The sequence below is a fragment of the Variovorax paradoxus B4 genome (genome assembly GCF_000463015.1).
In the GTDB taxonomy this organism is placed as follows: domain Bacteria; phylum Pseudomonadota; class Gammaproteobacteria; order Burkholderiales; family Burkholderiaceae_C; genus Variovorax; species Variovorax paradoxus_E.
The window spans coordinates 164,626-278,853 of the sequence record NC_022234.1 but is presented as its reverse complement, the minus strand read 5'-3'; the positions used below and the strand labels follow the sequence as shown (position 1 = coordinate 278,853).

The window sequence follows — 114,228 nt, the reverse complement described above, 5'->3', positions numbered from 1 at the left end:
CGCAGTTCTTCGACCTGCCCGCAGAAGGCCTGTTCGGCACCACGCTCGATCTTGCCTCCCTGGTGGCGGACGCCGACCTGGCAGGTCTTTGCGCAGCCGTGGCTGCGGCTCGGGACGATCTGCAGCGCGTGGACTTCCTGGAGCGCTTTCTTCTCGCCCGACGAAGGCGGCCCGCCGACATGCTGGTGAGCGAGGCCCTGCGAGCCATCGAGAACAGCGTCGGAACGATCCGCATCGCAGCGCTTGCGTCGGATCTGGGCGTCAGCGTGGACTGGCTGGCAAAACGATTCCGCCGTACCGTCGGTGCGACACCAAAGCAACTCGCCTCCATCATCCGCATGCGCCATGCGTTGTCGCTGTACGGCGAGGCATCCAGCCTCACACAGCTGTCTGTCGAGGCTGGCTATGCCGACCAGTCGCACTTTATCCGCGAGTTCCGTTCCGTGACCGGCCAGGCGCCTCGGCGTCTGCTGAAAGGCAGCGAGTACTGTTGACCTGCGGTCTCGAGACCCTGCGCGCTTCAGGCAGCCCGCTTCGCCAACTCGGAGGCGAAGCGGCCGATCGAGAAGCTCTCGATGGGCGTTGAAGTCTTTCCGGTGGCGATCAGCTCGGCCATGGTCTCGCCCACGCCGGGGCTGATGGCGAAGCCTTCGCCATTGAATCCGAAGGCGTAGTGCAGCCCCGGCACGCGCGCGCTGGGGCCCATCACGGGTTGCCAGTCGGCGGTATAGCCCTCGATGCCGCTCCACACACGGATCAGCTGCACATGCTCGAAGGCCGGCACGAAGCGGCGCAGCTCGCGCAGCTGCCGCAGCACGTTGTCCGGCTTGACGTAGGCGCGCACGCGGTCCGCATGCGCCGGCCCCTTGAGCCCGCCGCCGAAGACGATGTTGCCGCGCGCGATCTGGCGGAAGTACAGGCCTTCGTGCTCAATCGGCGAAGAAAGACCGATCGACGGACCGATGGCGTAAGGCAGCGGCTCGGTCACGCCCATCTGCGGGCCGCGCGCCTCCATCGGTACGGCCTCGCCGAACTGTTCGGCCATGCGGTTCGACCACGCACCGCAGGCGACCAGCAGCTGCGACGCGCGAAAACGTCGTCCGTCGGCAGTGTGCGCCGTGAAGCCTGCGTCGTCCTGTTCGACCCGCATCACCTCGGCCTGCTCGACGATGTTCGCGCCGGCGCGGCGAGCCGCCCGCGCAAAGGCCGGACCGGCCAGGCGCGGATTGGCATGGCCGTCGTTCGGCGAGAGCGAACCACTCACCACCTCGGGCGCGAAGATGCCCCAGCGCTTGCGCAGCTGCTCGGCGTTGAAGAGCTCGAGGTCGAGGCCGAGCGGCTTCACGTCCTTCGCATGCTGCTCCAAGGTGGCGGCCTGCTTTTCGGTGTAGCAGACGCGCAGGTGGCCGTAGGGCACGAACTCCAGGTCTTCGCCCAGCAACTCCTTCACGCGGCCCCAGACGGCGCGCGCGCGGTTGGCCAGCGGCATCTGCGCCAGCACACGGCCCTGCCGCCGCACATTGCCGAAGTTGGAGCCGCTGGCCTGGCGGCCCACCAGCTCGCGCTCGAGCAGCGTGACCGACAGGCCGTGCTGCTGGCGCAGGAAGAAAGCGGCGGTGGTGCCCATGAGGCCACCGCCCAGGATCAGCACATCGGTGTTCTTGATTTCGCTCATGCCTGAACCTCGCGCGTGCTCATCGCCAATGGCTTGACCGGCGCCTGCGACCGCAGGCGGCCCACCAGTTCGATCGGCACGCCACTGGCCTGCGCGACGATCTCGGCCGAGGCATGGCCGCAGAAGCGGCCCTGGCAGCGGCCCATGCCGACACGGCTGAAGGCCTTGGCGCGGTTGACTTCGCGGCTGTCCATCTCGTTGACGCAGCGGCGCAGCTCGCCGGCTGTCACGGCTTCGCATCGGCACACGATCGCGTCGTCGGGCAGCGCCGCCGCTTGCGCATGCGGCCATGGAAAGGCGCGCGCCAGGCCTTCGCGGAAGCGGTTCATCTGGGCCAGCGTACGCTGCAGCGCGGCGGCTTCGGCGCCGTGGAGCGCCTGGCCCTTTGCATGGCCCAGGTCGGCCAATGCCGAGAGCGCCGCGAGCCGGCCGGCGGCCTCCGCGCCATCGGCACCGAGGATGCGGGCACCATCGCCCGCCAGGTACACGCCGCGCGTGCTGCTGCGCCCCTCGGCATCGATGCGTGGCAGCCATTGGCGGCTCAGCGGTTCGAAGTCGAACTCGCAGCGCGCGAGATCGGCCAGTTGCGTCTCGGCGCGCAAATGCCAGCCGAGGCCCACCGCATCGCATTCGAAGCGCTGTTCATGGCCCTGAACGTCGCGCACCACCACGGCCTGCACGCCTGCGCTGTCGTCGCCGTCGATGCGCAGCGGCGTCACGCCCTGCAGCACCTTCATACCGGCACGGCGCAAGCCGCGGATCAGCGCCAGCCCGCGCAGCGCGAGCCGAGGCCGCGCGAGCAGCCCGGCCATCGCGCCCCAGCTCTTGGCCGATGGCGAGGTATCGAGCACGGCCATCACCTGCGCGCCGGCCTGCACATACTGCGACGCGACGAGGTACAGCAGCGGGCCGCTGCCGAGAAACACGGTGCACGCGCCGATGGCGCAGGCCTGCGCCTTCAGCGCAATCTGCGAGGCGCCGAGGCTATAGCAGCCGGCGCGGTGCCAGCCCGGCACCGGCATCAACCGGTCGGTGGCGCCGGAACAGACGATCAGGGCATCGAACGGCAGCACCTGCGGCTCGCCGCCGCGCACGACGTGCAGCGCGCCTTCGCTGAGGTTCCAGGCCAGTGTGTCGCCGAGGTAGTCGACCTGGTCGCGCAGCGCATCGAAGTCGCGGTGCAGCGCCTGCGCCTTGTCGGCCTCGGTGCCATAGAGCTTGGCATAGGGGCGCTTGAAGCCTTCGGGCTGGCGCCGGTAGATCTGGCCGCCGTCGCGCCGGCCTTCGTCGACCACGATCGGCCGTACGCCGGCCTGCACCAGTGCCTGCGCCGCGCGCATGCCCGCGGGGCCCGCACCCACTACGACCACGCGCGGTGCGCTGGAAGATGCGCCGGAAGAGGTGTCGCTCATGCGCCGCTCTCCGCGGCCTGGCGTGCCAGCAGTTCCTTCAAATCGGGTGTCATGGGCCACTGCCCCACCGGCGGCCGCGTGAGCACCGACATGCCCGCCTCCACCGTCGTCGAGCAGGCGCGCAGCCGCTCGCCGGAAGCGGCCCACACCCAGCAGTCCTGGCAGGCGCCCATCAGGCAGAAGCCTGCGCGCGCGCCGTCGCCGAACTCGCTGTCCCGCACCTGCCGTCCCTGGCTCAGCAGCGCCACCAACAGCGTGTCGCCGGCCAGCGCGGTGGCCGGTTGGCCGTCGATCAAGAAGGCCAGCGCGGGCCGGTCGGTTTCCGCAAGCCGCACGAAGCGGGCCGGCGGGCGGGAGGAACTGGGCGTGGATTCGGGCATGGACAGTCGAGAGCGCCGGTCAGCGCGGGTGGGGAAACAGCCGTTCGATCGGGCAGTGCGTCTTGATGAACGGCGACTTGATGACGATGTAGCTGAAGTACTTCGAGATGCCGATGTTGCGTTCGAGCAGTTCCTCGATCACTTCCTGGTAGTGGTTGACGCCGCGCGTCAGGAAGCGCAGCAGGTAGTCGTAGCCGCCGCTCACCAGGTGGCACTCGAGCACCTCGTCCACCTCGCGGATGGCGGCCTCGAAGCGCACGAAGTCTTCGCGGTGGTGGTCCTGCAGCGTGACCTCGGTGAACACGGTGAGCGTGTCGCCGAGCTTCTCGAGCCGCAGGTGTGCGCCGTAGCCGGCGATGTAGCCGGCCTGTTCCAGCCGCTTCACGCGGATCAGGCAGGGGCTGGGCGACAGGCCGACCGCATCCGCGAGGTCGACGTTGGTCATGCGCCCGTTCTGCTGCAGCTGGGCCAGGATGCGCAGGTCGAGTCGGTCGATCTTGAAAGCTTCAGACATGGCAGTCCTGAAAAACGAAAGAGGATCCGATTCTGCTTTGCCGGCGCGGTGCTGGGGCAGTGCTTTCCCGCTCAGGCTGCTAGAGCCGCGCGCACATCGGCGGCGTCCAGCACCTCGTCGAGCGTTTTCTTCAGGCGCGCGAACATCTGGGCGAACTCGTCCTCGGTGAAGGTGAGCGCCGGCGCAAAGCCGAGGATGTGGTCGCCGAAGGAGCGGAACACCAGGCCGTTGCGGTAGCCGGCGGCAAAGATGCGGTCCGACAGTCCGAGCGCCGCATCGAAGCCGCGCTTGCTCTGCTTGTCGCTCACCAGTTCCAGCGCGCCCAGCAGGCCGCGGTGGCGCGATTCGCCCACCAGCGGGTGCGTGCGCAGCGCATCGAGCCCGGCCGCGAAATGGGCCGCGCCGCGCTGGCCGTTGGCGAGCACGCCGCCCTCTTCGTACAGGCGCAGCACCTCGAGCGCGACCGCGGCGCTCACCGGGTGGGCCGAATAGGTCGCGCCGTGGCCGACCGACACGCCCGCCGGCGCACCGTCGGCGATGCCGGCATAGACCTTCTCCGACATCATCGTCGCGCCCATCGGCACATAGCCCGAGGTCAGGCCCTTGGCCATGGTCATCAGGTCGGGCTCCACGCCCTCGGCCTCGCAGGCGAACATGGGTCCGGTGCGGCCGAAGCCGGTGATGACCTCGTCGACGACGAACAGGATGTCGAGCTCGCGCGCAGCATCGCGCATGGCTTTGAGCCAGCCCTTGGGCGGCACGATCACGCCGCCCGAACCCTGGATCGGCTCGCAGAAGAAGGCGGCCACGTTGTCCGCCCCCAGTTCGGCCACCTTGGCGCGCAGCGAGGCCACCGATGCGGCGATCAAGGCCTGCGGATCGGCGCCGTCTGCATGGCGGTACGGGTTGGGCGACGGGATGTAGTGTTGCGTGGGCAGCGGCAGGTCGAAGCCGCGATGGAAGGCGGGCAAGGCCGTGAGGCCCGCACCGGTGGACGAGGAGCCGTGATAGCCGCGCTCCAGCGCGATGAACTGCTTCTTCGACGGCTTGCCGATGGCGTTGTAGTACTGCACGATGAAGCGCACGGCGGCATCGACGGCCTCCGAGCCGCCGAGCGTCAGGTACACGCGGGTCAGCGATGCGGGCGCGATCTGCACCAGCTTCTCCGCGAGGCGAATGGCCGGTTCGCTGCTGAAGTGGAAGTAGCCGGTGGCGTACGGCAGGCGCCGCATCTGCTCGGCCGCGGCCTGCACCACGCTCTCCTGGCCGTAGCCCACGTTCACGCACCACAGGCCGGCAAAGGCGTCGAGCAGTTCATGCCCGTTCGCATCGGTGAGCCACGCGCCCCGGGCCGAGGCCAGCACGGCGGGGCCACGCTGCTCGTGCGTGCGCCAGGGCGAGACGGGATGAATGAGGTGGGCACGGTCGATGGCGTCGAGCGTGGCGAGTTGCGGCAATGCGGTGGGATGCGTCATGGCGGTGTCGGATAAAGCGAGAGCGAAAGGAGCTTTCGATGCCCCCAGCTTAGGCCGCGCGCCGCATAGCGTGGTGCTGCTTTGGGGGTGCCGTACGAAGCAGGCTGCGGTTATGCGCGCCGCCACAGCACATCATGCGGCCGGGTTTTTCTTCAGTAGCCCTTGGCGCGGTCCACGCGGCCGACCATCGGCTCGCCGGCTTCGAAGCGGCGCAGGTTGTCGAGCACGGCCTCCGCGGCGCTCAGCGGCTGCGTCATGCTCGCGATGTGCGGCGTGAGCTGGATGCGCGGATGGCGCCAGAAGGCATGCGCGGGCGGCAGCGGTTCGGGGTCGGTCACGTCGAGCACGGCATCGCCGATCTGGCCGCTGGCCAGTGCGTCGAGAAAATCGGCCTCGACCAGGTGCGGCCCGCGGCCCACATGCACCAGGCCCGCGCCCATCGGCAACATCGAGACCAGCTTCGCATCGAGAAAGCCGCGCGTCGAATCGGTGAGCGGCAGCAGGCACACGAGGATGTCGGTGCGCGCGAGAAAGGCGGGCAGCTCATCGGCGCCCGCATGGCATTGCACGCCATCGACCTCATGCCGCGAGCGGCTCCAGCCCGCGCAGTCGAAGCCCAATGCGACAAGCTGCGCCAGCACGGCCTGGCCGAGCGAGCCCAGCCCCAGAACGCCCACGCGCCGCTCCGCCGCGGGCCGCACTGGCAGCGGCTGCCACTGGCCTTCGTTCTGCTGGCGCCGGTACTGCGGCATGTCGCGGTGCAGGCCGAGCACGGCATGCGTCACGTACTCGACCATGCCGCGCACGATGCCGGGTTCGACCATGCGCACCACGGGCAACTCGGGCGGGAGTGCTGCGAAGTCGAACTGGTCGACACCCGCGCCAGAAGAGAACAGTACTTCGAGATTCGGGAAGCGCTCGGCGATGTCGTCCGGCGGCACCCAGGCCGCGAGAAAGCGCACCTGCGCCGCATCGCCGATGTCGGGCCAGATGCGGAAGTCGATGTCGGGGCGGTGGCGGCTGAATACTTCGGCCCACTGGCGGCCGCGTACGGGGTCTGACTTGTAGAGGAAGGTGGTCTTCATGGTGAGGTGTATTTGGTGTGCTTGTGTTCTTGGCGATGTTGTTCAGGGCGCGTGCCCAGGCCACCGGGTACTCCCCTCCGCGAACGTCCCCCGGCTTCGCCTCCTCCTTTAATTCGCTGCGGGAAGCACCCGATGCCCTGTGCACTGGGGCACGCTCCGGGTGTACCGCTGATCAACGACTGCTCTGAATCACGCTCCCGCTGATGGGGTGCCTTGCGCAGCGAAATCAAGGGGAGGCCGCAGGCCGGAGGACATTCGCGGAGCAACGTACCCCGTCGGCGGGAGCGCGCCCCGGAAAAGCAAGCTACCCAACAGCCTGGGTAACGAGAGCAAACAGCGAAGGCCCGTGCTCAGCAACAGCAAGCGGCTCACCCCGCACCATCGTCGTCGGCGCATCCACGCGCAGCAGGCCGATGCTCTCGAGCCATTCGGCCAGCCCGCTGTCGAAGTCGATATCGATGCGCGTGAAGTGACCGGCATTCAAGCCCGCAAGGTGCGCGATCAGCGCCTTCGCACCCTCGGCATCGGGCGCGACCACCGGACCGATCGAATGGCCGCGGCCGAAGCGCCGCAGCATGGCAAAACCCTTCGGCTCGTTGTCGTGGTCGAGCACCACGCAGGCATCGGCGCTTTGCAGCAGTTCGGCGACCAGCGCATCGCGCGGCATGCCTCGCGCGGCCGCGTCGAGCGCCTGCAGCGCGGGCAGCTCGTTGAGACCCGCAGGCCGCAGCCGCCGGCCGGGCTGCAGCGCAACCAGCGGCGCCGGCTGCGCGATGCCCTGGTGCTGGCGCACCTCGCCCGCGCGCACAAAGCCGAGCCGCTCATAAAGTCCGCGACCTTCCGCGGTGGCGTGCAAAAGCACCGTGCGATCCTCGAGCCCATCGAGCAGCGCGCTCATCAGGCGATGCCCGATGCGGCGGCCCTGGCAGGCGGGCGTGACGATCACCAGGCCGATGGTGGCGTGGCGCTGGCCCCAGCGCCAGCGCAGGCCGGTCGCGATGATCTCGCCGTCGCGCTCCACTGCAATGCCGTCGGCATGCGGGAACACCTGCTCCCAGTCCGCGGGACGGTGCGGCCAGCGCAGTTCGGCCGAGAGCGCATGCGCCTGTGGAAGATCGGCGGCCGTCATCGGCCTGAGCACCACGCCATCCATGGCGGGTGCGTTCGGAGTGGGTTCAGGCATAGGGGAAAACTCTCTGTTGCGGCGGAATGGCGCATCCATCTTGGACGACATTGCGGCGCCGCACCAGCACAAAAAGGACCTCTTTCGAAACTTGCAAGCTTCGGTTGCAGCGCACCCCGGTTTCGCAATTCGCTGCGGCGGCGCGGCCGCATACGCACACAAATGCTGTGCCAACCTGCATAGGATCGACCGCCACTTTCCACGACCCACGCCATGCACGCCTTCCATTCGCGAAACACCCATCGGCAAGGAACCGGTGCGCCGGCTCGTCGACGCCAGCCCGCGCTTCAAAAGCGTGCCCGCGGGCTTCGCAACGGCGCACCAAGGTGCATGGCCGCACGCACGCAGGGCACGCCGCACGGCATGCCGTCGGCGCCCCCGCAAACCGCAGCTTCGTTTCGCCAGGCGCCGTTTTTCCCTACATGCGCCGAGCGACGGCGTGCTGCAATCGCTTCGTAATGAGTTTGTCGCATTTGCCACCCTTCACAGAGGATTCGAGACCATGACCTTCCGTCCCAAGTACGTGACCTTCGACTGCTACGGCACCCTCACGCGGTTCCGCATGAAAGAGCTGACCACCGACCTCTTCGCCGACCGCATCCGGCCGCAGCAGATGGCGCAGTTCGTCACCGATTTCACCGCCTACCGCTTCGACGAAGTGCTGGGCGCCTGGCAGCCCTACGAGGTGGTGCTGAAGAACGCGGTGCGCCGCCTGTGCAAGAAGTGGAAGATCCAGTATTTCGACAGCGACGGCCAGGCGTACTACGACGCAGTGCCCACCTGGGGCCCGCATGACGACGTGGCCGCAGGCCTGGCCAAGGTGGCCAAGGAAATCCCGCTGGTCATCCTGTCGAACGCGTCGGACGACCAAATCCAGAAGAACGTGGCCATGCTCGGCGCGCCCTTCCACCGCGTCTACACCGCGCAGCAGGCACAGGCCTACAAGCCGCGGCTGCAAGCCTTCGAATACATGCTCGATTCGCTCGGCTGCAATCCCGAAGACGTGCTGCACGTGTCGTCCAGCCTGCGCTACGACCTGATGTCGGCCGACGACATCGGCATCGCCAACAAGGTGTTCGTCAACCGCGGCCACGGCCCGGGCAATCCGGCCTACCGCTACACCGAGATCCAGGACATCGGCGGCCTGCCCGGCGTCGTCGGCCTCTGACCTTTCTTTCACGCATTCAACCGCTCCCTGCCATGAAGCTCGACTCCTATTGGACCGATTCCGCGCCGGCCTTCGCTCCCGCAGTGCATGCACTGCCGGCGCAGATCGACGTTGCGGTGGTGGGCGGCGGCTTTACCGGCCTGTCGGCGGCGCTGGCGCTGGCCAAGCGCGGCGCCCGCGTCGCGGTGCTGGAGGCCGGCAGCCGCGTAGCGGCCGAGGCCTCGGGCCGCAACGGCGGGCACGTGAACAACGGGCTCGCGGTGGACTATGCCGACGTGGCCGCCAGGGTCGGCATCGACAAGGCCCGCGCCTGGTACCGCGCCTACGACGACGCGGTCGACACCGTGGCGCGGCTGGTGCGCGACGAAGCCATCGACTGCGACTTCATGCGCCACGGCAAGCTCAAGCTCGCCACGCGCGCCAACCAGATGGCCGCGCTCGAACGCAGCGCCGAGCGCCTGGTCGCAGACGGCGTGGACACCGATGTCGAAATCCTCGACGCAGCACAAGTGCGCAGCGAGGTGCAGAGCGAGCGCTTCCACGGCGGCCTGCTCTATAGGCGCAGCGGCCAGATGCACATGGGCCGCTTCGCCCAGGGCCTGGCCGCGGCCGCGCAGCGGCATGGCGCACAGATCCACACCGGCACCATGGTGAGCCGCATCGAGCGCCTGGGCCAGGGCCATGCGCACCGGCTGCACACCGCCGGCGGCATCGTCACTGCGCAGCAGGTGCTGCTGGCCACCGGTGCCACGCGGCATGGCGGCTACGGCAGCTTCGGCTGGCTGCGCCGGCGCATCGTGCCGATCGGCAGCTTCATCGTCGTCACAGAGCCGCTCGGCGCCGAGCGCGCGCAGGCGCTGCTCGCGGCCCGGCGCACCTACACGACGGTGGCCAACATCCACCACTACTTCCGGCTCACGCCCGACCACCGGCTGGTGTTCGGCGGACGCGCGCGCTTCGCCATCTCCAGCCCGCAGTCGGATGCCGCGAGCGGCGAGATCCTGCGCGCCGGACTGGCCGAAACCTTCCCGCAGCTCGGCGCCGTGCGGCTGGACTACTGCTGGGGCGGACTGGTCGACATGACGCAAGACCGCTTGCCCCACGCCGGGGAGCGCGACGGCCTCTACTACGCCATGGGCTACAGCGGCCACGGCACGCAGATGTCGGTCCACATGGGCGAGCGCATGGCCGCCGTGATGAACGGTGATGCCGGCGCCAACCCCTGGCAGGGCCGCGACTGGCCCGCCATCCCCGGTCACTTCGGCCCGCCCTGGTTCCTGCCGGCGATCGGCCTTTACTACTCGCTCAAGGACAAGCTGGCCTGAGCGCCCCGCGAGTCCGCAGTCTTCGTCCCGCGTTTGTTCTTCAACCTTCAGTCAACGGCCCACAGGAGTACCCCACCATGAGCGACAGTAGCAACAAGAGGTTCGAAAACCTCGTCGGTCCCGGCGAAAGCCTTCGCGTGATGGATTCGCTGAAACGCGGCGCATCGCGGCGCGACATCCTGGCAATGCTGATGGCCGGCGGCATGCAGGCCACGCTCGCCAGCAGCCTGGCGGGCATGGCGGTGTCCGCGCATGCGCAGACGCCGCGGCGCGGCGGCCGCATCCGGGTGGCGGGCGCGACCGCGGCGGCGACCGACACGCTCGATCCGGCCAAGCAGTCGAACCAGACAGACTACTCGCGCTGCAACATGGTCTACAACGGCCTGACCACGCTGGACCGCAGCCTCACGCCGCAGCCCGCGCTGGCTGAGTCGTTCACCACCAAGGACGCCAAGACCTGGGTCTTCACCTTGCGCAAGGGCGTGGTCTTCCACGACGGCAAGGCGCTCGCGCCGGCCGACGTGGTGTTCTCTGTGATGCGCCACAAGGACCCGGCGGTCGCCTCCAAGGCCAAGGTGCTGGCCGACCAGATCGAAAGCGCCAAGGCCACCGGCCCCAACGAGGTGACCTTCGTGCTCAGCGCGCCGAATGCCGACCTGCCGGTGATCCTGGGCACCTTCCACTTCCACATCGTCAAGGAAGGCACCACCGACTTCAACGCCGGCATCGGCACCGGGCCCTACAAGCTCAAGGAGTTCAAGCCCGGCGTGCGCTCGCTGGTCGTGCGCAACGAGGGCTACTGGAAGCCCGGCAAGCCGTATCTCGACGAGATCGAGTTCGTGGGTATCGGCGACGAGAGTGCGCGCGTCAACGCGCTGCTGTCGGGCGGCATGGACCTGGTCGGCTCGGTCAATCCGCGGTCGGTGGAGCGCGTGAAGGGAACGCCCGGCTTCGGCATCTTCGTGACCCAGTCGGGCCAGTACTCCGACCTCGTGATGCGCAAGGACGTGGGCCCCGGCGCCAACCCGGACTTCGTGCTCGCCATGAAGCACCTGTTCGACCGCGAGCAGATGAAGAAGACCATTGCGCTGGACTACGCGGTGGTCGCCAACGACCAGCCCATCGACCCGACCAACCGCTTCTACTTTGCCGGCCTGCCGCAGCGCCCCTTCGACCTGGACAAGGCGAAGTTCCACCTGCAGAAGTCCGGCATCACGGGCAAGGTGCCAATGGTGGCATCGCCCGCGGCGCTCTATTCGGTGGAGATGTCCCTGCTGCTGCAGCAGACGGCGCAGCGCGCGGGGCTGGAGCTGGACATCAAGCGCATGCCGGCCGACGGCTACTGGTCGAACCACTGGCTCAACAGCCACGTCGGCTTCGGCAACGTCAACCCGCGCCCGAGCGCCGACGTGCTGCTGACGCAGTTCTTCCAGTCGGGTGCGGCATGGAACGAGTCGCGCTGGAAGAGCGAGAAGTTCGACCAGCTGCTCGTGGCCTCGCGCGCCGAGACCGACCTGGCCAAGCGCAAGCAGATGTATGCCGACATGCAGACCATGATCCACCAGGACGCCGGCATCGGCATTCCGCTGTTCCTCTCGAGCCTCGACGGCCACAGCTCCAAGCTCAAGGGCCTGTCGCCCATCCCGCTGGGCGGCCTCATGGGCTACAACTTCGCCGAGAACGTATGGCTGGAAACATGATGCGCCCGCAGCCGCCCGCCCCACCCCTGAGAGCACCGAAATGAACCATGTCATCCTGAAACTCCTGGCCCAGCGCATCGCGCTGGCGCTCGTTTCGCTGCTGGCGGTCTCGGTGGTCGTGTTCTCGATCACCGCGGTGCTGCCGGGCGATGCCGCACAGGAGCAGCTCGGCCAGGACGCCACGCCCGAGGCCGTGGCCGCGCTGCGCGCCCAGATGGGCCTGGACGTGCCGGCGCCGCGGCGCTATGCGCGCTGGCTTGGCGGGCTGCTGAAGGGCGATCTCGGCACTTCGAGCACCACGCAGATGCCGGTCGGCGAGCTCGTTGCCAGCCGCCTGCCGAACTCGCTGCTGCTCGCCGCGGTCACGGCCCTCTTCTCGGTGCCGATCGCACTAGCGCTGGGCATCGCCTCGGCGGTGTGGCGCGGCTCGTGGTTCGACCGCGCCGCCTCGACGACGGCCGTGGGCGTGGTGTCGGTGCCGGAGTTCCTGGTCGCCACGCTGGCGGTGCTGGTGTTCGCGGTGCAGCTGCGATGGCTGCCGGCGCTCTCCTTCGTCAACGACATCGAATCGCTGGGCCAGCTGCTGCGCGCCTTCGCCATGCCGGTACTGGTGCTGTGCTGCGTGATCGTCGCGCAGATGATGCGCATGACGCGCGCCGCGGTGATCGACCAGCTGGAGGCGCCCTACATCGAGATGGTGCGCCTCAAAGGCGCCTCGCCGATGCGCATGGTGCTGGCACATGCGCTGCCCAACGCGGTGGGGCCGATTGCCAACGCAGTGGCGCTGAGCCTGTCGTACCTGCTGGGCGGCGTGATCATCGTCGAGACCATCTTCAACTATCCGGGCATCGCCAAGCTGATGGTCGACGGCGTGTCGCAACGCGACATGCCGCTGGTGCAGACCTGCGCCATGATCTTTTGCTGCGCCTACCTGATCCTGGTGACGACGGCCGACGTCTGCGGCATTCTCGCCAACCCGCGGCTGCGGCACCGCTGAAGGAAGCTTCATGGAAACGTCCACCTCTCCACCGGTCGTGAGCGCCACGGCCTTGCTGGCGCCAGTGCCGCAAGAGCGCCGGCCCGGTCCGCTGCGCTGGCTCGCCGGCTTCGGCTTCTCCGGCCTGCTTGGCCTCGCGGTGCTGCTGTTCTGGCTGCTCGCGACGCTGCTCGGCCCCTGGCTGCTCTCGCACAGCGCAGCGGCCATGGGCACCTCGAACGTCTTCGCGCCGATCAGCGCAAAGCACTGGCTGGGCACCGATTACCTTGGCCGCGACATGCTGGCGTTGATCATCGAGGGCGCGCGCTACACGGTCGGCGTGGCATTGCTGGCCACGCTGCTGGCCAGCGGCACCGGCACCGTGCTGGCGCTCCTGGCCGCCGCCAGCGGCCGCTGGATCGACGCGGTGCTCAGCCGCGGCCTGGACACGCTCACGGCAATTCCGAGCAAGATGTTCGCCCTCATCATGGTGGCGGGCTTCGGCTCCTCGGTGCCAATGCTGGTGGTCACGGCGGCCATCATCTACGTGCCGGGCGCCTACCGCATGGCGCGCTCGCTGGCCGTCAACATCAACGCGCTCGACTACGTGACCGTGGCGCGCACACGCGGCGAGGGCACGCTCTACATCATGCTGCGCGAGATCCTGCCCAACATCCTGGGCCCGATGCTGGCCGACCTGGGCCTGCGCTTCGTCTATGTCGTGCTGCTGCTGGCGAGCCTGAGCTTCCTGGGCCTGGGCATCCAGCCGCCGGCGGCCGACTGGGGCTCGCTGGTGCGCGAGAACATTGGTGCGCTCGCCATGGGCGGCGCCTCGGTGATCGTGCCGGCGCTGGCCATCGCGAGCCTGACCATCGCGGTCAACCTCGTCATCGACAACCTGCCGGGCCGTGCCGCGCGCGAAAGAGGAGCACGCTGATGGGCGCACCACTCAATGTCCAGGGCCTGAGCATCTGCGCGGGCGCGAACACGCTGGTCGACAACCTGAGCTTCTCGGTGCAGCCCGGCGAAGTGCTGGCGCTGATCGGCGAATCGGGTTCCGGCAAGACCACCACCGCGCTGGCACTGATGGGCTATGCACGCAACGGCTGCCGCATCTCGGCCGGCCGGGTGCAGATCGGCGACACCGACGTGCTGGCACTCGATGCGGCTCGGCAGCGCGGGCTGCGCGGCCGCACGGTCTCCTACATCGCGCAGAGCGCGGCCGCCTCCTTCAACCCGTCGCGCACGATCATGGACCAGGTGGTCGAGCCCACGGTCATCCACGGCCTGTGCAAGCGGGCCGAGGCCGAGGCCAAGGCGGTGCAGCTGTTCCGCGAGCTGGCGCTGCCCGATCCGGAGAACATCGGCGCGCGCTATCCGCACCAGGTCTCCGGCGGCCAGCTGCAACGGCTGATGGCGGCCATGGCGCTGATCGGCGACCCCGAGCTCGTGATCCTCGACGAGCCGACCACGGCGCTCGACGTGACCACGCAGATCGAGGTGCTGCGCGCGTTCCGCCGCGTGGTGCGCGAGCGCCGCGCCACCGCCGTGTACGTGAGCCACGACCTGGCCGTGGTGGCCCAGATGGCCGATCACATCCTGGTGCTTCGCAACGGCAGAATGAGCGAGCTCAACGCCACCGGGCAGATCCTTTCCGCCCCGGCCGACGACTACACCAAGTGCCTGCTGGCGGCCGCGCGGCCCGCGGTGCGCGCATCGGGCCAGGCCTCGGGGGATTCCGCGCTGCTGCTTCACGTGAACCAGCTTTCGTGCGGCTACGGCGCGGTGGATGCCAAGGGCCAGCCGGCCAAGCTCATCCTGGAGGACATCAACCTCAAGCTCTACCGCGGCCAGGCCATCGGCGTGATCGGCGAATCGGGCTCGGGCAAGACCACGCTGGCACGGGCCGTCGCCGGCCTGCTCAAGCCCTGCCACGGCAGCGCCAGGTTCGACGGGCAAGCGCTCGCGCCCACGCTGCAGCAGCGCGAGCGCGAGCAGCTGCGCCGCATCCAGATCGTCTTCCAGATGGCCGACACGGCGCTGAACCCTTCGCAGACCATCTGGCGCATCCTGGCGCGGCCGCTGCAGTTCTACAAGGGCTTGCACGGCGAGTCGCTCAAGCAGCGCATCTTCGACCTGCTCGACCTCGTGAAGCTGCCGCGCACGGTGGCCGACCGCCTGCCGGGCGGGCTCTCGGGCGGGCAGAAGCAGCGCGTGAACCTGGCGCGCGCACTGGCGGCCGAGCCCGACCTCATCCTGTGCGACGAAGTGACCTCGGCGCTGGACACCGTGGTGGCCGCGGCGGTGCTCGACCTCATGGCCGAGCTGCGGCGCGAGCTGGGTGTGTCCTATCTCTTCATCAGCCACGACCTGCACACGGTGCGCTCGGTGTGCGACGAGATCGTGGTGATGCAGCACGGCCGCAAGCTCTCGCAGGTGGCGCGCGCCGACTACGAACGCGGGCCGCACCATCCTTACTACGACCTGCTGGCGCGTTCCGTGCCCGAGCTGCGCCAGGGCTGGCTCGACGACATGGACCACGCAGCAGCAGCCGCGGCAGCCACGCCACCAACCAGGGAAGCACTCGCATGACCCCCACATTCCGCATTGCGCTGATCGCCGGCGACGGCATCGGCAAGGAAGTGATGCCCGAGGGCCTGCGCGTGGTGCTGGCCGCCGCCGAGCGCTTCGGCTTTGAGCTCGACTGCCGCACCATCGACTGGGCCAGCTGCGACTACCACGCGCAGCACGGCCAGATGATGCCGGACGACTGGAAGGAACAGCTGCGCGGCGTGGACGCGCTCTATTTTGGCGCCGTCGGCTGGCCCGAAACCGTGCCCGACCACGTCTCGCTCTGGGGGTCGCTGCTCAAGTTCCGCCGCGAGTTCGACCAGTACATCAACCTGCGCCCGGTGCGCCTGTTCGAGGGCGTGCCCTGCCCGCTGGCCGGACGCAAGCCCGGCGACATCGACTACCTCGTGGTGCGCGAGAACACAGAGGGCGAATACACTTCGCTCGGCGGCGTGATGTACGAAGGTACCGAGCGCGAGATCGTGATCCAGGAATCGGTGTTCTCGCGCCATGGCACCGACCGCGTGCTCAAGTACGCCTACGAGCTCGCCCAGTCGCGCAAGAGAAAACACCTCACGGTGGCCACCAAGAGCAACGGCATCGCGATCAGCATGCCGTGGTGGGACGGCCGCGCCGACGCCGTCGGCCGCGACCACCCCGAGGTGACGGTCGACAAGCAGCACATCGACATCCTGTCGGCGCGCTTCGTGCTGCAGCCCATGCGCTTCGACGTGGTGGTGGCGAGCAACCTGTTCGGCGACATCCTCTCCGACCTCGGCCCGGCCACCACCGGCACCATCGGCCTCGCGCCCTCGGCCAACCTCAACCCAGAGCGCAAGTTTCCCTCGCTGTTCGAGCCGGTGCACGGCTCGGCGCCCGACATCTACGGCCAGAACATCGCCAACCCGATCGCGATGATCTGGTCGGGCGCGCTGATGCTGGACTTCCTCACGCAAGGCCAGGGCGCGGGCCGCGCCGCGCACGACGCCATCCTCGGCGCCATCGAGGCGGTGCTGCGCGACGGACCGCGCACGCGCGACCTGGGCGGCACGGCCTCGACCACCGAAATTGGAATGGCCATTGCCGAGCGCGTGGCGAATTGACTCACCCCCAGGCTTCACGCACTTCGTGTCGCTACGCCCCCCCTCTCCGGGGGCAACACCAGCGGCCCGGCAAAGCCGGTTCCACGGTGTTCCTGGAAGGGACCTCCTTGCCGAACTCAACGAACCCTGAATCGACCATGACACTGACACTTGAACGCCAGGACCTGCTGCCCGGCCAACAGCTCATCGGCGCCGACTGGCGCGAAGCCAGCGACGGCCGCCGCCTCGACGTGACCGACCCCGCCACCGACGGCGTCTTCGCGAGCGTGCCCGACGGCACCGCCGCCGATGCGCGCGCCGCAGTGAATGCCGCACATGCCGCCTTCCCCGCCTGGCGTGCCGTGCCGGCCAAGCAGCGCGCGCAGATTCTCAAGCGCTGGAACGACCTGATGCTCGCGCACCAGGAAGACCTGGCCCGCCTCATCTCGCGCGAACAGGGCAAGCCACTGGCCGAAGGCCGCGGCGAAGTGGCCTACGCAGCGAGCTACGTCGAATGGTTCGGCGAAGAAGCCACGCGCGCCAACGGCGACGTGATTCCGGCCCCCGTGACCGGCCGCCGCATGCTCGCGCTGAAGGAACCCGTGGGCGTGGTCGCCGCTATCACGCCGTGGAACTTTCCGGCCGCAATGATCGCGCGCAAGATCGCGCCCGCGCTGGCCGCGGGCTGCACCGTCGTGTGCAAGCCGGCCGAGGACACGCCGCTGACCTCGCTCGCGCTCGTCAGGCTCGCGCGGGAAGCCGGCGTGCCCGCAGGCGTGCTCAACATCGTCACGGCTTCGCGCGAACGCACGCCCGAGGTGGTCGACGTGTGGCTGGCCGATGCGCGGGTGCGCAAGATCAGCTTCACCGGCTCCACGCCGGTCGGCAAGCACCTGGCACGCGCCGCGGCCGACACGCTCAAGAAGCTGTCGCTCGAACTGGGCGGCAATGCGCCCTTCATCGTGTTCGAGGATGCCGACGTCGATGCCGCGGTCGAGGGTTTGATGGCCGCCAAGTTCCGCAACGGCGGCCAGACCTGCGTGTCCCCGAACCGCGTGTTCGTGCAGGCCAGGGTGCACGACGCCTTCGTCGAGAAGCTGGCCGCGCGGGTCGGCGCGCTCAAGGTGGGTCCGGCGACGAAGCCCGACTCGCAGATCGGCCCGATGATCAACGCACGCGCGGTCGACAAGATCGAGCGCCACGTGCGCAACGCCGTGGCCCGCGGCGCACGCATCGTGGTGGGCGGCGAACGGCTGCGCTCCGCGCGCTGCGACGGCCCCAACTACTACGCGCCGACCGTGCTCGTGAACGCCGACGCAGGCATGGATTGCAGCTGCGAAGAGACTTTCGGACCCGTGGTGCCGGTCACGCGCTTCGAGACCGAGGCCGAGGTGATCGCGGCCGCCAACGACACGCCCTTCGGCCTGGCCGCCTACTTCTACTCGACCGACGTGCGCCGCATCTGGCGCGTGGCCGAGGCACTCGAATCCGGCATCGTCGGCATCAACGAAGGCGCGCTGGCCGCCGAGGCCGCGCCCTTCGGCGGCGTGAAGGAATCGGGCTACGGGCGCGAAGGCTCGGTGCACGGGCTCGACGACTACATGCACACCAAGTACCTGTGCCAGGGCGGGCTTTGAGGCGGCGATCGCGCCTTTTCAGCGTTCCTGCTTGACCCGGCCCCAGGGGCATCCTTTAAAAAGGGAAGATCCATCGAAAGGAACACTTCATGCGATCTCCCGCCCCGCACCTGAAATCCTCCGAAGCCGCGAGCCGGCTGGGCGTTTCGGCCAAGGCCCTGCGGCTGTACGAACAGCGCGGCCTGGTCGAGCCCGGCCGGACCGCGGCGGGATGGCGGGCCTACGGCCCGGCGGAGATGGCGCGCGCAGGCGAGATCGTCGCGCTTCGCGCGCTCGGCTTCAGCCTGGCCCAGGTGGCACGGGTGCTCGCAGGCAACCCTGAAGGCCTGGAGCAGGCGCTGGCCGCGCACCAGGCGGCGCTGGAGGCGCAGCTTCGCCAGCTCATGCACACCGTCGAGAAGGTCCGCGGCCTGCGAAGCGGCGTTGCGCAAGGCCGGACGCCGAGCATCGGCGAACTCGCGGGCCTGCTGGCACCCGCCAGCGAAGTGCGCCTTGCCTTCGACCTGCCGTGGCCCTGGGGCGGGGAGCGCTTCGAGCTTCGCGACATCCGGTCGCTGAACTACATCGTCGGGCCGCTCGGCAGCGGCAAGACCCGGCTGGCGCAGCGCATTGCCGAGGTGCTACCCAACGCGGCCTGGCTCGGCCTGGACCGGCGGGCGGAGTGCGGCGCCGATGCGTCCGAGCCTCGGGTCGATCGCGCCCTGGCCTGGCTCGTGGAGGACGGCGCGACGCCATCGGACGCGCTGAATGCACTTCTGGCGGGGCTAGAAGCGGAAGGGCCCGATGCCGTGGTCGTGGACCTGATCGAACACGGCTTGGACCAGGCCACCCAGGAGGCGCTGATTGCCCGGCTGCGCCGCCGCGGACCGGACGCGCTGCCGATCTTCATGCTTACGCGCTCCTGCGCGATCCTCGACCTGGCGGCCGTCGGGCCGGACGAGGCGATCATCCTGTGCCCCGCGAACCACAGCCCGCCGAGCCTGGTCGCACCCTGCCCCGGCGCGTCGGGTTACGAGGCCGTCGCCACCTGCCTGGCGTCGCCGGAGGTGCGGGCGCGAACGGCGGGGGTTGTCGCGTGGCGGCAGGCGGCCTGAGCACGCATCGAAGCTGGCGTCGTTACCGCAGCGCCGACAGCTCCGCACGCATGGCCGCAAAGGCCTCCGCGGGATTCGGCGCACGCGCGATCGGCCGGCCGACCACCACATGCGTCGCGCCCGCGTCGATGGCCTGCGCCGCCGTGGTGAAGCGCGCATGGTCGCTCTTCTCCAAGTCACCAGCCAGCTGTATGCCGGGCGCGACGATCAGCATGCCCGGCGGCAAGGTCTCGCGAAGCAGCCGCGCTTCCAGCGGCGAGGCGACGACGCCGTGGCATCCCGCAGCGGCAGCAAGCCGCGCAAGGCGCAGCACCTGTTCGGTCACCGTCGAGCCCACGCCCACTTCGTGCAGAGCTTCGTCGTCCATGCTGGTGATGACGGTGAGCGCGAGTACCTTCAGGTGAGGAAAGCGGCCCGCGGCCTCGACCGCGGACCGAAGCACCGCCGAACCGCCCAAGGCATGGACCGTCACCATCGAGGCGCCGATCTGCCCCGCTGCGGACACCGCCGCCGCGACCGAACTCGGAATCTCCAGCAGCTTGAGGTCCAGGAACACACGCTTGTCGCCCGCCACGAGCGAGCGCACGACCGAAGGCCCGGCCGCGGTCAGCAACTGCAAGCCGACCTTGTAGAACGTCGCTTCGGCGCCCAATTGCCGCACCAGGACTGCTGCCGATGCAGCGGTGGCGAAGTCGAGCGACACGATGATGCGGCTGTCCAAGCGGTTACCTCGTCTGCAAGGCCGGCGCCCCCTTCACTGGAGACGTTGCCGAGTTGGCACAACTGCGCAGCCTATCACCTGGGGCACCCGAACCTCACACCTCGCGCGCCAGCACCCGCCCCGGCCGCGCGCCCGTCGACCCGCCGTCGCGCCACACGATCGCGCCATTGACGATCACCGCCTCGATGCCGCGGGCCGGCGCCATGGGCGCTTCATAGGTGGCGGCCTCGTCCACGGTGTCCGCGTCGAACAGCGCCAGGTCGGCGTACGCGCCTTCCTTCAGCACGCCGCGGTCCTTCAGGCCGAAGTTCTTCGCCGTCAGTCCGGTCATCTTGTAGATGGCGGTTTCCAGCGGGAACAGCCCGAGCAGGCGCCCGTAGTGCCCCAGCACGCGCGGAAAGCTGCCCCACAGCCGCGGATGGGGCGCCGCATCGTGCGGCAGGCCGTCGGAGCCGATCATGGTGTTGTCGAACTTCAGGATGCGCTGCACGTCGGCCTCGTCCAGCCTGAAGTAGATGCCGCCAGCGGGGCTGAGCTGGCGGATCGCTTCGTCCTGGCTGACACCCAGTTCTTTCGCGATCGCGTCCAGGTCCTGGCCCGCATGCTCTGGCATGGGTTTCGACCAGCTCACGATCACGCGCGACGAGGTCGCGGCGCGGTCGGACGAGAGGATGGTCGAGCCGGCCGTGTAGGGGTAGCAGTCCAGGCAGATGGGCTGCGTGGCCATGTTCTGCTCGATGAAGGACAGCGCCTCCTGCGAGCGGCCGTGGTTCGCCGGCCCCACCACCTTCATGTGCGAGATCACCACCTGCACGCCGACCTCGCGGCCGACGCGGAAGCTTTCCTCCAGCGAGTCGATCACCTGGTCCGCCTCGTTGCGCATGTGGGTGCAATACACGCCGTTGAATGCCTTCAGCGGGCGGCAGGTCTCGATCACTTCCTCGGTGGGCGCCGCGACCGCGGGCTCGTAGTAGAGGCCGGTGGAAACGCCGATGGCGCCGGCCTCGAGCGCTTCCTGCACCAGCGCGCGCATGCGGGCGATCTGCTCGCCGGTGGCCGGCAGGCCCAGATCGTCCAGCGTCGCGACGCGCAGTGTGGTGTGGCCGACGAGCAGCGCGCAATTGGTGGCCGCGGGCTTGGCGCGCAGTTCCTCGATGTACGAGGCGAACGTGGGAAAGGAGAACCAGCCGCCTTCCTCGTCGAGCAGGTTCAACGGCGGTGTGACCGGCTGCGTGATGCCGCCCGGCATCGGGGCCAGCGAGATGCCGCAGTTGCCCGCGATCACGGTGGTGATGCCCTGGCTGACCTTGGGCGCCATGTCGGGAGCGGACAGCATGAGGCGGTCGTCGTGGGTGTGCGCGTCGATGAAGCCGGGCGCCGCAATGCGCCCTGCCCGGTCGATCTCCACCTCGCCGTGCGCGGCGGACAGATCGCCGATGCGGGCGATGCGGTCGCCGCGAATGCCGATGTCGCCCGTGAAGCGGGGCGCACCGGTGCCATCGACGATGCTGGCGTTGCGGATCAGAAGGTCGAATTTTTCCTGCATCGGATACCTTGGGTTGAAACGGGTCAAAGCAGCGCGCCGCGCGCGGCGATCGGCCACAGGGCCTCCACCCGCTCGCCGCGCACGCAGACCAGGTCGTCGTAGAGATTGACGGTGGGGTCGCAATGGCCGGGCACCAGCATCAGCGCGTCGCCCAAGGCAACCGCGGCGGCATCGGCCGTGGCCAGCACGCCGTGCTCGTCGGAGGCTTTCAGGTAGCGCAAGTCGCTGCGCTGCCACACGGTGGGCAGGCCCGAATCCACGCTGGAAGCCTTGAGGCCGGCGTCGACCACGGCGCGCTCGGGCGTGGCGCGGCTCATGACGGTGGTGCGCACGAACAGGGCATGCTCGAAAGGGATGTCGTTCTCGCCGCGCTGGTTGTCGCCGTAGTCGCGGTCCATGAAGACGTAGGAGCCGGCCTGGATCTCGTTGAAGACGCCGGAGTCACGCTCATGCAGGAAGCTGCCGGTGCCCGCCCCCGTCACGCGCTCGACGGCGATGCCGCAGGCCTCGATGGCCGCGCGGGTCGCGCGTGCGGCCTCCGCGGCTCCGGCGATGGCCGCGGCGCGGTCCTGCGGCGCGCGCAGATGCTGGGCCGGGCCGTGGTAGCAGTGCAGGCCCATGAAGCGCAGCGGCGGGCTGGCCGCGATCTGCTGCGCCAGCCGCACGGCTTCTTCGCCGGGGGCCACGCCGCAGCGGTTGGCACCGACGTTGACCTCGACATAGACATCCAGCGTCACGCCCTCTGCCTGCGCCGCGGCGGCCAGCGCCTGCACCTGCTCGGGGTGGTCGACCAGCACGCCCATGCGCGCGCGGCGGGCCAGCGCGGCCAGATGGCGCAGCTTGGCCTGGCCCATCACCTGGTTGGTGACCAGTACATCGTCGATGCCGGCCGCCACGAACACCGCCGCCTCGCTGACCTTCTGGCAGCAGATGCCGACTGCCCCCAGGGCCACCTGGCGCAGGGCGATCTCCGGCGTCTTGTGGCACTTGGCATGGGCGCGCAGGCGCACGCCGCTGCCGCGCAGCGCCTCGGCCATGCGCGCGAGGTTGCGTTCGAATGCATCGAGGTCGAGCACGAGCGCGGGCGTGTCGATGGCGTGGATGTGATCGCCAGGCCTTGCGGCTTTCCAGGGAGTCATGAGTCAGCGGGGTTCGTGGGAGGAATGGGCTGGCGCTTTCAATCGATCTTCGCGCCCGAGTCCTTGATGATCCTGGCCCACTTGAGCGTTTCGCGGCGTGAGAGTGCGAGGAACTGCTCCGAGGTTCCGAAATCGGTCTCGGCACCGAGCAGCCTGAAGCGCTCGCGCAACGCCGGGTTGGCCAGCGCGGTACGGATCTCGGCATTGAGCCGTTCCACCACCTCCCTGGGCATGCGGGCCGGCCCGATGATGCCGCCCCAGGCCTCCACCTCGAAACCCGGCACGCCGGCTTCGGCAATGGTGGGGATGTCCGGATAGGTGGGCGAGCGCTGGCGGGAAGAGATGCCCAGCGCCCTCACCTTGCCCGCCTGGGCCTGCGGGCCGGACACCGGCGTGTTGACCATCATGAGCTGCACGCCGCCGCCGATCAGGTCGGTGATGGCCGCCGTCGCGGCCTTGTAGGGCACGTGCAGCATGTCAGTGCCGGTCATGGACTTGAAGAGCTCGACGCCCAGGTGCGCGGTGGTGCCGTTGCCGTCGGATGCGAAGGCCAGCTTCCCCGGGTTCTTCTTCGCATAGGCGATCAGCTCGGGCACGCTCTTCACCGGCAGGTCGTTGTTGACGATCAGCAGGTTGGACAGGCGCAGCGTGTTGGCGACCAGCGTCAGGTCTTTCTCGACGTCGTACGGCACGTTGGGCAGCAGCGACCGGTTGGTGGCCAGCGAGACGATGTTGCCGTAGGCCAGCGTGTAGCCGTCCGGCGCCGAATGCACGAGGTCCATGGTGCCGATCGTGTAGGAGCCGCCGGGCTTGTTGTCGATCACGATGGGCACGCCCATCTGCTGCGACAGCTGCGCGCCCAGTGCGCGCATCAGCGCGTCGGGCGCGCCACCCGGGGCCGAGGGCACGATCAGGCGGATCGCCTTGTCGGGATAGGCCGCGAGGACCGGCATCGAAACCACCGCCACCGCGGCGAGGACGAGAGTACACAGCAAGGCACGTGGACGCATGGCAGAACTCCGGCAATGAAGGATCGGTGACGCCATGATCCGTTTGCAAGCCTCGTTGGACAAGCCATGTTTTATGGGTTCAGCATGAGCTTTTCTCATGCACGTAGCCGGTGCGCAGAGGCAGAATCAGCGTGCGCACGCACCATACTTGCTCTTTTCTCATGAACCATCACGTCCGCGCTCCGTCGACGATGTCCTTGATGTGCCTGGAAGCCAGCGCGCGCCTGCGCTCCTTCACCGCCGCCGCGCAGGAGCTGCGCCTCACGCAAGGTGCGGTGAGCCGGCAGGTCCAGACGCTGGAAGAGCGTCTTCGCGTCAAGCTCTTCACACGGCGGCGCGAGGCCCTGGCCTTGACGGACGCGGGCCGCTACTACCTGGGCGAAGTCGCGCCGCTGCTGCAGCGGCTGGAACGTGCCACGGCCAACGTCATGGCGCTCAAGGGCCGGGGGGGCGAGCTGTCGCTGTCGGTCGGTGCGTCGATCGGCAGCTACTGGCTGATTCCGCGCCTGCCTGCGTTCACGCGCGAGCATGGAGAAATCACGCTCAACCTCGGCACGCGCGTGGGGCCGGTGGATTTCAGCGCCACGCCGGTCGATGCATCGCTGGAGTTCGGCGATGGTCAGCGTCCGGGCCTGCACAGCGAGTTCGTGCTGCCGCTGATCCTCTCGCCTTACGCGGCCCCCGCATGGATCGCCGCCCACGGCGCGGCCGTCGATGCGAACACGCCGCGCTCGGCCTTGATCCACCATCAAACCCTGCCCGGCGCATGGGACGAATGGTTCGCGCGCGAGGGCATCGCGGCCGAGGCAGGACGCGAGGGGCCGCGCTACGACATCATGTCCATGGCCCTCAACGCCGCCGTTGCCGGCATGGGCGTGGCGCTGCTGCCGCCCTACATGAGCGACGACATGATGGCTTCGGGGCGCCTCAGGCGGCTGTCGCGCCGCAGATGGCGCTACGCCAAGGGCTACTACCTCGTCTACCCGGAAGAGTCCGCGCAGATGCAGTCGCTGCAGGTCTTCAGGGAATGGCTGCTGGCGCAAGCAGGCGACATCTGACGCACGGGCGCAGCGGTCGTGGCACGCCGGCCTCCGTCTGGCGACAATCGCCTGACCATGAAAACCATCTCCTATGGCGTGCTCATCGTCAACGAGCAAGGCCAGCTTCTCATGGCGCACGCGACGGGCCAGAAGCACTGGGACATCCCCAAGGGCGGCGCAGAAGCAGGCGAGTCGGCGCGCGAGGCGGCCATCCGCGAGGTTCGGGAAGAGACCGGCATCGCGCTGGCCGCGGATTCGATGGAGGAACTCGGGCGCATGCCTTACCGTCCGGCCAAGGACCTGCACCTGTTCCGCGCCTTCGTGCACACGCGCGACTGCGACATTGCAGCGTGCAAGTGCACGAGCTTCTTTCCTCACCACGCTTCAGGCGTGATGACGCCCGAGGTGGACCAGTTCAAGTGGGTGGACACCGCAGACGTCCCGGCGCTTGCCGCAAAGTCGATGACGGCGGTGCTTCGGACGCTGCCCGGCTTCGGAACGACGAGGGACACCTGAGGCCGTTTGCACCTCGGCGGGCCCCCGCTCAATCGGCATCCGGCGGCAGCACCAGCGGGCCGCAGTTCTCGTCGGCAACGAACACCGCCACCAGTTTCGCAGGGCGCACCGGATCGGGATTCTCCGCAAAGAGATGCAGCGTGCGCGGCGGCTCGAAGAAGGTCTCGCCGCTCCTGTAGGTGCCCACCGGTCCGCCGCCGAGCTGCGAGCGGATCGTGCCTTCGAGAATGATCGCGGTCACCGAGCCCGGATGCCGATGGGCCGGCGAATAGGCCAGCGGCGGAAAGTCGACGAGCACGGTGGTCACCGACTTGCCCGGCACGTTCGGCAGCGCCTCGCACGAGAGCACCTTGACCGAGGTCGCGGGCCTGGCATCGGCGCCCGAGCCCGCGGGCGCCGGGGCCGACGAGAACATCGGCCGGGCCACGCTGCTGCACACGTCGGCGAACCATTGCGCCGCCTCCTGCCGGTTGCCATGCGGCATCAGCGCCCAGCCGGCGGCCAGCGCCAGGGAGAGCGCCGCAATGCCGGCGCCGAGTTGGCCGCGATGAAGCCGGGCCGCCTTCACGAGGCAACTCCCTGACGCAGCCGCAGCGATGCATGCCAACCCAGCTCGCGTCTGGCCTTCTCGCTGCTGACTTCGGGGTTGTCCTCGGCGATGTTGAAGACACCGCCCTGCGCATGCCGCAGCGCCAGCACCGCGGCCCAGGCCGCGGCCTCCACATGGACCGGACACGCGCCCCTGGGCTCGGCGTTCGAGGTGCCCGGACCATGGAACTGCCCGTAGCGCAGCACCGTGCCCATGAGGTCCGCCGCGCCCAGCACGCTGCGCTCGAGCGCCGCCACCCCGCCCACGCTGACGCCGCGGGTGCCCTCGGCCGCGAGATCGAGCGGATCTTTTTCGGCATGCGGGGTCGCCCCGGGTGCATAGGCCCAGGCGATGCTCTGCGCCACCAGCCGGCGGCTGCCGGCCGCCAGCGCCGCGGCGACGAGGTTGCGCGTGCCCTCGGTGCGCACACGTGCGTTGCGATGGGCGGCATCGGCCATCAGCTTGGGATCGAGGTCCGGCGGCAGGTCGGTGAGCTGGTGGATCACGATCGCCGGTGCGATGCGCATCAGCGCCGCCCGCAGCGCCTGGGCGTCGAACACATCGACGACGACAGGGACCGCGCCGCGCGCTTCCAGCACATGCGCGCGCTCGGCGCGCCGGGTGCTGCCGTACACGGCGTAGCCTGCGTCGACCAACAAGGGCACGAGCGCGCTGCCGACGGCACCGGCCGCACCCGCCACGAATATTTTCTCGCTCATCGCGCGTCCTTTTTCTACTGGCTGTGCAAAGCTTAGGTTTTTGATGCCCCATCCCAAAGAGCCAAGATTCGTCAAAATGAATGGGCCATGATCCAAGAAAAAAAAATCTCCCGCGGCCCTCCTGAAGATCGACCGCGCAACGTCCACGCCGCTGCACCGGCAGATCTACGAGCGCTTCAGAACGGCCATCGAGCAGGGCCTGCTGCATCCGGGCGACCGCGTGGCCTCCGCACGCAGCCTGGCCAGCGAACTGGGCGTGGCGCGCGGCACCGTCGAGACGGCCTACAACCAGCTTGCGGGCGAAGGCTATTTCTCGCCGCAGGGCCAGGCGGGCACGGTGGTCTCGCCCTCACTCCCTTCCCCGCGGTCGGCGCGCCGCACGCCCCAGCGGGCCGAGACGCGGGCCTTCGACCCTGCACTCGCCGAAGCCGCCCCACCCCCGCCCCTGCAGCTGGGCATTCCGGCGCTCGATGCCTTCCCGCGCAAGCTCTGGGCGCGCCTGGCTGCGCGCCGCGCCAGGGCGACGACCGCGGCCGACATGTTCTATGGCGATCCCTCCGGCCATTCGCTGCTGCGCACGGCCATTGCCACCTACCTGCGGGTGTCGCGCGGCGTCTCGTGCCATCCGTCGCAGGTCTTCGTGACTGGCGGGTACCGCGCATCGCTCGCGCTCATCTCGCACACGCTGCTCGACAGGGACGAGCGCGTGTGGGTGGAAGACCCCGGCTATCCGCCGACACGGGAGGTGCTGCGCAGCGCCGGCCAGCGCACGGTGCCCGTGCCGGTGGATGAAGAAGGCCTGGTCGTTGCGCGCGGCGTGCGCAAGGCGGCGAAGGCGAGGATGGCCGTCGTCACGCCCTCGCACCAGGCGCCGCTGGGTGTCTCGATGTCGCTCGCGCGCCGGCTGCAGCTGCTCGACTGGGCCTCGCAGGCAAAGGCCTGGATCGTCGAGGACGACTACGACGGCGAATACCGCTATGCCGGCCCACCGCTGCCCGCGCTCAAGAGCCTCGACCGCCACGACCGCGTGCTCTACGCCGGCAGCTTCTCGAAGGTGCTGTACCCCGGGTTGGCGCTGGGCTACGTGGTGGTGCCCGAGTCGCTGCGCGACGCCTTCGGCGAGGCCGCGCGGACGTGGTCCAACGGATGTCCGCAGATCACGCAGGCAGTGGTTGCCGATTTCATTCGGGAAGGCCACTTCTCGCGCCACCTCAAGAAGATGCGGCTGCTCTATGCGCGCCGCCGCCACATGCTCGCGGCCGCGCTGCTGAAGGCCTTTGGCGAGGACGTGCGCATCGACCTGCAGGCTGGCGGCATGCACTTGATCGCGCGCTTCGGCCGGCGGCGCGAAGGCGACGAGGCGCTGGCCCGCCGCGCGCAACTCGCCGGACTGAACTGCCAGCCGCTGTCCGTGCGGGGCACGGCGCGTTTCCGCGACGAAGGGCTGCTGATGGGTTTCACCAATGTCGGCTCCGCGCTGCATGCGCAGCAGCTTGCGGCGAAGCTGCACAAGGCCTTGGGCCGCGAGCCCTGAAAAACCCGTGCAAGGGCACAATCCACCGTGCCAGCCATACATACAAGAGGAGAAGAGAACCATGCGCAGCCGACTGCTTGCCTTCGTCATTGCGATCGTACTGGCCGGATGTGCCGCCACGGCGCCACCGGTTGCGCCCAATACGGGCAAGCTCGCGAAAGGCGCCAAGGTCGGGGTGCTGGTCTACATGCCTTCGCCGGCGCAGCACCTGCACGTGGGTACCACCGTCTTCAACAACTTCTCGACGAACTATCCCTTTCCCTGGACGCCCACCTCCAGAGCCTACGAGGTCTTCGCGTCGGACCTCGAAAAGGCGGGCTTTCAGGTCGTGAGGCTCTCGAGCTTTGCAACGAGCACCGTCGACGCCCTGGCTGTTTCAGCGGATGGGCGCTGGATCGCGAACCCCAAGCAGGAGTGGGCGGCCCGAAAGCTCCGGGAAGAGCAGATCTCGGCGGTCGTCCTGGTCGAAGGGAAACGAACGCTCGCGCGGCTCGAGTGCACCGGCGGCCCTTGCGCCGAGAGCTACATGGCGAACTCGGGTCTTTTCACGCGCAGCATGCTGGGAATGACGAGGTACTTCGCAGTGCCCGCCGTCGAGGCAAAGGTCTTCATCATGGATCCTCCGATGGACCTCATGGCCTATGAACCGATGCGGACCATGCAGGCGCGCCGTGTCCGGCAACTGGACAATTTCCCCGAACCCCGGGACTTCAAGCGACTGAGCAATGCAGAGTTCGCGCCTGTCGCTGCCTCGATCGATGCGCACCTCCGGTCGCTTTCGCGCAGCGCCGCACAGGCATTGAGCAATGGGGTGAAATAGGATCTGGACTCCCGTATGTCTCGATGGTCCCGACTCGGCCTCGGGTTTGACCTCGGACCCGGAGTTCGATCGCACCGTCCGGCATGGATTGCCAGCTCACGCCCTCGAGCGTGCAGCGATTGCGCTCGGCATCGCCAGAGCCTCCGAGTTCCGATCCGAGCGCAAGTTCGATGAGGGAAGCCGCGAGCGAGACGGTCATGGCCACTTTCTACCAGAGCGCCACGAATGCGCAGTTATCCCAGCCAGGTCGTCAGCGTGCCGCGCCTTGCAGGCTGCTGCGCAGCGCCAGCTTGCGCACGATGGTCGAGAACGCGCGCGTGGCCGCCGCGTCGCGCGCCACCGGCGACCACAGCATGCCGGGCGTGCGCACGGGCGTGGGACTTTCCAGCCGGATGACCACGAGCCCCGAGAGCGGGTTGACCACGTTCGCAGCCACGATGGAGGCGAGCTGCGTCTTGGCGACCAGATCCATCATCGGCGCCAGCGTGTTGATCTCCGCCACCACGTGCGGCTGCGCGCCGCAGGAGCGGAAGCACTCGTCCAGCATCTGGCGCGTGGCGAAGCTGGCCGGCAGCAGCACCATCGGCAGGCGATGCAGCTCCACCATGCGCACGCGCTTGCGCCGCGCGAGCGCATGCTTCCTGGCCACCACCAGCACCATCTCCTCGTTATAGAGCGGCTCGAACTGCAGCGGCCCGGGCACGCCCGGCCGGTAGGCGATGCCAAGGTCCAGCGTGCCCTGCTGCAGGCGCGCGGCAATCTGGTCGGCCGACAGCTCCTCGACCACCACCTTCACGCGCGGATGCCGCCCCTGGAAGCTCGCGATGCAATCGGGGATGAACCCGAGGTTGAAGGTGTGCGTGGAGCCGACGCGCAACTCGCCCGTCACGTCGGAGCTGTCCTGGCGCAGCGCGCCCAGCCCCAGGTCGATCTCATGCAGGGCCTTGGTGCAGTAGTGCAGGAACTCGTCGCCGGCATCGGTCAGGCTCACGCGCTTGCCGATGCGGTCGAACAGCGCAACGCCGATCTCTTCCTCGAGCTGCTTGATCTGGTGCGACAGCGTCGACTGTGTCACGTGCAGGCGCTCGGCCGCGCGCGTGAAGTTCAGCGAGCCGGACAGGGCGATGAAGTAGCGCAGGTGACGGAGTTCCATGGCTTTCCTCTGGAGCAATGATCGATCGCATCGATGCTAACGATGGAAAACAATCATTTTCGGAATTCGTGGATGCAACCTAAAGTTTCTCCAACCCCCGACAACAACGACAGGAGACCTCCCGGTGCAAAAAGTCCTCAGCGGCATCAAGGTGCTGGAACAAGGCACGTTCATCACCGGGCCGGCCGCCGGCATGTTCCTTGCGGACCTGGGTGCCGAGGTGGTCAAGATCGAGCAGCCCGGCGCGGGCGACCCGTTCCGCGCCTTTCGCGGCGGCCTCTACAGCCCGCACTTCCAGACCTACAACCGCAACAAGCGCAGCGTCACGCTCAACCCGAAGCTGCCCGAGGATGCGGCCGTGTTCGACGAGCTGGTCAAGGACGCCGACGTCTACATCCAGAACTTCCGCCCCGGTGCGGCCGAGCGGCTGGGCGCCGGCGAGGCCAGGCTGCGGGCGCTCAATCCACGGCTCGTGTATTGCGCCATCAGCGGTTTCGGACAGACCGGCCCCGCCGCCGCGCGCCCCGCCTACGACACGGTGGCGCAGGCCGCCAGCGCCTTCCTCAAGCTGCTCGTGAATCCGGCCAACCCGCGCGTGGTCGGCCCCGCACTCGCCGACGCCATGACCGGCTTCTACGCCGCCTACGGCGTGCTCGGCGCGCTGGTCGACCGGGGCCGCACCGGCCGCGGGCGCGCGGTCGAGGTGTCGATGCTGGAGGCCATGTGCCACTTCAACCTCGACGCGTTCACGCACTTCTTTTCCGAGAGCGAGGTCATGGGTCCGTTCAGCCGGCCCAGCGTCTCGCAGTCCTACGTGCTGGAGTGCGCGGACGGCCTGTGGATCGCGCTGCACATGTCCTCGCCCGAGAAGTTCTGGCAGGGCCTGGCCAATGCCATCGAGCGCCCTCGCCTGTTCGCGGACCCGCGCTTCGCCTCGCGCGAGTCGCGCATTGCCCACCAGGAAGACCTGATCGCGCTGCTCGGCGGGCTGTTCCGCCAGCAGACCCGCGCGGCGTGGTGCGCGCGGCTCGAGGCCGAGGACGTGCCGCACGCGCCCATGTACGACACCCGCGAGGCCATGGAAGACCCGCAGGCGCGGCATCTGCAGCTGCAGGTGAGCGCGCCGCACCCCGAGGGCGGCGAGTGGCACACCATCCGCTCTCCCGTGAGCTTCGACGGCGAGCGCGCGCTGGAAGTTACGGCGCCGCCCATGCTCGGCGCCGACAACGCGGCCATCGTCGATCCGATCCGCCAGCGCCTGGGGCAGCCGCCCACTGCCGGGCGCTGACCCCGGCGCAGCCTTCCAAGACAGAACGAGCCAGGAGACAAGAGAACCATGACCCCATCGAACGAAAGCGAGCTGACGCAGACCGTGCTGCAGAGCCTGGAGGGAACGCACGACGCGCGCTTCCTGCAGCTCATGCAGTCGCTGATCACGCACCTGCATGCCTTCATCCGCGACGTGGACCTGAAGCCCGACGAATGGATGCAGGGCATCGAGTTCCTGACGGCCGTGGGCCAGACCTGCACCGACAAGCGCCAGGAGTTCATCCTGCTGTCGGACACGCTGGGCGCCTCGATGATGGTCGTGATCCTGGACCAGCTGCGCGCCGCCGCGGGCAAGCGCGGCCGGGCCGCGAACGAAGCCACCGAAGCCACCGAGCTCACCGAAGCCACGCACGCCACCGTGCAGGGCCCCTTCTACTGGGAGGGCGCGCCCGACCTGCCGCTGGGCGCCGACGTGGCCCAGGGCGCCCGCGGCGAGCCGACCTTCTACAGCGGCCGCGTCACCGATACCCACGGCCAGCCGCTCGAGGGCGCGCTGCTCGACATCTGGTCGGGCGACGGCGAGGGCGTGTACGACATGCAGGTCGAAGGCGCCGCGATGCAGGCGCGCGGGCGCATCCGCACCGACCACGAAGGCCGCTACTGGTTCTGGTCGATCCGCCCGAGCTTCTATCCGATCCCGGTCGACGGCCCCGTGGGCCGCATGCTGGAGGCCATGGGCCGCCATCCGAACCGCCCCGGGCACATCCACATGATGGTCTCGGCGCCGGGCCACGTGCCCGTGACCACGCACCTGTTCGTGGCGGGCAGCCCGTACATCGAGTCCGACGCCGTGTTCGGCGTGCGGCCGCGGCTGATCGTGGACTTCGAGTCCCACCCGCCGGGCCGCGCGCCGGACGGCAGGCCGCTCGAGACGCCCTACTGGTCCGCGCACTACGACTTCCGCCTCGAACCCCAACACGCCTGAAAGACGACGCTCATGAAAATCGGAAAGTCCACCGTCCCGCGCACCGCCATCTGCACCTCGGACGAACACACCATCGTCGTGCGCGGCCAGGACCTGTGCCAGGAACTGATCGGGCACCTGTCGTTCACCGACTATTTCTTCCTGCTGCTCACCGGGCGCCGCCCCGATGCCGCGTGCAGCACCGTGCTCGACGCCACGCTGGTGGCGATTGCCGAGCACGGCCTCGTGCCGAGCGTGCAGGCCAGCCGCATGACCTTCGCGGCCGCGCCCGATGCGCTGCAGGGCGCGGTAGCGGCCGGTATCCTCGGCTGCGGCTCCGTCATCCTCGGCGCTTCGGAAACGGCCGGGCGCCTGTTCATGGATGTGGCGGCGCGCATGGATGACGGCGCCACGCTGCAGCAGGCCGCCACCGCGGTCATCACCGAACTCAAGGCCGCGCGCGCGGCGATCCCGGGCTACGGCCATCCGCTTCACAAGGAACGCGATCCGCGCGTCGACCGCCTGCTCGAAGTGGCGGCGCAAGCCGGTGCCGACCTGCGCTACGTGCGCATCGCGCAGGCGCTGGAAGAAGTGATCCCGGGCATCGTCGGCAAGGCGCTGCGGATGAACGTCTCCGCGGCGATTCCGGCGGTGCTGCTGGGCGTGGGCTTTCCGGTGGCGTCGCTGCGGGGCGTGCCCATCCTCGCGCGCACGGCGGGGCTGATCGCCCACCTGGCAGAAGAGGCCGGGACGCCGAGCGGCTTTGCACTGTCGTACCAGGCCACGCGCGAGCTGCAGTACGAAGGCACCGTGCCTGCGGGCTTCGGGAAGGCGCCATGAAACGCCGCGCGATCCTGGCCGCGGCGCTTGTTTCCCCAGCGCTGCTTGCGCAGGGCAGCAGCGCATGGGCGCAGGCGGGCAACGCGCGCCCCATCAAGCTGGTCGTGCCCTTCGCTGCCGGCACCACGACCGACATCGTGGGACGGGTGCTGGCCGAGGCGCTGGGGCGCCAGCTGTCGCAGCCGGTGATCGTCGACAACCGGCCGGGCGCGGGCGGCGCCATCGGCAGCGAACTGGTGGCCCGCTCGGGGGCGGATGCACACACCGTGCTGCTGGGCACCGTGGGCACGCATGCCATCAACGCCTCGCTCTACAAGCGGCTTTCCTACCAGCCGCAGCGCGACTTCGTGCCGCTGGGCTTCGTCGGCGCCACGCCCACCCTGCTGGTCGTTCCCGCTGCGGCGCCGTGGAAGGGAGTGGCGGATCTGCGCCAGGCCAGCGGCAAGTCGGTGAGCTTCGCCTCGGCCGGCAATGGCACCTCGGGGCATCTTGCGGGCGAGTTGCTCAACCTGCGGCTCGGCAAGGATTTCGTGCACGTGCCCTACCGCGACGGCGCCCAGGCGCTCACCGAGGTGATGGCGGGGAACGTGCAGTTCATGTTCTATCACCCGGCCGCCGTGCTGCCGCAGATCCGCGCCGGCAAGCTGCGTGCGCTGGGCGCATCGAGCGCCCGGCGAAGCACCGCCGCGCCCGATGTGCCCACGCTCGCCGTGCAGGGCATCGCGGACTTCGACCTGGTCGCGTGGTTCATGCTGTATGCGCCGGCCGACATGCCCGCCGCGCAGCGCGATCGCCTGCGCGAGGCCACGCAGGCGGTGCTCGCCCAGCCCGAGGTGCGCGACAAGCTCGCGGTCCAGGGCATCGAGCCCATGGCGATGAACGCATCGGAAATGGCCGCCTTCGGCACGGCCGAGATCGCGAAGTGGGGCGAGGCTGTGCGCCGCTCCGGCGCGCAGGTGGATTGAAGAAGACAGAACAACCCAAGAACGGGCACCCATCAGCCCAGTAGGAGTAGGAATGCCAGTCACCCAGCACCCCCTCCACAGATCCGTACGTGCGGAGCTACCGCATACGGCTCCTGCCTTGGGTCATGACGATCAGACGCTGGTTCGGGTACGGGTGGCAGATGTTCGCAACAGGCAGCCAATGCGCCATCAATCGATACATTCGACGCCACGTCAGGCCATGGCTCTGACTGCGGCGGCACAGCGTGCGATGCCACAGCCCGGCGACCTGGAAGCGGAATGTCCTCAGCCGCGCGCCGTTGCACGGCACGCCGAAGTAGCGCGCATGCCCGGCCACCACCGCCCGCAGGTACTGGCCCTGCTCCGGGATGGGTTGGTGCATGCGCCTTCTGAGTTCGAGCTTGACCACCTGCAGTTTGGCTCGCAGGCGTTTGGCACTGGTGAGCCGCAGGACCATGAAGTGGCCCTTCCTCGTCGTCCCGCAGCAATGCGTGAACCCCAGGAAGTCGAAGGTCTGCGGCTTGCCTTGTCCTCGGCGGCGTCGATTCTCCCGGGCGACGCGCCCGAACTCGATCAGCCGCGTCTTCTCGGGGTGCAGCTTCAGCCCGAATTGGCCCAGCCGCTCGGCCACCGCGCGCTGGAAGCGCTCGGCATCGTCGCGGAACTGGAACCCGGCTACCCAATCGTCGGCGTAACGCACGACGATCACGTCGCCTCGGGCATGGCGCCCCCTCCACTGCTTCACCCACAGGTCGAACGCATAGTGCAGGTAGATGTTGGCCAGCAGCGGACTGATGCTCCCACCCTGAACCGTACCCACCTCACTTTGCGTCAGCCTGCCTTCTTCCAGCACGCCCGCGTGCAGCCATTTCTTGATCAGCCGCACCACGCGCGTGTCCGCCACGCGGTGTTCGATGAACTTCACCAGCCAGTCCCTTTCGATTGTGTCGAAGAACTTGGCAATGTCCGCATCGAGAATCCAGCTCACTCGTCTGCTGTGCACACCTACCGCCACGGCATCCAGCGCGTTGTGCGCACTCTTGCCGGGCCTGAAGCCGTAGCTGAACCCGAGGAAGTCCTGCTCATAGATGGCGTTCAACACTTCGACCGTGGCGCGCTGGACGAGCTTGTCCTCCAGCGCCGGCACGCCCAGCGGGCGCTTGCTGCCGTCGGCCTTGTCGATGTACACCCGCTTCACAGGCTGGGGCCGGTAGCCCCCTCGGGCCAACCGTTCGGACAGATCCAGGAGGTTGCCCTCCAGGTCCTGCCCGTACGCCTGCCAGGTCTGGCCGTCCACCCCAGCGGCCGCGTCGCGCTTGAGCGCAAGGTAGGCCGCCTCAAGGCGTTCGACCGCGTAGATGTGGTGCAGCAGTCCAGTGAACCTCGCACCACGACGGCCCTTTGCCGTCTGTCGTATGCCATCGAGCGCGGTTCCCATGTCATAGACCCGCACCGATCTGCGGGACATGCGCGCCGCGATGGCATTTCCCTTGGCCTGCCGCCTTCCCTCCACCGCCTCCGCCGCCGCAGGAGCTTCCCCCGCAGCCTTGTTCGGCAGCTTCTTCGGTACTACGCAGCAGTCCGACTTCCCGCTCCTATCGCTCATCGTCGTACGCCCTTGGGCTTCACGATGCGCTCTGCACTCGACGCTTCCCAGCGCGTTGCAGAAGGACGCGGGATCTCCCGGTTTCCGTGCAAGGTGTTTCCGCGCGTGCGCGGGGTCTCTGACCGCGCGGGGTCCCATGCCACCTCGCCAAAGCGGCAGCATCGGTGTGGCCTTCGGCAATCTCCTACTGCCTCGGCACCCCGGACCACCCGCAGCTCTCGCCGCGGGGCATGTATTACGCGGCTCGATACCCGGCCCGCGCGTACCCCTGTCAACGCTTCGCCCACACCCTCACGAATGTGCACGCATGACTCGGGGCCGCCGTAGCTGGCTAAGCCTTCAACGTATGACTCTTTCATTCACAACACCTCGCCGGCTTTGACCGGCGCACAGGAGACAAGCAATGCGTTCAACAACAACCCTCATCAAGAAGATGCTCGGCCTGATGCTGGGCCTCGCCGGCAGCCTGGCCACGGGCCTTGCAGGTGCCCAGACGCCGGAGTGGCCGAGCAAGCCGATCAGGATCGTGGTGGGGTTCGCCCCCGGCACGCCGCCCGACATTTTCGCCCGCATGTACGGCGACTACGCGAGCCGCAAGCTCGGCGTGCCGGTGCTCATCGACAACAAGCCCGGCACGGCCGGCAACCTTGCGTCGGACACCGTCGCCAAGGCGCCAGCGGACGGCTACACCTTCCTCTACAACCTGTCGACGGCGTTCACGATCAACCCGTACATCTACAGCAAGCTGCCGTTCGATCCCGAGAAGGATCTGGTTCCCGTCGCCACGACGATGCGCCAGGGCCTCGTGCTGATCGCGAACACCAAGTTCCCGGCCAAGACCATCAAGGACCTCGTGGCCGCGGCAAAGGAAAAGCCGGGCATCTACTCGCACGCCTCTTACGGCGCGGGAAGCCCGTCGCAGCTGATCGTCGAATCCTTGAAAGACGAGGTGGGCATCACCATGCTGCACGTGCCCTATCGCGCCAGCCCCATCGCCGATCTCGTCGGCGGACAGGTCGACACGCTGATGGAGCCCATCGCCACGGGCTATCCGCTGATCAGCAGCGGCCGCGTGCAGGCGCTCGCCTACTCGGGGCCCACCCGCCACCCCGCCCTGCCGGACGTGCCCACTCTCTCGGAGGTGATGCCGGGCTTCTCGATGATGTCGTGGCACGGCATCTGGGCGCCTGCGAACACGCCGCCTGCGGTGCTCAACCGGTTCAATGCGGTGTTCGTGGAAGCCAGCAAGGACCCGGACCTCGCCAAGCGCATCAAGGATCTCAACAGCGAGCCGCTGGGCGTCTCGCGCACCGAGATGACAGCGATGGTGCGCCGCGACGCGGAGATCTACAGCCGCGTCGTGAAGGCGCGCAACATCCGCGTGGATTGAACTGCCGGGTCCTGATGATGGACCTGCTGCCAGATGCCGCCGCATCGGCCTTCGCTCACCGATCACGCGGCAAGCACCTGCAGATTTCCGACACCCGGCAGCGCACGCAGCGTGGCGGCCGTTCTCACCGAATAGTCGCGGCTCAGCACCGTGCTGATCTCGACGTAGTCGCAGCGCGCCTCGGCCGGCGTCAGTGTCAGCACCGCATAGCCGCGCTTGCTGGTCTCGGCGTAGCGCAGGTCGTCGACCATGCGCCGGAAGCCATCGGACAGCAGGTCGCTGGCGATCAGCGGCAGCATCCGCTCGAAGCCGGGGGACGACACCGAGGAAGTGCCGAATTCCACGCCGACCCGCTGCCCGGAGGCGTCGGTGAGGTTCCCGGCCCAGGCGTTGTGCGTGTCGCCCGCCAGCGAGATCAGGTTCTTGCCTTGGTTGCGCGCCATGGCAAGCACGGCGTCGCGCGCGGCCGGGTAGCCGTCCCACGCGTCCATGTTGTAGGGCACCTTCTGCTGCGCGATCAGGGCCCTCTGGCTGTCGCTGCGCGCGGATTCCGGAAGCGCCTGCGCCGCCAGGTAGGCGCCCAGTGTCTCGAGGGTGAAGTCGGTCGCGATGCTCAAGGGGATGGCCATGCGCATCATGAGCACCTGCTGGCCGAGCACCTGCCAGGTGCAGGGCGATGCGGCCATGCGCTCGGCCAGCCAATCCACCTGCGGCTGGCCCATCAGCTGCCGCGTCGGGGCCGAAGCCTCGCCGGCCAGGTACTGCTGGAGCGTGACCTGCCTGTCGCGGCCGATCAGCCGGGTGTCGAGCATGTGCATCGATGCCAGCGTGCCGAAGTCGAATGTGCGATAGATCCGCAGCGGGTTGGCCGGGTCGGGCAGCCGCGTCGGCAGCCACTCGTGGTAGGCCTGCATGGCCGCCGCGCGCCGTGCGGCAAAGCTGCCTTCGGTTGCTTCGTCGTGGTTCTCGGCCCCGCCCGACCACGCGTCGTCGGCCAGATCGTGGTCGTCCCACACGGCGATCACGGGCAGCCGCGCATGCAGGGCGCGCAGGTCGCCGTCGGTGCGGTACTGCGCATGGCGCAAGCGGTAGTCCGCGAGCGTCAGGATCTCGTGGTCGGGGTTCGATTCGCGGTCGATGGCAATGGCAAGCTGCGACGCATAGCCCACCCGGCCGTACTCGTAGATGTAGTCGCCCAGGTGCAGCACCACGTCGATGTCGGTGCGCTTGGCAATGTCGGCATAGACATTGAAGTAGCCGCTGGGGAAGTTGGAGCAGGACACCACCGCCAGCCGGGCCTGCGATACGCCGCCCACCGGCAGCGTCCGGGTGCGGCCGATGGGCGAGTTCTCGTTGCCCATGGAGAAGCGATAGAAATAGGTGCTGGCGGGCTGGAGGCCGACGGCATCCACCTTGACCGTGTAGTCGCGCTCGGGGCCGGTGCTCGCGGTGCCGCGCGCGACGATGATGCCGAAGCGCTCGTCGCTGGCCACTTCCCATTCGACGTTGAGGGTGCCCGGTGCGGACACTGTCACGCGGGCCCAGAGGATCACGCGGTCGGACAACGGATCTCCGCTCGCGATGCCGTGCTTGAACACCGAGTCGGAGCCGTCGGGCGGACGGCCGCCCCCAACGCCGCCGCCGATGCCTCCTCCTCCACCGCCACCACCCCCGCCACAAGCGGTCAGGCCGATGCCGCTGCCCGAGAACATCGCGAACAGCACGGCGCTGCGCAAGAGGGAGCGTCGCGTGGTGCCGGTCAGGGCTTGCGGGGGATCAGTGTCTGCGTCGTGAATGGCATGGCTTGCCTCGTCGTTCTTCTTCTCATCGCGGGTGCGCATGGTTGTCTCCTGATCCGCCGACGGCAAGACGCACGGCACGCCTCGGTCCCCGTTCGACGTCGGCGCCATTTGAATGTGAAGACCTTGGTTTTCAACGTAGGCTGCCACCGATGCGCGCGTCAGCCGGAAGCGCGCGGCGTTGCCGTCAGCCCCCCAGCGTGTCGAAGAGCCGAAAGATCCACGACAGCTGATAGATCAGTGTGGCACCCACGAAGACGGTGTGAAAGCGATGGCTCGCCGTCCTGGCCGCCACGATGCACAGGGTCACGAGAACGGGCGTGCGGATCAGGTACTCCAGCGCAAAGCGCGCGAAGTGCGCCTCGCCCTTGATCAGCGTGTCGACCACGTCGAGCAGATAGGTCGCGGCCAGCAAGCCGAAGAACCACGCGCGCCGGGCATAGAAATAGTCTTCATAGCTCGCGTAGTCGCGCATGCTGTCTGGAAAGAGCAGTGCGCACAGCAGGAACAGGACGATCGCGTAGCTGACGATGAACGCGTAGGTGCCGAAGGTCCAGCTGTCGATCTGATAGAGGCCGAACTCCCACCACCAGAAATGCACCAGCGCCAGCAGGACGGAAGCGACCCAGGCAAGGTGCACGGCATAGAGCCGGTACTGCGTCGGGTGCTGCACGATGCGCGCAACGCCCGACAGCAGTCGCGTGACGCCAAGGCCGATCACCATGCCCATGACGATGCGGATGTGCGGGAAGATGTCGTGGGCGGAGATGACTTGTTGCTGCATTCGGGGGCTTCGTGGGTGGGCTGCCAATGCGACGCTACAGCATGCGGTGGCGAAGCGATTCGTAAGTCCCTGCCCTTGGCCGGGAATTTGCCGCCCACGCCGTGGCCGGCTCTGGTGTGCTGCGTGCAGGCGAAGGAGAGTGAATTTGCAGATGACAGAACATGCAGTCGTGATTGCAGGAGCAGGTCCGGCGGGCCTGATGCTGGCAGGCGAGTTGGCGTTGGCAGGCGTCGAAGTGGCCATCGTCGAACGCCGTCCGAACCAGGAGCTTGCCGGTTCGCGTGCCGGCGGCCCGGGGCTACGAAGCCCTCGACATCGATCGCAGGTTCTGCACGGCCGCGCCTGCGGCGCCTTTGCCCAGGTTGTCGAGCACCGCGCTCAAGACGATCTGTCCTGTGCGTTCATTGCATGCAACCGCCAGGCTCATGTCGTTGGAGCCGTTGTGCACTTGCGGGTCCAGTTCGGTCATTGGAGCGGCGGGCGACATCGGCAGCACGCGCACATGCGCCGTATCGCGGTACCGCTGTGCAAGGCATTCGTGGATGCGCCGGCCCGAAGCATCGGAGGGAAGCATTCGCGCGTGCAGCCCGATGGTGAGCACGATGCCCTGCCGGTAGCTGCCATAGGCCGGCACGAAGATGGGCCGCTCCGCCAAGCCGGCGTAGGCCTCGATCTCCGCCACGTGCTTGTGCTCGAGTGCCAGGCCATAGACCTTCAGCGAATGCGCTCCCGTCCCTGCCTCGTGCGCTTCCGCCCCCGCCCTGCCCTGGCCCGAATAGCCTGAGACGGCGTGGATGACAAGCGGATAGCCGGCGGGCAGCAGGCCCGCATCCGTCAGCGGCCGCAGCAGGGTGACGGCGGCGGTGGGATAACAGCCCGGATTGGTGACCCGCTGCGCCGAGGCGATCCGTTCGCCTTGCCGTGCATCGAGCTCCGGCAGGCCGTAGACCCAACCCGGGCTGGTGCGGTGGGCCGAGCTGGCGTCGATGACGCGCACCGAAGGGTTCTCGATCATCGCGACCGCGTCGCGCGCCGCAGCATCGGGCAGGCAGAGGATTGCGATGTCGCACTCGTTGAGCGCGGCCCGTCGGGCAGCCGCGTCCTTGCGCACGCCCGCCGGCAATGTGCGGATGCGGAATTCCCCGCCCCGGAGGCGGTTCTGCAGGTCAAGGCCGGTGGTGCCCTGATCGCCATCGATGAAGATGTTGAGGTCCATGGAGCGCGATGGTAGGGACGCGGGCGCGATAGCTCCAGATAAATATATGGAAGCCAGGATTAAGAAAAGTTAAATTAGTGGCATGCGGGAACTGAGCCTCGACCATCTGCGCACCCTGGTCGCCATCGCCGACCTCGGGTCCCTGGCCAATGCTGCGCGCGCCCTTCACCTGGCTGCCCCCACAGTCACCGTTCAGATCACGGAACTCGAGTCGCGCCTGGGCGGCCAGTTGCTCGTTCGCGGACGCGGGCCCGCGCAAGCGACCGCCTTGGGCGAACGGTTCATCGCGCGTGCCCGCCGGCTGCTGGCGGATGCGGATGACGCAGTGGAGGAAGTCCGGCGCCAGCTCGCCGGCCAGACGGGCCGCGTGCGAGTGGGTGCCTCGACCGGCGCCATTGCGCACCTGCTGCCGCCCGCGCTCGAACGCCTTGCCCGGAACCATCCGGGCGTCGAGGTGAACGTGCAGGTGCTGACGTCCAACGAAAGCATGGGCCGGCTCGCCGCAGGCAGCCTGGACCTCGCGGTCGTGGCGCTGCCGCAGGCGCCTGTGCGGGGCGTCCATGTCACACCCCTTCGGCGCGAGGCTGTCGTCGCCTTCTTGCCGGCGACCTGGAAAACGCCCAGGCGGCTCACTGCGCAGTGGCTGGCCGAGCGGCCGTTGATCATGAACGACGCCTCCACGCGTCTCTACCGGCTGACCGCGGAGTGGTTCTCGGCGGCTGGCGTCCATTGCCGGCCGCGCATCGAGCTCAACTACAACGATGCGATCAGGACACTGGTCGCCGCCGGCTACGGAGCCGCCTTGCTGCCGGAGGATTCGCACGAGCCCGCGCGCGATCCCCGCATCGCCGTGCGCCCGCTCAGCCCGGCTCTATGGCGGCAGTTGGGCCTCGCGGTGGGAGACCGAAGCGCCAACGGCCCGGCACGCTTCGTCCTGGAGGCGCTGCTGCCCGGGAGCAGTTCGAATGGATGAGCTCAACGGCGTCGTGGACGACCTGCTCGCGCTCGTGCTGGTGGTGGAAGCCGGCGGCTTCAATGCCGCGAGCATGCGCCACAGCATTCCCGTCTCTCGCTTGAGCCGCCGCATCGCGAGCCTCGAGAAGCGGCTGGGCGTGAGCCTGCTGGTGCGCAGCTCGCGGCGCTTCAGGGTGACGGAGATCGGCGAACGCATGGTCCAGCACGGCCTGGCAATCCGCGCAGAGACCCGCAGCGCGCTGTCCGTGGCACAGGACGCGCTGAACGAACCTGCCGGCCACCTGCGCGTGTCGTGCCCGATCTCCATGGCCACCAGTTTTGTGGGAGGCCTGTGCCTCGAGTTCGTCAAGCGTCATCCGAAGGTGGCATTGACGCTGGACAGCACCGACGGGCGCCCTTCGCCCTCGAGCGAAGCCGCGGACCTGCTGATCCGCCCCGTCATCGACACGCTGCCTGATTCGAGCATGGTGTCGCGCAAGCTCGGAGACTTTCCGTACGCGCTGGTCGGGACACCGGCCCTGCACGAATCGCTCGGCCGGCCGGCCACGCCACAGGCGCTTGCCGCGCTGCCGGGCGGCTGCCCCGCCATCGGCTGGACCTTCAGCCCGCATCCTTCGCGCTGGCTGCTGCGCGGGCCCGGCAATGCAAAAATCGAACTGGACGTGAAGCCGCGCTTCACCAGCGACAGCCTGCCGCAGATCCATCAGGCAGCGCTCGCGGGGATCGGCATCGCGCGGTTGCCGCTCGCCCTGTGTGCAGCCGACCTCGAACAGGGCCGCTTGTGCCTGCTGGCGCCAGGCTGGGCGCCCCCGACCATCTCGATGTACGCGCTGTATCCGTCGCGCCGCGACCTCACGCTGGCGGGACGGCAATTCCTCGCGATGCTGGCGGAGACCACGAAGCCCTATCTGAAGACCTGAGCGACGCGCCGGCCCGCCGCCATCCAGACTGCATTTTCAGAATGCTGCGTTGCATTCACCTGCATGTCATCACCCCGTCATCGCTCCTAGCATCGGCCGCAAGTCGGGTCCGCTGTGGGCCGGCAACCGGAGGACGACGATGGCGCATCACGAGAAGTTCAATTCCTTTCCTGCCCTGCCCGAAGCCCGGCGGCGGTTCATCCAGGCGGCCGGCGCCTTGATCGCGCTGCCGCTCGTCGGGTGCGGCGGTGGCGGAGGCGGTGGATTCGCCGCTCCCACCAGCGGCACCGGACAACCGGACGCCGCGCCGCTCGCAGACACCACCTCGGGGAAATTCCGCGGCCAGCGCAGCGGCGGCGTCGCGTCGTACCTCGGCATTCCCTACGCGCAGCCACCGGTGGGCGGCCTGCGCTTCCAATCGCCCAAGCCGTTCAAGCCTGTTGCCGCCAACGTGCTGAACGCCGACAGCTTCGGCGCTGCCAGCCTGCAGACCTTGCCGCCCTACGTCACCTGGATCTACCCGGTGCCCATGCAGCAGAGCGAAGACTGCCTGACCGTCAACGTGTGGGCGCCTGCAAACGCCATCGGTGCACCCGTGATCGTCTGGATTCACGGCGGCGCCTGGCGCACGGGCGCCGCCGGCATGCCGCTGATGAACGGCCAGGCGCTGGCGGCGCTCGGCGTGGTCGTCGTCACCGTCAACTTTCGGCTCGGCGCGCTGGGCGGTCTTTCGCACCCCGACCTTGCCGATGCCGACACCGGCAGCGTCGCGAACTGGCAGCTGCAGGACCAGATGGCTGCCCTGCAATGGGTGCACCAGAACGCCGCGGCGTTCGGCGGCGACGCGAACAACATCTGCCTGATGGGGCAATCGGCCGGAGGCACCAGCGCGGCGGTCATCGCGCAGAACCCCGCGCATCGAAAGCTGCTGCGCAAGGTGGTGCTGCTGAGCCCGGCCAGCAACGCGAAGCCCGGAGGCTTCAGCCTGGACGATGCCGCCGCCTACACGGAACTGCTGGCAACGCGCCTGAACACCACGCCCCGCGGCCTGCGCGACGTGCCGGCCGCGGCGTTGCATGCGGCGGAGGTCGCACTCAACGCACTGCCCTTGCCCGACGCGATCACCACGGGACGCGCCTCCAAGTTCGTCCCCATCATCGACGCGAAGTTCTGCCTCGCAGACTGGACGCGTACCGAGTGGCCCGCCGATCTGCCGGTGGTCATCACCACCACGCTGACCGAAGGCACCTTCTTTGTCGACCTGATCGATCCCGCCACCCACAAGGCGCTCACGGCGCCCCTGCCACAGGACGACACGCAGCTTCTCCAAGCCGTCACCTCGATCACCCGCTCCGCCGAGGCCAGCAGCCGGGTTGTCGAAAGCTACCGCAAGGCCGCGGCCGACGAGGCTCGCAGCACGGACGCCGGCGACCTGTGGGTGGAGATCTACGGCGACTTCGCCATTCGCAATCATTCGGTGCGCTACGCCGGCAAGCTGGCCAGCGAAGGCAAGGATGTGCGCTTCGGCACCTATGCGCACGCCCTCAAGGCGCCGGGACACGGCGTGCCGCATTGCGCCGACCTGCCGCTGCTGTTCGGAACCTACGGGCTGGACTACTACAAGGACAAGGTCGGCAACGGCGCGGCGGAGGCGCAGCTGTCGGCGGCCATGGCGTCGGCCTTCGCGAGCTTCGCGCGGGATTCGCAGGCCGTGGCCTTCGACGCCTCCACCGCGTGGCCGCGGTACGGGGGTTCCTTGGCGAACGCGGTGCGCATGGGCGAAGGCAGCAGTGGAAGCGTGGCGGTCGGCACGGTGCCCAAGCTGGCGCAGCTCGCCGTGTGGGATGCCATCCTGGGCTACTGAAGGGCCGTGCGGGCCCGCCGCACGGGGGCATTCGCCGGAACTCCAATTTATGCATCTCATTCTGGACATATTCCCACATTTTGTCTAGAATGAGATACATATATGCCTTCTGCAGCCCCTCCCGTCGCCCCTGCAGCCGATCACCGCCTCACAGCATTCGGCCGACGCATCCACGCTCGGCGCAAGGCCCTGAAGGTCAGCGCCACCACAGCGGCGGAGGCGGCAGGCGTGTCCCGCATGACACTGCATCGCATCGAACGCGGCGAGCCCTCGGTCACGATGGGGGCCTACATGAATGCCCTCGCGGCGCTGGGCCTGGATGTCGATGTGGTCCCCTCAACGCAATCCGCACCCCCGGCGCCGATTGCGGGCGGCATCCGAATCGCCGACTACCCCCAACTGCGCCGGCTCGCCTGGCAGTTGGCGCCGGATACCGAGCTCACACCCGCAGAGGCGTGGGCCACCTACGAACGCAACTGGCGCCATGTCGACGCATCGGCGCTCGATGCGCGGGAGCGGCAACTGCTCGACGAACTGGCACGCGCATTGGGCAGGAAGCCGCTGCATGTTTGAACGCCCGCACCATCAACGGGTCGCCGAGGCACTTGCAGCGCTCGATGCCGAGCTGCTCGCCGAGAACCACTGCCTGTTCGGCGGCGGCACGGCCATCGCGCTTCGCTATGGCGAGTACCGCGAGTCGGTGGGCATCGACTTCCTTGTTTCCAACATCGAAGGCTACCGGCAGCTGCGCCAGCTGCTGACCGGCGACCAGGGCCTGAGCGCGCTGGCCCGCAAGGGCGCGAAGATCCAACAGACCGGCGAACTTCGTGCCGATCAATATGGCATCCGATCGATGGTGCGTGTGGGTGACATCGATATCAAGTTCGAGATCGTGCTCGAAGCACGCATCGAACTCGATGTGCCGGGCGAGCAAGACCGCATCGGCGACATTGCGACGCTCACCGTGCTGGACATGGCTGCAAGCCAGCTGCTCGCAAACTCGGATCGCTGGGCCGACGACAGCGTCTTCAGCCGTGACGTCATCGACCTGGCCATGATGCACCCTGGTTCCGCACTGCTGCGCCGCGCGGCAACCAAGGCCAGACAAGCCTACGGCAACAGCATCGACAGCGATCTGGCAAAGGCAGTCAACGCGCTGCTGACACGTCACGGACGCATGGACCGTTGCATGGAGGTGCTGCAGATGACCCCGGCCGTGACGCCCGCGCTGCTGCGCCAGCGCATCAAGGCCTTGTTGCCCCGAGCTGCAAGCGCCAAGGGCAAAGCCGTCAGCCCCTGAGAAACCCGATCGACAACCAAGGAATCGCAGCCACCGCAATCGTCCCCACCAGCAGCGCCACCATGTAGCCCGCAATCGGACGGATGCCCGCGTCGGGGTGCACGCGCCCGATGGCGCAGGCCGCGTAGTAGCCCACGCCCAGCGGCGGCGCGAACAGGCCGAGGCCCATCGACAGCACCACCACCATCGCGTAGTGCACCTCGTGGATGCCCAGCTGGCGCGCGATGGGAAACAGCAGCGGCCCGAACAGCACGATGGCCGGAATGCCCTCGAGCACGCTGCCCAGCACCACGAAGATGACCAGCGACACCGCCAGGAACATCGGCGCGCCACCGGGGAGGCCCGTCATCGCTTCGGCCAAGAGGCGCGAGAAGCCCGACTGCGTCAGGCCCCAGGCCATGGCCGTCGCGGTGCCGATGATCAGCAGGATGGCGCCCGACAGCGAAGCCGTCGCAACGAGCATCGGCCCCAGCCGCTTCCAGTCGAACTGCCGGTACACGACCAGCCCCGCGACCACGGCGTACATGATGCCGATGGTCGACACTTCAGTCGCAGTGGCCACGCCTTCGACCACCGCCGCGCGGATCACGAACGGCAGCGCCAGCGCCGGCAGCGCCACGACGGCCAGCCGGGCGACCTCGCGCCACGGCGTGCGCACGACCTCGCGCAGGTCCTCGCCGCGGCAGCGGAAGTACACGACCACGCACAGCATCAGGCCCAGCACCACGGCCGGCAGCAGGCCGCCCGTGAACAGCGCCGCAATCGACACGCCCGTGACCGAGCCGATGGTGATCAGCACCAGGCTGGGCGGCACCGTCTCGGTCTGCGCGCCGGTCGCGGCCAGCAGAGCGACGAGATCGCCTTCGCTCGCGCCGCGCTGCTTCATCTCGGGAAACAGGGCCGGCGCCACCGCCGCCATGTCGGCCGCCTTGGAGCCCGAGATGCCCGACACGAGGTACATCGCACCCACCAGCACGTACGACAGCCCGCCCTTCACATGCCCCAGCAGGCCCGCGAGAAACGCGACCATGGCCTTGGCCATGCCGGTCATCTCGATCAGCAGGCCGAGGAACACGAACAGCGGCACCGCCAGCAGGATCAGGTGCGACATGCCCTCGTCCATGCGCCCCACGATCACGGGCAGCGCCGTGTCGGTGGCCAGCGCCAGGTAGCCGAAGGTACCAAGGCCGAAGGAGAAGGCGATGGGAATGCCCGCGAGCACGCCCGCCAGCACCACACCGACGAAGAACACCAGCAGGTTCAGCCGCCCGAGGTCCTGGAACACCGAACGGCCCAGCGTGAACGCCAGCACCAGCGTGGCCACGATGACCACCGCCTTGGCCGTGATCCGCCATTCCACGTCGCGCAGCAGCCTGAGCACCGCGAACAGGCCCATCAGGCCGATGCCGACCGGCAGCGCCGCGGCCCGCCACGCATTCGAGATGTTCAGCGCGGGCGTGGTGATGAAGCGCTCCTCCGACGCGTACTCCCAGGCCGGCCACGCCACCATCGCCAGGAATGCCAGCGACGCGCACAGGGCAAGGGCTTCGAACAACGGGCGCCGCGACGGCGGCTGCATCGAGATCAGCGCCGTCATGCGCATGTGCTCGCCGCGCCGCAGCGCGACCACGGCGCCCAGCATCGCGAGCCAGATGAACAGGATCGATGCCAGCTCGTCGGACCAGACCAGCGGGCTGTGGAACACGAAGCGCGCCAGCACGCCTGCGAACAGCACCCCCACGTCGGCCAGCACCAGGCCGCCGGCCGCCATGTCGACCAGCGCGCCGAGCCGGCGCTCGATGGCGGACAGCCGGGGCGCGTCCACCCGCGCGCCGGCCGCCAGGCCGAGGACCGGCCCGCTCATGCAAGCTTGCCCGCGCTGCGCTCGAGCAAGGCCCAGGCCTCGTCGCCGTACTTGGCCTTCCACTCGCTGTAGAAGCCGGCCTTGCGCAGCTGGTCGCGGAAGGCGGCGGAGTCCGGCTGGTTGAAGGCCATGCCCTTGGCGGCCAGCTCCTTCTGCAGCCCGGCGTTGAGTTCGGCCACGTCGGTGCGCTCCTTCATGCCGGCCGCGTTGATGTGCCGGGCCACCACGGTGCGCAGCTCGGCCGGCAGCTTTTCCCAGGCGCGGCGGTTGGCCAGGAACCAGAAGCCGTCCCACATGTGGTTGCTCAGCGAGCAGTACTTCTGCACCTCGTAGAGCTTGGCCGTCGCGATGATGGCCAGCGGGTTCTCCTGCCCGTCGACGATCTTCGTCTGCAGCGCCGAATAGACCTCGGCAAAGTTGATGGAGGTGGGCGCGGCGTCGAGCGCCTTGAACATCGAGGTCCACAGCGGCGACACCGGCACGCGGATCTTGAAGCCCTTCATGTCCTGCGGCGCGGCAATGGCCCGGCTCGACGACGTGATCTGCCGGAAGCCGTTGTCCCAGATCTTCTCCATCGGCACGATGTTGGCCTTGGCGATCTGCTGGCGGATGTGGGCGCCCAGCTCGCCGTCCATGGCCTTCCACACGCTCGCGTAGTCATTGAAGGCAAAGCCCACGCCGCTGATCGACGCGGACGGCACCAGCGTGGAAAGAATCAGCCCCGACAGCGTGAAGAACTCCACGCCGCCCGAGCGCAGCTGGCTCAGCACGTCGGTGTCGGAGCCCAGCTGGTTGCTCGGGAAGATCTGGATGTCGACGCGGCCGCCGGTTTCCGCGCGGATGGCGTCGGCCATTTCCTTGGCGCGGATGTTGAGCGGATGCGTGACCGGCAGGTTGTTCGCGTACTTGTAGTTGAACTCGGCCTTCTGCGCGAAGGCCCGGTGCATGGGAACGGCGAGGCTGGCAGCGAGTGCCGTCGAGCGCAGCACGGTGCGGCGGGTGATGCTCATTTTTGTCTCCTTGTCCTTTTGTGAATGGATCTGGTCGTCCGGGTCGGCGTCGATGTGTGTGATCAGGTCGTGGCGGCCTCCTTCACGTCGCCGCGTTCGACGAGCCGCTGGCGGATGTCGGCCTTGGCGACTTTCCCGTAGCCGGACTTCGGCAGCGCATCCCAGAAGAAGATGTGCCGCGGCCAGCGGTACTTCGCGCAGCGGCCGTCCAGGTGGTGCAGCAGCTGCTCGGCCGTGAGGCCCGGCTGCGAGGCCACAATCACCGCCACGCCCACCTCGCCCCATTTCTCGTCCGCGATGCCGAGCACCGCCGCCTCGCGCACGGCGGGATGCATCAGCAGAATTTCCTCCACCTCGCGCGGGTACACGTTGGAGCCGCCCGAGATGTACATGTCCGATTCGCGGCCCGTGATGTAGAGCAGCCCGCGCGCGTCCATGCGGCCGAGATCGCCGGTGTGGAACCAGCCGCCGCGCAGCGCGTTTTGCGTGGCCTCGGGATTGTTGAAATAGCCCGCGAACACGGCCGGCCCGCGGCAGCAGATCTCGCCCACGGTGCCGGCGGGCACCGGCTGCATCCGCGCGTCGAGGATGGCGACTTCCATGCCGGTGCGGGCCCGGCCGCAGCAGCCGATATGGGCGTCCGGATCATCGTCGTCGGCGGCATGCATGGCCGGCGGCAACACCGTGATGCAGCCCGTGACTTCGCCGAGGCCGAAGTACTGCACCAGCACCTTGCCGAGTTTTTGCAGCGCGCGCTTCTGGTCCGCGCGGTACATCGGCGCGCCCGCATAGACCACGTAGCGCAGCGAGCCGTGGTCGAACCGGTCGACGGCCGGGTCTTCCACCAGCATCTTGACGATGGTCGGCACCGTGAAGACGTTGGTCACGCGGTGGCGCTCCACCAGCGCCCAGAAGGTGGCGGGCTCCAGCCTGTCGGATGCGAGCAGCACCGTGGGCGCGCCGCGGGCCACGTTGAGCAGCGCATGGATGCCCGCGCCATGCGACAGCGGCGCGACGGCGATCGAGCAGTCGTGCTCGGTGGTGCCCGGGATGAGGTCGGCCAGGTGGTTGGTCACGACGAAGGCGAGCTGCCCGTGCGTCAGCACGGCGGCCTTCGGGCGGCCGGTGGTGCCCGAGGTGTAGAAGTACCACAGGGGGTGATCGGCATCGACCTGCGCCATCGCCGCGGGCGCATCGGCGTGGGCCACGAGCAGCGCTTCGTAGCCGAGTTCATCCGCGCGCGGGAGGCCGATGGTGACGACGGAGCGCAGATGCGAAGACGCGGCCTTCACCGCCTCCACATGCTCGGCGAAGCAGTCCTCGGCCAGCATCACGCTGGCCTCGCTGGCGCTGCCCAGGTAGGCAACTTCCGGCGGCGTGAGCCGGAAGTTGACCGGCACCCACACCGCGCCCAGGCGGAAGGCGGCCCAGCAGCTCTCGAAGAGCGCCGGGTTGTTGCGCGACATCACGAGCAGCTTGTCGCCAGGCCGCATGCCCAGCGACCGCAGCGCCTGCACCAGCGCATCGACGCGGCGGTCGATCTCTTGCCACGTCCATTGCCGCTCGCCCTGGATCAGCCCTGGCCGGTCGGGAAGGAGCGCGGCCGTCTGCGACAGCAGTGCGGACAGGTTCATCGCCCGCGCTTCGTTCACGGGTGCACCTCCAGCACGCTCAGGTAGTTGGCGACCGCGGCGCCGCCCATGTTGAAGACCGCGCCCGGCTTGCCGGAGCCGACCTGCATGTCGCCCGCCAGCCCGGCCAGCTGCATGGCAGCCATCACGTGCTGCGACACGCCCGTGGCGCCGATCGGATGGCCGCGCGACTTCAGTCCGCCCGACGGATTGACGGGCAGCGGGCCGTCCTTGCGGCTCACGCCGTCCAGGATGACGCGCGCGCCCTGCCCGTGCGGCGCCAGGCCCATGGCCTCGTACTCGAGCAGCTCCGCGATGGTGAAGCAGTCGTGCGTCTCGACGAAGCCCAGGTCATGAAGCGACAGCCCCGCCGCGGCCAGCCCCTGGTGCCACGCACGCGCCGCGCCCTCGAACCGGGTCGGGTCGCGGCGCGACAGCGGCAGGTAGTCGTTGACCTGCGTGCGCGAGCGCCAGCGTACCGCCGGGACCGTCGCCGAAGCGATGGGCTCGGCCGAGATGACCAGCGCAGCCGCGCCGTCGGAGACCAGCGAGCAGTCGGAGCGCTTCAGCGGACCCGCGACGAACGGGTTCTTCTCCGACGGATGGCGGCAGAAGTCGAAGCCCAGGTCGCGCCGCATGTGCGCATAGGGGTTGTGCACGCCGTTGGCGTGGTTCTTGGCCGAGATGGCGGCCAGGGCATCGCTCTGGTCGCCGAAGCGCTCGAAGTAGCGGCCCGCGATGTTGCCGAAGACGCCGGCAAAGCCCGCCGGGGTCGCGCCCTCTTCCTTCACATACGAGCAGCGCAGCAGCGTCTCGGCAATGCGCACAGCAGGCACGGCATTCATGATCTCGAAGCCGACCACCAGCGCATGCCGCACCCGCCCGCACTGCACCGCATCCAGCGCGGCCCAGATCGCGGCCGAGCCGGTGGCGCATGCGTTTTCCATGCGCACCGCGGGAACGTGGCGCAGCTCGGGCAGCGCCAGGCACACCAGCGACGCGCTGAAGTCCTGCGGCAGGAAGCCGCTGTTGAAATGGCCGACGAAGATGCCGTCGATGTCGGCCGCGGCGAGCCCCGCAGTTTGCAGCGCCGGCTCGACTGCGCTGCGGATGAGCGCTTCGCTCTCCACGGCGTCGAGCTTGCCGAAAGGCGTGTGTCCCCAGCCGATGATGCAGGCGTTGGTGGTCATTGGGCGGTTCTCCTTGTCAGGCGTGGTCGGCGGCGGGCACGGGCATGCCCCGGCGCAGGGTCGGCAGGCCGACGCCGGCGGCATCGAAGCCGCCATCGACGGCCAGCACCTGGCCGTTGATGAAGCTCGCGTCGTCGCTGCACAGGAAGCCCACGGCGTTGGCCATTTCCTCCGGCGTGCCGTAGCGGCCGAGCGGGATGGTGTCGTAGTAGTCGGAGCGGATCGCCACGCTGTGCACGAGCTTGGCCATCTCGGTTTCCACCGGCCCCGGTGCAATCACGTTCACGCGCACGCCGGCGTTGCCCAGCTCCACCGCATGCTGCTTGGTCAGGTGGATGAGCGCCGCCTTGCTGGTGCCGTAGGCCACCCGCAGCGTGCTCGCGCGCAGGCCCGAGATCGAGGCGATGTTCACCACCGCGCCGCTCCCGCGTTCGACCATCAGCGCGCCGAAGGCCTGCGTACACAGGAACGCGCCGTCCAGGTTGGTGCCGAGCACCGTGCGCCATTCCTCGAACGAGGTCTGGAGCGCCGGCTTGAACACCGCCACGCCGGCGTTGTTGACCAGCGCGTCGACGCGGCCGAAGCGTTCGACCACGGCCTGCGCGGCGCTGGCGATCTGCGACGGCTTCGACACGTCGCAGTGCAGGCCGAGCAGCTTTGCAGGCTGCGCGAGTTCGGCCACCGCCTGGTCGAGCGTGGCGCCGTCGATGTCGAGCAGCGCGACGCTGTAGCCGTGCGCCAGGAACCAGCGGCCGATGGCCAGGCCGATGCCGCGTGCGCCTCCCGTGACGACGGCGACGCGGGGAGAAGAAGAAGAAGAAGAAGAAGTAGTAGAAGTGGAGAGATCGGTCATTGGAATTTCTGCAGTGGACGAAATCAGTTGTCGGGCGATGGCAGCCACTCCTCCAGAGTGACTTCGAAGGTGACGCAGACGGCGTTGGCGCCCGCCACGAACGGGCCGCCGTACAGGTGGCCGTGCGTGTCCGCCACCACGCCGGTGAGCGCGGCGCGCAGCGAGCCGTCGGGCTGCGAGCGCACCTCGCCGGCCAGGCTCACGATCTCTGCGGCCGGCCCGCGGATCACCTGGCAGGAACCGTCGACGCGCTCCAGGCAGGCATCGACGAGGCTGCCCAGCGCGCCGCGCACGAACGCATGGCCGAAGCCTTCCGCGAGGCAGAGCTTCTCGACGCTCAAGACGAGGTCTTCGTTGGGCGCGATGCGCGCATACGCCACGCGGCCCATGCGCCCGCTTTCAATCATGCGCACCTCAGCCATGGACGCGCCTGGCCTGGGGCCGCATCAGCGGCATGCGGGTTTCGTCGTCGTAGACCACGCGCAGTTCGAAGCTGTCCAGCGCGGTGACCACCGCGGTGACGCTGCGGCGTCCGACCACCGTGCGGTCGGTCAGGATGTGGCCGCCGCGCACCGCGCCGTCGGCGGTGCGGAAGGCACCATGGCAATGGACCACCGGCGTGCCGCTCGTAGAGCTGCCGAGCGTCGCGTTGCCGAAGATGAAGCAGGCGCCCTGCACCGTGTGCGGCGCGCCGTAGGTCGCGAGCACCCGGCCCGTCGGGTCGGGCAGCGCGAGGCAGAAGCCGAGTTCGGCCAGCTCGCCGCCGAGCAGCGTCATCGACGCGCTGGCCACGCCTTCGTCCGCCAGCGCCTGCACGAGGCTCTCGTGCAGCGTGCGGCCGCCGGGCAGCGAAAGCCGGAAGTGCCGGCCCTTCTCGTCGCGCATGCGATCGATGCGCACGGGCCGGAAAGGCCCCGGATGCACCACGGTGCGCGAGCGCGGCAGCCCCATCAGTTTCTCGACCATCGCAGTGTCTCCTTGCCGCGCCGTTCGGATCGACAGCGCTGGTGGAGGGAAAGTCTAGAAGTTGACATCGATAGCAACAAATTTAGAATTCGTATCGATCAATACAAAATTCGGATCAATGGAAATCCGCCACCTCCGCTGCCTGGTCGCCGTTGCCGAAGAGCTGCACTTCGGGCGCGCGGCACAGCGCCTGAACCTGTCGCAGCCGCCCGTGAGCCTCGCGATCAAGGAGATGGAGGAAGAACTCGGCGTCACGCTGTTCGAGCGCACCTCGCGCCGCATCGCGATCACGCGCGCGGGGGACGAAGCGCTTCGCGATGCGCGCGCCGTGCTGCTCGGCATGGACACGCTGCGCCGGCGCGCGCAGGAGGCCGCGGCCGGGCTCATGGGGTCGATCTCGATCGGCTTCATCAGCCTGCCGGCCTACTCGTTTTTGCCGCGGGTGCTGCGGCAGTTCTCGGACGAGAACGAGCGGGCCGAGATCGCGCTGTGGGAAGGCACGACCGACCAGATCATCGGCGACGTCGAATCGGGCCGGCTCGACGTGGGCCTGGTGCTGCAGCCCTCCAGCATGCCCGCCTCGCTGGGCTCGCGGCTGGTGCAGAAGGATGCGCTGATCCTCGCGATGCCCGAGGCGCATCCGCTGGCGCGGCCCGGCAGCATCGCGCTCGAGAAGTTCTCGGGCGAGCGCTTCCTGGGCTTCGAGCGGCACTTCGGGCCGCAGGTGTTCGATGCGATCGTGGCCACCTGCATGCGGCGCGGCTTCAGCCCGCGCCTGTTTCCGGCGCGCCAGATGCACACCATCGTCAGCCTGGTCTCCGGCGGGCTGGGCGTGGCGCTGGTGCCGGCCTGCGTCAAGGCGCTGCACCGCGAGGGCGTGGCATACCGCTCGCTCAAGGGCGAGAAGACCTACATCGACACCCTGGCGGTGTGGCGCAAGGCGGACGATTCGCCGCTGGTGCGCGCGCTGCTCGCGCTGTTGCCGACGCTCAGCAGCGTGTGAGGGCGCTCAGGCGCCGGGCACCGCAGCGCCGTCCTTCACCAGCTGCCACAGCGCCTCGGCCACCGGCGCCATGTGGGCCAGCTGCCGGTACAACCGGATGTCCACCGGCACCCGCCAGCCGCCCGCGCCGGCATCCACCAGCGCGCCGCCGCGCAGGTCGTCCGCCACCAGGCTCATCGGCAGCCACGCGAGGCCGCGTCCTTCGAGCGCCATGGTCCTGAGCAGCGCGGCATGGTGCGCCGTGAAGACCACCAACAGCGAAGGCGCGAAGTCCTTGCCGAACTCGCTGTCCTGGATCGCCCGCATGATCCGCCCCAGCCCCGAGGCCTCGCTGTAGGCCAGCACCGAAGGCGCCTGCCCCGTGCCCAGCGCGTGCTGCGGCAGGCCGCGCGCATCCGGCGCCGCCACCGGCACGAGCACGTCGTCGCTCAGCCGCTGCATGGGGTATTGCGCTTCGTCGAGCCGGCCGAGCGCACCCGCATGGCCGTGGCACAGCACGAACTGCACGCGTCGCTGCAGCATCAGGTCTTCGCAGGCTTGCGAACTGTCGGAGATGGTCTGGATCGGCCCCAGGCTCAGCCGCGCTTCCACGCGGCCCAGCCAGCGCGGAAAGAAGGTCAGCGACAGCACGTGCGTGGCGGCGAAGCTCAGGCTCGCCGCGGCCATGTCGTGCGCCGCGCGCGCCTTGATGCGCGCCGCCTCCAGCGCGGCCAGCACCTCCTGCAGCAGCGGCTGGAAGCGCTTGCCCGCCGCCGTGAGCGCGGCCGGGTGCGCGCTGCGGTCGAACAGGTCGACGCCCACCCATTCCTCGAGCGCGCGGATGTGGCGGCTGAAGGCCGGCTGGGCGATGGAACGCGCCTGCGCCGCGCGCGAGAAATTGCCGCTCTCGGCCAGGGCCAGGAAGTCTTCCAGCCATTCGAGGTCGAGGGGTCGGTTGCCGGGGCCCATGCGCAGTGCGAGCGATTGAATAGTTGTATGCGATTCGAGTATTGGACGGTGCATGCCCTGCCGGCCAAAGATGCGGGCATTCCTGCACCTTGAACCCCAACGGAGACACAGCATGCCTTCCATCGCGAATTATCGCGGGATCATTCCCGCCATTTCCTGCCCCTTCACCACCGACCACCGCATCGACGAACCGGCGCTGCGCAAGCTCGCCTCGTGGCTTGCGGGGCACGACGGCGTGGTGGCGGTCATGACCAACGGCCACACCGGCGAGGTGTTCTCGCTGACCCCGGCTGAACGCGCCGAAGTGACCCGCATCGTCGCCGACGAGCTGCGCGGCCGCACGCCGGTGATCTCGTCGATCGTGTGCGAGGGCCTGGCCGAAGCCGCCGAACATGCGCGCGCCGCCCAGGCCGCCGGCGCGGCCGCGCTCGACGTGATGCCGCCGCACCACTGGCTGCGCTTCGGCTTCATGCCGGGCCATGCGCTGCAGTATTTCGAGGCCATCCACCGCGCCGCGCCGGAACTCGACCTGGTCTGCCATGTGTACCCGGCCTGGACCCGCGCCTCCTACTCGTCGCAGCTGCTGGCCGAGCTGGCCCGCCTGCCCTACCTGCAGGCCTTCAAGGTCGGACAGCGCGACATGAACAAGTACGCCCGCGACATCCAGGCCATCCGCGAGGCCGATGCGTCCAAGGCCATCCTCACCTGCCATGACGAGTACCTGCTGGCTTCGATGGTGCAGGGTGTGGACGGCGCGCTGGTCGGCTTTGCCACTTTCATTCCGCAACTGATCATCGACCTGTGGAGCGCGGTCAAGGCCGGCGACCTGAAGAAGGCGATGGCGGTGCAGGCCCTGATCACGCCACTGAAGGACGCCGTGTACGGCGGCGGCGAGCCCACCGGCGAAGCGCATGCGCGCATGAAGGGCGGCATGTACCTGGCCGGCGTGCTCGACAACGCCACGGTGCGCCCGCCGACCGAGGCGCCGAAAGCGCGCGAGATGGACGCGCTGCGCGCCGCCGTGGCGCAGGCCGGGCTGTCGAAGCGCTGAGAGAACACACGGAAGGCACGCCGCCCTTCCCCCGAAAAACACAAAGGAGACAAGAGACATGCAACGCACCCATTTCCTGCGCGCCGCACTCGCGGCCTTCGCGCTCGCCGCGGCGTCCTCCGGCTTTGCACAAACACAGCCCTGGCCCACCCGCCCCGTGCGCATGGTGATCCCGTTCCCGCCCGGCGGCACGCTCGACACTGTCGGCCGCCTGCTCGCGCAGAAGCTCGGCGACCAGTTGGGCCAGCCCTTCATCGTGGAGAACCGGCCCGGCGGCAACGGCGTCATCGGCGCCGACGCGGTGTCGAAGGCGCCGGCCGACGGCTACACGCTGCTGTTCAACGCCTCGACCTTCACGACGGCGCCGATGACGATGAAGTCCGTGCCCTACGAGGTCGCCAGGGACTTCACGCCGGTGGCGCTGGTCGCCAAGGCGCCGCTGTCGGTGGCCATCAACAAGAACCTGCCGATCACCGACGTCAAGTCGCTCATTGCCTACGCCAAGGCCCATCCGGGCAAGATGACCTTCGCGGTGGGATCGATCGGCTCGGCAGGCCACCTGTCGACCGAGCTGCTCAAGCGCGCGGGCGGGCTCGACTACCTGATCGTGCCGTACAAGGGCACGGCGCCGGCCTTCCAGGACCTGATCGGCGGGCAGATCGACGGCTTCATCGACCCGATCCTGGGTTCGCTGCAGTACCACAAGAGCGGCATGCTGCGCGTGGTGGCCGTCACCTCGGCCCAGCGCGCCACCAGCCTGCCGAACGTGCCCACGGTGGGCGAGAGCATTCCAGGCTACGAGTTCTACAGCTGGTACGGCCTCTGGGGTCCGGCCAAGCTGCCGGCCGCGATCACCCAGCGGCTCAACGCCGAAGTGAACAAGGCGCTGGGCACCGACATGCGCGAGACGCTGAACGCACAGGGCCTGCTGCTCACGCCGGGCAGCGTCGACGACTTCGCGAAGTTCCAGCAGGCCGACATGGAGCGCTCGAAGAAGATCATCGTGGAGGGCAACATCCGTGTCGAATGAAGCAGCCGCCCCGCATGCCGTGGTGACGGGCAGCAGCAGCGGCATCGGCCGCGCCATTGCGCTGCATCTGCTCGAGCAGGGCTGGCGCGTGAGCGGGCTCGACCTGGCGGCGCCCACGCTGTCGCATGCAGGCTTCGCGCATGCGGCGGTCGACCTGGCGGATGCCGCGGCCATCGCGCGCGCCACGGCTGCTCTTCAGGATGCCGATGCGCTGGTGCATGCGGCCGGCGTGCTGCGCGTGGGCCCGCTCGGGCAGCTCGACCATGCGGGCGGCGAGCTGATGTGGCGCCTGCATGTCGACGCCGCCACGCGGCTGTCCGATGCGCTGGTGCCTGCGATGGCCGCGCGCGGCCGCGGCCGCGTGGTGTTCGTCGGCAGCCGCGTGGCGCACGGCATGCCCGGCCGCGGCCAGTACGCCGCCACCAAGGCGGCGCTGGTCGCGCTCGCGCGCAGCTGGGCGGCCGAGGTCGCGGAGCGCGGCGTCACCCTCAACGTGGTGTCGCCCGGCGCCACGCAGACCGCGATGCTGCAGGACCCGGCGCGCGCCGGCAGCGCGCCGCGCCTGCCGCCCATCGGCCGGCTGATCCGGCCCGCGGAAATCGCCGCGCTGGTGGCCTTTCTTCTCTCGGCGCCGGCCGCGGCCATCACCGGCCAGGACATCGCCATCTGCGGCGGTGCGTCGCTGCACCGCTGAGTTCCTCTTTTTTCCTCCAGCAACAAGCACCATGAAGATCGTCAACATCCTCGAGTCCACGCGTCCCATCAAGTCGGACATCCGCAACGCCTACATCGACTTCTCCAAGATGACCCTGAGCCTCGTGGCGGTGGTCACCGACGTGATCCGCGACGGCCGGCCGGTGGTGGGCTACGGCTTCAACTCCAACGGGCGCTACGGCCAGGGCGGGCTGATCCGCGAGCGCTTCCTGCCGCGCCTGCTCGAGGCCGAGCCCGCCTCGCTCCTCGACGAGACCGGCGACAACCTCGATCCGCACAGGATCTGGGCCCGCATGATGATCAACGAGAAGCCCGGCGGCCACGGCGAGCGCTCGGTGGCCGTGGGCACCATCGACATGGCCGTGTGGGACGCGGTCGCCAAGATCGCCGGCAAGCCGCTCTACCAGCTGCTTGCCGAACGCTACGGCAACGGCACGCCCGATCCGCGCGTGTTCGTCTATGCCGCGGGCGGCTACTACTACCCCGGCAAGGGCCTCGAAGGCCTGCAGCGCGAGATGGCCAGCCACCTCGAGCGCGGCTATTCGGTGGTCAAGATGAAGATCGGCGGCGCCACGCTCGCGCAGGACTGCGAGCGCATCGAGTCGGTGCTCACGATCCTCGACCCCGGCCAGCAGCTGGCGGTGGACGCCAACGGCCGCTTCGACCTGGCCACTGCCATCGACTACGGCCGCGCCCTCTCGCAGTACCCGCTCTTCTGGTACGAGGAAGCCGGCGACCCGCTCGACTACGAACTGCAGGCGAAGCTGGGCGAGGTGTACGCCGGCCCCATGGCCACGGGCGAGAACCTGTTCTCGATGCAGGACGCGCGCAACCTGATCCGCCACGGCGGCATGCGGCCCGACCGCGACTGGCTGCAGTTCGACTGCGCTTTGAGCTACGGCCTCGTCGAATACCTGCGCACGCTCGACATGCTGAAGGACCACGGCTGGTCGCCCTCGCGCTGCATTCCGCACGGCGGCCACCAGATGTCGCTGGCCATTGCGGCGGGCCTCGGGCTCGGCGGCAACGAGAGCTACCCCGACCTGTTCCAGCCCTACGGCGGCTTCCCCGACGGCGTGAAGGTGCAGAGCGGCTACGTCACGCTGCCGCCGCTGCCCGGCATCGGTTTTGAGGGCAAGGCCGACCTCATCGCGGAGATGCGTGCGCTCGCGGGTTAACCCGAAGGGCTTCATCGAGCCCGATTGAGCGCGGCACGTGTAGTCCGTATGGATTACATCTTTCGCCAACTGTGATCAAATAGCCCCGATCCGTGCCGAATTACCAAGGAATGACCAAAGGTCTCTTGCATAATCCGACCGTCTGATGCGTCCTGTCACACACATTGCATCCAGACAGTTGATTGGCTAGTTTCTTCTCCAGAAGAAGAAAAAGATCAGGGAGGTCACATGGACACCACGTTCCTGCAAGGTGGCGGCTCATGAAACGCCGCGTCACCATCCAGACGCCCCTGGGCGAGGCACTGCAATTTCACCGGCTGGCGGGGCGCGAAGCGCTCAGCCAGGCCTACGCCTTCGACCTGGACCTGCTGGGCAGCAGCAACGCGATCGACGCGAAGGCCCTGCTCGGCAAGCCCGCCACCGTCGTGATGGAGACCGAGAGCGGCGCCCCGCGCTACCTGGCCGGCCTCGTCACCCGCTTCGGCCTGTCGCACGAAGACGACCGCCAGGCCTTCTACAAGATGCGTCTGCGCCCGTGGCTCTGGCTCGCCACGCGCCGCTCCGACTTCCGCATCTTCCAGGACCAGACCGTGCCCGAGATCGTTGCGGCCGTGCTGGGCCGTTACGGCCATCCCCTTGAGCAGAAGCTCAGCCGCAGCTACCGCACGTGGACCTACTGCGTGCAGTACCACGAGAGCGACTTCGACTTCATCTCGCGCCTGTGCGAGCACGAAGGCATCTACTTCTGGTTCAGGCACGAGGCCGAGCAGCATGTGCTGGTCTTCGCCGACGACATCGCCAGCTCGCACGCCCCCTTGCCCGGCGGCGAGACCGTGCGCTACCACCCGCACGAGAAGGCCGGCATGACCGGCGGGCTGGAGGCCAGCGAGCGCATCTACGAATGGGCGCAGGCCGAGGAGATCCGCCCCGGCCATCACTTTCGCAACCACTACGACTTCGAGAAGCCCCAGGCCGACCTCGCCAGCCGGCGCCAGATGCCGCCGGGCCACGAGCACGACGGCTTCGAGCAGTACGAATGGCCGGGCGACTACCTGCAGCACGACGACGGCGAGACCTACGCGCGCATCCGCACCGACGAACAGCTGAGTGAGCGCAGCCGGGTCAGCGGCCGCGCCAACCTGCGCGAACTGGCCCCCGGCCACACCTTCCGCCTGCGGGACCATCCGCGCGAGGACCAGAACCGCCAGCACCTGCTGCTGGCTGTTGAGTACGACCTTCAGGAGAACCTGCAGGCCAGCGAAGGCGCGAACGCCAGCGAAGGCTCGGTGCAACGCTTCGCCTTCGAGGCCCAGCCCACCAGCTACGCCTGGCGCCCGCGCCGCACCACCCCCAAGCCGCGCACCCGCGGCCCGCAGACCGCCGTGGTGGTGGGCCCCGCCGGCGAGGAGATATGGACCGACCCCTACGGCCGCATCAAGGTCCAGTTCCACTGGGACCGCCTGGGCCAGCGCAACGAGAACTCGAGCTGCTGGCTGCGCGTGTCCACCGCCTGGGCCGGCGCCACCTTCGGCGCGGCGGCGCTGCCGCGCATCGGGCAGGAGGTGATCGTCGATTTCCTGAACGGCGACCCCGACCACCCGATCGTCACCGGCCGGGTGCACAACGCCGACGAGATGCCCGCCTGGCAACTGCCCCAGCAGAAGCAGCTCACGGGCATCCGCAGCCGCGAATTGGGCGGTGGCAAGAGCAACCACTTGGCGCTCGATGACTCGAACGGCAAGGTGCAGGCCCAGCTCAAGAGCGACCACCAGAGCACCAGCCTGAGCCTGGGCCACGTCGGGCGCATCGAGGACACGGCCGGGCGCAAGGACGACCGCGGCCAGGGCTTCGAGTTGCGCACCGATGGGCACGGCGCCATCCGCGCCGCCCGGGGCCTGCTGCTGAGCACCGAGGCCCGCCCCAACGCCCAGGGCCACATCACCGACATGCGCGAGACGCTCGCGCGGCTCACGCAGGGGCGCGACCTGCACGAGAGCCTGGCGCAGGTGGCGCAGCAGGCCAAGGCGCACGAGGCGGGCGACCAGGACGAGGTGGCCCGGGCGCTGAAGGCGCAGAACGACGCGATCAAGGGCAGCGGTGGCCCCTCGGGCCAGGGCGAGTTCCCGGAGTTCCAGGAGCCGCACCTGACCTTGGCGAGCCCCGCGGGCATCCAGGCGACGACGCAGGGCTCCACCCACATCGTGAGCGTCGAGCACACGGCCATCAGCAGCGGCGCGCACACCAGCGTGGCCACCGGCAACAGCTTCCTGGTGAGCGCCAAGGACGCCGTGCGCATGGTCGCCTTCAACCACGGCATCCGCATGGCGGCGGCCGCGGCCGACATCGACCTCACGGCGCTCAAGGACAGCATCAACGCGCTGGCCAAGCTCGACATCAAGCTGGAGGCCAGCCGGATCACCATCACCGCCAAGGAAGAAGTCCTCATCAACGGCGGCTCCAGCTACACGCGCTGGACAGCCGGCGGCGTCGAGAGCGGCACCAACGGCCTGTGGCGCGCGCATGCGGCTTCGCATTCGATGGTGGGGCCGAAGAGCGACGGACAGCCCCGGCTGCCGCAGCCGCCCCAGCTTCCGAGAGGCCAGCTCGACCTGTACCACCAGTACGTCAAGGCGGACGGCGCCATGCGGCAAGGCGTGAAGCAAGGCGACTACACGGTGGTGGACTCCGACGGGGGCACGCACACGGGCAAGCTGGACAGCAATGGGTTTGCGTCGGTGTCAGGCCTTCCCATCGGGCAGGCGAAAGTGACCTTCGGCCAGGACCCGAGCGATCCGTGGGACAAGGGCAGCTATTTCGCGAAGCCCGATCGTTGGCCCATCAAGGCCGCGAGCGCCGATGCAGGATCGGTCGGCAGCGGTGACGGCGGAGTGGGTGCACCGGGCGGCGGGCTTGGCGCTGCCGCTTCGAGCTTGATGAGCGGTGGCGCCGGTGCTCTCGGGAATCTGGGCGCAGGCTTGGGACAAGCTGGCGGCGCGCTCGGACAAGCCGGTGGCCTGATGGGGCAAGTAGGCCAGATCGCCCAGATGGCTGACACAGCCCAGCAAGCCGTTGCCGCGGTGCAAGCCGTTCAACAAGGTGGTGCGAAGGCACTGATCGGACAAGTGGCGCAGACGGCTACAGGCATGGCAACTCAGCGAGTCGCTGCGTTGGCAACCAAACTGCCCGGGGCACTGCCTGACCAGACGCCAGGATTTGCGGGCTGATTGCTGGTACTGCGTCGACAAAGAACAAATCGGGGGAATCGATAAATGGCTGATGAAGCTCCAGGGAGCGCGCAAAGCAAGGAGCGCGAGCGCCAGACAGCGGTTGCGCCGCTCAACACCATCGGACTGGAAGACATCGGCGCTGGCAAGGCAAAGATCAACGCATGGCTGCTCCGGATCAGCGACAAAAGGGTCGACCTGAACACCCTGCTGACCATCGCGGGTGGCATACCGGTGATCGGCAACATCATGGCGCTGATCGATGCCGTCTGGGACATCGTCGACATGATCACCAAGAAGCTGTACGCGGATGTGTTGCAGTGGGTGAGTCTCGCCATCAACCTGCTGGGCGTCATTCCATTTCCACCAGCCACCGGTGCGGCGCGCATGAGTCTGCGCCCGATGCTGCACTTGCTCAGGCAGGAGATCGCCAAGACCGCCGTCAATGCAGCCAAGCACGTGGTGCCCAACATCGGCGAGGCCTTCGTCAATGTTCTCATCACCCATCTGAATGACACCATCGCGGGAACGCTCGACAAGTTCGTAGCCGAGGCGGAGGGATATCTCAGCGGTTTCCTGCAGGATTGCGCGAAGAAGGTCGACGAAATAGTCGATGGCGTGATCGGTGCACTAAAAATCGCACTCGGCGAGAAGCCGCTGTTCTCAAAAACAGGAGCCGAGAAGCATCCCTACGACCCTGAAACACAGAGCACCATGTCGCGCGTGTTGGAGTGGGGTTCCGGTGTCGTCACAGACACCGCCAACCTCGCGGTCGCGACCGCAGCCGAATATGGTGTGCCCGACTTCGTCAAGGCAAAGATCCATGATGTGATCGCCAGCCTTGTCGACCTCAAGACGCTGGCGAGAGACCAGATCATGAGGCTCGCCGATGCCGGTCTTCAATACGGGATCGCGTGGATGATCGTGATCCTCAAGCAGGCTCTGCTCAAGCGCAAGGGCAAGGTCGCGGTCAACGTGGCGGCCAACAAAGGGGCCGAGGCCAGCAAGCACAATCCCGGCGGCGAATTGGGCCACATCAGTCTCCAGCCTGGCGCTACCAACTCCGGTAATTGCTGCAAACAAGGAGGGCCTGGAACCACGAGGCCCGCCGGACGATCGCGCGGCAAGACTCCGCACGCCATCAGTTTCGCCACTGGCAGCGAAAGCTTCACCCACACGGACTTCGAGCTTGCGGCTACTTTGCCCATAGCGTGGCATCGCACTTACGACAGTCACCTGGCTGCTTATGACCAGAGCAATCTCGGCGCGCGGTGGCTCAGTCCCTTCAATACGCGGATCGACGTCACCACCGCCACCAAGGGCAAGCGAAGCGGCCAGCGCAGTTTCATCTTCCATGGCGCCGATGGCCGCAGCCATGCCTATCCCGTGCTCGCGATCGGGAGCAGCCATCGCGATCCCATCGAGGAAATCACCCTCACGCGCGTGAGCCAGACGTTGCTGGTCCTTGACTTCGGCAAGCCCATGCCTGCAGGCGGGGCCAGCGATTGGCGCGAGACCTACGAGCTCGTTGACACCGTTGCCAGCAAGGTCCGCATCCAGGGCAAGCAGCACTTCCGCCTGATCGCCCAGCAGACCCGCACCGGTGCCGCCATTGGCCTGCGCTACGACCACGTCGTTGCCAGCGGCGAGCAGGTGCTCAGCGACATCGTGAGCAGGCAGGACGATGTGATCCTCGCCCACGTCGGAACCCGTCCTCACACCCAGAGCGGGTTGATCGAAAGCTTGTGGGAGATCAAGGAGGGGCAGGTCATCCGCCAGCTCGCGGCCTACACGCACGATGAAAACGGCGACCTGATCGCGGCGCAGGACGAGAACGGCGCGAGCTGGAATTACAGCTACAGCCATCACCTCGTGACCCGCTACACCGACCGCACCGGTCGCGGCATCAACCTTGAGTACGACGGGACGGACCCGCAGGCCAAAGCCGTGCGCGAATGGGCCGACGACGGCACCTTCGCCACCACGCTGGAGTGGGACAAGAACATCCGGTTGACCTACGTCACCGACGCTCTCGGGCAAGAGACCTGGTACTACTACGACATCCTGGGCTACACCTACCGCATCATCCATCCGGACAAGCGCGAGGAATGGTTCTATCGGGACGAGGCGAAGAACGTCACGCGGCACATCCATCCCGACGGCAGTACAGACGACTACCGCTACGACGCCAATGGCAACCTGCAGACGCACATTCGCACTGATGGAAGCCAGGTCCACTTCGAGTATGACGCGCTCAATCACGCAACAGGTTGGCGCGATGCTGAAGGCGGCGTGTGGCGCCGCGCGCTCAATGTGCAGGGCCTGATCACCGAGGAAATCGATCCGCTGGGCCACAAGACCGAGTACGCCTACGATGAAGCAGGGCGCCCTATCAAGATCATTGATGCCAAGGGAGGCGTCAAGGCGCTGGCCTACACGCCCACGGGTCAGGTCACCAGCTACACCGACTGTTCGGGCAAGACGAGCCGCTGGGCTTACGACGAACGCGGCCGGCTAATCAGAGCCACGGACGCTGCGGGTCACATCACACTCTACCGCTACACCGAACTGAGCCACGCCACGCTCGCCGCCGCGCAAGGCGGCGCCAATCATCCCGGTCAACTGGAGGAAGTCACCCTGCCTGACAGAAGCCGGGAGCATTTCGTGTATGACGCCGAAGGTCGACTGCTTGCACACACCGATGCGCTGGCGCGCCGATCCCGCTACGACTACACCAGATCAGGATTGGTCGCTGGGCGCACCGATGCAGCAGGCCAGAGGCTCCAGTACCAATGGGACCTCTTGGGACGTCTCACTCAACTGCGCAACGAAAACGGGAGCCGATATACCCTGGATTACGACCCCGTCGGCAAATTGCTCTCGGAAACAGGCTTCGACGGCAAGTCCACCGAATACCGCTACGAAGAAACTACCGGCACATTGGCCGAGGTTGTCGATGGTGGTGTGATCACGCAGTACGAATTCGACCCGCTGGGACGATTGAGCGAGCGTCGTGCGAATGGTCAGGTTGAGAGCTTTGTGTATGACCAGAACGGTCTTCTGGTCGAGGCACGCAACGAAGACGCGAAGCTCCAACGGTTCCATGACGCCGCAGGCAATCTGACGCGCGAGCATCAGCACGACCTAGCCAGTCGCCAGACTGCCATCTGGCGCCATGGCTACGACGAACTCAACCAGCGTGTAGCAACCATCCGGCCCGATGGTCATAGCATCCAATGGCTCAGCTACGGTTCCGGCCATCTGCACGGCTTGCTGGTCGATGGGCAGGATATCCTGGGTTTCGAACGCGACGACCTCCATCAAGAAATCCTGCGCGAGCAGGGCAACGGACTGGCGCAGAGCCAGAGCCATGATGCGATGGGCCGACTGCTCGAGCAACGCATCTCGCGGACGCAGCTACCCCCCGGTGCCAATGCTGGTGTATCGGCGGGCACACTCAACGTCCTGCGAGGCTATGCCTACGACGCAGCCGGCCAGCTTGTCGGTATTCATGACAGTCGCCGAGGCAACCTCAGCTACCGTTACGACCCCGTAGGACGTTTGCTGGAGGCACATAGCAGGCTCGGGCGCGAAACTTTCGCCTTCGATCCTGCCGGCAACATCGGCGGTGCGACCCAACCCGGCGCGCAACCCGATGGCCTTGCCACGAACCGCATCACGACGCGCGTGGCTGTCAGACTTGATCATCAAGGCCGCAATCTGGCCGGTCGGCTGATGGACAACCTGCTGAAGAACTATGCTGGCGTTCACTACAAATGGGATGCGCGCGGCAATCTTGTCGAACACACGAAGAACGGGAAAAAGACAAGCTTCACCTGGGACGCTTTCGGCCGCATGCGCAGCGCCCGCACCGATGACCAGATCACCACGTTTCGCTACGACCCGCTGGGCCGGCGCATCGGCAAAGAGAACGATTCAAGCCAGATCCTCTTCGGCTGGGACGGCGACACGCTGGCCTACGAGAGCAGCAGCCTCGGCGAAGGCTGGGCGCGCGGCCAGACCGTCCACTATGTCCACGAGCGCGATAGCTTCGTGCCGCTCGTCCAGATTCGCAGGCCGGGCAGCATGCGGCTGACACCGACCACCGATGTGAAGGCACTGACGGCTGATAACGGGGGACGCTACGACATCGAACTTGACCCATTGTGGAACGAGGGCTTGCGCGAAGAAGAGCCGCCACGCCCCTTCGCGAAGGAAGAGATTGCGTTCTACCAATGCGACCACCTGGGCACGCCGCAGGAGTTGACGGACCACGAGGGCAGCATCGCCTGGTCGGCCAGCTACAGGGCCTGGGGCGAGGCGAAGGAAGCCATCAGCGAGGCGGGCAGAAAGGCTGGTTTCAGGAATCCGATCCGATTCCAAGGGCAGTACTTTGATGAAGAGACCGGGCTGCATTACAACCGGCATCGCTACTACGATCCTGGCAGCGGCCGGTTTGTGTCCAGAGACCCGATCAAGCTTGCAGGTGGCGTCAACCTGCATGCGTATGCGCCGAATCCGATTGAGTGGATTGACCCTTTGGGGCTCAGCAAAAAGAAAGAGCGATGCCAAACAAGAAAGAATTCGACGGAGCCGGCATTGCCCGAAAAAGTAATTGCATCGGATGGAAATTTGAGACTCGAACACTACGTTCGCAGTGGCGATCATGCTCCCGCTCATTTCCATCTACGCGGAGAAGGTGGACTGAATATTCCAGTCGGGCAAAATGGAAACCCGCTCGATAGCAAAACGAAGTTGACAGCTGCCCAGCAGGCATTCATCGATGGCAATAAGTCGAAATTGAGATCCAGCGTCGACAGAATACAGCGCTGGCATAGGTATCAAAATCTTCCAAATGATTGCAATTGCTGCGATTAATAAATTTTGAGGAATTAAATGAGAGAAGTTTGGGTATTCAATGGTGTTGGGGGTCGTTTTCCATCGGCCATCTTTGAAAGCAAAATGGAGGCTGAAGACTGGATTAAAAATGGCAAATTGTCCGGCGTCCTGACAAAATATCCGGTGGGAATATCTGTTTATCAATGGGCTATCGACAATGAAAATTTCAAAGTCAAGAGCGAGCGGGATTGTTCGCCAGAATTTATTCAAAAATTCTCTTCTGCTGCTCAAGAGCACATGCATTACGAGAACGGTTCGTCGGACTAGAAAACCCGGCCTGACCGAGGCGGGGCGAGACCCCGCCTTCTGAGCCCAAAAACCGCGCAGCAGGCCGTCGGCGCCGTGCAGGCCATCCAGCAAGGCGGCGCCAAGGCATTGCGGGGCCAGGTCGGCCAGGCGGCCAGCGGCATGGCCGCGCAGACCGTGGGCGCCATGGTGCCCAAGCTGCCCGCGTCGCTGCCTTCGATGCCATCGCTGAAGTCCCTGGCCACGCCGCCGGGCGGCCAGACGCCGGGCTTCGCGGGCTGATCGCCGGCACCGCAAGACGACGACCACATGAGAACACGGGAGAGATCCGCGAATGGCTGACCAGGCCCCCCAGAACGACGCGCAAGCCAAGGAGCGCGAGCGCCAGACCGCGGTGGCACCGCTCAACACCATCGGCGAGGAAGACATCGGCGCCGGCGCCGCCAAGATCGACAAGTGGCTGCGCAAGCTCACCAACGACTACGTCACGCTGAACGTGCTCGCGACCTTCGCGGGCAGCCTGCCGGTCATCGGCAACATCATGGCGCTCATCGACGCGGTCTGGGACCTCATCGAGATGGTCACCAAGAAGGCGTACAGCGACGTGCTGCAGTGGGTGAGCCTGGCCATCAACCTGCTGGGCGTGATCCCGTTTCCGCCCGCCACCGGCGCAGCGCGCATGAGCCTGCGGCCCATGCTGCACCTGCTCAAGCAGGAGATCGCCAAGTCGGCCAAGAACGCGGTGCCGAACATCGGCGAGGCGTTCATCGCCGTGCTCATCACGCACCTGAACGACACCATCGCCGGCACGCTCGACAAGTTCGTGGACGAGGCGCTCGGCTATCTCGACGACTTCCTGCAGTCCTGCGCAAAAAAGGTCGACGGCATCGCCGATGCGCTGATCGGCGCGCTGCAGGTGGCGCTGGGCGAGAAGCCGGTGTTCGCGACCGGCGCCGCTGCCGAGAGGAACACCTACGACCCCAAGACCCAGAGCACCTGGAGCCGCATGATGGCCGCCGCGGCCGAGGCCGCGAAGAAATCCGCCAACTACGCGGCGGCCACCGCGAGCCACTATGCGCTGCCCGACAGCGCCAAGGCCATGATCCGGGACACCGTCGCCAGCCTGACCGACCTCAAGGGCGCGGCCCGCCGGCAGATCATGCGGCTGGGCGACGAGAGCCTGCAGTACGGCATCAAGTGGATGATCAAGATCCTCAAGGATGCATTGCTCAGGCGCAAGGGAAAGCACAGTGCCAACATTTCCGCGAACAACGGAACGCAGGTCGAGAGCAAGAAGCCTGGCGGCGAACAGGCCGCTACCTCCGCCCAGGTGCCGGCCGGCGGCGACCCCGGCTGCAAGAACTGCACGAACGCCGCCGCGGGCGGCGCCATCAGCCTGGCCACCGGCTGCGAGAGCTTCGACCACACCGACTTCGTGCTCGGCGCCCCCCTGCCCATCACCTGGACGCGCACCTACCGCAGCGATCTTGCCGCCTTCGACCAGGGCAGCCTCGGCGCGCGCTGGATCACGCCCTACAGCACGCGCGTGGACGTCGCCAAGCCCGCCAAGGGCCGCCGCCAGGGCCAGATGAGCCTGATCTATCGCGGTGCCGATGGCCGCAGCCACGCCTTCCCGCTGCTGGCCGTGGGGCAGAGCCATCGCAACCCGATCGAGGAGATCACCCTCACCCGCCTCGGCGAACGGCTGCTCGCGGTCGATTTCGGCAAGCCCATGCCGGCCGGCCAGGCCCCCGACTGGCGCGAAACCTACGAGCTGGTCGACACCGTGCCCGCCAAGGCCGCCGCGCAGGGCAAGCAGCACTTCCGGCTGGTGGCGCAGCACACGAACAGCGGCGCCGCCGTCGGCCTGCGCTACGACCACGTGATCGCGGCCACCGGCGAGCAGGTGCTCAGCGACATCATCAGCAGGCAGGGTGAGGCCATCATCGCCCACGTCGGCACCCAGCCCGACGCGCAGACCGGCCTCATCAAGGCCCTGTGGGAGCTGAAGGAAGGCCGCGTCGTGCGCCAGCTGGCCGCCTACACCCACGACGCCGAAGGCGACCTCGTCGCCGCGCAGGACGAGAACGGCGCCGGCTGGCAGTACAGCTACAACCATCACCTCGTCACCCGCTACACCGACCGCACCGGCCGCGGCATGAACCTGCAATACGACGGCACCGGCGCCGATGCCAAGGCCGTGCGCGAATGGTCCGACGACGGCAGCTTTGCGCTCACGCTCGAGTGGGACAAGAACATCCGCCTCACCTACCTGACCGACGCCATGGGCGGCGAGACCTGGTACTACTACGACGTGCTGGGCTACACCTACCGGATCATCCACCCGGACAAGCGCGAGGAATGGTTCCTGCGCGACGACGCCAAGAACATCACGCGCCACATCCACACCGACGGCACCACCGACGACTACGTCTACGACGCCAACGGCAACCTCAAGACCCACACCCGCGCCGACGGCAGCAGCGTGCACTACGCCTACGACGCGCGCCACCGCATCACCGGCATCCTCGACGCCGAAGGCGGCGCCTGGAAGCGCGACTACGACGCAAGCGGCAACCTCACCGAAGAGATCGACCCGCTCGGCCACAAGACCGAATACGCCTACGACAACGCCGGGCGCCCCGTGCGCATCACCGATGCCAGGGGCGGCATCAAAACCCTCGCCTACACCCCCGACGGCCAGCTGGCCAGCCACACCGACTGCTCCGGCAAGACCACCCAGTGGGCCTACGACGGCCGCGGCCGCCTGGCCAGGATCACCGACGCCCTGGGCCAGGCCACCCGCTTTCGCTACGCCGAAGCCGGCGAAGCCGCGCAGTCCGCGATGCCCGGCCAGGCCAACCACCCGGGCCAGCTCGAGGAGATCGTCCACCCCGACAACGCCAGCGAGTATTTCGCGCACGACGCCGAGGGCCGCCTGCTCGCGCACACCGACGCGCTGGGCCGCCGCACCAGCTACGGCTACACCCGCGCCGGCCTCGTGGCCCAGCGCACCGATGCGGCCGGCCACACCCTCAAGTACCACTGGGACCTGCTGGGCCGCCTGCGCGAGCTGCACAACGAGAACGGCAGCCGCTACGACTTCCGCTACGACCCCGTCGGCAAGCTGCTCGAAGAAACCGACTTCGACCGCAAGGCCACCGAATACCGCTATGAGCCCACCACCGGCGTACTCGCCGAAGTCGTCGAAGCCGGACACGCGATCCAGCTGCAATTCGACGCCCTGGGCCGCCTGAGCGAGCGCCAGGCCGGCGACGATGCCGAGCGCTTCGCCTACGACCGCAACGGCCGCCTGGTCGAGGCCACCAACGCCGAGGCCCGGCTCCAGTGGTTCTACGACCGCGCGGGCAACCTCGTGCGCGAGCACCAGCACTACCTGGACCACGGCCACACGGCGGTCTGGCAGCACGGCTACGACGAGCTCAACCAGCGCATCGCCAGCATCCGCCCCGATGGCCACGTCACCCAATGGCTCACCTACGGCTCCGGCCACGTGCACGGCCTGCTCGTGGACGGCCAGGACATCCTGGGCTTCGAGCGCGACGACCTGCACCGCGAGATCGGCCGCGACCAGGGCAACGGGCTGACGCAGAAGCTGCGCTACGACCCGGCCGGCCGGCTGCTGGAGCAGCAGATCTCGCAGACCAGGCCGGGAGCGATCGAGGCTGTCGGCATCCGCCGCAGCTACCACTACGACAAGGCCGGCCAGCTCACCGCCATCGGCGACAGCCGCCGCGGCAACCTGAGCTACCGCTACGACCCGGTGGGGCGCCTGCTGGAAGCCCACAGCCGCCTGGGCCGCGAGACCTTCGCGTTCGATCCGGCGGGCAATATCGGCCACCCGTCCGACACCGACATCAATGCGCAGCCTGCCGGCCGCGTCACCACCCGTGTCGCGGTGCGCCTGAACGGCGATGGCCGCAGCATGGCCGGCCGGTTGATGGACAACCTGCTCAAGGACTATGCGGGCACCCACTACAAGTGGGATGAGCGGGGCAACCTGATCGAGCGCAGCCGCAACGGAGAAATCACCACCTTCACCTGGGACGGCTTCAACCGCATGCGCAGCGCCGAGACCTTCGGTGAGACCACAAGCTTCAGCTACGACGCGCTGGGCCGGCGCATCGCCAAGCGAAGCTCACACGCGACGACCTTGTTCGGCTGGGACGGCGACACGCTGGCCTTCGAGAGCACGCAAAGCACCGAGGATCAGCAAGAGCTGCAGGCCTGGCGCGGCGACAGCGTGCACTACATCCATGAGCCCGGCTCCTTCGTGCCGCTGGTGCAGATCAGGCAGGCCCAGGCCGTTGAGCTGAGCGAGACCACCGACGTGAAGGCGTTGATCGCCGCCAACGGCGGGCGCTACGACATCGAGCAGGATCCGCTATGGAACGGGCAGCAGCTCAGGACGCCAACTGCCTTCGCGAAGGAAGAGATCGCGTTCTACCAATGCGACCACTTGGGCACGCCGCAGGAACTGACGGACCATGAGGGGCGGATCGCCTGGTCTGCGCAGTACAAGGCCTGGGGTGAAGCCAAGCAGGCGATCAGCGAAGCGGGCCGGAAGGCGGGGTTCAGGAATCCGATTCGGTTCCAGGGGCAGTACTTTGACGACGAGACGGGGCTGCACTACAACCGGTATCGGTATTACGACCCGGCGGCGGGGAGGTTTGTCAGTAGCGATCCAATCAAGTTGAGAGGAGGCTTGAACCTTCATCAGTTTGCTCCCAATCCGGTGAACTGGATCGATCCGCTGGGGCTTTCACCGATCAATTCATGCCCCTGTGAATGCGAACGAATCCTCGCAGAAGAGGGCGTAGTAACAGGCAAGCACGGGGATCTCAAGAAGATTGGAGGTCTCCAAGACTCGCATCACATCTATCAAGATGCAGCCATGAAAAATATCGGTGGCTATGACTACAACGCTGCTCCAGCAATTAGTTTGCAGGGGCGCAATCCCGATGGAACAACGCGAGGCACCCCTCACTACGGAGCCAATCGGGCGCAAGACAATGCGTCGCAGGCAGGACTCTTGGGTAGCGAGACAGTAGTAGCCTACAACTCACTGAAAGCGGCAGGACTGAGCCCCGCAGCTGCAAAATGCGCAACGTTGCAAGCACGCGGATATTTCAAATCCATTGGAGCGGGCGCAGGAACATCCACAACCACTCCACTGAAGAGGAGATGAAATGAACGACGAATTTAGAGCTCAGGCTTATAAACTTCTTAGCGAATTTATTCGAGCAATAAGCCAAGACGACCGACAAGAGCTGAAAAATCAGTTCAATGTTTCCGAGGCATTGGCCGAGGAGATTCAAGAAATGGTTCGGGAATACTATCCTAACGAGAAGTTCTCACTCGGAATTGCTCCTTTTGAATCCGCATTTTCAACGGAAAAATCAAAAAGACCCAATATTGAATTTTTCGAAATGAATGACAGCAGTAGATGGGGTGCCGAGTGTGTTTTATGGATCAATAACAAACCAAGCGAGCCAATATTGCATGTTGAGCTTTTTGGACAAACCTCAAACCTAAAATTGCAGTATAAATACATTGGATCCTAATTGATGACCCAATGAAATTCCAAGCTTTCGGAGCTTCAGCTCTTCTACGAAACGCGCCAAAGGAAGAAATATAAATAGAAGGCAGCAATAGCAGGTCTGAAGTTTAAAAAGCTGGGATTATCCGACGCAGAACTGGAAGCACAGGCACGAGCCGGGAATAGATTTGACAAAAGAACAAGCAAAATTTATCGCTCAATTCATGAAATGCCCAACCCAACCGACGAAGATATTCAGAGGCTTGAAGATTTGGCAGGAGCAATTCCCGAGGATTACAAGGCATTTCTAAAAAATCAGAACGGGGGCATCCCAAGCGCGACTCTGTTAAAGACAAAATCCAATGAGCGAGTCATAAATTCACTTCTTGCATTGAATGCACCCTCGGGATTCGGAGATTCCATAGAGAATCATACGAAGATCTACGGCGACAGAATTCCCAGCAAAACAATTCCTATTGCATCCGGAGGCGGTGGAGACTTGATTTTGCTTAATATCGACGCGCGCAATTTTGGAGAAATTTTGTGCTGGGATCATAATTTCGAATCAGACGATGATGCGAGCAACTATTTCGAAAATACGGAAGTGGTAGCAAGCTCTTTTTCCGAATTCTTGAGCAAACTAAGTCCTGATGTAGGGTGACCTGCCGGGAGCCCGCAGCCGCCTGGGGCGCGAGACCTTCGCCTTCGATCCGGCGGGCAACATTGGCCATCCTTCCGACGACACCGGTGCCAACGCGCAGGCCCACCGGCCGCGTCACCACCCGCGTCGCGGTGCGCCTGGGCGGCGATGGCCGCAGCATGGCCGGTCGGCTGATGGACAACCTGCTCAAGGACTACGCCGGCACCCACTACACCTGGGACGAGCGCGGCAACCTCATCGAGCGGACCTGGAACGGCGAGAAGAACGTGTTCACCTGGGATGGCTTCAACCGCATGCGCAGTGCGAGCACCTACGGCAAGACCACCACCTTCAGCTACGACGCCCTGGGCCGGCGCATCGCCAAGCGAAGCTCATACGCGACGACCTTGTTCGGCTGGGACGGGGACACGCTGGCCTTCGAGAGCACGCAGAGCACCGAGGGCCAACAGGAGCAGCAGGCCTGGCGCGGCGACAGCGTGCACTACATCCACGAGCCCGGCTCCTTCGTGCCGCTGGTGCAGATCCGCCAGGCGCAGGCCGTGGCGTTGAGCCAGACCACCGACGTGAAGGCGCTGATCGCGGCCAACGGCGGACGCTACGACATCGAGCAGGATCCGCTATGGAATGGGCAGCAGCTCAGGACGCCGCAGGCCTTTGCGAGAGAAGAGATCGCGTTCTACCAGTGCGACCATCTGGGCACGCCGCAGGAGCTGACGGACCATGAGGGGCGGATCGCCTGGTCGGCCAGCTACAAGGCCTGGGGCGAAGCGAAGCAGGCGATCAGCGAGGCGGGACGGAAGGCGGGGTTCAGGAATCCGATTCGGTTCCAGGGGCAGTACTGGGACGCGGAAACCGGGCTGCATTACAACAGGCATCGGTACTACGATCCGCAGAGCGGGAGGTTTGTCGGCGCAGATCCGATTGGCTTACTCGGTGGCCCAAACCTGCACGCGTATGCATCGAATCCAACTGAGTGGATTGATCCGTTAGGCCTTCAGGTAAGACCAGGCGGTGCATGCAATCTGGACAGCGGGAAGCACGGCGAGTTGAGTCCTGATACCAACAGGGCGCCGGGGAATCGCAATACCCGTGCCGACAAATTTGTTCAATCGCATCATCCTGTTCAGAACGAGTGGCCTGAGCAGAACATCCCTGGGTATGACAGAAATCAAGCGCCAGCAGTCCTACTTCGTTCCGCTAGCGGTGAATCTCATGCCCAAATCTCAGCAGCCCAAAGAGCTCAGCGTCGCGGTCTCGACAGCCAGCCTGGCGGGCGCTGGGGGACGACCACTGTCAGGGATGAATTCAACACCGGGTATAGACAAATGATCAATGCAGGTGTTCCGACAGACGTCGCCCGTAGGGCGATGAAAAAGAGCTATAAGTACTTCGATTGTCTTGGGGCATTCAAATGAATTTTTCTGCTATCGCAAATCTTCGCGGACTACGCGCCGGTGCGAATTCAAACGACGTGGCTAGCGCCGAACAACAACTTGGCATTCGACTACCTAATGATTACATCCAGTTCCTGATGTTCTCAGATGGTTGCCTTCTTGAAAGCGGACTTAGTCTTTATCCTCACGAAGATTTGGCCGAGCGCAATCAAACCTACGAGGTCTTCGAATACGCCCCCGGATACCTGCTCGTCGGCGACGATAGTGGCGGCATGGGCGTCCTTTTGTCACTCGAAGCGTCCCAAAAAAACGTTTATGCCTCTGGCTTAGGGGACCTGAGCCCTTCAGGGTTCAAGGTCATAGCGTCATCACTTCAGGCATGGATAGACGTGCAGTTAGCGCTATAAATTGTTCTCCAATCTTATCGGGACGCTCAAGGGCGTCGAGAAGCGCGGGGGCAAGGTCGAAAACGCGCTCAGGGACATTGGCCAGCGAATGGAAAGTGGGTCCTGGAAGGCGACTCACCAGTGCTGTTGCCCCTAACGGAGAAGCATCATGCTGCTCGATTGTTGATTGCCACCGAAAATTGACCCGGCGGGGGTGCGGACGAAAACTTGGACTACCTAGAGGTAGTTCATGTATTCCTACGAAGATCGGATTCGAGCCGTTGAGCTCTACATCAAGCTTGGCAAACGCGTCAGACCCACTATCCGTCAGCTGGGTTATCCAACAAAAAATTCTCTGAAGGGCTGGTACAACGAATACCAGCAGAAGCTTGACTTGCCAGCGGGCTATGCGGGCCGGAGACCCAAGTTCTCGCAGGAGCAAAAAGCGGCAGCTATCGAGCACTACCTCACTCACGACCGCTGCATTGCTGCCACCATGAGGGCATTGGGCTACCCCGGCAGAGGGACACTGACCGCGTGGGTTCGCGAGGCCATTCCTGAGGTCAGAAGGGCTGTCGTTGGCAGTGTGGGGCGACGAAGGTATTCCGGGGAGCTGATGCAAGCGGGAGTCATGGAGCTTTGCACGCGTGAGGAAAGTGCGCAGGCTGTAGCCGACAAGTTCGGCGTGTGCCGGCCAACGCTGTACAACTGGAAGAACCAACTTCTGGGACGTGAGGCACCCGCATCCATGAAAAGCACCAATCAATCTCCGCCGTCGCAAGAGCGCGACGAGCTCGAGCGTCAGGTTGAGTCGCTGCGCCGCGAAGTCAGGCAACTTCGCCTTGAGCAGGACCTCTTGAACAAGGCCAACGAACTGTTAAAAAAAGGCCTGGGCGTCGACCTGCAGCTCCTGTCCAACCGGGAGAAGACACTGCTGATTGACGCCCTCAGGGAGCACTATGGCCTGCCAGAGCTCCTTGCACAGTTGGATCTTGCGCGTAGTTCGTACTTCTACCATCGGGCACGTGCAGCGGTGGGCGACAAGTACCTGGAGGTGCGGCAATCCATCACCGACATCTTTGAGTCGAACCACCGCTGCTATGGCTACCGCAGGCTGCAAGCTTCGCTCACTAGACAGGACGTCGCGATCTCCGAGAAGGTCGTGCAGCGGTTAATGAAGCAGGAAAGCCTGGTTGTTCCAAAGCCCAGGAAGCGCAGGTATGCGTCATACCTTGGCGAGATCAGTCCAGCGCCTGAGAACCTCATCAACCGCGACTTCCAGGCCGTGGTCCCCAACGAGAAATGGCTCACGGACATCACGGAGTTCCAGATCCCGGCTGGCAAGGTGTACCTCTCGCCCATCATCGACTGCTTCGATGGAATGGTCGTCAGCTGGACCATTGGGACCAGTCCGGACGCTGAGTTGGTCAACACGATGCTGGATGCAGCCATCGAGACAGTGGCCGAAACTACTCACCGGCCTGTGGTTCACTCCGATCGGGGCGGCCACTACCGCTGGCCAGGTTGGCTATCAAGAATGAGCGACGCTAACTTCACCCGCTCGATGTCTCGCAAGGCATGCTCACCTGATAACGCAGCTTGCGAAGGCTTCTTCGGTCGGCTGAAGAACGAACTGTTCTATCCTCGAGACTGGAAGAACTCCACCATTGAGCAATTCATCGAGGCGGTCGACTCGTACATCCGTTGGTACAACGAGAAGCGGATCAAGATCTCTCTTGGCTCTCTCAGCCCTATCGAATACCGGGTGAGCCTTGGACTTGCGGCATAAACCAGTCCAAGTTTTTATCCGCACCCCCGGCTAACGCACTAATTTCCGTCTAAGACTGACCCACGTAAAACCCTACCCTGCTCATTTTTAAGGCAGGGGATCCTAGGAGTGATAGACGTGGCGACATTGAGTGTCATCAGAGGCTGGGCCCTGCGCGAGCAGATGTCCATTCGCGAGATTGCAAGGCGTACAGGCCTGTCTCGCAACACCGTAAAGAAGTACCTGCGAGCCGGCGACGAAGCGCCGCGCTACGCCAAGCGGGCGAGCTCAAGCAAGCTCGATCCCTATGCCGACAAGCTCGCGACCTGGCTTGCGATCGAGGCCACCAAATCGCGGAAACAGCGGCGCAATCTGCGGCAGATCCACACAGAATTGGTCCAGAGTGCAGGCCCGCACGGCGTTGACGTGCGCGAGTAGTTCTTCCGTTGCTGCCAAGGAACAAAAAGGCCGCCTGTCACCCAGCCGCTGAAGCTGGGTTGCCAGTACGGGGGGTGCTCGGTCGCCGAAGCTACTGCCCCTCAGCGCGCAGGCTCGATATGGGTCACAACAATCTTCCCATCCGCCTTCTGCGCATCAAAGCGAACCTTGTCCCCCGGCTGGAACTTGTCCAGCACGGTCTCGTCGCTCACTCCAAAAACCATGGTCATGCCTGGCATGTCCAGGCTCTTGAGCGGGCCGTGCTTGATCGTGAGCTTCTTGTTGTCCTTGTCCACCTTGCGGATCTCGCCATCGGCAAGCTCCGCGGCAGAAGCCGTGAAAGCGAATGCGGCCAGCGCCGCCATGAGTGCAATGCGAATCTTCGACATGGTCGTGTCTCTCCTGGAGGGTGGGTTGTCTTCTTACTTGGCGGCAGCGGTCTTGCTGGCCACCGTCACGGCGCCCTTCATGCCGGCGTCGTAGTGGCCCGGCTGCAGGCATGCGAAGTCGAACTTGCCGGCCTTGGTGAACTGCCACACGATCTCGCCGCTCTTGCCCGCGGCCAGGGTCACCATGTTGGGATCGGCGTGCTCCATCTCGGGGTTCTTCTTCATGGCTTCGTAGTGCTCCTTGAGTTCCTTCTCGGTGCCGAGCACGAGCTCGTGCTTGAGCTGGCCGGAGTTCTTGACGACGAAGCGCACGGTCTCGCCCTGCTTCACCTTGATGTCGGCGGGCGTGAAGCGCATGCCGTCGGTCATGTCGACGTTGATGGTTCGCGTGGCCTTGGCAGCCACGCCGGGTTGGCCGATGGCCGTGTCGGCATCGCCATGGCCGTGGCCCCCGGCGTGGTTGCCGGCGGCAAGGGCGCCCGCGGCCGCGAGGGCAGTGAGTGCTGCGAAGGCGGTGTTGCGGAGGATGTTGTGCTTCATGGTTTTCCTTCTGAGGGTTCGAGGTTGGAAGAAAGAGGGACAAGAAAGATGAAAAATCAGTGGCCGGAGTGGCCACCGCCGGGCTTGCGGATCTGGACTTCGATGTTCTTCGCGGGCATGTTCTGCGCAGGCATCGCGGCCGCGCCGGCATCGCGCTGGCGCGATGTTTCGGGCGCCGGGCCGTCGAGTTCGTAGGCCACGGTGCCCTTCGGGTGCTTGAACCAGCCGGGGTTGCTGTAATCGCCGGGCTTCTGGTTCCTGCGCACCTTCACCACGCTGAACATGCCGCCCATCTCGACCGAGCCGAAGGGCCCTTCGCCGGTCATCATTCGCGCGGTGTTGTCGGGAATGGGCATTTCCATCTCGCCCATGTCGGCCATGCCGCGCTCGCCCATCACCATGTAGTCGGGCACCAGGTTCGTGATCTGCTTGGCTACGTCCTTGTGGTCCAGGCCGATGAGGGTGGGCACGTCGTGGCCCATCGCGTTCATGGTGTGGTGGCTCTTGTGGCAGTGGAAGGCCCAGTCGCCCTCCTCGTCGGCAAGAAACTCGATCTGGCGCATCTGGCCGACGGCCACGTCGGCGGTCACCTCGTACTGGCGCGTGCTCCTGGGGGTCGGCCCACCATCGGTGCCGGTGACGAGGAACTCGTGCCCGTGCAGGTGCATCGGGTGGTTGGTCATCGTGAGGTTGCCGATGCGGATGCGCACCTTGTCGTTGAGCCGCACGTTGAGCGAATCGATGCCGGGAAAGATCCGGCTGTTCCAGGACCACAGGTTGAAGTCCAGCATGGTCATGATCTTGGGCGTGGCGCTCCCGGGCTCCACGTCGTAGGCGTTGAGCAGGAACACGAAGTCGCGGTCAACCTTCTCGATCAGCGGATGCTCGGCCTTCGGGTGCGTCACCCAGAAGCCCATCATGCCCATGGCCATCTGCGTCATCTCGTCCGCATGCGGGTGGTACATGAAGGTGCCGGGGCGGCGCGCGACAAACTCGTAGACGAAGGTCTTGCCCGGGCGGATCGGCGGCTGGGTCAGGCCCGAGACGCCGTCCATGCCGTTGGGCAGGCGCTGGCCATGCCAGTGCACGCTGGTGTGCTCGGGCAGCTTGTTGGTCACGAAGATGCGCACGCGGTCGCCTTCGACCACCTCGATGGTCGGGCCGGGCGACTGGCCGTTGTAGCCCCACAGGTTGGCCTTGAAGCCGGGCGCCATCTCGCGCACCACAGGCTCGGCCACCAGGTGGAATTCCTTCACGCCGTTGTTCATGCGCCAGGGCAGCGTCCAGCCGTTGAGCGTGACCACGGGGTTGTAGGGCCGACCACTCGCGGGCATGAGCGGCGGCATGGTGTTGGGCGTGGTCTGGGTCACGGGCTCGGGCAGCGCGGCCATGGCCACCTTGCTCACGCTCGCGGCCGCAAGGGCGCCAGTGATGGCACCGGCGCCGCTCAGGAAATTGCGTCTGTTGGTCATGTCGTTCGAATCGTTGGTGAACGCGGATGCCGCGCTCAATGGGCGGCGCCGGCGGGGGCGGCTTCGCCTCCCGCGCTGGCGGTCGTGGCGCCCATGGCCGTGGGCTTTCCGATCACCGAGGCCGCCAGTGCGGCATCGGCCAGCCAGAACTGCTGCTGGGCGTTGATGGCGTTGCTCACGCTGGCGATCTGGTCGCGCGCCTCGGCCAGCAGCTCGAAGACGCCGATCAGCATGCCGTTGTAGCGAAGCACGTTCTCGTCGGCCATGGCCTGGCGCAACGGCACGATCTCGTCGCGGTAGTGCCGCGCGATGTCGTAGGCGGTGCGGTAGGCCGAGTAGCCTTCGCGCAGTTGGGAAGAAGCGCCGCGCACGGTGGCGTCGTAGCGGTTGGCCGCGGCCAGGGATTGCGCGTTCAATGCATCGCGCTGCGCCGAGCCCCAGTCGAACAGCGGCAGCCGGATGTCGAGCTCGAAACCGCGCCGCGTGCTTTTGGTGCCTTCGGCGTTGTCGAACACGGTGTCGCGCCGGCCGCCCACCTCCACGTCGACGAAGGTCGACAGCAGGTTGATGCCCTGCGACTTGCCCGCCACGTCGAGCTGCGCGCGCGCGAGCTGCACGTCCAGGCGCTGCTCGGTCGCGGTGGCAGCCACTTCCTTGGCCTCGCGCGGCGCCTTGGGCAGATCGGGCAGCCGGTCGGGCAAGGCCAGCCTGGCGGCCTGCGCATCGTCGAGCCCCAGGGCGCGGATCAGTTCCTCGCGCGCGGCGGTGGCGGCGTGCTGCGCCGAGGCCAGCTGCGTGGTCGCATCGGCATAGAAGACCTGCTGGCGCGCGCGCTGCAGCTTGCTGAAGTTGCCGATCTGCTGCATGCGCCGCGCAAGTTCCGCACTGGCCTGCGCCGAGCGTTTGACCTGCTCGGCGTACTGCAGCATCTGCTGCGCGGCCACTGCGCGGACCCAGGCCTGCCGCACCTGCGTGACCTGGTCGACCACCGCACCGGTGAGCTGCACCTTGGCCTGGCTCGACTGGCTGCGCGAGATCGACAGGCGCTGCGGCAGCAGGATGAGGTCCACGAGGCCGAAAGACAGGAGCCGCCCGAGTTCGAGCTCGCTGTTCAGGCGCATGCGCTCAAAGCTGAAGACCGGGTTGGGCAGCCGGCTCGACTGGTTGGCCGCGGCGATGTCGCTCCAGCTCTGGGCCACCAGGGCCTGGACCGCGGGGCTGTTGGCCAGCGCGAGCTGCACCGCGTCGCTTTGCGACAGCGGCCTGGACAGCAGTTCCTGCGTCAGTGCGGAGCGGCGGTCACGCTGTTCCTGCGTGCGGCTGAGTTCGAGCTTGCCGCCGGTGAACTGCTGGGCCTGGGTGTTGGTGTCCTGCAGGGCGTCGTCGATGCCGACGGAGGCGCAGCCCGCCAGCAAGACGGCCGCAGCAGCGGCGGCCGTGAGGCGCAAGGCGCGCTTCATGGCTTCTGCTCCTTTTTCGCGGGAGGCATCGGCATCGTGTGCCCCTGGTGCGCGGCAGGCGCATCGGCCGCGCCGCCACCCGCCGCCTCCTCCGCATAGGCCTTCCAACCGCCCCGCTGGCGGACGGTCTCGTTGGCCTCTTTCCACGGGATGGGCTTGTCGTCGGTGAACGGTCGATAGCCCTCGAGCGCGGACTTGTAGCTCAGGGCGGTGGGCGCACGGGTGGCTGCTTCACCGGTCGCCGGCGCGAGGGCCGGCACCGGCTGGGCCGCGGCGGCGAGCGCCGCCAGGGCGGGAAAGACAGCCAGCCAACGGGCCGGCAATGAATGGAACATGGAATCCTCGCGTGTTCATGAACGGAGTGCGTCAAGCGGCCCGAGGCGGGCATGACGCAGGCGATGCATGCGCGTTCGCTGCTGCAGCTGCGGCGCCCGTGACCGGGCGCGCGCAGGCGCACGAACGCTTCAGGCGCGAGGAGGTTTGTCGAGAAGGCGCGGCGCGACCGTGGCCACCGTGCTGGCGGGCTCGACGAGGTCGGCGCGGGGAAGGCCCTGGAACACGATCAGTTCCAGCGTGCTGGTGAGCGCAGTGGCGTGGCACGCGCCGCAGGTGCCGCACTTGTGCATTCCATCCGGATCTGCATGGGCGGTGGTGCCGGCGCCGTGGCCGTCGGCGGATGGCCCGGCGTCCTGCGCGGCGGCTTCGTGGTGGTGATGGTCTGCATGCCTATCGCCATGCGCCTGGTGCGCTCCGGCCGGCGCGGCAGTTGCCGCCACGGCCAGCGCACCGTCATGGCCCGGTCCGCAAAAGACCATGGCTGCCGCCGCGTACGCCTGGAAGGGCACGGCAAACATCATGATCCAAAGGACGAAGAGGCGAACCCGGTGCATGCGGAGCATTGTAGATAGAGCGGCAATGCCTGTCTGTATTCGACGGGCATGCGTGCCACTCTAGCCGTCCAGTCCGACGGTTTCCCGCCGGCTGGATTACAGGACCGTTATCTTCGGACGCGCCTGCGCGGTCAGAAGAACCCGAGCTTCTTCGGCGAATAGCTCACGAGCAGGTTCTTGGTCTGCTGGTAGTGGTCGAGCATCATCTTGTGCGTCTCGCGGCCGATGCCCGATTCCTTGTAGCCACCGAAGGTGGCGTGCGCCGGATAGGCGTGGTAGCAGTTGGTCCACACGCGGCCGGCCTGGATGGCGCGGCCCATGCGGTAGGCGGTGCTGCCGTCGCGCGTCCACACGCCAGCGCCCAGGCCGTAGGGCGTGTCGTTGGCGATCTCCAGTGCCTCGGCCTCGGTCTTGAAGGTGGCGATCGCGAGCACGGGGCCGAAGATCTCTTCCTGGAAGATGCGCATCTTGTTGTGGCCCTTGAACAGCGTGGGCTGGATGTAGTAGCCGCCGGCCAGTTCGCCACCAAGCTGTGCGCGGCCGCCGCCAGTGAGGCACTGCGCGCCCTCTTCCTTGCCGAGCGCGAGGTAGCTCATGATCTTGTCCATCTGGATGGCCGAGGCCTGGGCGCCCATCATGGTGTCGGTGTCCAGCGGATGGCCCTGCTTGATGGCCTTGATGCGCTCCAGTGCGCGCGCCATGAACTTGTCGTAGATCGATTCCTGGATCAGCGCGCGCGACGGGCAGGTGCAGACCTCGCCCTGGTTGAAGGCAAACAGCACCAGGCCTTCCACGGCTTTGTCGAAGAAGTCGTCGTCCGCGTCGGCGATGTCCTCGAAGAAGATGTTGGGGCTCTTGCCGCCGAGCTCCAGCGTGGCGGGAATCAGGTTGCCGGCCGCGGCCTGCGCGATGACGCGGCCCGTGGCGGTGGAGCCCGTGAAGGCGATCTTCGCGATGCGCTTGCTGCCCGCCAGCGCCATGCCGGCCTCGCGGCCGTAGCCGTTGACGATGTTGAGCACGCCGGGCGGCAGCAGGTCGGCCAGCAGCTCGGCCATCACCATGATGCTCACGGGCGTGGATTCGGCCGGCTTGAGCACCACGCAGTTGCCCGCGGCAATGGCGGGCGCGAGCTTCCACGCGGCCATCAGGATCGGGAAGTTCCACGGAATGATCAGCCCCACCACGCCCAGCGGCTCGTGGAAGTGATAGGCGATGGTGTTCTCGTCGATCTCGCTCAGTGCGCCTTCCTGCGCGCGCAGGCAGCCGGCAAAGTAGCGGAAGTGGTCCACGGTCAGCGGAATGTCGGCGTTGAGCGTCTCGCGGATCGGCTTGCCGTTGTCCACCGTTTCCGCATAGGCGAGCAGTTCGAGGTTCTGCTCCAGGCGGTCGGCGATCTTCAGCAGCACGTTGGCGCGCTCCGCCGGCGAGGTGCGTCCCCATGCGCCCGCGGCGGCATGGGCCGCGTCGAGCGCGAGCTCGATGTCTTCGGCGCCCGAGCGGGCTGCGCGCGTGTAGGGCTTGCCGGTGATCGGCGTGATCACGTCGAAGTACTGGCCCTTCACCGGCGGCACGAACTTGCCGTTGATGAAGTTGTCGTAGGCCGGCTTGAAGTCGATCTTCGCGCCGGGGGTGTTGGGGCTGGCGTATTGCATGGTCTCTTGTCTCCGTCGGGTTGGGGTGGAAGGCGACCGCGCAAACCGGATGCCGCGCGGCCCCGGGTGTGCTGCATTGCATGTGCCATGCCACGGGGGCTTGAGCGCGAATCCCCTGATCTGGCGCAAGAATCGGGTCAGTTTCTTGCAACAGACTGCGCAGCAAGGCGTGCCGCGGTGAGCACCTGTCACGAAACGGGACAGTGCTCCACCGCATTCATGCTCGAACCGTCCGATGCCGTGACACCGAGGCCCGCAGAGGCCCGACTGGAGACAACAGATGCAGACGAATTTCCACCACGTCGCCGCCCGCACGCCAGGCTCGCGCCTGCGCGAAGCGCGCCGCCAGTTGACGACCACCGGCGAAGTGGCCGATGGCCTCATCGATGCCGCGTTGCGCCGAAGCTGGGAGCGCAGCCGCGGCTTCGGCCTGGCGCCGGTCGGCCGCGCGCCGGGCGCGCCCCACGCCTCCGCGGCGCAGCTGGCACGCGCGCTCGAGCAGCAGCGCGAACTGGCCTCCCATGCGCGGCCGGTGATGGAGTTCCTGTTCGAGCAGATGCGCGACACCGACAGCCTGGTGATCCTCGCCGACGCGCAGGGCATGCTGCTCGAGGCCATGGGCGACGCGAATTTTGCGGACCGCGCCCAGCGCGTGGCGCTGCGCCCGGGCGCCAACTGGCACGAGCGGTGGCGCGGCACCAATGCCATCGGCACCGCGCTGGCCGATGCGTCGCCGGTGGTGGTGCATGCCGGCGAGCACTACCTCGACCGCAATGGCTTTCTCACCTGCACGGCCGCACCGATCACCGGGCCCGATGGCCGCGTGCTGGGCGTGCTCGACATCTCGGGCGACCACCGCGGCCACCATCGCCATGCGCTGGCGCTGGTGCGGCTTGCCGTGCGCACGGTCGAGCAGAAGCTGTTCGACACGCGCCACGCCGCCAACCTGCGGCTGCGCCTGCATCTGCAGCCCGAGGGCATCGGCAGCGTGACCGAAGGCCTGCTGGCGCTGTCGGACGACGGCTGGCTGGTGGGCGCCAATGCGGCCGCGCTCGCGATGCTGGGCCTGTCCCGCGCCGACGTGGGCGCCGCAACGATCGAGCAGATGCTGCAACTGGATTTGCCGACGCTGATGGCCTGGTGCCGCCAGCCGGGCGGCGCGCCGCGCACGGTGCGCCGGCACGACGGCAGCGCGCTCTGGCTGCGGGCCGAGGCCGGTCGCCATGTGCTGGTGGCTGCCCACGAGGCTGGCCCGGCTCGGCGTCCGGCGGAAACGCGCGCCGATGCACTGGCCGAACTGGACACCGGCGACCCGGCCATGCGCGCCGCGGTCGAGCGCGCCCGGCGCGTGCTGGACAAGCCGATCTCCTGGCTGCTGCTCGGCGCCTCCGGCGTCGGCAAGGAGGTGTTCGCCAGGGCGCTGCATGCCAGCGGAACGCGCCGGGAGGCTCCGTTCGTCGCGGTCAATTGCGCCGCGCTGCCGGAGCAGCTGATCGAGGCCGAGCTCTTCGGCTACCGGCCCGGCGCCTTCACCGGCGCGAGCCGCGAAGGCGCGATCGGCCGCATCCGCGAGGCGCACGGCGGCACGCTGCTGCTCGACGAGATCGGCGACATGCCGCTCGCGCTGCAGGCGCGGCTGCTGCGCGTGCTGCAGGACCGGCAGGTGACGCCGCTGGGCGGCGGCAAGCCGGTGGCGGTGGACTTCCGCCTGGTGTGCGCAACGCACCGCAACCTGCGCCGCGAGATCGAGGCCGGGCGCTTCCGCGAAGACCTGTACTACCGGCTCAACGGACTGACCCTCCAGCTGCCGTCGCTGTGCGAGCGGCAGGACCTGCCGCACCTGGTGGCGCGGATGCTGCGCGGCATCGAGCCCGACCGCGAACTGCAGCTGGCACCGGACCTCGCACTCGCCATGTCGCGCTACCGCTGGCCCGGCAATCTGCGCCAGTTGAACAGCGCACTGCACACCGCCTGCGCCCTGCTGGCCGACCACGAGGCGCAGATCGACTGGTGGCACCTGCCCGACGACCTGGCCGACGAACTGCGCGAGATTTCCACGCAAGCGCCGGCCATGCCCGCAGCCGACACGGCGGACCTGAAAACCCTCTCGGACCGCACGGTGTCGCAGGCGGTGCAGTCGTGCGCCGGGAACCTCTCCGAAGCCGCGCGCCGGCTGGGAATCAGCCGAAACACGCTCTACCGCAAACTGCGCCAGCTGCCGCCCGGCTGACGCACCCATCAAATGGCCGCCGGTTGCGCGCAGGGCGTCGCATTCGGATACATTGGGGCCGCATTCGCCTCCGGCGAGGTACCCCCATGATCCCCTCCGCCGCCATGCTTCATTGCTCCGAAAGTGCGTAGTGCTTCGCGGACCCTCCATCACCGCCCGGACCATGGCTTTCGTGGCCGTCGTCTGCCTCAGTCTTCTGGCAATTGACTTCTGGAACAGCTGGCAGTCGCGTTCCGACCAGCTCCAGCAGATGAACGTGGCGGCGTCGAACCTCGCGCGCGCCATGGTGCAGCAGGCGGACGACACGTTCAAGAAGGCCGACACGGTGCTGGTCGGCATGGTCGAGCGCGTGGAGCACGACGGCACCGATCCGGCCGACGTGGCGCGGCTTCGCCGGGTGCTTGCCCTGCGCGTCGCCGAGCTCCCGCAGCTCGACGGCCTGCACATCTACGACAAGGACGGCAACTGGGTTGCGAACTCCCGCCTCACGCGGCCGGAAAACCTGAACAACGCGCAGCGGGAGTATTTCGTCTTTCACCGCACGCATGAAACGCGCGGGCCGCACATCGGCATTCCGGTGAAGAGCCGGACCACCGGCAGGCTGCTGATCCCGGTTTCACGGCGCATCAATCATGCCGATGGCAGCTTTGCCGGGGTGGCGCTCGCAACGATCCACGTCGACTTCTTCTCGAAGTTCTACGACAGCCTCGACATCGGCGACGCCGGCGCCGTCGCGCTGGTGCTCGAAGACGGAACCATGATGACCCGCCGGCCCTATGGCCCCGGCGTCGTGGGCCGGAACATGCTGGAAACCGAACTCTTCCGCTCCTACACCGCGCAAGGGCCGGTCGGAACGGCCTTCATCAAGTCGGCGCAGGACGGCGTGACACGGTTGAACAGCTTCCGGCGCCTCGACAACTATCCGCTCTTCGTTTCCGCGGCCCTGTCCAAGGACGAGATCCTGGCCAACTGGTGGCGCGAGACGCTGTGGCATTCGGGTGGCGTTCTTCTGCTGGCCTTGATCGTCGGCTTCATCGGCTGGCGGCTGGTGCGGCAGTTCCAGCTCCAGACCCGCACCGAAGCCGAGCTGCGGCAGGCACGCGACGCGCTGGAAACGCTGAACAAGACCCTCAACACGCTTGCCATGGAAGACGGCCTGACCGGGCTCGCGAACCGCAGGCAGTTCGACGTGGCGCTGGACAGCGAATACAGCCGCGCGGCACGCACTGCGAGCACCCTGGCCTTGATCATGATCGATGTCGATTGCTTCAAGCAGTACAACGACATCTATGGCCATGCGGCGGGCGACGAGTGCCTGCAGACCATCGGCCGCACCATCGCCAGGCTCGCTTCCCGGCGGCCGGGCGACCTGGCGGCCCGCTATGGCGGAGAAGAACTGGCGGTGCTGCTGCCCAACACCGACGTGGCGAGCGCCGTGATGCTGGCCGAACGCATCCGCAGCGCCGTGCGAGACCTGAAGATCGAACATGCCGGCACCGCCGACGGATTCGTGACGCTGAGCGCGGGCGTGGACGCGCTCACCCCCGCAGCCGGGAAGGCAGGTCAGCCCAAGGAACTGATCCGGGCCGCGGACAAGGCGCTGTACGCCGCAAAGTCCGGCGGGCGCAACCGCGTGTGCGCATCGACGGTGCAGCCAGTGCCTGCTTGACGCTGACGTTCAGCCGTCTTCTCCCGTGATTTCGGGGATGCCTTCCCCGCTGGCTCGCCGCTCCCAACAAGGGTAAACCCCAGTCGACGGGGACTTGATTCGATCCGCGTTGATTCAGTACACTGATTGTCATTCAGTGTACTGAATCAAGGAGCGCCAGCAATGTACTTGGCCGCCCTGCACATCGAGACAAAATGACCCAGGATCTGCGCAAGACCTTCGATGAAGGCCCGATGAGCCGGTTTCAGTGGAGCGCGATCACGATCTGCATCGCGCTGATCATGCTCGACGGCTTCGACGTGCTGGTCATGGCTTTCACCGCGGCCAGCGTGTCGGCAGAGTGGAAGCTCAGCGGCGCCCAGCTCGGCGTGCTGTTCAGTGCCGGCCTGTTCGGCATGGCTGCCGGCTCGCTGTTCCTCGCGCCGCTGGCCGATCGTTTCGGACGGCAAACCGTCATCCTGTTGTGCCTGGTGGTGATCGCGCTCGGCATGGGGCTGTCGGCGCTGGCCCGGAGCAGCACTCAGCTGGCGGCGCTGCGCGCGCTCACCGGCCTGGGCATCGGCGGCATGCTGGCCAGCGTGGGCGTCATCACCTCCGAATACGCGTCGAACAAATGGCGCAGCACCGCGGTGGCGCTGCAGGCAACGGGCTATCCGATCGGTGCGACGATCGGCGGCAGCATTGCCGCCGTCCTGCTGGAGAGCTATGGCTGGCGTTCCGTCTTTCTCTTCGGTGGCATCGCCACGGCGCTGATGATTCCGCTGGTGCTGTGGCGCCTGCCCGAATCGGTCGACTTCCTTGTCTCCAGGCGCCCCGCCAGCGCGCTGCGCAAGCTCAACGCGCTGCTGCGCCAGATGAAGCGTCCAGAGCTGGCCGAACTCCCGCCGCTGCCGCCGGCCGGCGCGCGCTCCGCCGCCACGGTGGCGAGCCTGTTCAGTGCAAGCCTGGCGCGCTCGACGCTGCTGCTGTGGGCTGCGTTCTTCCTGCTGATGTTCAGCTTCTACTTCGCACTGAGCTGGACGCCGAAGCTGCTGGTCTCGGCAGGGCTGTCGGCGCGCGAGGGCATCACCGGCGGCGTGCTGCTGAACATCGGCGGCATCGTCGGAGGCAGCCTGTTCGGGCTGCTTGTCGCGCGGCTGAACCTCGGGCGCCTGACCGCGGCCAGCCTGACCATCACGGCCCTCGCCATGGCCGTGTTCGGCGCGGCAACCGGCCACCTCGGCGCATCGTTCGCGATCGCCTTCCTGATCGGCGGATTCATCTTCGGGTCGATGGCCGGGCTCTATGCATTCGCACCGGTGATCTACCCGGCCGCCGTGCGCACGACCGGCATGGGATGGGCGATCGGCATCGGCCGCATCGGCGCCATCCTCGCGCCGCTCATTGCCGGGATGCTGCTCGATGGCGGTTGGCAGCCGCCGCATCTCTACTACGCCTACGCGCTGCCGCCGATCGCGGCGACGGCAGCCGTCCTCGCACTGCGCCGAAGCGCCGCGGCGCAGCCGGCCGGCCGCGTGATCAGCGCGCACTGACCGCCCCTCCTCCCAACCCAGCCATCCAAAGGAAAGCTACATGTTCCCGAAAAACACCTGGTACGTGGCCTGCACGGGCAACGAGATCGACGACAAGCCCCTGGGCCGCAAGATCTGTGGCGAGAACCTCGTGCTGTACCGTGCCGCGGAAGGCAAGGCAACGGCACTGGAAGACTTCTGCCCGCATCGCGGGGCGCCTCTGTCCCTGGGCCGGGTGGTCGAAGGCAAGCTGGTGTGCGGCTACCACGGACTGGAGATGGGCTGCGACGGAAAGACGGTCGCGATGCCCGGACAGCGCGTGCGCGGCTTCCCGGCGATCCGCTCTTTCCCGGTCATCGAGCGCTACGGCTTCGTCTGGGTCTGGCCCGGCGACCCCGCCCTGGCCGACCCGGCCAAGCTGCATCACCTCGAATGGGCCGAAAGCCCGGACTGGGCCTATGGCGGCGGGCTGTTCCACATCCAGTGCGACTACCGCCTGATGATCGACAACCTGATGGACCTGACGCACGAGACCTACGTGCATTCGACCAGCATCGGCCAGAAGGAAATCGACGAGACGCCCACCACCACCAAGACCGAGGGCGACCAGGTCACCACCAGCCGCTTCATGGAGAACATCTCGGCGCCGCCCTTCTGGCGCATGGCGCTGCGCGGCAACCACCTGGCCGACGACGTGCCGGTCGACCGCTGGCAGATCTGCCGCTTCACGCCGCCCAGCCACGTGCTGATCGAGGTGGGCGTCGCCCACGCCGGCAAGGGCGGCTACAACGCCGATCCGGCGCACAAGGTGTCGAGCATCGTGGTGGACTTCATCACGCCCGAGACCGAGACCTCGCACTGGTACTTCTGGGGCATGGCGCGCAACTTCCAGCCGCACGACAAGGCGCTGACCGCATCGATCCGCGAAGGCCAGGGCAAGATCTTCAGCGAAGACCTGGAGATGCTCGAATCCCAGCAGCGCAACCTGCTCGCCCACCCGACTCGCTCGCTGCTGAAACTCAACATCGACTCGGGCGGCGTGCAGTCGCGCCGCGTGCTGGAGCGCCTGATCGCGCAAGAAGGCCAGGCCCCCATCGCCCAGGAAGGTGCGGCATGAACGCCTCCGAACTGAACGTGCGCGTCGCCCGCAAGCACGCGGAGGCGCTGGACATCTGCACCTTCGAACTGGTGCACGCCGACGGGCATGCCCTGCCTGCCTTCTCGGCCGGCTCGCACATCGACGTGCATCTGCCGAACGGCCTCACGCGCCAGTACTCGCTGTGCAACGATCCGCAGGAGAGCCACCGCTATCTGATCGGCGTGCTGCGCGATCCCTCATCTCGCGGCGGCTCGCAGGCGATGCACGAACTGGTGCAGGAAGGCAGCCTGCTGCGTATCAGTGCACCGAAGAACCACTTTCCGCTGGCGCACGCGGCCGCACGCAGCGTGCTGATCGCAGGCGGCATCGGCGTGACGCCGATCCTGTGCATGGCCGAGCGGCTGGCGCTGAGCGCAGCGCCTTTCGAGATGCACTACTGCACGCGCTCCCTCGATCGCACCGCCTTTGCCGGGCGCATCGCGCAGTCCGCGTTCGCATCGCAGGTGCGGTTCCACTTCGACGACGGGGACGCGGCCCAGAAGCTGTCGGTGCCGGCGGCGATCGGCACGCCGCAGCCGGGCGTGCACCTGTATGTCTGCGGCCCGAAGGGCTTCATGGACTGGGTGCTGGAGGCCGCGCGCACCGCCGGCTGGCCGGCCGACCAGCTGCACTACGAGTTCTTCTCGGCCGAGATCGCCGCGTTGGACGCCGATGCGGAATTCCAGGTCAAGCTGGCGAGCTCGGGGCGCATCGTCACGGTGCCCAAGGATTGCACGGTGGTGCAGGCGCTTGCCGCGGCGGGCGTCGAGGTGGCGACCTCCTGCGAACAGGGCGTGTGCGGTACCTGCCTCACGCGCGTGCTGGAAGGCGAGCCGGACCACAAGGACATGTACCTGTCGCCGGAAGAACAGGCGGCCAACGACCAGTTCACCCCCTGCTGTTCGCGCTCGCGTTCGCCAATGCTGGTGCTCGACCTGTAGGAGCTGGCGCGGTGGAACGACCCCCTAGAATCGCAGGCTCCGTCTTCACCGCCGGGACCGATTCTGGTTTCGACACCATGCCCAGCCCCACCTCCGACGCCGCCGAGATCGACATCAATGACCAGCCGGGCCACCTGATTCGCCGGGCCCATCAGATCGCGGTTTCGGTGTTCCACGAGAAGCTGGGGCGTGACGTCACACCGGTCCAATACGCGATCTTGCGCACCTTGCAGAAGAAGCCGGGCATCGACCAGGTGACGCTGGCCCAGCAGGTGGCGCTCGATACCTCCACCGCCGCCGACATCGCCGCGCGGCTGGAAACCAAGGGTTGGATCACGCGCCAGGTGTTGGCGCGCGGCCAGCGCGAACTGCGCCTGACCGCCGAGGGCACCACGCTGCTTGCGCAAACGGTGCCGGCAATGGCCCAGATGCAGGACGCGCTATTCGGCACCATGAGCGAGCAGGAGCGCCGCGATTTCATGAAGCTGCTCGCCAAGTTCGTCACGGCCAACAACGACAGAAGCCGCGCGCCCATGCGCGCGTGAAGAGGGAGCGGGCGCTCAGCCCTGCGCGATCGCAAGCCACGCGCTCGCGATCAAGGTCGAACCCGCCGCGGCCAGCAAGCCGCCCACCAGCCATTTGAGGGTGCGCGGCTGCAGCTTGTTCGGCAGCCGATGGTGCAGCCGCGTCACGCCGTAAACCACCGGCATCGCGCAGGCGGCCAGCAGCGCCGCGCGCCACGAGAAGTGCCCCGTGGGCAGCACGATCACGAGCCGAACCAGCGAATTGAACGCGAACATCAGCAGCAGTGCGCGGCGCACCAGTTCGCGCTCCAGCGGCTGGCGGTACATGTGAAAGACGATGGGCGGCCCCGAGCTCGAGAACAGCCCGCCCAGCACGCCCGACAGCCCGCCGATGACGGCAAAGCTCGTGCGGCCCGACACCGCGGGCTGCGGCCTGCCCTGCAGCACCAGCAGCAGCGCGCAGCCCAGGATCGACACGCCCAGCAGGCCGCGCAGCCAGTTCACCGCGCCGCCGCTGAGCCAGGTGAGCAGCATGAGCCCCGCGATCACGCCCACGGTGCTGCCGTTGAGCGCCGGCTTCATCAGCCGCCACGGCACCACGCCGGGCCGCGCGCGGAAATAGGTCCATGCATTGATCAGGCTCAGCACCGTGGCGGCGTTGGCCGTGTCGCCCACGCTGGCGACGTGGAACACCGACACCAGGCCAAGCAGGATGAGGCTGAATGCGAACCCCGTGAGGTTCTGCGCGTAAGTGGCCAGCGCCACGCAGGCCATGAAGACCAGCACGGGGCCGGCTTCGTAAAGCATCGCTTGCACCGGATGCAGGGTCAGTACACGCCGCTCTCGAAGCCGCGCTGCGCGCAGGGCAGCGCGACGCGGTCATGGAATGCTTTGAAAAAGGGAAGCGCTGAGGCGGACATTCTGTGAAAGGAAGACGGGAACGGGTGTGGAAGGATGAATCAGTCGATGCCGATGGCCGCGCGCTGGATCACGGCGGCCGGCACGGCCAGGTCGGCCCGGCGGATCAGCGCGTCCATCTCCTGGAGCATTGTCCGGCCTCGATGTCACCTGCCGCATTGTCCCCGAAACCGCATGGCGCACCGCGCCGGTCGGCATTGAGCGGCGAGCGTTGCTCGTACATTTGAACGTCGTATAAACTTATACGTCGTTCATATTTGAGGCCACCCCTTTGCCAGCCCCCGAACTCCCAGGCCGCCGCGAGCGGCGGCGCGCACAGACGCTCGACCATGTGGCAACCACCGCCATGCAGCTCTTCGAGGCGAACGGCTACGACGCCACCACCATGGAGCAGATCGCGCTGCAGGCCGATGTGGCCAAGGGCACGCTCTACAACCACTTCGCCACCAAGGAAGCGATCCTCGCGCACTGGGTGCACATGGAACTGGCGGCCGACACGCAGCGCCTGCGCGGCCTGGTGGCGCAGCCCGGCGGTTTCGAGCCGCGGCTGATGCGCCTGCTCGATGCGTCGGCCGAATGGTCGCAGCGCCATCGGGCCTACCTGCTCGACTATTTCCGTTTCCGCTTTCTCAACATCGAGGACGAGCTCGGCGCCGGCGATGTCGACGAGCGCCCGCGCGATCTCGCGGGGCTCTTCGCGCTGCTGGTCGCGCAGGCGCAGGACGACGGAACGCTGCGCGCCGACGTGCCGGCCGAGCACCTGTCGTCGCTGCTGCACCACCTGTACTTCGGCGCGCTGATGCGCTGGCTGACGCTGCCGGGGCTGGTGCTCACCGACGAGTTCGCGGTGATCGTCGACATCTTTGTCCATGGCGCCGGTGCCGCCGGCAAACCGCCGCGGAGGAAGCGCGCATGAAGATCGCCGTGCTCACCTATGGCACCGAGGGCGATGCGCGCCCGCTCGCGGCCCTGTGCCGCGCGCTCGACGAAGCCGGCCATTCATCGGTGCTGCTGGCCGACGCATCGACGCTGGGCGCCGCGCAAAGGCTGGGCGTGCGCACGCAGGCGCTGGCCGGCGACATCCGGGGCGCGCTCGGCGCGAGCGGAGCCATCGCCAACGTGGTGGCGCACAGCGAGCGGCCCGGCGCGGCCGCCAAGGCGCTCGCAGCCATTGCCAACGGCAACGCCACCGCATGGCTGCGCCAGGCCGTCGAGACGGCGCGCGGCAGCGAGGCCATCGTGTGCGCGGGGCTGGCCGCCTTCGTGGGGCTGTCGGCGGCCGAGGCGCTGCGCGTGCCGGCCGTCGGTGCAGGACTGTTTCCGCTCACGCCGACGCGCGACTTCGCGTCGCCTTTCCTGCCCCCTTCCCGCGTGCCGCGCTGGCTGCACCGCGCGAGCCACCATCTGGTCAACGCGATGCTGTGGCGCGCGTTCCGCCCGGCGGTGAACGCGGCGCGCGCCGAGGTGTGCGCACTGCCGCCGCGCCGGCGCATGTGGAGCACGCACCCGATGCTCTACGGCTTTTCGCCGAGCCTGGTGCCGCGGCCGGCCGACTGGCCCGCCAATGCCGCAGTCTGCGGGCAGTGGATTCCACCGGCGCCCGACTGGCAGCCGCCGCCCGCGCTGGCCGCTTTCCTGGCCGCGGGCGAGGCGCCGGTCTACATCGGCTTCGGCAGCATGACCGGCTTCGATGCCGCCCGCCTGCGCCAGGTGGTGGTGGATGGCGTGGCGGGCCGGCGCGCGGTGCTGCACCCCGGCTGGAGCGGCATCGACACGCAGGGGCTGCCGACCAATTTCCACGTGGTGGGCGAGGTGCCGCACGACTGGCTGTTTCCGCGCACGTCGCTGGTGGTGCACCACGGCGGCTCGGGCACCACGCATTCGGCGGCGCGTGCCGGGGTGCCGTCGGTGGTGGTGCCGTTCGCGGGCGACCAGTTCTTCTGGGCACACCAGCTGGCGCAGGCCGGCGTGGCGCCCGACGCGGTGGCGGGCAGCCGGCTCGGCGCGGACGACCTGGCGCGCGGCCTTGCGTTTGCCGGCCGCCCCGAGGTGCGGGCCCGTGCGCTGGCACTGGGCGAGAAGATGCGCGCGGAAGACGGGCTCTCTCGCGCCGTGGAGGCGATCGAGCGCAGCCTGGCAGGCCGCGCCCTTCGGTTATAGCGCCAAGGGAGGGCGAACGCCTTCTTCGAACACCTCGAAGCCCTGGTCGATCACCGACAGCGCCGGCCCGACGATGCGCACGCCGGTCCACAGGCTCGACAGCACGATGCGCTTCTTGCCGATCTCGTTCACGCGCTCGATCATGGCCGCGTCTTCCCACGCAGGACCCGGGGATCAGTCCGCGGTCGCCCCCGACTTCTTCACCAGCTCGGCCCAGCGCGGAATCTCGCGCGCCATGTGGTCGCGCAGTTCCTCGGGCGTGCTGCCGACGATCTCCATGGCCAGCTGGCCCGAGAGCTTGGCCTGCACGTCGGGCTGCTTCAACGCCTTCACGATCTCGGCATTCAGGCGCTGCACGATGGGCTTGGGCGTGCCCTTCGGCGCGTAGACCGCCTGCCACGACGACATCTCGAAGCCCGGCACGCCCGACTCGATCATGGTCGGCAGTTCCGGCACCAGCGCGATGCGCTTTCCGGTGGTCACGGCCAGCAGCTTGAGCCGGCCGCTCTTGACGAGCGGCAGCGCGGCGGTCACCTGGTCGAACATGAAGGGCACCAGGCCCGATGCGACATCGGTCATGGCGGGCGGCGTGCCCTTGTACGGCACGTGCGTGAGCTTCACGCCGATCATGTCGGCGAACATCTCGCCCGCCAGGTGCGTCGAGGTGCCGGCGCCGGAAGACGCGAAGGTGCGCTTGGATTCGTCCTTCTTGAGCAGCGCAATGAGTTCGGCCACCGAGTTCACGCCAAGCTGGCTGTTGACGATCAGCACGTTGGGCAGCCGCCCGACCAGCGACACGGGCTCGAAGTCCTTGATGGCGTCGTAGGGCAGCTTCTTGTAGAGGCTGGGATTGATGGCGTGCGTGCTGATGGTGCCGCCGAACAGCGTGTAGCCGTCGGGCGCGGCCTTGGCCACGTAGGCCGCGCCGATGCCGCCGGCCTGCCCCGGCTTGTTGTCCACCACCACCGACTGGTGAAGGCTCTCCTGCAGCTTGTTCGACAGGATGCGGCCCACGATGTCGGTGGAGCCTCCGGCGGTGAAGGGCACCACGTAGGTGATGGGCTTGGCGGCGGGCCATTCGGCCTGCGCGAGGACCGCGGCCGGTGCCAATGCGAGGGCGGATGCGAGCGCGGCGGACCAAAGGCCCGCGGCGCGTTGGATGAAGGGCATGGTGTTGTCTCTCTTTTCGTTTGTCGTCGTCGGGAAAAAAACCGGCGTCAGCGCCCGCAGGCCTGCCGCCAGGCGGCGAACTCGGTGCGGCTTTGCTCGTCGGTCGGCGGATAGAGGCCGAGGATGGAGCGGCCTTCGAGCACCTTCTCCTGCACGAAGTCCTCGAAGACGGTCATCTCGGTGGCCTCGGCCGCGACCTCGTCGGCCATGACCGCCGGAATCACGATGACGCCTTCGGCATCGCCCACCACCACGTCGCCGGGCCACACGGCCACGTCGCCGCAGCCGATCGGCACGTTGATGTCGATGGCCTGGTGCAAGGTCAGGTTGGTGGGCGCGCTCGGGCGCTGGTGGTAGGCGGGAAAGCCGAGCCGGGCGATGTCGGGGCTGTCGCGAAAGCCGCCGTCGGTGACCACGCCGGCCACGCCGCGCTTCATGAGCCGGCTCACCAGGATGCCGCCGGCCGAGGCGGCGCGCGCGTCCTTGCGGCTGTCCATCAGCAGCACCGCGCCCACCGGGCACTGCTCCACGGCCTGGCGCTGCGGATGGTTGCGGTCGTTGAACACGGTGATCGGGTTCAGGTCCTCACGCGCCGGCATGTAGCGCAGCGTGAAGGCCTCGCCGACCATGTTGGGAAGCGTCGGGTCGAGCGGATGCACGTCCTGGATGAACTGGTTGCGCAGTCCGCGCTTGAACAGCGCCGTGCACAGGGTGGCGGTGCTGACCTTCATCAGCTTCTCGCGAGTTGGGGGATTCACGTCGTCGGTCTCCGTTGGCTTGTTGGCTTGGTCGTTGATCGGGGAAGCGGGCTTCAGAAGATGTCCGGCTCGGGCACCGGGCGGCCGAACCCGGTTTCGAGGAAGTCGAAGTCGCAGCCCTCGTTGGCCTGGCGGATGTGGCGGCTGAACATCCAGCCGTAGCCGCGCTCGTAGCGCGGGGCGGGCGGTGTCCAGGCGGCCTTGCGCCGCGCCAATTCCTCGTCGCTCACTTCGAGATGGATCGTGCGTGCGGGCACGTCTACCGTGATGCGGTCGCCCGTGCGCACCAATGCGAGTGGGCCGCCGATGGCCGCCTCGGGCGAGCAGTGCAGCAGGCAGCCGCCGTAGCTGGTGCCGCTCATGCGCGCATCCGACAGGCGCAGCATGTCCTTCACGCCCTGCTTCAGCAGCTTGGTCGGGATCGGCAGCATGCCCCACTCGGGCATGCCGGCGCCGCGCGGGCCGGCGTTGCGCAGCACCAGGATGTCGTCGCCGGTCACGTCGAGCTCGGGATCGTCCACCGCCTTCTTGAGCGCCGGATAGTCGTCGAACACCAGCGCGCGCCCGGTGTGCTGCAGCAGGTGCGGCGCGCAGGCGCTGGGCTTGATCACCACGCCATCGGGCGCGAGGTTGCCGCGCAGCACGGCCAGTGCGCCTTCGGCATAGATGGGGTTGGCGAGCGGGCGGATGACGTCGTCGTTGAACACCTCGGCGCCCTCGATGTTCTGGCCGAGGGTGCGGCCGTTGACCGTGCGCGCCTCGGTCTTCAGGTGGCCGCGGATGCGCTCGAGCATGGCGGGCAGGCCGCCCGCATAGAAGAAGTCTTCCATCAGGTAGGCGTCGCCGCTCGGCCGGATGTTGGCGACGACCGGCACGCGGCGGCTGGCCGCATCGAAGTCGTCCAGCGTGACCGGATGGCCCGCGCGGCGCGACATGGCGATCAGGTGCACGATGGCATTGGTGCTGCATCCCATCGCCATCGCGCAGGCGATGCCGTTCTCGAAATTGGCGCGCGTGAGCATGCTGGCGGGCGTCAGGTCGTTCCACACCATCTCGACGATGCGGCGGCCGCACTCGGCGCTCATGCGCACGTGGTTGGCGTCGGCCGCCGGAATGCTCGAAGCGCCCGGCAGCGTGAAGCCCACGGCCTCGGCGATGCCCATCATGGTGGCCGCGGTGCCCATGGTCATGCAGGTGCCGTGGCTGCGCGCGATGCCCGCTTCCATCTCCTGCCAGGCCTGGTCGCTCAGCTGGCCGGCGCGGCGCTGGTCCCAGTACTTGAAGGCGTCCGAGCCCGAGCCCAGCACCTGCCCGCGCCAGTTGCCGCGCAGCATCGGGCCGGCCGGCAAGTAGATGAACGGCAGGCCCATGCTCAGCGCGCCCATCGTGAGGCCCGGGGTGGTCTTGTCGCAGCCGCCCATCAGCACCGCGCCGTCCACCGGATGGCTGCGCAGCAGCTCTTCCGTCTCCATGGCGAGGAAGTTGCGGTAGAGCATGGTCGTCGGCTTGACCATGCTCTCGGACAGCGAGATGGCCGGCAGCTCGAGCGGAAAGCCGCCGGCCTGGAAGATGCCGCGCTTGACGTCGTCCACGCGCTGCTTGAAGTGCGAATGGCACTGGTTGGCGTCGCTCCAGGTGTTCACGATGGCGATGATCGGCTTGCCCACCCAGTCGGTGGGCGCATAGCCCATCTGCATCACCCGCGAGCGATGGCCGAAGGAGCGGAAGTCGTCGGGCGCGAACCAGCGGGCGCTGCGCAGGGTGTCGTAGGAACGTGGCATCGGGGGCTGGACCGGCATTCTTTGTGAGATCAGCTACATTAAAACACTAATATATCACTCGGTCAAAGCGAAAATTCAAGCGAATGACAGCCCTCCCCCGGATCCGACTCGACCGCACACGCCTTGCAGCGCCCCAGGTGCTCGAAAAGCTGCGCGACGCCATCCTCTCTCTCGAACTCGTGCCCGGCACCGTGCTGGTCCGCCAAGAGCTGGCCGACCGCTTCGGCGTGAGCCAGACGCCGGTGCGCGAGGCCCTGCTTCGCCTCGCCGAGGAAGGGCTGGTGGATGTGTTTCCGCAGCACGCCACGCTGGTGAGCCGCATCGACGTCGACGCCGCGAGGCAGGCGCACTTCCTGCGCCGCTCGATCGAGCTCGAGATCGTGCACCAGCTGGCCGAAGAGGCGCCGCCCGAGCTGGTGGCCCAGCTGCAGGCCCAGATCGCGCTGCAGGCCACGCTGGCGGCCGCGCGGCAGTACGGCGACTTCGTCGGCGCCGACCGCAAGTTCCATCACCTGATGTATGAAGCCGCGGGCGTGCCGAGCCTGTGGGACATGGTGTCCCGCGTCTCGGGCCACGTGGACCGCCTGCGCCGCCTGCACCTGCCCACGGCCGGCAAGACCGAGGCGATCCTGCGCGACCACCGCGCCATCGTGCGTGCCATTGCAAGACACGACGGCGCCGCGGCGCAGAAGGCGCTGCGCGAGCACCTCTCCGGCACGCTGAGCTCGCTGCCGGAGATCTGCGCGCGTCATCCGGATTTCATTGCGGGGGAGAGTTGGGGCGACGACACGGTATCGCGATGACGAAGAAGAAAAAGCTTTTCGCCAAGGCGGACTTTCCGGTCTCCCAGGTGCGCCGGTTCCTGGAGCCGGGCCCGATCGTGCTCCTGTCTTCCCGCTGGCAGGGGAAGAACAACATCATGACGCTGGGCTGGCACACGGTGATCGAGTTCACGCCCTCGCTGGTCGGCTGCGTGATCGCGCGCGCGAACCACAGCTTCGAAATGATCCGCCGCAGCGGCGAGTGCGTCATCAACCTCCCCACGCGGCCGCTCACCGACGAGGTCGTGCGCATCGGCAACAGCTCGGGCGCCGAGATCGACAAGTTCGCGGCCTTCGGCCTCACGGCAGTCGATGCCGAGCGCGTGGAGGCGCCGCTCATCGGCGAATGCCACGCGAGCTTCGAATGCCGCGTTCACGACCGCAGCCTGGTCGGCAAGTACGACTTCTTCATCCTCGAGGTGGTGAAGGCCCACGCCGCCGAATCGCCCCGGCATCCGAAGACGATCCACTACACCGGCGAAGGCGTTTTTCTCGAATCGGGAAAGGCGTTCAGCCGACGATCCTTGTTCAGGAACGCGCTGCTTTGAATCGCTGCGCCCGACGCCCGTGGCGGGTTCTCGCGTTGCCTAGCCACGAGGCGAGCCGCCAGGCAGCAGCACGATCTTGCCCACCGCGCTTCCGCTGTCGAGCACTTCGTGCGCGCGGCGCGAATCCGCCAGCGCGAAGCAGGTGGCGGGGGGCGCATGCACGCGTCCCTCCGCCATGAGCGCGATCGCGGCCTCCATGAAGCCACGCCGCTGCACGGCGTCGGCGTCGATGGCGTGGATCGAGAACGTGCGCACGGCCAGGCTCCTGCCCAGCAGCCGCCGAAGCTCCTCGAACACGTCGCCGGTCGGCGGGCCGTTGACGATGTTGTAGGAGACCGCCATGCCGAATGGCGCGAGGGCCCGCAGGCAGGCAATGAAGAGATCGCCGCCGAGGTGGTCGAAGGCCAGGTCCACGCCGCGCCCGCCGGTGAGCTGCATGACCTTCTCGGTCAGGCCTCGCGGGTCGCTCTCGATCACCTCGTGCGCACCGTTGGCCCGCGCGAAATCCCGCTTCTGCGGGGTGGAGGCTGTGCCGATCACGCGCAGGCCGCGGTCGCGCGCCACCTGCACCAGCGCCGTGGCCACGCCGCCGGCCGCGCCGGGAATCAGGACCGACCGGGCCGGCAGGTTGCCGTTGCTCGACAGCATGGCCAGCGCGAGCTGGAAGTTGCCGAGGCTCACGGCATCCTCGAAGCGGATCGCATCGGGAAGAACGAAGGGCGCGGCCTCGGGCACGCAGATGGCTTCGGCGTAGCAGCCGCCGCGCTGCGCGAGCTCACGCGCGCTCACGAACACGCGCTGGCCAACCTGCAGGACGGTGACGCCAGGGCCGACGGCATCGACGATTCCGGCCATCTCGTTGCCGGGAATCGCCGGCATGGGCGGCATCCACTTGTAGGTGCCGTTGCGGATCAGCACGTCGGGGCCGCCGGCGCCGATGGCCATGGCCTTGACCCGCACTTCGCCCGCCTGCGGCTGCGGCAGTGGCAACTCCACCAGTTGCAGCACCTCGGGACCGCCGGGTGCCTGGAGCTGGATCGCCTTCATGGTGGTGTGCATCAGCGCTGCCCGTCGTGCACGGACACCTTGTCCTTGGTGAGCCCGCCCAGGCGCGCATGCACCCGCCCTCCCGTGCCCATCACCAGCGCGAACAGGATCTCGTTCGGCCGCGGCGCATCCTGGATGCCGACCTCCATCGAGTTGTAGTGGCTGCGGACGTACGCGGCATGGATGTAGTGCAGCGGCACCATGAGCCGGTAGCCCGGGCCGGCCACTGCCTTGGCCGAGGGCACGATCGCCTTCGGCTCGCCGAGCACCTCGCGCATGGCCCAGCCCCCGGCCTCGTGCCAGACGGCACCGTGCTCCAGTTCGCCGTTCACGCCCACGATCGCGGCCTTGCTGTAGACCTCGACCCTGTCGCGCCCGAGCGTCTCGACCAGCTCGGTGGCCAGCAGCGTGCCGAGCGAGCGCAGCTCGGCCATGAAGGGCAGCAGGTCCGGCTCGTAGCGGCCTGCGTAGGGGTTGTGGATGACCGCGCAGGCGGCCGCCAGCCTGAGCGGCGTCGCGGCCGGCGGACCGCCCTCGTGGTAGATGGTCTCGATGCAAAGACTGCGCTTGCGGATGTCGATCAGGGACATGGAGGGATCCTCATTGCTTGGGTATGTGTGCATCGTTCACCACGGCGGTCCACCGCTTCAGTTCGGCGGCCACCATGGCGGTCATTTCTTCGGGCGTGCTGCCGCGCGCTTCACCGCCCATTTCTTCGAGCCGCGTGCGCACGGCGGGCGCCTGCAGGGCCTTGAGTGTCTCGGCATGCAGGCGGTCGACGACCGGGCGCGGCGTGCCCGCGGGTGCCATGAAGCCGGCCCAGGAGCGCACGTCGTAGCCAGGCACGCCCTGCTCGGCCACGGTCGGCAGCTCGGGCATCTGGCTCCAGCGCTGCGCGCCGGTGGTGGCCAGCGCACGGAGCTTGCCGGCCTTGATGTTGGCCAGCACGGCCGTGGGCGGCGCGATGATCATCGGCACCTCGCCGCCGAGCAGCGCCGCGACCGAGGCCGCATCGCCGCGGTAGGGAATGTGCAGCAACTCGACGTTCGCGCTCTTCACCAGCAGCTCGCCGGCGAGGTGGTGCGTGGAGCCGATGCCCGCAGAGCCGTACGACACGCCGCGCGCATCGGCACGCGCTGCGGCCAGCATCTCGGCCAGCCCGCGATAGGGCGAATCGGCCCGCACCACCAAGAGGAACGGAAAGTAGGTGATCGTCGAGACCATCTGGAAGTCCGACACCGTCTGGTAACTGAGCTTGTTGTAAAGCGCGCCGGCCACCGCGTGGCCACCCGTGGCCAGCAGCAGCGTGTAGCCGTCGGGCCTGGCGCGCGCCACCGTGCCCGAGGCGATGGTGCCGCCCGCGCCGGTCTGGGCCTCGACCACGAAGGGCTGCCCCAGCCCCTTGGCCATCTCCGTGCTGACCACGCGCGCGATGGTGTCGGCGTTGCCGCCGGCCGCAAAGCCCTGATAGATCTTGATCGGCTTGTCCGGGTAGCCCTGGGCCAGGCCGTGTAAAGGTGCCGCGCAGGCCAGGGCCAGGCCTGCGGCGACGAGCAATCGTCTGTGCCACATGGTTTGTCTCCAAAGTTGTGGAATGAAGGCCGCGGCTTGTGCCGCCGCGGTCCGGGTCCGGGGCTTCAGTCCTGCTGGACGATGGGATTGCGCAGCACGCCGATGCCTTCGATCTCGACCTCGCACACGTCGCCCGGCTTCATGAAGCGCGGCGGCTTCTTGCTCCAGCCCACGCCCGCCGGCGTGCCGGTGGCGATCACGTCGCCGGGCACGAGCGTGAAGATGGTCGACGCGTAGCTGATGAGCTTCGGGATGCTGAAGATCATGTGGCCCGTGTGGCTGCTCTGCACGACTTCGCCGTTGAGCCGGGTCTCGAGCTTGAGCGCGCGGCCGGGCGCGATCTCGTCGGCCGTCACCATCCAGGGGCCGAAGCCGCCGGTCGACTCGAAGTTCTTGCCGGAGGCGATCTGCTTGGCATGGAACTGCCACTCGCGCACGCTGCCGTCGTTGTAGCAGGAATAACCTGCCACATGGTCGAAGGCATCCGCCTCGGCGATGTTGCGCCCGCCCTTGCCGATGATGACGGCAAGCTCGCCTTCCCAGTCCAGCGATTCCGATACGTGCGGCCGCACGATGGGCTGGTTGTGCGCGCATTGCGAGCGCCACACGCGCAGGAAGATGGGCGGCTGCTCCGACAGCTCGCGCTGCATGCCGGCGGCCAGCACCTCCTGGTGGTGGTCCATGTAGTTGCGCACCGCGCACACGATCTTCTCGGACTTGGGGATCGGCGGAAGAAAGGTGATGTCGGCAAGCCTGGCCGCGATGGGCAGTCCTTCGACATGCTGCGCCGCCTGCAGGTACTCGCCCGAGGCGATGTAGTCGACCAGGCCCGCATGCTGCGGTCGCGCCTTGCCGAGATCGACCACGCCGTCGCCGACGACGGCGCCCCAGGTTTCGCGGCCTTGATGGACAAAAGACAAAAGCTTCATGGGAACTCCGGTTGAAATGTGCAGGATTGGGGAAAAGGCGGTCGCGTCAGGCGGCGCGCGCCGCAGGCGCACGCGACTCGAACTGCGCCTGCCACTGCGCGAGCGGCATGAAGGTGGGGTCCTTGCGGCACGCCTCCTCGGTCTCGCGCATGAGCGTCTCGTCGTCCTTCGAAAGGTCCAGCGGATCGCCGTGCGGCTGCGCGATGTAGAACGGCGTGTCGACGTAGATCTCCACCGTGTTGCCCTCCGGGTCGAGCATGTAGACCGACAGCGCATTGCCGTGGTTCAGGCCGCGGATATTGGTGGCGCCCTGGGCCTCGGCGCGCGCCGAGATGTCGCGCAGGTGCTGGATGCTCGGCACCACGAACGAGATCTGCATCACGGTGCTGAACTTCGCCTCCGGCGGCCGGCCCGAGGCCAGCACCAGCTGGTGGTGCTGGTCCGGGCTGGCGCTGGTGAACACCAGCTGGTTCCTGAAGGTGCGGCCCTCGCCGCGGTCGGTGATCGTGAGGTCGAAGGTCTCGGTATAGAAGGCCACCATCCGCTCCAGATCGGTGACGAAGATGCCGAAATGCGAAGGCGTGGGTCGTGCGACCTTGAGCATGCTGTCTGTCTCCGGTGACGGGGTCTCGTGCCCCTACGATTGCGCGGCCTGGGCCGCCTTGAGCGCGGCGACCACGTTGCGCTGCGTGCTCAGGATGTGCTCTTCGAGCAGCGCGCAGGCCGTGTCCGCATCGCGGCGCAAGGCGGCGTCCATGATCTTCTTGTGCTCGCTCGACTTGCGGCGCGCGGTCTTCCGGTGGCGCGCGGAGAACCGCCGGTAGCGCTCGGCCTGGTCGAACAGGCTCGCGCCCCAGACGCGTTGGCGCAGCGACGGGCAGGCGGCCAGCAGCGAGAGGTGGAAGGTGCGGTGCAGCTGCGACCACTCTCCATCGAGAATGACTGGCCCGTCGCTCAGGCGCGACTCGACCTTCTCCAGCCGATGGAAGGCGGCGAGTACCGAGGCCTCCCATGCGTCGTCGCCGTGGCCGATGGATTCGCGCAGCGCGGGCACGTCCAGCATGACACGCATGCGCGTGATGTCGGCCAGGTCCTCTTCGGAGATCGGCGCCACGCGAAAGCCCCGGCGCTCGTCGGCGCGAACGAGCCCTTCCTGCGCCAGGCGGCTGAGCGCCTCGCGCAGCGGGCTGCTCGAATAGCCGTAGGCAGACTGGAGCTCGTCGAGCTTGAGCTTGGCGCCGGCTTCGAAGGTGCCGGCCAGGACGTCTTGCCGCAAACGGGTGAATGCCTGCTCGGCTAGTGGCGGCTCATTGGCGGGAATTTCTTGTTTGTGCATGGAGTTCATTTTATGCATAAACTCCATTTTTTGGAAATAAGGGATCACCATGACACGCAGCACCTCGATCGCCGGCATCCGCCTGCTCGGCATTTCCGGGAGCATCCGGCGCGACTCTCACTGCACCGCGGTGCTGCGCAGCCTGCAGCCGTTGCTGCCTGCGTCCGCAACCATCGAGCTCTTTGCGCTGAACGATATTCCGCTCTACAACGCCGACCTGGACGGCGATGCGCCGCCCGCAGCCGTGGTCCGGCTGAAGACGGCGATTGCGCAGGCCGACGGCCTGGTCCTGTGCTCGCCGGAATACAACTACGGCATGCCCGGCGTGCTGAAGAATGCGATCGATTGGGCGTCACGGCCCGGCTTCGCCTCGCCGCTCAAGGGCAAGCCGGTCCTGATCGCGACCGCCTCGCCGGGCACCGCGGGTGGCGTACGCGCGCAGGCGCAGATCCGCGACGCCTTGGCCGCCACGCTGGCGCGACCCGTGATCCGCCAGCACGTCGCCATCGCGAACGTCGGCGCGCGGATCCGCGACGGCCGGCTCGACGACGAATCCACGCTCGGTTTCCTGCGAGTGGCGCTCGCCGATCTGCTTCAGGAAATTGCATTGCTGGACGGCGCCGCGTCCCGCTAGACGGACCGCTTCGGAGCTACCTGCGCGCCTTGTCGATCTCCGACATCAGTTCCTTGACCGTGGCCTCGCCCACCGACGCGGAATACTTGTCGATCACCGGCTTCACCTTGGCGCGCAGCTTCGTCATTTCTTCCGGCGGCAGTTCCGAGACGGTCATGCCGGCCTTCCTGAGGGCGCCGAGCGCGATGTCGGCGGCGCTGCGCGAGGCCGCGCGCTGGAACTCGGTCGAATCCTTCGCGGCCTCGGTCAGGATCTTCCGCTCGTCGGCGCTCATGCCATCCCAGATCTTCTTGCTGATCAAAAGCGCCTGCGGGTTGTAGATGTGCCGCGTCCGCGTGATGTATTCCTGCACCTCCGAGAACTTGGACGCAAGGATGGTGGTGTTCGGGTTCTCCTGCCCGTCGACCGCCTTCTGGTCGGGCGCCGGATAGAGCTCGGGGAACGGCAGTGGCGTGGCGTTGGCGCCCAGCGCGCTGAACAGCTCGATGTAGATCGGCGATTGAATGACGCGAATCTTCAGCCCGCGATGTCGTCCGCCTTCGCGATCGGCCGCTTGCTGTTGGTGACGTTGCGAAAGCCCAGGTCCCAATAGCCCAGCGCGACCAGGCCCTTCTCCGGAAGCTTCGCGATGAGTGCCTGCCCGAGCGGGCCGTCGAGCAGCGCATCGGCCTGCGCGAAGTTGCCGACCGCAAACGGGAAGTCGACAAGCCCGAACTCCTTCACGATGCCCGCGAGCGAGGTGGTGGCCGGCGCCGACATCTGCTGCACGCCGCCCTGGAGCGCCGACTGCTGCTGCATCTCGTTGCCCAGCTGCGAGGCCGGGAACTCCTGCACCTTCATCCTGCCGCCGCTCTTGGCCGCCAGCAGCTCGGCAAAACGCTTCACGCCGAAGCTCACCGGATGGTCTGCATTGTTGAGGTGACCGAAGCGGATGGCGCGTTCCTGCGCCTCCTGCGCGAGCGCCGGAATGGCCAATGCGAGGGCCAGGCCGGCAGCCGCCAGCGAGCGGTAAAGCTTTCTCAAGATGATCTCCAGCAAAGTGATGCTGGCGCGATCTCAGGAGAAAAATGGAAAGTATTTCCACTAGTGAAAACACTTGGCAAAAGAGCTAGAGTTGCGCCTGTCCCACCTCCGAACGACATGAGCGCCATACTCGAACGCAGCTTCAAGGTCCTTGAACACCTGGCCGGCCACCCCGAAGGCCGCGCGCTCTCCGCGCTCTCCACCGAGCTGGAAATGCCCCTGAGCGCCACCCATCGCCTCCTGAGCGAACTCATCCGCTGCGGCTACGTGCGGCAGGACCAGAGCCATGGCGACTACACGCTCACGATCAAGCTCGTATCGCTCGGCCTGAGTTTCCTGAGCAACAGCGGCATCGTGGACGTGGCGCAGCCGCTGCTCGACAGGCTCGCGGCCGAATCGGGCGAACTGGTGCGGCTGGCGGTGGTCGACGGCGACGAACTGACCTTCGTCGCCAAGGCGCAGGGCGCCACGCGCGGCCTGCGCTACGACCCGGACATGGGCCTGTCCGTCAACCTCTCGTGCAGTTCCGCCGGGCACGCCTGGCTGTCGACGATGACGGACGAACAGGCGCTCCAGCTGGTCGCCAGGCAAGGCTTCGGACAACCCGAGGACTTCGGCCCGAAGGCGCCGACCACCGTCAGGGCACTGCTGACGTATTTGCGCGCGGCCCGCAAGCGCGGCTTCGCCATGATCAGCGAGGTGTTCGCGCCCGCCATGACGGCCATGGCCGCACCGGTGCGCGGCGGCAACGGCGCGGTGATCGGCGTCATCACCATCGCCGGGCCGCTGGTGCGGCTGACGGAAGAACGCATGCTCGAACTGGGGCCGGCCCTTCTTGCAACCGCCGAGGACGTGACGCACGCCAGCGGCGCGTCCGCGCTCTTCAAGCGGCGCGCCTGATCGGGCGAGCACGGACGGCCGCCCCAGCATGCGAAGCCCGCCAGCCCGGGAAAACCCGCATCTTCAATCGTCTTGTATATCGATACAGTAAACCGGTACAGTAAATCGATACACCTCGATCCTGTGCATCTGTTCGACACAAGACTGGAGACAAGCATGGTTTCGATTCCACGCCGCCGATTCGTGCATGCGGGCGCTGCCGCATCGCTGGCCGCCCTTGCAGGATTTCCTGCCCTCGTCCGCGCGCAATCGACCATTGCGCTGCGCTTCTCCTCCTCGATGCTGGCGGACGACAACGCCGCCCACTTCGTGTGGTGCCAGCGGCTGCAGGCCAACCTCAAGGCGGCCGTGGGCGACGCCATTCGCATCGACTACTTCCCCAACAACCAGCTGGGCAAGGAAAGCGACGTCGTGCAACAGGTCAAGGTCGGCTCGGTCGACATGATGGTGACCGGCTCTTCCATCTTCGCCACCATCTCGCCCGAGATCGGCATGCTCGACCTGGGCTACCTGTTCGACAGCTACGCCCATGCCGGCAAGGCGCTCGAAGGCCCGGCCGGGGCAACGCTCAACGAGCTGCTGCAGAAGCGCTCGGGCTGCTCCATCCTGACCTGGGCTTCGCACTTCGGCGCGCGCAGCGTCTACACCAAGGCGCCGGTCAAGTCGCTGGCCGAGATCAAGGGTGTCAAGCTGCGCGTGCTGCCCACGCCGGCCTTCATCGAGACCTTCAAGCTGATGGGCGCGATCCCCACGCCCATTCCTTTCGGCGAGCTCTACATGGCGGCGCAGACCGGCGTGGTCGACGGCTTCGAGCACGACGCGGCCACGGTGCTGGCCAGCAAGCTCAACGAAGTGGTCAAGTCCTGCTGGCTCACCGAGCACCTGTTCAGCCCGATGGTGGTGGTGATCGGCAAGCGCGGCATGGACAAGATTCCCGCCAGCTTGCGCCCGGCCTTCCTGAAGGCGGTCAACGATGCGACCACGCAGCAGCGCGCCATCGCGAGCGACAAGGGCAAGGCCGCGATCGAGGAGCTGCAGCGCAAGGGCGTGGCCTTCTTCCCGATGGCGGCGGCCGAGCGCACGGCCGTGCGCAAGGAAATGGAAAGCAGGCTCTGGGCCGACTTCGCCAAGCAGTACCCGGCGACGGCGCCGCTCTTCGCCGCGGTCAACGCGGCGCGGGTCTGAGGCCATGACCGCGGTCGCCGCATCCTCGCTGGGCTTTCGCCACGACACGGTCTCGGGCGGGTGGCTCCGCGCACTGAACCGCTGGACCGAGATCCTGTCGGCCGTCGTGCTCGCTGCCGACGTGGTCGTGGTCTTTCTCTCGGTCGTGTTCCGCTACTTCCTGCACGACCCGGTGGACTGGGCCGAGGAGATCGCGCGTGCGCTGATGATCGTGCTGGTGTTCTTCGGCGCCGCCACCGTGCTCGCGCGCAGCCAGCACGTGGGCATCGACCTGTTCCGCCACCTGCTGCCGGCGCACTGGCAGCCCGCGCTGATGCAGGTGAGCCACTGGATCATCGCCGGGGTGGCGGCGAGCCTGCTCCTCTCGTCGACGCTGCTGCTGGTGGACACCTACGAGCAGACCACCTCGATCGGCCTGCCGCAATGGCTCTATGTCTATCCGGTGGTGATCGGCAGCCTGTTCATGACGCTGTTCGGCCTGGCCAATGCACTCAACGGTCCGCGCCGCGTGGTGCTCGGCACGCTGGCCGCGTGCGTGCTGCTGATGACGGCGATCTTCGGCTGGAACTCGCTGGTGCCGCAGCACGCCATCCCGAGCGGCCTGCTGCTGGCGGCCGGCTTCATTGGCGGACTGATGCTCGGCGTGCCGATCGGCTTCGTGCTGGCCTTCTCGGCACTGCTCTACTTTCTCTCCGATCCTTCGCTGCCGATGCTGATCTACTCGCAGCAGGTCATGGCCGGCACCGACCATTTCGTGCTGCTGGCCATTCCCTTCTTCGTGCTGGCCGGCCTGCTGATGGAATCGAACGGCATGTCCTCCCGGCTGATCGAGCTGCTGCTGCGCATCTTCGGACGCGTGCGCGGCGGGCTGGGGCTGATCACCATCACCGCGACCGCCTTCTTCTCGGGCGTGTCGGGCTCCAAGCTGGCCGACATTGCCGCGGTGGGAGGCATCGTGATGCCTGCGGTGCGCCGAACCAAACAGGACCCGAACGAAGCCGCGGGGCTGCTCGCCTGCACGGCGGTGATGGCCGAGACCATTCCGCCCTGCATCAACATGATCATCATGGGTTTCGTGGCCAACATCTCCATCGCCGGCCTCTTCATGGCCGGCCTGGTGCCTGCGGCCGTGATGGCGCTGGCGCTGGGCGCGCTGGCGATCATCGTCGGGCGCAAGATCAATCCCGACGATGCCTTCGAGAAGCGCACGCCGCTCCTGAAGCTGCTCGGCGGCGCGCTGGTCGCGATCGTCATGGTGGGCATGATCGGCAAGGGCGTGACCTCGGGTGTCGCAACCTCGACCGAAGTCTCGGCCTTCGCCGTGGTCTATGCGCTGGTGGTCGGCAGCCTGGCCTTCCGCGAGCTCAGCGCGCGCGCCATGGCGCAGCTCTTCGTGCGTTCGGCGTCGATGGCGGGCAGCATCCTCTTCATCGTGGCGGCCGCATCCAGCGTGTCCTTCGCGCTCACCATCGAGCAGATCCCGCAGCTGGTGTCGACCGCCATGATCTCTTTCGCGCAGCAGTACGGCAGCGTGATGTTCATCCTGCTGTCGGTGGGGATCATGATCGTCTTCGGCGCCGTGCTCGAAGGCGCGCCGGCGCTGATCATCTTCGGCCCGCTGCTGACGCCGATCGCGCAGCAGCTGGGCATCCATCCGCTGCACTTCGGCACGGTGATGGTGATCGCGATGGGCCTGGGCCTGTTCGCACCGCCGATCGGCCTCGGCCTGTTCGCCACCTGCGCGATCACCGGCACCCAGGTCAAGGACGTGGCCCGGCCCATGATGAAATACCTGGCAGTGCTCCTGGTGACGCTGATCGTGCTGGTGCTCGTTCCGTCGTTCTCCTTGTGGCTCCCGAACCGGCTCGGACTGTAGCCAGGAAGAAAACCGAATTCATGACCACCATCCAGGACGTCGCCCGCCATGCCGCCGTGTCGGTCAGCACCGTGTCCAACGTGCTCAACGGCCGCACCGACCGCATGCGTGCGGAAACCCTGGCGCGCGTCGAGGCGTCGATCCAGGCGCTGCAGTTTCGCCCGAGCAAGCTGGCCCAGCAGCTCAAGACCGGACAGACGCCGCTCCTGGGCCTGCTCGTGCCGTCGATGGCGAACCCGATGTACGGCTACATCGCGCGCGAGATCGAGAGCGTGGCGCAGGAGCGCTTCGGCTTCAGGCTCCTGATCGGCAGCACCTACCGCGACCGGGAGAAGGAGAGCGCCTTCTTCGAGGACCTGCTGGCGCACGGCGTGCGGCGCGTGATCGTGATCTCCTCGCTGGCCGATGAGCGCCACTTCGAATCGGCGGTGGAGCGCGGCATGGCGGTGGTGAGCTACGACCGTGGCGCGACCCCCGGCAAGCCTTCGAAGGTGGGCCACGTGATGCCCGACAACTTCGAGGCCGCGCGCCTGGCCACGCAGCACCTGATCGACAAGGGCCACCGCCGCCTGGCCTTCGCCACCGTGGCCGGCATGACCATGAGCCGCAGCGCCAAGATCGACGGCTTCTTCGCCGCCGCCGAGGCCGCGGGCCTGCGTGCGAGCGCGCAGGTGCTCGACGGCGGCGCGCTCAACGAATACGGCGACTCGGTGATCGCCGAGGTCGGCCGCGCGACCGCGCTGCAGATCGCGGGCCTGCCCGAGCATCCGACCGGCATCGTCGCCCTCAACGACCTGATGGCGCTGGGGCTGATGGCGGGCCTGCGCGAAGCCGGCCTGGGCGTGCCGGAGGATGTTTCGGTGGTGGGCATCGACGGCCTGTTCCTCGCGACCGTGTCCAACCCGATGCTGACGACGGTGCAGCTGCCGGTGCGCGAGATGGCGCGCGCCATGGTCGAGCGCGTGATGCAGCACCCGGGCGAGGCCAGCGAGAACGAGCGCGAGCAGGTCTTCACCGGTGTCCAACTGATCGAACGCGAGTCCGTCGCACCGCCGCCCGCGGCCAGCCAGCCCCGCATCGCAAGAAGAACCAAACCGGAGAAGGCAGCCCCATGACGACCGTTTTCGTGACCCACCCGGCCGACAAGCTGGCGCAGTACTTCGGCCCCAAGGCCACCCAGGCACTGGAGGCGATCGCCGAAGTGCGCTTCAATCCCGAGGCGCGCGAGCTCTCGACGCCCGAGCTTGTGGCCGCGGCGCAGGGCTGCGATGCGCTGATCGCGTACCGGCAGACGCCCGGTCCCGAATCGCTCTTTCGCGACTTGCCGCAGCTGGCCGCCTTCGTGCGCTGCGCGGTCGACATCCGCACCGTCGACGTCGAGGCCGCGAGCCGCCACGGCGTGCTGGTGACGCAGGCCAGCCCGGGCTTCGTGCCCGCGGTTGCCGAGTGGATCGTCGCCGCAATGGTTGATCTCGCGCGTGGCATCGGGCGCTACACCCATGCCTATCATCGCGGCGAGCCGCCGGCGCCCTTCATGGGCCGGCAGTTGCGCGCCTCGACGCTGGGCATCATCGGCTTCGGCGCCATCGGCCGTTACCTGGGCGACCTGGCGCAGGCCTTCGGCATGCGCGTGCTGGTCAACGATCCGCTGCCGATCGAGAAGCAGGCGATGCGCGAACAGGTCGCGCTGCCGGTGCTGCTGGCGCAGTCCGACTTCGTCGTCTGCCTGGCGCCGGCCAACGCGCAGACCGAGAAGCTCATGAACGCCGAAGCCTTCGCAGCCATGAAGCCGGGCGCCTTCTTCATCAATGCCGCGCGCGGCGAACTGGTCGACGACGAGGCCTTGCTCGCCGCACTCGAATCCGGCCAGCTGGAAGGCGCTGCGCTCGACGTCGGCCGAGCGCCCGACCAGATGCCCACGCCGGCGCTCGCGCGCCACCCCCGCGTCGTGGCCACACCGCATATCGGCGGGCTCACACTGCCGGCGGTGGAGCACCAGGCGCTCGAGACCGTGTCGCAGATCGCCGCACTGATGCGCGGCGAGATGCCGCCCGGCGCCGTGAACGCGGCGCATGCCACGCGGATTGCCCAATGGAGTCTTGCCGCATGACGAATCCTCCCATTGCCTACGCCGGCGCCTGCGATTGCCACGTCCACATCTACGAAGACGCCTGGCCGCTCGCGCCCACCGCGACCTTCAAGCCGCCGCATGCACCGGCCTCGGCCTACCGCGAAGTGCAGCAGGCGCTCGGCCTCACGCGCACCATCGTGGTCCAGCCCACGGGCTATGGCTTCGACAACCGCTGCACGCTGTCGGCGCTGGAGCAGCTGGGGCCCGAGGCGCGCGGTATCGCGATGGTGCCGCCCGATGTGGCCGACGACGAGCTCGAGGGCCTGCACCGGGCCGGCATCCGCGGCGTGCGCTTCATGATGCTGGCAGGCGGCCTGCTGCCCTGGCCGAGCCTGGAAGACATGGCTGCACGCATCGCGTCGCTCGCCTGGAACATCAACCTGCAGCTCGACGGCCGCGCGCTGCCGCAGCACATGGCCATGCTGGAGCGCCTGCCGGGCCGCTTCGTCATCGACCACATCGGCAAGTTTCTCGGACCGGCGGCGCTCGACGGCGAGGCCGTGGGCGCACTCTGCCGCCTGCTCGACAAGGGCAACTGCTGGATCAAGCTGGCCGCGCCCTACGAGACCTCGAAGAGCGGCCCGCCCGCGTACGCCGACGTGGTGCCGCTCGCGCAGCTTCTGGCCCGGCGCTATCCCGAGCGCTGCGTGTGGGCCAGCAACTGGCCGCATCCCAACGTCAAGCCCGAACCCTCCAACGCAGCCTTGCTGGACTGGGCACTGGAGCTTTGCGATAGCGAGCCGGCGCGCCGCAAGCTGCTGGTGGACAACCCGGCCGAGCTCTACGGCTTCGGCACGTAGAGGAACGGCCCTCCCGGCGCGCGCAGCACGCGAACCCGCAGGATTCGCCGCGAAGTGCGCAAATTTGCACAGGATCCGCCACGGCCCTCCTGCGCAAAGTACCGCATTTGCCGGCGCGCACTTGTAGGATCGCCGCCATCCCGGAAAGCATGCCCATGCGGCCAGCGCTCCACCATTCCCCGTCCGCCTCGAATCGAATGAAGCAAATCTGCGTCAACTGGCGTTCGAGCGTCGTCCACGACGAGGACGACGA

Annotated in this window: 100 protein-coding genes and 4 pseudogenes (2 of these 104 cut by a window edge); 59 read left to right on the top strand and 45 right to left on the bottom strand. The window is 67.4% G+C overall.

What is annotated here, in order from left to right:
- On the top strand, positions 1-494 hold the 3' portion of the coding sequence (locus VAPA_RS28415) for a helix-turn-helix transcriptional regulator (protein WP_041946656.1). The gene continues 277 nt to the left of window position 1, outside the view; 494 of the gene's 771 nt are visible here — the last part of the coding sequence; its start codon lies off the left edge, out of view; the stop codon is at positions 492-494.
- 26 nt (positions 495-520) lie between these two features.
- Here VAPA_RS28415 and VAPA_RS28410 read toward each other — a convergent pair whose 3' ends face one another.
- The 7 genes from VAPA_RS28410 to VAPA_RS28380 all read right to left on the bottom strand — a co-directional run bounded on the left by VAPA_RS28410 (position 521) and on the right by VAPA_RS28380 (position 7,724).
- Complete coding sequence (locus VAPA_RS28410) at positions 521-1,675, bottom strand: NAD(P)/FAD-dependent oxidoreductase (RefSeq protein WP_021003662.1); 1,155 nt, start codon at positions 1,673-1,675, stop codon at positions 521-523.
- Complete coding sequence (locus tag VAPA_RS28405) at positions 1,672-3,087, bottom strand: FAD/NAD(P)-dependent oxidoreductase (protein ID WP_021003661.1); 1,416 nt, start codon at positions 3,085-3,087, stop codon at positions 1,672-1,674. Before VAPA_RS28405 ends, VAPA_RS28410 begins: the two co-directional genes overlap by 4 nt.
- The gene (locus tag VAPA_RS28400; RefSeq protein WP_021003660.1) at positions 3,084-3,467 is read right to left on the bottom strand and encodes a (2Fe-2S)-binding protein; all 384 of its coding nucleotides are present in this window, start codon (positions 3,465-3,467) and stop codon (positions 3,084-3,086) included. The genes VAPA_RS28405 and VAPA_RS28400 overlap by 4 nt, the downstream gene beginning before the upstream one ends.
- 19 nt (positions 3,468-3,486) lie before the next feature.
- Positions 3,487-3,981, bottom strand: coding sequence for an Lrp/AsnC family transcriptional regulator (locus VAPA_RS28395; RefSeq protein ID WP_015865681.1), 495 nt, complete (start codon positions 3,979-3,981; stop codon positions 3,487-3,489).
- Positions 3,982-4,052: 71 nt separating this feature from the next.
- A complete protein-coding gene (locus VAPA_RS28390; RefSeq protein WP_021003659.1) occupies positions 4,053-5,456 on the bottom strand; it encodes an aspartate aminotransferase family protein in 1,404 nt (467 codons plus the stop codon).
- A gap of 152 nt (positions 5,457-5,608) precedes the next feature.
- Positions 5,609-6,541 carry a 2-hydroxyacid dehydrogenase gene (locus VAPA_RS28385; protein WP_021003658.1) on the bottom strand — a complete coding sequence of 311 codons (933 nt, stop codon included), beginning with the start codon at positions 6,539-6,541 and terminating at the stop codon, positions 5,609-5,611.
- A 304-nt stretch (positions 6,542-6,845) separates the two neighbouring features.
- Positions 6,846-7,724 carry a GNAT family N-acetyltransferase gene (locus VAPA_RS28380; protein WP_021003657.1) on the bottom strand — a complete coding sequence of 293 codons (879 nt, stop codon included), beginning with the start codon at positions 7,722-7,724 and terminating at the stop codon, positions 6,846-6,848.
- 502 nt (positions 7,725-8,226) lie between these two features.
- On the opposite strand from VAPA_RS28380, the gene VAPA_RS28375 reads away from it, so the two are divergent.
- The 9 genes from VAPA_RS28375 (at position 8,227) to VAPA_RS28335 (ending at position 19,277) form a co-directional block, all read left to right on the top strand.
- Entirely contained in the window at positions 8,227-8,892 is a 666-nt protein-coding gene (locus tag VAPA_RS28375) for a haloacid dehalogenase type II (RefSeq protein WP_021003656.1), read from the top strand.
- Positions 8,893-8,924: 32 nt separating this feature from the next.
- On the top strand, positions 8,925-10,217 hold the full coding sequence (locus VAPA_RS28370) for an NAD(P)/FAD-dependent oxidoreductase (protein ID WP_021003655.1): 1,293 nt from the start codon (positions 8,925-8,927) through the stop codon (positions 10,215-10,217).
- A 77-nt stretch (positions 10,218-10,294) separates the two neighbouring features.
- Complete coding sequence (locus VAPA_RS28365; RefSeq protein WP_021003654.1) at positions 10,295-11,917, top strand: ABC transporter substrate-binding protein; 1,623 nt, start codon at positions 10,295-10,297, stop codon at positions 11,915-11,917.
- A gap of 40 nt (positions 11,918-11,957) precedes the next feature.
- Positions 11,958-12,914 carry an ABC transporter permease gene (locus VAPA_RS28360; protein ID WP_021003653.1) on the top strand — a complete coding sequence of 319 codons (957 nt, stop codon included), beginning with the start codon at positions 11,958-11,960 and terminating at the stop codon, positions 12,912-12,914.
- A 10-nt stretch (positions 12,915-12,924) separates the two neighbouring features.
- A complete protein-coding gene (locus VAPA_RS28355) occupies positions 12,925-13,830 on the top strand; it encodes an ABC transporter permease (protein ID WP_021003652.1) in 906 nt (301 codons plus the stop codon).
- The gene (locus VAPA_RS28350) at positions 13,830-15,485 is read left to right on the top strand and encodes an ABC transporter ATP-binding protein (RefSeq protein ID WP_021003651.1); all 1,656 of its coding nucleotides are present in this window, start codon (positions 13,830-13,832) and stop codon (positions 15,483-15,485) included. Before VAPA_RS28355 ends, VAPA_RS28350 begins: the two co-directional genes overlap by 1 nt.
- Entirely contained in the window at positions 15,482-16,567 is a 1,086-nt protein-coding gene (locus tag VAPA_RS28345) for a tartrate dehydrogenase (RefSeq protein WP_021003650.1), read from the top strand. The genes VAPA_RS28350 and VAPA_RS28345 overlap by 4 nt, the downstream gene beginning before the upstream one ends.
- Positions 16,568-16,704: 137 nt before the next feature.
- Entirely contained in the window at positions 16,705-18,183 is a 1,479-nt protein-coding gene (locus VAPA_RS28340) for an NAD-dependent succinate-semialdehyde dehydrogenase (RefSeq protein ID WP_041946655.1), read from the top strand.
- 89 nt (positions 18,184-18,272) lie between these two features.
- Positions 18,273-19,277: a MerR family transcriptional regulator gene (locus tag VAPA_RS28335; RefSeq protein WP_021003648.1), complete on the top strand. Its 1,005-nt coding sequence runs from the start codon at positions 18,273-18,275 to the stop codon at positions 19,275-19,277.
- A 22-nt stretch (positions 19,278-19,299) separates the two neighbouring features.
- Here VAPA_RS28335 and pyrF read toward each other — a convergent pair whose 3' ends face one another.
- The 4 genes from pyrF to VAPA_RS28315 all read right to left on the bottom strand — a co-directional run bounded on the left by pyrF (position 19,300) and on the right by VAPA_RS28315 (position 23,693).
- A complete protein-coding gene (pyrF, locus tag VAPA_RS28330) occupies positions 19,300-19,998 on the bottom strand; it encodes an orotidine-5'-phosphate decarboxylase (protein WP_021003647.1) in 699 nt (232 codons plus the stop codon).
- Positions 19,999-20,092: 94 nt separating this feature from the next.
- Positions 20,093-21,544 (bottom strand): N-acyl-D-amino-acid deacylase family protein, encoded by a 1,452-nt coding sequence (locus VAPA_RS28325; RefSeq protein ID WP_021003646.1) that lies wholly within the window; start codon positions 21,542-21,544, stop codon positions 20,093-20,095.
- A 23-nt stretch (positions 21,545-21,567) separates the two neighbouring features.
- Entirely contained in the window at positions 21,568-22,683 is a 1,116-nt protein-coding gene (locus tag VAPA_RS28320; protein ID WP_021003645.1) for a DSD1 family PLP-dependent enzyme, read from the bottom strand.
- A 38-nt stretch (positions 22,684-22,721) separates the two neighbouring features.
- A complete protein-coding gene (locus VAPA_RS28315) occupies positions 22,722-23,693 on the bottom strand; it encodes a Bug family tripartite tricarboxylate transporter substrate binding protein (protein WP_021003644.1) in 972 nt (323 codons plus the stop codon).
- 161 nt (positions 23,694-23,854) lie between these two features.
- On the opposite strand from VAPA_RS28315, the gene VAPA_RS28310 reads away from it, so the two are divergent.
- Positions 23,855-24,751, top strand: a complete 897-nt coding sequence (locus tag VAPA_RS28310) for a LysR substrate-binding domain-containing protein (RefSeq protein ID WP_021003643.1) — start codon at positions 23,855-23,857, stop codon at positions 24,749-24,751.
- A 57-nt stretch (positions 24,752-24,808) separates the two neighbouring features.
- A complete protein-coding gene (locus VAPA_RS28305; RefSeq protein ID WP_021003642.1) occupies positions 24,809-25,249 on the top strand; it encodes an NUDIX hydrolase in 441 nt (146 codons plus the stop codon).
- Between the two features lie 28 nt (positions 25,250-25,277).
- On the opposite strand, the gene VAPA_RS28300 is transcribed toward VAPA_RS28305, so the two are convergent.
- The gene (locus VAPA_RS28300) at positions 25,278-25,817 is read right to left on the bottom strand and encodes a cupin domain-containing protein (protein WP_021003641.1); all 540 of its coding nucleotides are present in this window, start codon (positions 25,815-25,817) and stop codon (positions 25,278-25,280) included.
- Positions 25,814-26,557: an NAD-dependent epimerase/dehydratase family protein gene (locus VAPA_RS28295; RefSeq protein WP_021003640.1), complete on the bottom strand. Its 744-nt coding sequence runs from the start codon at positions 26,555-26,557 to the stop codon at positions 25,814-25,816. Before VAPA_RS28295 ends, VAPA_RS28300 begins: the two co-directional genes overlap by 4 nt.
- Positions 26,558-26,678: 121 nt before the next feature.
- On the opposite strand from VAPA_RS28295, the gene pdxR reads away from it, so the two are divergent.
- Positions 26,679-28,091 (top strand): MocR-like pyridoxine biosynthesis transcription factor PdxR, encoded by a 1,413-nt coding sequence (pdxR, locus tag VAPA_RS28290; RefSeq protein ID WP_041946653.1) that lies wholly within the window; start codon positions 26,679-26,681, stop codon positions 28,089-28,091.
- Positions 28,092-28,152: 61 nt separating this feature from the next.
- Positions 28,153-28,911, top strand: a complete 759-nt coding sequence (locus VAPA_RS28285; RefSeq protein WP_021003638.1) for a hypothetical protein — start codon at positions 28,153-28,155, stop codon at positions 28,909-28,911.
- Between the two features lie 250 nt (positions 28,912-29,161).
- Here VAPA_RS28285 and VAPA_RS28280 read toward each other — a convergent pair whose 3' ends face one another.
- A complete protein-coding gene (locus tag VAPA_RS28280) occupies positions 29,162-30,064 on the bottom strand; it encodes a LysR substrate-binding domain-containing protein (protein ID WP_021003637.1) in 903 nt (300 codons plus the stop codon).
- A 124-nt stretch (positions 30,065-30,188) separates the two neighbouring features.
- On the opposite strand from VAPA_RS28280, the gene VAPA_RS28275 reads away from it, so the two are divergent.
- Genes VAPA_RS28275 through VAPA_RS28260 form a run of 4 tightly spaced genes read left to right on the top strand, consistent with a single transcriptional unit; the run spans position 30,189 to position 34,102 of the window.
- Complete coding sequence (locus tag VAPA_RS28275; RefSeq protein WP_021003636.1) at positions 30,189-31,352, top strand: CaiB/BaiF CoA transferase family protein; 1,164 nt, start codon at positions 30,189-30,191, stop codon at positions 31,350-31,352.
- 48 nt (positions 31,353-31,400) lie between these two features.
- On the top strand, positions 31,401-32,318 hold the full coding sequence (locus tag VAPA_RS28270; protein WP_021003635.1) for a dioxygenase family protein: 918 nt from the start codon (positions 31,401-31,403) through the stop codon (positions 32,316-32,318).
- Positions 32,319-32,330: 12 nt separating this feature from the next.
- On the top strand, positions 32,331-33,137 hold the full coding sequence (locus VAPA_RS28265; protein ID WP_021003634.1) for a citryl-CoA lyase: 807 nt from the start codon (positions 32,331-32,333) through the stop codon (positions 33,135-33,137).
- Positions 33,134-34,102, top strand: a complete 969-nt coding sequence (locus tag VAPA_RS28260; RefSeq protein WP_021003633.1) for a Bug family tripartite tricarboxylate transporter substrate binding protein — start codon at positions 33,134-33,136, stop codon at positions 34,100-34,102. The genes VAPA_RS28265 and VAPA_RS28260 overlap by 4 nt, the downstream gene beginning before the upstream one ends.
- 97 nt (positions 34,103-34,199) lie before the next feature.
- Here the strand turns inward: VAPA_RS28260 and ltrA are convergent, their stop codons facing one another.
- A complete protein-coding gene (gene ltrA, locus VAPA_RS28255) occupies positions 34,200-35,708 on the bottom strand; it encodes a group II intron reverse transcriptase/maturase (RefSeq protein ID WP_041946652.1) in 1,509 nt (502 codons plus the stop codon).
- Positions 35,709-36,111: 403 nt separating this feature from the next.
- Between ltrA and VAPA_RS28250 the strand changes: the two genes are divergently transcribed.
- Positions 36,112-37,098 carry a Bug family tripartite tricarboxylate transporter substrate binding protein gene (locus VAPA_RS28250; protein ID WP_021003632.1) on the top strand — a complete coding sequence of 329 codons (987 nt, stop codon included), beginning with the start codon at positions 36,112-36,114 and terminating at the stop codon, positions 37,096-37,098.
- A 62-nt stretch (positions 37,099-37,160) separates the two neighbouring features.
- On the opposite strand, the gene VAPA_RS28245 is transcribed toward VAPA_RS28250, so the two are convergent.
- Both VAPA_RS28245 and VAPA_RS28240 read right to left on the bottom strand, forming a co-directional pair.
- Positions 37,161-38,939: an alkaline phosphatase D family protein gene (locus tag VAPA_RS28245; protein WP_021003631.1), complete on the bottom strand. Its 1,779-nt coding sequence runs from the start codon at positions 38,937-38,939 to the stop codon at positions 37,161-37,163.
- 145 nt (positions 38,940-39,084) lie between these two features.
- Positions 39,085-39,681 (bottom strand): hypothetical protein, encoded by a 597-nt coding sequence (locus VAPA_RS28240; RefSeq protein WP_021003630.1) that lies wholly within the window; start codon positions 39,679-39,681, stop codon positions 39,085-39,087.
- On the opposite strand from VAPA_RS28240, the pseudogene VAPA_RS35560 reads away from it, so the two are divergent.
- Positions 39,572-39,961: pseudogene (locus VAPA_RS35560) on the top strand (FAD-dependent monooxygenase); the annotation flags it as partial. The gene VAPA_RS28240 and the pseudogene VAPA_RS35560 sit on opposite strands and share 110 nt — an antisense overlap.
- Before the next feature lie 18 nt (positions 39,962-39,979).
- On the opposite strand, the gene argC reads toward VAPA_RS35560, so the two are convergent.
- On the bottom strand, positions 39,980-40,897 hold the full coding sequence (argC, locus tag VAPA_RS28235) for an N-acetyl-gamma-glutamyl-phosphate reductase (RefSeq protein WP_021003629.1): 918 nt from the start codon (positions 40,895-40,897) through the stop codon (positions 39,980-39,982).
- Between the two features lie 82 nt (positions 40,898-40,979).
- On the opposite strand from argC, the gene VAPA_RS28230 reads away from it, so the two are divergent.
- The 5 genes from VAPA_RS28230 to VAPA_RS28210 all read left to right on the top strand — a co-directional run bounded on the left by VAPA_RS28230 (position 40,980) and on the right by VAPA_RS28210 (position 45,956).
- Complete coding sequence (locus tag VAPA_RS28230; RefSeq protein ID WP_021003628.1) at positions 40,980-41,870, top strand: LysR family transcriptional regulator; 891 nt, start codon at positions 40,980-40,982, stop codon at positions 41,868-41,870.
- Positions 41,863-42,792, top strand: a complete 930-nt coding sequence (locus VAPA_RS28225; RefSeq protein ID WP_021003627.1) for a LysR substrate-binding domain-containing protein — start codon at positions 41,863-41,865, stop codon at positions 42,790-42,792. Before VAPA_RS28230 ends, VAPA_RS28225 begins: the two co-directional genes overlap by 8 nt.
- A gap of 139 nt (positions 42,793-42,931) precedes the next feature.
- Positions 42,932-44,656 carry a carboxylesterase family protein gene (locus VAPA_RS28220; RefSeq protein ID WP_021003626.1) on the top strand — a complete coding sequence of 575 codons (1,725 nt, stop codon included), beginning with the start codon at positions 42,932-42,934 and terminating at the stop codon, positions 44,654-44,656.
- A 102-nt stretch (positions 44,657-44,758) separates the two neighbouring features.
- On the top strand, positions 44,759-45,229 hold the full coding sequence (locus tag VAPA_RS28215) for a helix-turn-helix domain-containing protein (protein ID WP_021003625.1): 471 nt from the start codon (positions 44,759-44,761) through the stop codon (positions 45,227-45,229).
- A complete protein-coding gene (locus tag VAPA_RS28210; protein ID WP_021003624.1) occupies positions 45,222-45,956 on the top strand; it encodes a nucleotidyl transferase AbiEii/AbiGii toxin family protein in 735 nt (244 codons plus the stop codon). The genes VAPA_RS28215 and VAPA_RS28210 overlap by 8 nt, the downstream gene beginning before the upstream one ends.
- Here VAPA_RS28210 and VAPA_RS28205 read toward each other — a convergent pair.
- The 7 genes from VAPA_RS28205 to VAPA_RS28175 form a co-directional block, all read right to left on the bottom strand.
- Positions 45,946-47,820: a TRAP transporter large permease gene (locus VAPA_RS28205; protein ID WP_021003623.1), complete on the bottom strand. Its 1,875-nt coding sequence runs from the start codon at positions 47,818-47,820 to the stop codon at positions 45,946-45,948. The two genes, VAPA_RS28210 and VAPA_RS28205, sit on opposite strands and share 11 nt — an antisense overlap.
- Positions 47,817-48,830, bottom strand: coding sequence for a TRAP transporter substrate-binding protein (locus tag VAPA_RS28200; protein ID WP_021003622.1), 1,014 nt, complete (start codon positions 48,828-48,830; stop codon positions 47,817-47,819). Before VAPA_RS28200 ends, VAPA_RS28205 begins: the two co-directional genes overlap by 4 nt.
- A gap of 62 nt (positions 48,831-48,892) precedes the next feature.
- Positions 48,893-50,482 (bottom strand): acyl-CoA synthetase, encoded by a 1,590-nt coding sequence (locus VAPA_RS28195; protein WP_021003621.1) that lies wholly within the window; start codon positions 50,480-50,482, stop codon positions 48,893-48,895.
- The gene (locus VAPA_RS28190; protein ID WP_021003620.1) at positions 50,479-51,651 is read right to left on the bottom strand and encodes an acetyl-CoA acetyltransferase; all 1,173 of its coding nucleotides are present in this window, start codon (positions 51,649-51,651) and stop codon (positions 50,479-50,481) included. The genes VAPA_RS28195 and VAPA_RS28190 overlap by 4 nt, the downstream gene beginning before the upstream one ends.
- 16 nt (positions 51,652-51,667) lie before the next feature.
- Positions 51,668-52,504, bottom strand: coding sequence for an SDR family NAD(P)-dependent oxidoreductase (locus tag VAPA_RS28185; RefSeq protein ID WP_021003619.1), 837 nt, complete (start codon positions 52,502-52,504; stop codon positions 51,668-51,670).
- A 23-nt stretch (positions 52,505-52,527) separates the two neighbouring features.
- The gene (locus tag VAPA_RS28180) at positions 52,528-52,926 is read right to left on the bottom strand and encodes a PCC domain-containing protein (protein WP_021003618.1); all 399 of its coding nucleotides are present in this window, start codon (positions 52,924-52,926) and stop codon (positions 52,528-52,530) included.
- A complete protein-coding gene (locus tag VAPA_RS28175; protein WP_021003617.1) occupies positions 52,919-53,470 on the bottom strand; it encodes a PPC domain-containing DNA-binding protein in 552 nt (183 codons plus the stop codon). Before VAPA_RS28175 ends, VAPA_RS28180 begins: the two co-directional genes overlap by 8 nt.
- 118 nt (positions 53,471-53,588) lie before the next feature.
- On the opposite strand from VAPA_RS28175, the gene VAPA_RS28170 reads away from it, so the two are divergent.
- The gene (locus VAPA_RS28170) at positions 53,589-54,473 is read left to right on the top strand and encodes a LysR family transcriptional regulator (protein WP_021003616.1); all 885 of its coding nucleotides are present in this window, start codon (positions 53,589-53,591) and stop codon (positions 54,471-54,473) included.
- A gap of 6 nt (positions 54,474-54,479) precedes the next feature.
- Here the strand turns inward: VAPA_RS28170 and VAPA_RS28165 are convergent, their stop codons facing one another.
- Positions 54,480-55,421: a LysR family transcriptional regulator gene (locus VAPA_RS28165; RefSeq protein WP_021003615.1), complete on the bottom strand. Its 942-nt coding sequence runs from the start codon at positions 55,419-55,421 to the stop codon at positions 54,480-54,482.
- A gap of 112 nt (positions 55,422-55,533) precedes the next feature.
- Here VAPA_RS28165 and VAPA_RS28160 point away from each other — a divergent pair, with 112 nt between their 5' ends.
- The 15 genes and pseudogenes from VAPA_RS28160 to VAPA_RS28105 form a co-directional block, all read left to right on the top strand.
- Complete coding sequence (locus VAPA_RS28160) at positions 55,534-56,472, top strand: dihydrodipicolinate synthase family protein (RefSeq protein WP_021003614.1); 939 nt, start codon at positions 55,534-55,536, stop codon at positions 56,470-56,472.
- Positions 56,473-56,530: 58 nt separating this feature from the next.
- Positions 56,531-57,502, top strand: a complete 972-nt coding sequence (locus VAPA_RS28155; RefSeq protein ID WP_021003613.1) for a Bug family tripartite tricarboxylate transporter substrate binding protein — start codon at positions 56,531-56,533, stop codon at positions 57,500-57,502.
- A complete protein-coding gene (locus VAPA_RS28150) occupies positions 57,492-58,196 on the top strand; it encodes an SDR family NAD(P)-dependent oxidoreductase (RefSeq protein ID WP_021003612.1) in 705 nt (234 codons plus the stop codon). The genes VAPA_RS28155 and VAPA_RS28150 overlap by 11 nt, the downstream gene beginning before the upstream one ends.
- Before the next feature lie 31 nt (positions 58,197-58,227).
- The gene (locus VAPA_RS28145; RefSeq protein WP_021003611.1) at positions 58,228-59,394 is read left to right on the top strand and encodes a mandelate racemase/muconate lactonizing enzyme family protein; all 1,167 of its coding nucleotides are present in this window, start codon (positions 58,228-58,230) and stop codon (positions 59,392-59,394) included.
- 260 nt (positions 59,395-59,654) lie between these two features.
- Positions 59,655-62,618 carry a type VI secretion system Vgr family protein gene (locus VAPA_RS28140; protein ID WP_021003610.1) on the top strand — a complete coding sequence of 988 codons (2,964 nt, stop codon included), beginning with the start codon at positions 59,655-59,657 and terminating at the stop codon, positions 62,616-62,618.
- A gap of 45 nt (positions 62,619-62,663) precedes the next feature.
- Positions 62,664-67,496 (top strand): RHS repeat-associated core domain-containing protein, encoded by a 4,833-nt coding sequence (locus tag VAPA_RS28135; protein ID WP_021003609.1) that lies wholly within the window; start codon positions 62,664-62,666, stop codon positions 67,494-67,496.
- A gap of 18 nt (positions 67,497-67,514) precedes the next feature.
- Complete coding sequence (locus tag VAPA_RS34160) at positions 67,515-67,784, top strand: DUF7710 domain-containing protein (protein ID WP_080666883.1); 270 nt, start codon at positions 67,515-67,517, stop codon at positions 67,782-67,784.
- A 75-nt stretch (positions 67,785-67,859) separates the two neighbouring features.
- Positions 67,860-68,045 (top strand): hypothetical protein, encoded by a 186-nt coding sequence (locus VAPA_RS28130; protein WP_021003607.1) that lies wholly within the window; start codon positions 67,860-67,862, stop codon positions 68,043-68,045.
- Between the two features lie 52 nt (positions 68,046-68,097).
- Positions 68,098-72,972, top strand: coding sequence for an RHS repeat-associated core domain-containing protein (locus tag VAPA_RS28125; RefSeq protein ID WP_021003606.1), 4,875 nt, complete (start codon positions 68,098-68,100; stop codon positions 72,970-72,972).
- Between the two features lies 1 nt (position 72,973).
- Positions 72,974-73,348, top strand: a complete 375-nt coding sequence (locus tag VAPA_RS34620; protein WP_021003605.1) for a DUF7668 domain-containing protein — start codon at positions 72,974-72,976, stop codon at positions 73,346-73,348.
- Positions 73,349-73,552: 204 nt separating this feature from the next.
- A complete protein-coding gene (locus VAPA_RS34155; protein ID WP_021003604.1) occupies positions 73,553-73,984 on the top strand; it encodes an SMI1/KNR4 family protein in 432 nt (143 codons plus the stop codon).
- Positions 73,985-74,046: 62 nt separating this feature from the next.
- Complete coding sequence (locus VAPA_RS28120; protein WP_021003603.1) at positions 74,047-75,399, top strand: RHS repeat-associated core domain-containing protein; 1,353 nt, start codon at positions 74,047-74,049, stop codon at positions 75,397-75,399.
- Positions 75,396-75,785 (top strand): SMI1/KNR4 family protein, encoded by a 390-nt coding sequence (locus tag VAPA_RS28115; protein ID WP_080666882.1) that lies wholly within the window; start codon positions 75,396-75,398, stop codon positions 75,783-75,785. The genes VAPA_RS28120 and VAPA_RS28115 overlap by 4 nt, the downstream gene beginning before the upstream one ends.
- A gap of 229 nt (positions 75,786-76,014) precedes the next feature.
- Positions 76,015-77,553 carry an IS3 family transposase gene (locus tag VAPA_RS28110; protein ID WP_021003601.1) on the top strand — a complete coding sequence of 513 codons (1,539 nt, stop codon included), beginning with the start codon at positions 76,015-76,017 and terminating at the stop codon, positions 77,551-77,553.
- A gap of 108 nt (positions 77,554-77,661) precedes the next feature.
- A pseudogene (locus tag VAPA_RS28105) lies at positions 77,662-77,928 on the top strand (helix-turn-helix domain-containing protein); the annotation flags it as partial.
- A gap of 143 nt (positions 77,929-78,071) precedes the next feature.
- Here VAPA_RS28105 and VAPA_RS28100 read toward each other — a convergent pair.
- The 7 genes from VAPA_RS28100 to adh all read right to left on the bottom strand — a co-directional run bounded on the left by VAPA_RS28100 (position 78,072) and on the right by adh (position 84,373).
- Positions 78,072-78,359, bottom strand: coding sequence for a copper-binding protein (locus VAPA_RS28100; protein WP_018904753.1), 288 nt, complete (start codon positions 78,357-78,359; stop codon positions 78,072-78,074).
- A 33-nt stretch (positions 78,360-78,392) separates the two neighbouring features.
- Positions 78,393-78,899 carry a cupredoxin domain-containing protein gene (locus VAPA_RS28095; protein ID WP_021003599.1) on the bottom strand — a complete coding sequence of 169 codons (507 nt, stop codon included), beginning with the start codon at positions 78,897-78,899 and terminating at the stop codon, positions 78,393-78,395.
- A gap of 56 nt (positions 78,900-78,955) precedes the next feature.
- Complete coding sequence (locus VAPA_RS28090; RefSeq protein ID WP_021003598.1) at positions 78,956-80,371, bottom strand: multicopper oxidase family protein; 1,416 nt, start codon at positions 80,369-80,371, stop codon at positions 78,956-78,958.
- 35 nt (positions 80,372-80,406) lie between these two features.
- Entirely contained in the window at positions 80,407-81,831 is a 1,425-nt protein-coding gene (locus VAPA_RS28085; protein ID WP_021003597.1) for a TolC family protein, read from the bottom strand.
- Complete coding sequence (locus tag VAPA_RS28080; RefSeq protein ID WP_021003596.1) at positions 81,828-82,166, bottom strand: hypothetical protein; 339 nt, start codon at positions 82,164-82,166, stop codon at positions 81,828-81,830. Before VAPA_RS28080 ends, VAPA_RS28085 begins: the two co-directional genes overlap by 4 nt.
- A 129-nt stretch (positions 82,167-82,295) precedes the next feature.
- Positions 82,296-82,721, bottom strand: coding sequence for a hypothetical protein (locus VAPA_RS28075; RefSeq protein ID WP_230559085.1), 426 nt, complete (start codon positions 82,719-82,721; stop codon positions 82,296-82,298).
- 131 nt (positions 82,722-82,852) lie between these two features.
- The gene (gene adh / locus VAPA_RS28070; RefSeq protein ID WP_021003594.1) at positions 82,853-84,373 is read right to left on the bottom strand and encodes an aldehyde dehydrogenase; all 1,521 of its coding nucleotides are present in this window, start codon (positions 84,371-84,373) and stop codon (positions 82,853-82,855) included.
- Between the two features lie 280 nt (positions 84,374-84,653).
- Between adh and VAPA_RS28065 the strand changes: the two genes are divergently transcribed.
- From VAPA_RS28065 to VAPA_RS28040, 6 genes are all read left to right on the top strand, one after another.
- Positions 84,654-86,603, top strand: a complete 1,950-nt coding sequence (locus VAPA_RS28065; protein WP_021003593.1) for a sigma-54-dependent Fis family transcriptional regulator — start codon at positions 84,654-84,656, stop codon at positions 86,601-86,603.
- Positions 86,604-86,766: 163 nt separating this feature from the next.
- The gene (locus VAPA_RS28060; protein WP_230559084.1) at positions 86,767-88,272 is read left to right on the top strand and encodes a sensor domain-containing diguanylate cyclase; all 1,506 of its coding nucleotides are present in this window, start codon (positions 86,767-86,769) and stop codon (positions 88,270-88,272) included.
- 194 nt (positions 88,273-88,466) lie between these two features.
- Positions 88,467-89,804: an MFS transporter gene (locus tag VAPA_RS28055; RefSeq protein ID WP_021003591.1), complete on the top strand. Its 1,338-nt coding sequence runs from the start codon at positions 88,467-88,469 to the stop codon at positions 89,802-89,804.
- Between the two features lie 40 nt (positions 89,805-89,844).
- Entirely contained in the window at positions 89,845-90,900 is a 1,056-nt protein-coding gene (locus VAPA_RS28050) for an aromatic ring-hydroxylating dioxygenase subunit alpha (protein WP_021003590.1), read from the top strand.
- The gene (locus VAPA_RS28045) at positions 90,897-91,862 is read left to right on the top strand and encodes a PDR/VanB family oxidoreductase (protein WP_021003589.1); all 966 of its coding nucleotides are present in this window, start codon (positions 90,897-90,899) and stop codon (positions 91,860-91,862) included. Before VAPA_RS28050 ends, VAPA_RS28045 begins: the two co-directional genes overlap by 4 nt.
- Before the next feature lie 77 nt (positions 91,863-91,939).
- The gene (locus tag VAPA_RS28040) at positions 91,940-92,407 is read left to right on the top strand and encodes a MarR family winged helix-turn-helix transcriptional regulator (RefSeq protein WP_021003588.1); all 468 of its coding nucleotides are present in this window, start codon (positions 91,940-91,942) and stop codon (positions 92,405-92,407) included.
- A 15-nt stretch (positions 92,408-92,422) separates the two neighbouring features.
- Here the strand turns inward: VAPA_RS28040 and VAPA_RS28035 are convergent, their stop codons facing one another.
- Positions 92,423-93,202, bottom strand: a complete 780-nt coding sequence (locus VAPA_RS28035) for a TSUP family transporter (protein ID WP_080666881.1) — start codon at positions 93,200-93,202, stop codon at positions 92,423-92,425.
- A 373-nt stretch (positions 93,203-93,575) separates the two neighbouring features.
- Between VAPA_RS28035 and VAPA_RS28030 the strand changes: the two genes are divergently transcribed.
- Complete coding sequence (locus VAPA_RS28030; protein ID WP_021003586.1) at positions 93,576-94,220, top strand: TetR/AcrR family transcriptional regulator; 645 nt, start codon at positions 93,576-93,578, stop codon at positions 94,218-94,220.
- The gene (locus VAPA_RS28025; protein ID WP_021003585.1) at positions 94,217-95,464 is read left to right on the top strand and encodes a glycosyltransferase; all 1,248 of its coding nucleotides are present in this window, start codon (positions 94,217-94,219) and stop codon (positions 95,462-95,464) included. Before VAPA_RS28030 ends, VAPA_RS28025 begins: the two co-directional genes overlap by 4 nt.
- 27 nt (positions 95,465-95,491) lie before the next feature.
- Here the strand turns inward: VAPA_RS28025 and VAPA_RS34150 are convergent.
- The 4 genes and pseudogenes from VAPA_RS34150 to araD all read right to left on the bottom strand — a co-directional run.
- Positions 95,492-95,623: pseudogene (locus VAPA_RS34150) on the bottom strand (hydrolase); the annotation flags it as partial.
- A 15-nt stretch (positions 95,624-95,638) separates the two neighbouring features.
- Entirely contained in the window at positions 95,639-96,634 is a 996-nt protein-coding gene (locus tag VAPA_RS28020; RefSeq protein WP_021003584.1) for a Bug family tripartite tricarboxylate transporter substrate binding protein, read from the bottom strand.
- A 47-nt stretch (positions 96,635-96,681) separates the two neighbouring features.
- A complete protein-coding gene (locus VAPA_RS28015; protein WP_021003583.1) occupies positions 96,682-97,392 on the bottom strand; it encodes a ribonuclease activity regulator RraA in 711 nt (236 codons plus the stop codon).
- Between the two features lie 53 nt (positions 97,393-97,445).
- On the bottom strand, positions 97,446-99,173 hold the full coding sequence (gene araD / locus VAPA_RS28010) for an L-arabinonate dehydratase (protein ID WP_041946651.1): 1,728 nt from the start codon (positions 99,171-99,173) through the stop codon (positions 97,446-97,448).
- Between the two features lie 83 nt (positions 99,174-99,256).
- Between araD and VAPA_RS28005 the strand changes: the two genes are divergently transcribed.
- Complete coding sequence (locus VAPA_RS28005) at positions 99,257-99,976, top strand: GntR family transcriptional regulator (RefSeq protein ID WP_021003581.1); 720 nt, start codon at positions 99,257-99,259, stop codon at positions 99,974-99,976.
- Entirely contained in the window at positions 99,973-100,542 is a 570-nt protein-coding gene (locus tag VAPA_RS28000) for a flavin reductase family protein (RefSeq protein WP_021003580.1), read from the top strand. The genes VAPA_RS28005 and VAPA_RS28000 overlap by 4 nt, the downstream gene beginning before the upstream one ends.
- Positions 100,543-100,581: 39 nt before the next feature.
- On the opposite strand, the gene VAPA_RS27995 is transcribed toward VAPA_RS28000, so the two are convergent.
- From VAPA_RS27995 to VAPA_RS27970, 6 genes are all read right to left on the bottom strand, one after another.
- Positions 100,582-101,604, bottom strand: a complete 1,023-nt coding sequence (locus VAPA_RS27995; protein ID WP_155248168.1) for a zinc-dependent alcohol dehydrogenase family protein — start codon at positions 101,602-101,604, stop codon at positions 100,582-100,584.
- Complete coding sequence (locus VAPA_RS27990; RefSeq protein WP_021003578.1) at positions 101,601-102,179, bottom strand: amino acid synthesis family protein; 579 nt, start codon at positions 102,177-102,179, stop codon at positions 101,601-101,603. The genes VAPA_RS27995 and VAPA_RS27990 overlap by 4 nt, the downstream gene beginning before the upstream one ends.
- A gap of 10 nt (positions 102,180-102,189) precedes the next feature.
- Positions 102,190-103,161 (bottom strand): tripartite tricarboxylate transporter substrate binding protein, encoded by a 972-nt coding sequence (locus VAPA_RS27985; RefSeq protein ID WP_021003577.1) that lies wholly within the window; start codon positions 103,159-103,161, stop codon positions 102,190-102,192.
- A 65-nt stretch (positions 103,162-103,226) separates the two neighbouring features.
- Positions 103,227-104,090 (bottom strand): fumarylacetoacetate hydrolase family protein, encoded by an 864-nt coding sequence (locus VAPA_RS27980; RefSeq protein WP_021003576.1) that lies wholly within the window; start codon positions 104,088-104,090, stop codon positions 103,227-103,229.
- Between the two features lie 46 nt (positions 104,091-104,136).
- The gene (locus VAPA_RS27975) at positions 104,137-104,694 is read right to left on the bottom strand and encodes a VOC family protein (protein ID WP_021003575.1); all 558 of its coding nucleotides are present in this window, start codon (positions 104,692-104,694) and stop codon (positions 104,137-104,139) included.
- 33 nt (positions 104,695-104,727) lie between these two features.
- The gene (locus tag VAPA_RS27970; RefSeq protein WP_041946650.1) at positions 104,728-105,444 is read right to left on the bottom strand and encodes a GntR family transcriptional regulator; all 717 of its coding nucleotides are present in this window, start codon (positions 105,442-105,444) and stop codon (positions 104,728-104,730) included.
- A 31-nt stretch (positions 105,445-105,475) separates the two neighbouring features.
- Between VAPA_RS27970 and VAPA_RS27965 the strand changes: the two genes are divergently transcribed.
- Positions 105,476-106,060, top strand: coding sequence for an NADPH-dependent FMN reductase (locus VAPA_RS27965; RefSeq protein WP_021003573.1), 585 nt, complete (start codon positions 105,476-105,478; stop codon positions 106,058-106,060).
- 16 nt (positions 106,061-106,076) lie between these two features.
- On the opposite strand, the pseudogene VAPA_RS27960 reads toward VAPA_RS27965, so the two are convergent.
- Positions 106,077-107,083: pseudogene (locus VAPA_RS27960) on the bottom strand (TRAP transporter substrate-binding protein).
- 117 nt (positions 107,084-107,200) lie between these two features.
- Here VAPA_RS27960 and VAPA_RS27955 point away from each other — a divergent pair.
- The 7 genes from VAPA_RS27955 to VAPA_RS27925 all read left to right on the top strand — a co-directional run.
- Positions 107,201-107,983 carry an IclR family transcriptional regulator gene (locus VAPA_RS27955; protein WP_021003572.1) on the top strand — a complete coding sequence of 261 codons (783 nt, stop codon included), beginning with the start codon at positions 107,201-107,203 and terminating at the stop codon, positions 107,981-107,983.
- Positions 107,984-108,139: 156 nt separating this feature from the next.
- Positions 108,140-109,168: a TRAP transporter substrate-binding protein gene (locus tag VAPA_RS27950; protein WP_021003571.1), complete on the top strand. Its 1,029-nt coding sequence runs from the start codon at positions 108,140-108,142 to the stop codon at positions 109,166-109,168.
- 4 nt (positions 109,169-109,172) lie between these two features.
- A complete protein-coding gene (locus VAPA_RS27945) occupies positions 109,173-111,044 on the top strand; it encodes a TRAP transporter large permease (protein WP_021003570.1) in 1,872 nt (623 codons plus the stop codon).
- 20 nt (positions 111,045-111,064) lie between these two features.
- Positions 111,065-112,159, top strand: a complete 1,095-nt coding sequence (locus tag VAPA_RS27940; protein WP_021003569.1) for a LacI family DNA-binding transcriptional regulator — start codon at positions 111,065-111,067, stop codon at positions 112,157-112,159.
- A complete protein-coding gene (locus VAPA_RS27935; protein ID WP_021003568.1) occupies positions 112,156-113,154 on the top strand; it encodes a hydroxyacid dehydrogenase in 999 nt (332 codons plus the stop codon). Before VAPA_RS27940 ends, VAPA_RS27935 begins: the two co-directional genes overlap by 4 nt.
- Positions 113,151-113,975, top strand: coding sequence for an amidohydrolase family protein (locus VAPA_RS27930; protein ID WP_021003567.1), 825 nt, complete (start codon positions 113,151-113,153; stop codon positions 113,973-113,975). The genes VAPA_RS27935 and VAPA_RS27930 overlap by 4 nt, the downstream gene beginning before the upstream one ends.
- A 197-nt stretch (positions 113,976-114,172) precedes the next feature.
- Positions 114,173-114,228 carry the beginning of a hypothetical protein gene (locus VAPA_RS27925; protein WP_021003566.1) on the top strand. The gene runs 145 nt beyond the window's last position, so the window shows 56 of its 201 coding nt (coding positions 1-56); the start codon lies at positions 114,173-114,175; its stop codon lies off the right edge, out of view.

Bases quoted from the DNA above. Each gene is read 5' to 3' on its own strand.
- VAPA_RS27955 (WP_021003572.1), top strand. From the start codon at position 107,201: ATGAGCGCCATACTCGAACGCAGCTTCAAGGTCCTTGAACACCTGGCC.
- VAPA_RS28405 (WP_021003661.1), bottom strand. From the start codon at position 3,087: ATGAGCGACACCTCTTCCGGCGCATCTTCCAGCGCACCGCGCGTGGTC.
- VAPA_RS28200 (WP_021003622.1), bottom strand. From the start codon at position 48,830: ATGAGCATCACCCGCCGCACCGTGCTGCGCTCGACGGCACTCGCTGCC.
- VAPA_RS28145 (WP_021003611.1), top strand. From the start codon at position 58,228: ATGAAGATCGTCAACATCCTCGAGTCCACGCGTCCCATCAAGTCGGAC.
- VAPA_RS28240 (WP_021003630.1), bottom strand. From the start codon at position 39,681: ATGCAGCAACAAGTCATCTCCGCCCACGACATCTTCCCGCACATCCGC.
- VAPA_RS27975 (WP_021003575.1), bottom strand. From the start codon at position 104,694: ATGCTCAAGGTCGCACGACCCACGCCTTCGCATTTCGGCATCTTCGTC.
- VAPA_RS28360 (WP_021003653.1), top strand. From the start codon at position 11,958: ATGAACCATGTCATCCTGAAACTCCTGGCCCAGCGCATCGCGCTGGCG.
- VAPA_RS28160 (WP_021003614.1), top strand. From the start codon at position 55,534: ATGCCTTCCATCGCGAATTATCGCGGGATCATTCCCGCCATTTCCTGC.
- VAPA_RS28285 (WP_021003638.1), top strand. From the start codon at position 28,153: ATGCGCAGCCGACTGCTTGCCTTCGTCATTGCGATCGTACTGGCCGGA.
- VAPA_RS28325 (WP_021003646.1), bottom strand. From the start codon at position 21,544: ATGCAGGAAAAATTCGACCTTCTGATCCGCAACGCCAGCATCGTCGAT.
- VAPA_RS27935 (WP_021003568.1), top strand. From the start codon at position 112,156: ATGACGACCGTTTTCGTGACCCACCCGGCCGACAAGCTGGCGCAGTAC.
- VAPA_RS28040 (WP_021003588.1), top strand. From the start codon at position 91,940: ATGCCCAGCCCCACCTCCGACGCCGCCGAGATCGACATCAATGACCAG.
- ltrA (WP_041946652.1), bottom strand. From the start codon at position 35,708: ATGAGCGATAGGAGCGGGAAGTCGGACTGCTGCGTAGTACCGAAGAAG.
- VAPA_RS28190 (WP_021003620.1), bottom strand. From the start codon at position 51,651: ATGACCACCAACGCCTGCATCATCGGCTGGGGACACACGCCTTTCGGC.
- VAPA_RS28065 (WP_021003593.1), top strand. From the start codon at position 84,654: ATGCAGACGAATTTCCACCACGTCGCCGCCCGCACGCCAGGCTCGCGC.
- VAPA_RS28395 (WP_015865681.1), bottom strand. From the start codon at position 3,981: ATGTCTGAAGCTTTCAAGATCGACCGACTCGACCTGCGCATCCTGGCC.
- VAPA_RS28205 (WP_021003623.1), bottom strand. From the start codon at position 47,820: ATGAGCGGGCCGGTCCTCGGCCTGGCGGCCGGCGCGCGGGTGGACGCG.
- VAPA_RS28055 (WP_021003591.1), top strand. From the start codon at position 88,467: ATGACCCAGGATCTGCGCAAGACCTTCGATGAAGGCCCGATGAGCCGG.
- VAPA_RS28180 (WP_021003618.1), bottom strand. From the start codon at position 52,926: ATGGCTGAGGTGCGCATGATTGAAAGCGGGCGCATGGGCCGCGTGGCG.
- VAPA_RS28380 (WP_021003657.1), bottom strand. From the start codon at position 7,724: ATGCCTGAACCCACTCCGAACGCACCCGCCATGGATGGCGTGGTGCTC.
- VAPA_RS28135 (WP_021003609.1), top strand. From the start codon at position 62,664: ATGGCTGATGAAGCTCCAGGGAGCGCGCAAAGCAAGGAGCGCGAGCGC.
- VAPA_RS28185 (WP_021003619.1), bottom strand. From the start codon at position 52,504: ATGACCGATCTCTCCACTTCTACTACTTCTTCTTCTTCTTCTTCTTCT.
- VAPA_RS34160 (WP_080666883.1), top strand. From the start codon at position 67,515: ATGAGAGAAGTTTGGGTATTCAATGGTGTTGGGGGTCGTTTTCCATCG.
- VAPA_RS28170 (WP_021003616.1), top strand. From the start codon at position 53,589: ATGGAAATCCGCCACCTCCGCTGCCTGGTCGCCGTTGCCGAAGAGCTG.
- VAPA_RS28305 (WP_021003642.1), top strand. From the start codon at position 24,809: ATGAAAACCATCTCCTATGGCGTGCTCATCGTCAACGAGCAAGGCCAG.
- VAPA_RS28020 (WP_021003584.1), bottom strand. From the start codon at position 96,634: ATGCCCTTCATCCAACGCGCCGCGGGCCTTTGGTCCGCCGCGCTCGCA.
- VAPA_RS27930 (WP_021003567.1), top strand. From the start codon at position 113,151: ATGACGAATCCTCCCATTGCCTACGCCGGCGCCTGCGATTGCCACGTC.
- VAPA_RS27950 (WP_021003571.1), top strand. From the start codon at position 108,140: ATGGTTTCGATTCCACGCCGCCGATTCGTGCATGCGGGCGCTGCCGCA.
- VAPA_RS28060 (WP_230559084.1), top strand. From the start codon at position 86,767: ATGGCTTTCGTGGCCGTCGTCTGCCTCAGTCTTCTGGCAATTGACTTC.
- VAPA_RS28095 (WP_021003599.1), bottom strand. From the start codon at position 78,899: ATGAAGCACAACATCCTCCGCAACACCGCCTTCGCAGCACTCACTGCC.
- araD (WP_041946651.1), bottom strand. From the start codon at position 99,173: ATGCCACGTTCCTACGACACCCTGCGCAGCGCCCGCTGGTTCGCGCCC.
- VAPA_RS27945 (WP_021003570.1), top strand. From the start codon at position 109,173: ATGACCGCGGTCGCCGCATCCTCGCTGGGCTTTCGCCACGACACGGTC.
- VAPA_RS28215 (WP_021003625.1), top strand. From the start codon at position 44,759: ATGCCTTCTGCAGCCCCTCCCGTCGCCCCTGCAGCCGATCACCGCCTC.
- VAPA_RS28000 (WP_021003580.1), top strand. From the start codon at position 99,973: ATGACGAAGAAGAAAAAGCTTTTCGCCAAGGCGGACTTTCCGGTCTCC.
- adh (WP_021003594.1), bottom strand. From the start codon at position 84,373: ATGCAATACGCCAGCCCCAACACCCCCGGCGCGAAGATCGACTTCAAG.
- VAPA_RS28220 (WP_021003626.1), top strand. From the start codon at position 42,932: ATGGCGCATCACGAGAAGTTCAATTCCTTTCCTGCCCTGCCCGAAGCC.
- VAPA_RS28295 (WP_021003640.1), bottom strand. From the start codon at position 26,557: ATGAGCGAGAAAATATTCGTGGCGGGTGCGGCCGGTGCCGTCGGCAGC.
- VAPA_RS28025 (WP_021003585.1), top strand. From the start codon at position 94,217: ATGAAGATCGCCGTGCTCACCTATGGCACCGAGGGCGATGCGCGCCCG.
- VAPA_RS28350 (WP_021003651.1), top strand. From the start codon at position 13,830: ATGGGCGCACCACTCAATGTCCAGGGCCTGAGCATCTGCGCGGGCGCG.
- VAPA_RS28385 (WP_021003658.1), bottom strand. From the start codon at position 6,541: ATGAAGACCACCTTCCTCTACAAGTCAGACCCCGTACGCGGCCGCCAG.
- VAPA_RS28125 (WP_021003606.1), top strand. From the start codon at position 68,098: ATGGCTGACCAGGCCCCCCAGAACGACGCGCAAGCCAAGGAGCGCGAG.
- VAPA_RS34620 (WP_021003605.1), top strand. From the start codon at position 72,974: ATGAACGACGAATTTAGAGCTCAGGCTTATAAACTTCTTAGCGAATTT.
- VAPA_RS28100 (WP_018904753.1), bottom strand. From the start codon at position 78,359: ATGTCGAAGATTCGCATTGCACTCATGGCGGCGCTGGCCGCATTCGCT.
- VAPA_RS28340 (WP_041946655.1), top strand. From the start codon at position 16,705: ATGACACTGACACTTGAACGCCAGGACCTGCTGCCCGGCCAACAGCTC.
- VAPA_RS28005 (WP_021003581.1), top strand. From the start codon at position 99,257: ATGACAGCCCTCCCCCGGATCCGACTCGACCGCACACGCCTTGCAGCG.
- VAPA_RS28320 (WP_021003645.1), bottom strand. From the start codon at position 22,683: ATGACTCCCTGGAAAGCCGCAAGGCCTGGCGATCACATCCACGCCATC.
- VAPA_RS28155 (WP_021003613.1), top strand. From the start codon at position 56,531: ATGCAACGCACCCATTTCCTGCGCGCCGCACTCGCGGCCTTCGCGCTC.
- VAPA_RS28245 (WP_021003631.1), bottom strand. From the start codon at position 38,939: ATGCGCACCCGCGATGAGAAGAAGAACGACGAGGCAAGCCATGCCATT.
- VAPA_RS27970 (WP_041946650.1), bottom strand. From the start codon at position 105,444: ATGCATAAAATGAACTCCATGCACAAACAAGAAATTCCCGCCAATGAG.
- VAPA_RS28075 (WP_230559085.1), bottom strand. From the start codon at position 82,721: ATGCACCGGGTTCGCCTCTTCGTCCTTTGGATCATGATGTTTGCCGTG.
- VAPA_RS28210 (WP_021003624.1), top strand. From the start codon at position 45,222: ATGTTTGAACGCCCGCACCATCAACGGGTCGCCGAGGCACTTGCAGCG.
- VAPA_RS28230 (WP_021003628.1), top strand. From the start codon at position 40,980: ATGCGGGAACTGAGCCTCGACCATCTGCGCACCCTGGTCGCCATCGCC.
- VAPA_RS28050 (WP_021003590.1), top strand. From the start codon at position 89,845: ATGTTCCCGAAAAACACCTGGTACGTGGCCTGCACGGGCAACGAGATC.
- VAPA_RS28355 (WP_021003652.1), top strand. From the start codon at position 12,925: ATGGAAACGTCCACCTCTCCACCGGTCGTGAGCGCCACGGCCTTGCTG.
- VAPA_RS28310 (WP_021003643.1), top strand. From the start codon at position 23,855: ATGAACCATCACGTCCGCGCTCCGTCGACGATGTCCTTGATGTGCCTG.
- VAPA_RS28090 (WP_021003598.1), bottom strand. From the start codon at position 80,371: ATGACCAACAGACGCAATTTCCTGAGCGGCGCCGGTGCCATCACTGGC.
- VAPA_RS28140 (WP_021003610.1), top strand. From the start codon at position 59,655: ATGAAACGCCGCGTCACCATCCAGACGCCCCTGGGCGAGGCACTGCAA.
- VAPA_RS27940 (WP_021003569.1), top strand. From the start codon at position 111,065: ATGACCACCATCCAGGACGTCGCCCGCCATGCCGCCGTGTCGGTCAGC.
- VAPA_RS27965 (WP_021003573.1), top strand. From the start codon at position 105,476: ATGACACGCAGCACCTCGATCGCCGGCATCCGCCTGCTCGGCATTTCC.
- VAPA_RS28370 (WP_021003655.1), top strand. From the start codon at position 8,925: ATGAAGCTCGACTCCTATTGGACCGATTCCGCGCCGGCCTTCGCTCCC.
- VAPA_RS28265 (WP_021003634.1), top strand. From the start codon at position 32,331: ATGAAAATCGGAAAGTCCACCGTCCCGCGCACCGCCATCTGCACCTCG.
- argC (WP_021003629.1), bottom strand. From the start codon at position 40,897: ATGGACCTCAACATCTTCATCGATGGCGATCAGGGCACCACCGGCCTT.
- VAPA_RS28400 (WP_021003660.1), bottom strand. From the start codon at position 3,467: ATGCCCGAATCCACGCCCAGTTCCTCCCGCCCGCCGGCCCGCTTCGTG.
- VAPA_RS28165 (WP_021003615.1), bottom strand. From the start codon at position 55,421: ATGGGCCCCGGCAACCGACCCCTCGACCTCGAATGGCTGGAAGACTTC.
- VAPA_RS28175 (WP_021003617.1), bottom strand. From the start codon at position 53,470: ATGGTCGAGAAACTGATGGGGCTGCCGCGCTCGCGCACCGTGGTGCAT.
- VAPA_RS28080 (WP_021003596.1), bottom strand. From the start codon at position 82,166: ATGTTCCATTCATTGCCGGCCCGTTGGCTGGCTGTCTTTCCCGCCCTG.
- VAPA_RS27985 (WP_021003577.1), bottom strand. From the start codon at position 103,161: ATGTGGCACAGACGATTGCTCGTCGCCGCAGGCCTGGCCCTGGCCTGC.
- VAPA_RS28250 (WP_021003632.1), top strand. From the start codon at position 36,112: ATGCGTTCAACAACAACCCTCATCAAGAAGATGCTCGGCCTGATGCTG.
- VAPA_RS28390 (WP_021003659.1), bottom strand. From the start codon at position 5,456: ATGACGCATCCCACCGCATTGCCGCAACTCGCCACGCTCGACGCCATC.
- VAPA_RS27990 (WP_021003578.1), bottom strand. From the start codon at position 102,179: ATGTCCCTGATCGACATCCGCAAGCGCAGTCTTTGCATCGAGACCATC.
- VAPA_RS27980 (WP_021003576.1), bottom strand. From the start codon at position 104,090: ATGAAGCTTTTGTCTTTTGTCCATCAAGGCCGCGAAACCTGGGGCGCC.
- VAPA_RS28315 (WP_021003644.1), bottom strand. From the start codon at position 23,693: ATGCGTCCACGTGCCTTGCTGTGTACTCTCGTCCTCGCCGCGGTGGCG.
- VAPA_RS28260 (WP_021003633.1), top strand. From the start codon at position 33,134: ATGAAACGCCGCGCGATCCTGGCCGCGGCGCTTGTTTCCCCAGCGCTG.
- VAPA_RS28375 (WP_021003656.1), top strand. From the start codon at position 8,227: ATGACCTTCCGTCCCAAGTACGTGACCTTCGACTGCTACGGCACCCTC.
- VAPA_RS28270 (WP_021003635.1), top strand. From the start codon at position 31,401: ATGACCCCATCGAACGAAAGCGAGCTGACGCAGACCGTGCTGCAGAGC.
- VAPA_RS28085 (WP_021003597.1), bottom strand. From the start codon at position 81,831: ATGAAGCGCGCCTTGCGCCTCACGGCCGCCGCTGCTGCGGCCGTCTTG.
- VAPA_RS28335 (WP_021003648.1), top strand. From the start codon at position 18,273: ATGCGATCTCCCGCCCCGCACCTGAAATCCTCCGAAGCCGCGAGCCGG.
- VAPA_RS28410 (WP_021003662.1), bottom strand. From the start codon at position 1,675: ATGAGCGAAATCAAGAACACCGATGTGCTGATCCTGGGCGGTGGCCTC.
- VAPA_RS28365 (WP_021003654.1), top strand. From the start codon at position 10,295: ATGAGCGACAGTAGCAACAAGAGGTTCGAAAACCTCGTCGGTCCCGGC.
- VAPA_RS34155 (WP_021003604.1), top strand. From the start codon at position 73,553: ATGCCCAACCCAACCGACGAAGATATTCAGAGGCTTGAAGATTTGGCA.
- VAPA_RS28345 (WP_021003650.1), top strand. From the start codon at position 15,482: ATGACCCCCACATTCCGCATTGCGCTGATCGCCGGCGACGGCATCGGC.
- VAPA_RS28280 (WP_021003637.1), bottom strand. From the start codon at position 30,064: ATGGAACTCCGTCACCTGCGCTACTTCATCGCCCTGTCCGGCTCGCTG.
- VAPA_RS28225 (WP_021003627.1), top strand. From the start codon at position 41,863: ATGGATGAGCTCAACGGCGTCGTGGACGACCTGCTCGCGCTCGTGCTG.
- VAPA_RS28045 (WP_021003589.1), top strand. From the start codon at position 90,897: ATGAACGCCTCCGAACTGAACGTGCGCGTCGCCCGCAAGCACGCGGAG.
- VAPA_RS28115 (WP_080666882.1), top strand. From the start codon at position 75,396: ATGAATTTTTCTGCTATCGCAAATCTTCGCGGACTACGCGCCGGTGCG.
- VAPA_RS28110 (WP_021003601.1), top strand. From the start codon at position 76,015: ATGTATTCCTACGAAGATCGGATTCGAGCCGTTGAGCTCTACATCAAG.